Below are 115,343 nucleotides of genomic sequence, written 5' to 3'. Positions count from 1 at the left end.
AGAAAAAAATGAGCTGTCAGAATCATTACCAGAATAATGGTAATAATAATCGGTGCGATTAATTTTGAGTTTTTCATCTTTTCCTCCCTTCTGTTTCATAATAATATTCAGGCAATTGCGAAACTATTTAATTATCAAAATTTCTCTTAAATATTTTCTCATACAAAAGGCCGAAATGCCAGACGCACCAAACATTCCAACGAGCCTCTGAATACAAAGAATCATGTTCAGCAAAGGCTTCCATGTTTCTTTGAGTCTCGTTTCCATGGTGCTGAAATGCATTTCTCACCTTTTGTATGAGAAAATATCTGCACTCAAATTTTTCTAAATTGTACATGAAATTAGTACAATTATTGAGTTTCGCAAACACCTTTCATATAGTATACACTGTTTTTTATCTGGAAGCAATCAGTTTAAAAATGGGATTTCCCATGGCGGAAAAACGTTCTTCATATTCTGTCATGATGTTTCCCTGATTCATGGTTTCATCATGGTGCAGGTCTCTGGTACATCCATCCAGTTTCCAGCCGGCTTCTTTTACTTCCTCCAGAGAGAAATCAAATAAGCCCTGGTTATCTGTTTTGAATTCCACATGGCCATCCGGCTTCAGGATGGAATCATAACGGGCGAAGAACTGGCGGGAGGTCAGCCGGCGTCTGGCATGTCTGTCTTTTGGCCAGGGGTCGGAGAAATTCAGGTAAATCCTTTCTACTTCTCCTTTTTGAAAAATATTGCTTACCGTTTCGGCGTCCATACGGATAAAACGAATATTTTCCAGAGGTGCTTCTTCCATTTTCTGAAGGGCCCGCAGCAGAACACTGGAATATTTCTCAATTCCGATATAATTGTTCCGGGGATTTTCTCTGGCCAGAGCCATAAGGAATCTGCCTTTTCCCATACCGATTTCAACATGAACGGGATGGTCGTTTCCGAAAACCTGGTGCCAGCTTCCCTTAAGCTGTTCTGATTCCTGGATGCACCAGCGGTTTTCCGCAATGGCTTCTCTGGAGCCGGGTATATTTCGCAATCTCATAAATACCTCCGAAAATTGTCATAATGAGTATATCATATCATATTTTTATGAATTTACAACCGCCACTTTTGCATTTCCGGAATTGAACTGTACTTTGCAATATGATATACTATACTGGAATTGTAATAAAATTGTAAAACAAATGAGATATTTTGGAAGATGAAAAGTAACAGTTGCGTGAGCTGAACTGTTACGATGAAAAACGGTACTTAAGGAGAAAGTTTCATGAAAAAGAGAAGAAAATGGGCAGGTCTGGCTCTGGGAATCGTAAGTCTCCTGCAGATAAATCTGTTACCTGTTCAGGCGGAAGAATACTGGCCGGAGGGCCCTCAGATTGCAGGGGAATCGGCCATTGTAATGGAAGCATCCACAGGAACTGTTTTGTATGAAAAAAATTCCCATCAGCAATCCTATCCTGCAAGTATTACAAAGATTATGACTGCCCTTCTGGCAGTGGAGAACAGCAGTCTGGATGAAGAAGTTGTATTTTCCAAAAATGCGGTGTACAAAACAGAAGGCTCCGGGATTGCAAGAGATGTGGATGAAGTGATGAGCATGGAGGAATGTCTGTACGGTCTGATGCTGGAATCGGCCAATGAATGCGGCTATGCCATTGCGGAGCATGTGGGAAAGGATTACGAGGATTTCATCAATATGATGAATACCAGGGCAAAAGAACTGGGGTGCAGTGATACCCATTTCAATAATCCTCACGGACTGCCGGATGAAGAACATGTGACCAGCGCCTGCGACATAGCCATGATATCAAAAGAGGCTTTGAAAAATGATATTTTTCGTATGATTGTCAACACCAAACGGCATACCATTCCTCCCACTAACAAGCATGAGGAAGAAACGTATCTGGTGAACCATCACAAAATGCTTACTAATTATCAGGGGGACAGCAGGTATCTGTATGATTACTGTATCGGCGGAAAAACAGGATATACCAGCGTGGCGGGAAGCACCCTTGCCACTTTTGCGGAAAAAGACGGGATGACGCTGATTTGTGTGGTAACCAGAGAGCAGGCTCCCAATCATTATCTGGATACCAGAACATTGTTTGATTACTGTTTTGAAAATTTCCAGTTATGGAATGTGGCGGAACATGAAAAGAGTTATGACAGTGAAATCAAAGAAAATAAAATATTTGAAAATGAAGAATCCTTTGTGGGATTAAACAAAGAGGGATGTATTGTTCTTCCCAAGGCTGCGGCCTTTACGGATGCGGTGCCTGAGGTGGAGGAAGTAACAGATTCCAAAGAGGTAATCGGCAACATCCGCTACACCTATGCAGGACGCGTGGTAGGCGGCACGGAAATTGAAATCACCGGGGCAAAAGTTTCGGAGTTTACCTTCCACAAACAAAAGGAACCGGAAACAGAAAAAGCCGCAAAAGAAAAAAAGGTACTTAAAATAAATGTAAAATATATAGTGCTGGGCGTTCTGGCAGTGTTGCTTCTTGCAGGAATCGGATTTGGAATTTATCATTTTGTGGATAATTTTTATCTGATTAAATATAAGATGGAATGCAGAAGGCAGCAGAAAATGAGTTTTAAGGAAATAAAATTCCGGAAAAAGAAACATCGGAAGTAAATATTATAAAAAACCTCCAAATTTGCCGAAAAGTGTGCGATAATAAATAAGACACAACCGTAACGTTTCAGGCATCCTGAAAGTCCAGCTAAGAAATGTCAATAGGTAAAGTGAAAAATGTTAAAAAAGTTTTTTTCAAGCAGTTGATGTAAAAAAGGGTAACTTTAATAAGCCCACCCATGTGGAAATCTTTAAAATTCATGATAAACCTGTTAGGCTGCGTTCTGTATCTTGTCGGGATGCGCTGCCAGATACCGCTCACAGTGTTCCTGAGGAGTGATGATCTCAAATGGTTTATTATCCCGGAGCATGGCAAAAATGATATTGCAGATTTTATGCATGACAGCCCCGACAGCCACGTTTTTCTTCTTGCTTTTGCATTTGTCGGTATAATAGCCGTGGATAACTGGATTTACTGGTGTTTTTGTCCCTTTATCCACCTTAAGATTATTGATAGCCACCATATGCAGGATACGCCTGGCAAGGCTAGAACCCCTCTTGGACATGTGGACTTTATCCCCATTGAACTTGCCGGATTGCTTCACGGCAGGATCCAAGCCGAAGTAAGCATAAAGCTTCTTTGGGGAAGAAAACAGGTCAAAGGAGCCCATTTCAGCGATCAGGACGGCTGCACTGAGAAAACCGACACCACGTAGGGACTGGAGAAGGAAGATACGGTCATAAACCGGCGTCCCTTCCAGCTTATCAACAGCCTTATGCAGGTCCTCAAGTATATTGTCCAGATGCTCCTGGTATTCCCGGTAGGTTTTGATATACAGCCGGATCCGGAGTGCACTGCTTTGAAGCGCACGTCCGAAAACAGCGGCGTCCTTTGCGGCAGCACGTATGGCATCATATTTGGAAACGGCATATTTTTCACCGAAACGTGCGGTTTTGCGTATGGTTTCCACAAGTATGTCTTTTGGGGCGGCAAGCATGTCTGCGGCAAAGGGGTAAGCTTCCAGAAGATTTAAGGAAGTTTGGGTAGTGACCGTGCTAAACACCTTCCGGTATGCGGGAAAGGACACTTTCAGTTCCGCCGTGAGCTTCAGGACGACAGCGGACTGCAGGTCTTTGAAGTAATAGTAGTCCCGTACCAGGTTGCGCAGGTCAATGACCTCATCATCTGGTATGATGGAAGTCTTAAGGGAAGCATCCAGGCCGACTTTGGCAGCTTTTTTTGAATCAAATTTATCATTATGCAGTTTCCTTACGTTCATATTTGTGCTATTCTTAGTGATGATAGGATTAATGACTGAGCAGTCAAACCCCTTATCACGAAGGAAGTACAGGAGCGGGATGTGGTAGATCCCGGTGGACTCAAGGAAGCAGCGGCTTTCGAGGGAATACATCTCTTGTGCTTCCTTTATTTTTGCGACAGCAAGCTCACGGGACTGCGGATCAGAATGAATGATCTTAAAAGGTTTCCCGGTGAGAATGCCATTGGGCAGCATGATGGACATCCAGGTGAAGTCTGCGCCGACATCAAGCCCGACTGAGAGATAAGGGATGCTTTCAAGCATCATAAGTACTTTTGGGTATTTCATGGTTTTATCCTTTCTGGCAGGCATCCATTTCCAGAGGGCGGATACACAACCTAGCGGTTTATACAGGTATAGCCTGGGGCTTCCCAACCAGCCAAAACATAAATCACCACCGAATGGACTGACAGACTTTCTAAGAGGTTTCACCAGCCGGAAGGCCGGTTCCCAAGGAGGTGTCGTCAATGATCCTGCCTCCAGTGATTATACCTCTATCTTTTGTCTGGTGCATTAAGGAAACCTCAGACATGGTAAATAATGTTACTTTATAACTTCTGATGGAGGGGGAACTCCTCCTTCCGTTATATCTATATAGATTTATTAGATTGGACTTTGTAACTATTAACCAGTAGTCATTCTTGACTACACCATTATTATACTAGGAGGAAGCACAATGAGAAACAAAAAATTCCGGAAACGTATGACAGCTTTGGTTATGAGCACCGTGTTACTGATTCCGGCGCCTGTGATATCTGCTGAAGAACAGGAACCCATGAGACAGGAAAGTCAGACAAGGGCGGCCGATGTAAATGGATTTGAAATAGAAAACGGGGTATTAAAAAAATACACCGGGAAGGCGGAACATGTAGAGATTCCGGGTACGGTAACTGCTATCGGCGAGCTGGCATTTTCCGAGTGCGATTTTCTGAAAAGCGTGGTAATTCCGGGTACGGTGAAAAGTATCGGAACGTCGGCTTTTTACGGCTGCAACACACTTGGCAGCGTCAGACTGAACACAGGACTGGAAAGTATCGGAGAATTAGCTTTTTATGCTTCCGGGGTCAGCAGCATTTCCATTCCGGGAAGCGTGAAAAAATTAAGTTTCTCTGCGTTTATGGCCTGCAAATCATTGAAACGTGTTACCATTGCAGAAGGAACCACAGAGTTAGGATCAGCCGTATTTAACGGATGCAGCGCACTGGAAGATGTGGAACTTCCGGGTACACTGACAGTGATTGGAAGCAAAGCCTTTGGTTCCTGTACCAGTCTGAAAAGTATTACCATTCCGAAAGGAGTCAAAACCATCGGAAACACTGCATTCCAGATGTGTACGAATCTTACGTCTGTATTTATTCCGGAAACGGTAAAGGAAATGGGAAAGGATGTTTTTAAGAAATGCGGTAAACTGACTATTTACGGAAAGAAAGGTTCCTATATAGAGACCTGGGCGAAAGAAAACAACATTCCCTTTGGAAATGTCAGAAATATTTCTTCCTGTGAAATTACCGTACATCCTGATTCTTATGTCTGGGACGGGAAGGAAAAAACTCCTGAAGTAACTATAAAGGACGGAAGTTATACATTAAAGGAAAAAACAGATTATACGCTGGAATACCGTAATAACATTAATCCCGGAACTGCCACGGTGGTAATTACCGGAACAGGGAAATACACCGGAACAGTGGAGAAAACCTTTACTATTTATGATAAGGAGAAGGAAAGCCAGACGCTGGATTATCGGAAAAGTTACAATAAAATTTACGGAGATAAGTCCTTTAACCTGAATGTCAGAGTGAAAAAGGGAGATGGATTTCTTACTTATGGAAGTTCGGATAAAAAAGTGGCGGCTGTGGATAAGAAAGGAAAAGTCACCATCAAAGGCACCGGTATTGCCACTATTACCGTAAAGGCGGAGGAAACCGATAAGTACAGAGAAAAAACTGTGAAAATCGCAGTTAAAGTGAAACCTGAAAAAGCTGTCATAAAATCTCTGAATACGGTGAAGGGAAAGAAATTAAAAGTCACCTGGAAGAAGGATAAAAGAGCTGCAGGTTATGAAATACAGTACAGCACGGACAGTAAATTTAAAGACAAAAAGGTTACAAAAACCACAATCGTAAAAAATAAAAATACCACTTCCAAAACATTTTCAAAACTGAAAGAGGGCAGGAAATATTACGTAAGGATACGTTCATATAAAAATATTAAAGTAAACGGTAAGAGCCAGAAGCTGTATGGAGCCTGGAGTAATAAGAAGAAAAGCGGCAGTATTCAGAACTAAGGAATATTATAAAAAAGAATCTCTCAGCGGAGATTCTTTTTTATTCATAATTGACAGAGAAACTGGATAAGAATATAATAAAAACATACGTTTATCATCGGATAAGAACAGAAACAGGATGGAAAAAATGGACAAAGGAAGCAGAATTTATCAGGTACCGGAGATGAATCTGGCTGCAGGACGCGGAACGGAAATAATAATACGGAAGATTGGAAGTGCTTTACTCGGAGAGAAATTGCTTCTCAGAAACGACAGTTGTCTGAATGAAGAATGGTATCAGAAAATTCTGGTGAATCATCTGGAATTTTTTTCTCCCGAAGAAGAAGTTGCTGATATTGTGGAAATTCTGGAGAGCCTGTTTACTCCGGAATTTGAAGAAACACGGAAAGAGTCAGAGGAGGGTATATCGGAAACTGAAAGGGAACCGGAAGAACCGGAGGAATATATACCGGAAACTGAAAGGGAACCGGAAGAACCAAAAGAATCAGAGGAAGATGTTTCAGAGATAAAAGAAGAACCGGATGGACTCTGTGTGGTTCTTTGCAGCAGGCGGGAAGAACGATGGGAGGAAGGGGAAAAGAATCCCCGCATACACCTGAAAATTACGGAAAGGCCCTATCATATTCCTTTTGAAATTGAAATTATTCCCTATAAGGGAGAGGTCAGAGAGTTTCAGGAAAAGGTGTTCCGGGGAAGGGAGAGAGAAGAACAGGAAATTACTTATTTTATGCTGACTCCGGAGGAGTATATATCCAGAAGTTTTTATGAAATTATGGACAATCTGGAGTTAATCGGCAATTTATCCTGGTACAGGGAAATTTATGATATCCTTTTAAAAGAAGTTATTATAGGAAAGAAAGTCTCTCAGAGTTTTGGACAGCTTCTCATGGAATGTCCCATACCATTGCTGAAAACCCGTCTGGATATTATCAATGAATATGAAGATTATGGGTATATGAAGAAACGGTGGGAAATCCAGAACAGCCGGGAAGGAATATACGGTCCTTCCTGGAGCCAGGTAATACAGCTTCTGGTGAAATTTTTTACGCCTATTCTGGAAATGGCACTTAGAGATGAGATTTTTATTGGAGACTGGATACCACAGTTTGGCAGATATCTGGATTAAAAGGGAGGATTTATGTCAGTAGAGACAATGTTAAAGACAATTGATGATTTGGTGTGGGGAATTCCTCTGATTGTATTGATTCTGGCAGTGGGAATTTTTCTGACCGTGCGTTTGAGGGGCCTTCAGATTCGCCGCCTGCCTCTGGCAATACGTAACCTGATTTTTAATGAATCGTCGGGGCAGGAAGGAGAAGTGTCCGGATTCGGAGCACTGTGTACAGCTCTGTCAGCCACCATAGGAACGGGAAATATTGTGGGAGTTGCCACAGCGCTGGTAGCAGGCGGACCGGGGGCATTGTTCTGGATGGTGGTGGCGGCTGTTCTGGGCACTGTCACGAAATATGCGGAATGTATGCTGGCCATTAAATACAGGGTAACAGCAGAAGACGGACATGTGGTAGGCGGGCCTTTTTACTATATTGAGCGCGGCATGGGGAAGAACTGGAAATGGCTGGGTAAGTTGTTTGCTTTCTTTGGCGTGGGTGCGGGGCTTCTGGGAATTGGAACTTTTACCCAGATTAATGGGATTACCGGAGCGGTAAACAGCTTTTTTGACCCAAAAAACCAGTGGACGGTGGAACTTTTTGGAAGAGAATATTCCTGGACAGTTGTGATAGCAGGAGTGATTCTGACCGTATGCGTGGCTCTGGTGGTAATCGGAGGGCTGCAGCGGATTTCCGGTGTGGCGCAGGTGCTGGTGCCGCTGATGGCGGCTACCTATATCACAGCGGCTTTGCTGATTCTTATATTCCATGCCAGTGAAATTCCGGCAGCTTTTGTAACAATCGTACAGAGTGCATTTGGAATAAAAGCCGCTGCAGGCGGCGCTCTCGGCGCCATGATGACAGCCATGCAGAAAGGTGTTGCCAGAGGAATCTTTTCCAATGAAGCCGGGCTGGGAAGCGCTCCCATTGCCGCTGCCGCAGTGCAGACAGAAGAGCCGGCGTCTCAGGGCCTTGTTTCCATGCTGGGCACCGTTATTGATACTGTGATTATCTGTACCATGACGGGGCTGATCATTGTGATTACCGATACATGGAATATCGGCCTGGACGGAGTGGACGTAACCACAAAAGCATTTCAGACAGGATTGCCTTTCGCACCGGCGGTTTCCTCTTTTATTCTGATGATCTGCCTGGTATGCTTCGCATTTACCACCATTCTGGGATGGAATTATTACAGCGAAAAATGTCTGGAATACCTGACCGGCGGAAGCCGGCAGGCAGTGAAAACATATCGCTGGGTTTACATACTCTGTGTGTTCATCGGACCGTTTATGACCGTTTCCGCAGTATGGACCATTGCAGATATTTTTAACGGACTGATGGCAATTCCGAATCTGATTGCCATTATTGCTCTGAACGGTGTGGTTGCGGCAGAGACCAGGCAGTATCTGAAAAAAGTGGATAAATTGGGATAATACTTTTATGTTTATACCTGACAGTACCGGATTATCCGTTACATAATCTGTGCCAGAATCACGCTTGCAATGGTGCCCACTAGGGTGGCAAACAATGCTCCTGCCAGTGTATAGCGTGTTTTCTGCACTTTGGCCGTCATAAAATAGACGCTCATGGTATAAAAAATGGTTTCGGTGCAGCTCATCATAATAGATGTTATGGTTCCATAATAAGAATCCGGCCCGTATTCCTTAAAAATGTCAATGACCAGTCCGGTTGCGGCAGAGGAAGAAAACATTTTTACTACGGATACGGGTACCAGGGCGGCAGGAAAATGCAGAGGTTCCGTGAAGATTCCAAGGCCTGTTGACAGCAAATCCAGAAATCCTGACGCCCGCAGGATTCCAACGCCCACCATCAGGCCAATCAGAGTGGGCATAATGCCGATGACTGTCTGGAATCCGTCTTTGGCACCTTTGATAAAGTCGTCATATACATGGTGATGATTTAAAATGCCGTATCCTACAATCAGAAAAATCAGAAGAGGAATCATGGCGTCTGATAAAAAAAGGAGAATTTTCAATGGAAGATTCCTCCTTTTTTCTTTTTGCGGGAAATTTCCTGTTCCCGGTGAGGCAGACTGCCGCCGTATGCGGAAGGCTGTTTTTCCGGCAGCAGATACATGACTTTTGCAAATATAATTCCGGCCAGCGTGGAAAAGCAGGTGGCGATTATGGCGGGCCCCAGGATAGCCGCAGGATTAGTAGAGCCGTACTGGCTGCGGTAGGCAATCATGTTGACCGGAATAAGCTGGAAAGAAGAAACATTCAGAATCAGAAAAGTGCACATGTCTTTGCTGGCAACTTTACTGTGATGATTCAGTTCGCTCATTTCTTCCATGGCTTTCAGTCCGGCGGGAGTGGCAGCCCAGCCCAGGCCGAAGACATTGGCAATTATATTTGTAGATATGTACTCATTTGCTTTATGTCCTTTTGGAATTTTGGGAAACATAAAGCGAAGCAGCGGGTTCAGCATCCGGGTGGCGCCTGAAATAATACTGCAGCTTTCCGCAATTCGCATAAGTCCCACCCACAGGGACATAACACCCAGCATGGTGATACAAAGTGCCACAGCTTCTTTGGAAGAATCCAGCGCAGCGTTGGTGACCTCAGGGAGGTTTCCGGTAAATGCGGCATAGAGAATGCCGATGATAATCATAAAACCCCATAAATAATTCAGCATGGTATCAGTTCTCCAGAAAATACAGTTGTTTATATCTTATGCACAGAGAAGAAAAATGTGCTGGTCCTGGGAAAATATATGAAAAGGCCGGAGTATGCAGGCTATGAGCGGAACTGTTACGATATTGTTCTCAATTATTACAATTCATCTGTTATTATAATTAAAAAATATGGTATAATATGCACTGAGGAGGGACCCATCGAAGATGGGAGGAGACCTGAGTGCGGAAAATATGCACTGAGGAGGGACCCATCGAAGATGGGAGGAGACCTGAGTGCGGAAAATATGAACTGAGGAGGGACCCATCGAAGATGGGAGGAGACCTGAGTGCGGAAAATATGAACTGAGGAGGAACCCGTTTATACGGAATAAATCATTTCAAAGGAGGTATCCTGTGGATAATTATAATACAATCAATGAAGTTCTGGTAAAACTTTTCAATGAAATCATGGATATAGAAGAAAAAGCTATTATCACGGAGGAATACAGGGATATCTCCAACAATGACATGCATGTGATAGAGGCTATTGGAAAAGGTGAGGCAAAAAGTATGTCCACGGTGGCCAAAGCTCTGTCGGTGACAGTGGGCACCCTGACCATTGCCATTAATAATCTGGTAAAAAAAGGTTATGTCAATCGGGTGCGCAGCGAGGAAGACCGCCGGGTTGTTTTAATTTCACTTTCCGGGAAAGGTGAAAAAGCATTTGACCATCATAAAAAATTCCATGAGGAGATGGTACAGGCAACATTGAAAGGGATGGAAAAGGAACAGATAGAAGTTCTGGTGCAGGCGCTGCAGAACCTGAGCGGGTTTTTCCGGGGATATGGGAAGTAGCAGGATAAACTTTTAAAATTACAAAAGTATTACAAACCATCAAAAAAGAATAGGGAAGCCTATTCTTTTTTGATGGTTTGTCTGCTATATTTATTTTAGAATGCTTATATCAGAAAGGAACAAAACAGGTATGGCTAAGAAATCAACCCGTCTGGAGGCGCTACACAGTACTTTTGAAGAAAACGGAGTTTCACCTGATACAATACAGTTGAATGATTCCCTAATACAGAATATCAAAAAATGTGCGGATGCTGTGCCGGATTACAGGCATCCTTCCTATACCAGACATCTTCTGGGCGACATTATCATGATCGTCTTTTTTGCAGTCCTTGGAAATGCGGATGAATGGGGAGAGATAGAAAGCTTCGCAAAAAGGAAAGAGAAATGGCTGCGTAAATATCTGGAACTTCCATTTGGTATTCCAACAGATGATACTTACCGTATCGTGATGGGAAATGTTAATACGGAACACTTTTACCAGACTGCGGTAGAGCTGTTGCTCCATACAATAGAGGGGATTGTGCTACTGTCTGGAAAAAACGACGGTATCCATGAGAAAGCCATCGTATCTGTAGATGGAAAAGAAAGCAGGGGATCTAAAAGGAAGTCCGGGGTGCAGGGGGAAGTAAAGGCATTGCAGACTCTGAATGTGTATTCAAATGACTGTGGAATATGCCTGTCACAGAAATTTATAGAAGAAAAGACAAATGAGATACCGGCGGCGCAGGAGCTGCTGGGACTGATGGACCTGCGGGATACGATCGTAACGGCAGATGCCATGAACTGCCAGAAGGATACCGTTTCTGCGATCGTGTCAGGGAAAGGGGACTATGTGCTGGCGCTGAAGGGAAACCAAGGGCTGTTTTATGAAGAAGTCAGGGATTATTTTGGGAAGGACGTACTGGAAGAATTGAAAGGGAAAGAAGGCTGTTATAAAAAGACAGTGGGGCCGGAACATGGAGGAACCGCGGTCAGGGAATACTATATCACGGAGGATACAGGCTGGTACAGTGAACTGGGAAAGTGGAAAAAGCTCAAGAGTTTCGGAATGGTCCATAAGAGGGTGGAAAAGGCAGCTGGAACGAAGGAAGAAGAATATCGATATTATATATGCAGCATAGGGGAAGATGCAGAAGAATTTGAACGGGCGGCAAGAGGGCACTGGGGAGTGGAGGCAAAGCTTCACTGGCACCTGGATTTTACATTTGGGGACGATAAGAATACAAGCATGGGGAAGACAAGCGCAAAGAACCTGCAGATCATGAAAAAGATAGCGCTGGCGATTTTGGGTCTGGTAAAAGAAAGCTATAAGCTAAGCATGAAGCGGATCCGGTATGAGCTGTCCCTGGATTATGAAAACGAGATAGAAAAGATGCTGTCTATGCTGGATGTGGAGAGCATTAGAGCGGCATTAGAGTCAAAAGGGAAATCTCCCGTGAAATAGATCATCTCTTTATATTTTTTGCAGCATCAGAAATGGTGCTGCGGTGCATAACAGTTTATAAGTTTATCCTGGGGAAGTAGGAATTCCTATTGACGTACGTATAAACGTACGCTATAATAAATATGACTTATAAAATCTCGTCATTACAGATAAAGTATACAATTTATATGATAAAATAAAGACATTACTTATACGAAAATGAACGAGAGATAATCAATATACAAAGGAATTTTATAAATAATCACATTGCAAAAATAAGAAAAGGAGATTTTATAGTGTCAACAATTAATATTACAACAGCAAGAAAGGATCTTTACAATCTGGTAGAGAACGTAAACCTTTACAGCGAACCCGCATTAATTGTTGGAAAAAAAGGAAATGCAGTTCTGTTATCAGAGGACGATTGGAATGCAATACAGGAGACATTGTACCTGAATTCCATAGAAGGCATGGTGGAATCTATTGTGAACGGAGCGAAAACGTCTGTGGAAGATTGCATTTCAGAAGATATGGTAAAATGGTGAATGTATAGAATTGTTTTCGAAAAGCAGGCATTGAAAGATCTCGAAAAATTAAAATTTTCCGGTCTTTCAGAAAGGGCCAGGAAGCTGGTGGATATGATCAGAGAAAATCCATATCAGAAACCACCCCGATACGAAAAGCTGGTTGGAAATCTGAGCGGATTATACTCCAGACGTATTAATATACAACATCGTCTTGTATATCAGGTATATCAGGAGCCAGTCACAGTTAATGATTTACGATATCAGGGAACCGTAAAAATAATACGCATGTGGACACATTATGAAAAGACAGAATAAGGTACAGCTAATAAAATGATGTATATATCATAATTTTCTTTCATATTGATTGTCAGACTGTTAAAATTTTTCGTAGTTTTAATTTTATTAAATCAGAAAATATTTATCAGAAATATAGTAAAAAAGTCTTTATAATTAAAATTGTTTTTTATCTTTGATGGATATCAGATAAGGATAAATTTTTGTTTATCTACTAACTGCCTTAACTTTCCTTAATTTTCAAGGCTTTGCGGTATGCCTGACCTCAAAATATGTATCCTTTTCCCTTGTTTTTGCCCTTATCAGCAAGTTACAAGGGAAAGTTTTTGTTATTCAGTTTTCATTGCTTAACTCATTCCCACAACCTTATCCAATAACTTTGCGGAATCCCGCTTCGCCTCCCTTGTAGCGTGTGCATAGACATTCATTGTAGTGCTTACGTCCGAATGTCCTAAAAGTTCCTGCACGTCTTTTGGCTGCGCCCCGTTTGATAACAGGTTCGTTGTGTAGGTGTGCCGTAATGTGTGGAAATGGAAACCCTCTAACTCCGGTACTTTCCTTGCCGCTGTCCGGCAGGCTGTTTCTACGGTGGCGGGAAGTTCAAGACAGCCATCTTCCCTCAAACATACAAAGGAGATTTCCGTATAATCCTCCGGCACATCTTCCGTCATTGCCAGGTTGTAATACTCATAATGCACCCTGTTTTTCTCTGTAACTTCCCTGTAGAAATTCCTGTGATAGAGTTCGCCATACTGCATACGGTTTTTAAGCTGCTGTTTTCTTGCTTTCTTTAAGATGTCGGCGAGGGCGTTCCCAAAATCAACTATACGCACTTTTTTCCGCTTTGTAGGACCTATCTCATGTTTATGGGTAGCCCCGTTGTAACGGACGCTCCTGCGGACTGTCAGGCATTTTTCCTCAAGGTTGATGTCCTGCCAGGTCAGCCCTGCCACTTCCCCAAGCCTGAGTCCTGTGAAATAGGCTATCTGTACGGGCAGGATTGCGTCCTTGCTCCGCTTTCCAAGCTGTGCAATCAGTTTTTGGTACTGCTCAAATGACAGCGGCTTGACACTGCCAGTATCAGTGTCCGTTTCCTCCGCAAACAAATCCATATCGTCCTTTTTGTGCCTCATTACCACATACTGCATGGGATTGAATGTGATGTACTGCTTCGGGAACACCACAAAACGGAAGGACTGTTGCAATACTGCGGAATAAGACCGTATATAGTCAATAGAATATCCCTTTGAAACAAAGTCCTCAACCGTTCCGCCGAATGAGAGCAAATCCATAAACTGCTGTAAATGCCCCGAAGTGACCGTTTTAAGTTTCCGTCTGCTTACAGGATGCTGTTTCATGCGGTTGATTGCCTGTAAATAAGTACCGACAGTGCCATTGCTCAATGTTCCTGTCTTTAATTCTTCCTCCGCCCATGTGTCAAGCAACTGTCCGAGAGTGATATTGTCCGCCTTTGCAATGAATTTCTTGCTTTCATAGTCCTCCATTGCCTGCCTCAACAGCTTTTCCGTTTCGCTTTTGTTTTCTGTTCCTGCACACTCTTTCTGTACCATGTTACCGCTTGCGTCCTCCACATAGAAGCGGTAGTACCATTTTTTCCCTTTCTTCCGTACTGATCCTTTTGCCATAATCGTTTCTCCTTTCAATGAACGCATTTCTGCGTATGTAATACATTGAACAGATATGGCAGTCGGAACTGATGGAATGCTTTCTGCAAATAAGGATAGCATAAAATCTGCTGTCCTTCCATACCTAATCGGGATCTTCCTCTGATAAAAGACTGGAAAGCCTTGCAGCGGCGGCGTCAGGATTTTTGGAATAGAGCCTCACTATGTCGCCCATATCATTAAGGGCATTTACGGTGTGGGTAATCTCCCTGAGGAACATGATTTCATCATATTCCCTTCCCGATTCAAACCCCATTGTCTTTGCAAGTCTGGCGCTTTCTTCACTTCCTTTAAACTTCCTGCACGCAAGGCGGAAAGAGTCCACAAACAATCCATATTCCCGCAGCATCAGCAACAGCAGGTCTTTTGAAAAGTCTGACTCGGAAGTTTCCATGTCATAAGGCAGCTTTGAAAGAATGGAGGACATGGCATCACGTATTAACATTTCCTTTTTATCCGTAATGTCAGATTCATATTCCTCTGTTTCGCCCTTCAGCCATTCTACGGAAACATGGAGTGCGTCTGCCAGACCGTCAAGGACAAGTTTCTTGGTATTGTCAATCGTTCCCGCCTCATACCTCTGAATGGTGGATGCGGTAACGCCCATTTTTTCAGCAACATAAGGTTGGTTGACGCCTAATTCCAGTCTCCGTTGTTTTGCCCTGCCGCCGATTATCCGGCGCAGCTCTTTGTCTTTCATGCTGGGTTTCCTCCTTTATCGGTATGGTGAAAGTATACCATATCAAAAGCAATATTGCAATGTGCAAGTTAAAAATAATTTTTGAAATCACATAACGCTTGACAAAGAAATATAAATGATGTATAGCAAGCATACTATAAAAATTGCATAATGCAATTTGAGAGGAGGAGAATGAATGACGGAAATGAAGATTGCCCTTTCCATTGAGGAGGCGGCAGACTACACGGGCATCGGTCGGAACACACTGAGAAAGCTGGTGGAATGGGATAAACTCCCTGTACTGAAAGTGGGGAGAAAGGTACTTATCAAAAAGGATATTTTGGAACTGTTTATGACTGTCAATGAGGGGAGGGATTTGAGGGACAGGGGGAATGTCAAAACCGTCACAAGAAAGACGGCGGTATAAGAGTCAGGCGAACAGTTGCGGTGAAGTTAAAAAATACAATCATTTTTGGAAAATGAACTCAAAAAATGCAGTCACTTTTGAAGAATGAACTTAAAAAGTAAGTTCACTGAAAAAGCTATGGGATATGTTCCGCAAAAAAATGAACTTAAAAAGTGCAATCACTTTGAATAAAGTCAGTTGACCGCCGGAAACAGCAGAAATGCAATTCAGCATAACCCGTATATTGGGTACAGATAAGGATAACAGGGACGGGCAGAAATAAAAGGATTGCCAATAAAATAAGCATTGAACAGCCGGAAAACTGTTTCCAATATGGCTGCTGACACTTCATAAATGAAGCGTCAGCTCTCGCGGCAGTCGCCAAATGGATAAGCAAGCTTATCCGCTTGGCTCGTTGCCCGCGGAAATCAGGGAGGAAAACATGGGAGAGATTTCTTTCAGCAACCACATCAGCAACAAGAAAAGCGCAATCAACAGCAAGGCAAAACTTACCGGAGTTGCAAAACACAATCTGAGAAAGTACCATTCGCAGGATTACAGCAGGGATAATATCACACTTCTTTATGGGACAACCAATCTCATGCAGGATGTGAAAAATGTATACCGCAAAGAATTTGATGCTGCACTGCATGAATACAATGCAAAACAGACAAGACCGGAAAGACGGATTGACGATTATTTTGAACATGTATCTGAAACAGAACAGGACATGGCGGTAAAAGTCATCATACAATGCGGGGATAAAAAATTCTGGGAACAGAACAGCGGTGACAAAATATTTATGAAACAGGTCTATAAGCAGCTCCTTTTGAAACTGCAGGAGTATCTGCCGGATTTTAAGATTGCCAATGCGGTAATCCATTTTGATGAGGCAAGCCCGCATATGCACGTTGTAGGAGTTCCGGTAGGGAGAGGGTTTAAGCGTGGCTTGTCAACAAAAGTGTCAAAGCGGTCCGTATTCACGCCCCAAGTCCTGTCGGAAGTCTTGCAGGATAAAATGCGGGCAGACGCCAACCACTACATGAAAGCCATCTTCCGGCAGGAAGTAAAGGAAAAGAAAAAGGGAAAAAACCATGACCTGACGGTTGCGGAATACAAGGTTGCAAAAGAGGAAGAAAAGATTGAAAAACTATCAACGGATAAAATAGGACTGGAGGCTGAGATTGAGGAATTTGCGAACCATGTGGAGCGTGGGGCGGATATCGAAGCAGGAAACAGCTTTCGTGGGCTGTTTACCGCACTTGGGGAGCTGCTCAATTCTTTCAAGGAAATCATCATGGACGGACTGTGCTGGTTTCCCCGCCTTATGCGGTGGCAGACCTCAAAGGGCGAGGTTTCCCCTGTGTTTGAAGATAACAGGAATGAAGGCTATTACTACCGGCTGAAATCCTATATGGATATCCATACAAGGCAGGAATACCCAAAAGAACTGATACAGCCGGAAAACCGTACAGGCACGATAGAGCAGTTGGCGCAGAATGTGGAGGCTGTCGAAAAGCAGATACAGCTTATGGGTGTAAAAATGAACCGGAATCAGATGTATTAGAGGTAGCCAATTATAAATCAGTTGACTTAAAACTAAAAGCTATAAGAGATTCAAAAGGGGCTGTCGCACTAACGATTGAAAAATCATGAAGCGACAACTTCATTTTTGCTGTTTTTATGTATGATTTCAAGAAAAAGCTCCATATAATCTTATTATGGAGCTTATTTATGTTCCCTACCATGGCAAGCAGTGTACTTTCCGCAAGCACATTTGATGTTCCTCTGCTTACATATCTCCGAAACCGCATATCCTGTTTTAAATTTCCGAAAGAGACTTCTGCCTGAATACTCCGGTTTATCCTGAAAAGGATACCTTCATCCAAGAGGATTCGTTCCAAATCTTCCTGTCTGTATTTCAGGAAGGTTTTGGCAACCTGAAGTATCTTTGTTCTTTCTTCTAAAGGTGTCTTACAATGATTCCCTTTGATACTTAGTGCGACAGCCCCAATATTTATATTTTCTTATCTTAATGACATTGGCCGTGCTGCGGGAGATGAAGCTGGTTGGAAGCGTATCCTGCACCCGGAAGGAATTTGAGGAAACAATTGACCTGATTGCGAAAGGGATAATTGACCCTGAAAAGTATGTAACGGATGTCCTGCCGCTGGAAAGCTTCAACACGCTTTTGAACGTTTGACATCTAAGACAGATCCGGTTTTGAAAATTGTAATCAAGCCATGACATGCAGACAGGCGAAGTGTGTGAAAGTGTGCAAGGTGGAATATTGCAGGAAGAGCCATGGAATGATAGATGGACAATAGATATTACTAAGGCGGCGAAGGAGAGACTGCATCAAATGATAAATACGGAAAGCTTTTAACAGCAATAGCCGCTATGGTATTGTTCTCATTGTCCTAAATCATAATATTACTAAGGCTGTTAAATACCGATGTTTTTACTTGCCTTAGTAATAAATGCGAAATATCCATTTTCATTTGCTGAAGATGCCAATAAAATTTTGGCTCTGCCTGTTAAACTTATAGTCCGTGACAGACGATTTAGAATGGATGAAATTACCTCTATGTGTAAATCTGCTTTTATCATACAGGTTTGCTCCGGTTTTGCATAGGTACGCACTAGCTGCCGTTTACGAAATTATGGTGGATTATTTTTTATATTTCTGTTATAATATACAAATCATAATGAAAGGAATGTAAGTTAAAATGAAAATGATATTCAATCGTTCAGTTAGCGTGCTTCTTTCTGCCGTTATGCTGTTTGTAGGTGCCCTTTCCTTGAACGGCTGCAGCGTCAAGGATAATTCGCAGACAATGGAAACGTCTACAACAATTGCAGAAACCACACAAGCGTTCGACGAACCGCAGCAAAAGCGAAAAATCATTATTGATACCGACACTGCAGGCGACGATGCCTCAGCGTTGATTATCGCGGCAAAGGCTAAAAACATTGATATTCTTGGCGTGACGGTTTCCGCAGGAAACGTCAGTCTCGATCAGGCAGTTAAAAATGCGTTGATGACGCTGGAAATGGCGGGCAGCGACACCCCTGTATATGCAGGCGCTTCTACTACATATACCGGCAAGGAACGTGAAACCTTCAGCGTTTACGGCAAGGACGGTATGGGGGATCAAGACTTGATTCATCCCACGCGCAAGGCTGAGGATAAGGACGCTGTTGATTTTATCGTTGAAACGGTAAAGGCGAATCCCGACGAGGTGGAAATTGTCGCTCTTGGTCCCGTCACCAATCTTGCGCTCGCCTTTGACAAAGATCCCGAAACGATGAAGCACGTCAAAAAATACTGGTCGATGGGAACCGCGGGTTTTGGACCTGGCAACGCAACGCCTGTTGCGGAGTTCAATGTTTATCATGACGCCGAGGCGTACAAGGTGCTGGTTGATTCGGGTGTGGAGATTACGGCGATCGGCTTCGATATGCTCCCCGAGGAAACTAACTTTTCCAAGGAAGAGCTTGACGAGCTGGAGAAAAAAGGCGGACTGTCGGAATTCTTCGCCAAAGCCTTCAGCGGACTGATAGAATTTAATACAGAAACAAGAGGCTTACCGATTGCAGACGATGCCGACGGAGTCGCTATGGCTTGTGTACTGTGGGACGGTTATCTTAAAAAGACTCAACCCTGCCACGCAAGCGTTATGACGGACGACAACGAAGCCTATGGACAGGTAATTTTGTACAAGGAAGATTACGGCTACGACTCTCAGGTAACCTTTGATAATTACAACTTCTATGTTGCCACTGAAACAGACAGTAAGATATTTAAAGAAAAGCTTATTGCTCTTTTAGATGAATAATAGTTTATGAAAAGAGGATAATTATGATTCGCTGTTTATTTCTTTTACAGTGCTAATTGTCGGTTATATTGTCTATGGCAAGATAATGTAGAAAATCTTTGCGCATAATACCAACAATCAAAGTTTTTTCAGTTATGGATGCAATTTTTGCGTTCTGTGTGTTACAATTCATTTTAGATACCTCTCTGTTTAATAAGATTTTTACTAACCGCCTAAGTCAGTAATCTTATTTTACTCTGAGGTATTTTTTTCTCAACCTTCTTTCTTGGAATTCCCTATATTTGAATTATACAGAAAGCTCCTTTCATACTGATTTACTTTTAGGCATTTGCGAAACGCCAGAACCCGCATAAATACGGGATTCTTTTTGTCACAAAATAAAACAACTCCTCACTGGTTTGTGGTAAAATTGAGATGCCGAGTAACAATCAACCATATCCACCAGTAAAGGAGTTGTACCTACATGATAACATACAAACAGCTCTCTTTGGCAGATATTTTTACCGATTGCCAAAATAAATTTGATAATGATAAATATCAGTTCCTTGCACTTCTCGAAAATACCATCAACTTAGATGAAATTGTCCCAGTGTCCTTTATTTCTCATTTCCATGCCGCCACTGGCAGGCCCCGTAAGCATCTGCTTTATCCAATGCTCAGGGCTCTGTTATTACAGCTTATCTTCTCAATCCCAACAACATCCCTGCTGATTGTATTCCTGAAATACTCTCAGGAACTGCGGGACTTCTGCGGGTTTGATGTTGTCCCGGATGCCTCTAAATTCACCCGCTTCAAACAGGAGTTTTTATCGGACTTACAATCCATGTTCGACCATCTTGTTGACTTGACCGAACCGATATGCCATTCTATTGATACACAGAAAGCTTCCATGCTTCTCTTTGACACCTCCGGCATTGAGGCATGGGTTACAGAAAACAATCCCAAATATGCCAACCGTATCATCAAACAGCTGAAAGCCTTCAAAAAAGCAAAAGGGATGGACGATTCCTTTGACCCTTATAAAGCCGCCTACGGCTCCATGCCTTCCCATGCTGCCGCCAGTCCAGCCATTCAGCAGATGTACATTAACGGGCATTTCTGTTATGCTTATAAATTCGGTATTATTACCAACGGACTCGGCATTGTCCGGGATATTTCCTTTTATAACAAGGACTTTCTTGCGGCTCATCCTGACATCATTGTTGGAAAAAAATCTGATTCCCCGGATGAAGATAAGAGTCTTGCCGATTCCAGGGCATTGGTTCCCACTTTAAAAGATTTCTTTCGGAAGCATCCGCTTATCAATCCGAAAACTTTTCTGGGAGACGCCGCATTTGATTCCATTGAAATCTACAAATACCTGTTACAGGAAGCCTCCTTTGAGAAAGCTTACATTCCCCTCAACGGCAGAATCTCCCTTCCGGAATCCGACTGCCCGCTGAATAAGGACGGCATCCCCTGCTGCCCCAAAGACCCATCCCTTCCAATGAAACGGGAAGGAAGCAAATCCCATCTCCGCTGCGGACTGCCAACCATGAAGTTTGTATGCCCGAAAATGAAATGGGAATATGATAAATCAACCGGTAAAAGCAAACGCGTCTGCCACTGTGAAAATCCCTGTACGGAATCCCCCTGCGGCAGGATGTTTTATATTTATCCCGAGAAAAACCTGCGCGCCTATCCTGGTACGCTCCGTAGTACGGCCGAATGGGATTCCACCTATAAGATCAGGGTAAATGTTGAGAAATCAATCAACCATTTCAAGGACAGCTTCTGTGTTGCCGGGCGTAAAACGCAGAATGAAAAAACGCTTCATGCTGACCTGCTTCTCGCCGGGATTACCCAGCTTATTACAGTAATGGTGGCTGATAAACTGCACAGGCATGAATATATCCGCAGTTTAAAACCTCTGATTGCATAACCTTACATACCGCATACCATTTCACGGGCAGATAACCTTATCTGCTTTGTTTTCATGTCTTAAAACTCTTGTTATCCACATCCACCTCCTGTAAGTCCGGCTCAACCGGGCCTTTGCCCTATTGGAATCAAGATTTTGAACTTGTTTCGCAATTACCTATAAAGAAAATCAACTAAAATAGTGTGGATTGAAATGACAAAAGATTGATTTAACTGCATAAATCAGTGCATACCCTTATTCATATGTGTATCTGCCAGTAATATTTCTATCAATGTTGACAATATAAACGATTCTGCAAAGATTATCAATATCCGTTGCAGAAAATGGACAATTTGAGCAGAAAACGGACATTAAAACAGCTTTACAACACTTAATTACGTTAATCAGTCCACGACCTTATCCATATGTGTATTTGCCAATAACTTTTGTATCAATGATGACAGTGCCGGAACACTGTCGGATATTATTTTGAGCTGCTGTCCACTGCAATCTGAAAGCTGCGAAACTGCAATAATCCCATATTGTTTAAATAACTGAACAGATTTATATTAGGGTAAAATTTCAAACAGATACTGGTCATTCCAGCCGCAGAGTGTCACTCTATTTTTCCTTAGTGCATAGTATGTTTTCATAGTAAGACAGTAATCCTGTTCGCATATATTATATAAATCATGGGCAGATTTGTTTCGGATATCATCTACACTAAATATGTTGCCTCTAAAGAAAAGCGGGTATATTTTTTTGTGAAATTGAAATTCGCTGAATGCCTCTTTAATGGGGCAAAGGGAACGTATCTGAATCCCATATTTTTCACAAAGGGTATCAATTTCTGACATGGCATATTCACCTACGTTGCGAAACTGTAATATTTCTTCCCTTGGATATGCAGAAAGCTGTGCAAGGTATACGATACCATTTCTTAAAAAAATATTCCGCATTTTTCTTGACATGGGAATGTCATGGATTGATATTGCGTTTTCGGCAGAAGGAAGATAGCCTAAGTCATTCAGTTTCCTTATAATCATCAGCTTATTGTAACCTGTTCGGAGTTTATTCGCTAATGTAACGCAATTATACTCTTTAAGTCCTGAAACATTAGTAATATGTAACTCCTGCAAGGCTTTTTTGAACTGTATGGAATCGTAGTGTTCTTGAATATCGGTTTTCATAAGGATTCCTTTTCATGTATTTAGATTAATAAAATTATAACATTCTTCTTTTTACAAATAAAGAGAGAACTGGTTTATATTTTGACCAGTCCTCCGTACAAAGAAAAATATGTTACCACAATTCTAATGAATCTTCCGCATCTATCCATTTCTGCATACCGCCCTCAAGATACAGTGTTGCGTATTCAAGGGGATTGTCTATTGCCAAAGCATTTAAGGCGCATTCAGAGCATGGTGTTGTTTTTAATCCTTCTTCCGCTTTGCTGCAATATATCCGTAAAATATATCCGTCAAAAGTGGTTACATCAATACTGTTATAGAGCATATTATATGTTGCATGAATAACTCTCATATCTTTTTCGTCCTTTCATTTTGTTTGAGAAATTTGTGAAAGCATTCCAATCAGTTCTTTCTGTCCTGTTCATTTCATGTTATAATTTGTTACAGGTTTTTATTTCCCTTATTTTTGCCCTTATGAGAGTTCGTAACATGAGGGAAAAGGATATAACACAAGGGAAAGTCTAAGGGCAAACTCACTTGCTATAAATTTAGTGTTTTCAAGGGTTTGCGGACTTTTTGAAGATAAGATATAACAGTTAATAAATGCTATAAAAAGTGTCTTATCAGAATTTTTGTTTTGTGAAAAAATGTATCTTGCAATTAACATTTTCATAATGCTGTGATACCATCAGGCAAAGAAGAATCCCCCGATCGTAGTGGCGTACAGTCGGGGAATTCTTTTTAATTTATACGGAAATATGCAGCACAATCGTTGCAATTTTAAAATAAATCAGAATGGAGCAGATATCCACAATGGTGGAAATCAGCGGGGCCGCCATCAGCGCCGGGTCCAGATGGATGTGTTCTGCAATCAGAGGAAGTGAACAGCCAATGAATTTTGACAGAATCACAATGGCAATCAGCGCAAAAGCAATGACGAAGGCCATTTCCAGATCTCCGTACTGGATATAGATGCGCAGTCCGTTTACTACTGCCAGAACAGTGCTTACCAGAAGGGCAATCCGGAATTCTTTAAAAATAACTCTGGCAATGTCTTTGAATTTAATCTCGTCCAGTGCCAGTCCCCGAATCATCAGGGTAGAACTCTGGGAGCCGCAGTTTCCGCCGGTTCCGGTAAGCATGGGAATAAAGGAAACCAGCAGGGGATAGAGTTTGAAGGATTCCTGGTAATGGGTGATAATGGAGCCGCTTACGGTGGCGGACAACATCAGCACCAGCAGCCAGGCAATACGGCTTCTGGCGTGGGAAAAAGCGGAAGTATTGAAATAGCTGTCCTCCGTGGGGGTCATAGCCGCCATTTTCGTAATATCTTCGGTGTTTTCTTCCTGCATAACGTCCATGGCGTCGTCAAAGGTGACGATACCCACCAGACGTTCTTCCCGGTCTACCACAGGGATGGCCAGAAAATCATATTTACTGAAAATCCGGGCTACTTCTTCTTTATCTTCATGGGTGTCCACGGAGATAACATTTGTTTCCATAATATCTTCAATCTGCATGGAATCTTCCGCCATCAGCAAATCCTTCACGGAAACCATGCCGATTAACTTCCGATGTTCTGTCACATAGCAGGTATAAATGGTTTCTTTGTTTACAGCGGTATGGCGAATACGGCTGATGGCCGCTCCCACCGTCATTTCCTTTTTAATATTTACATATTCAATGGTCATCAGGCTTCCGGCGCTGTCTTTGGGATAGTTAAGCACCTGATTAATCATTTTTCGTGTTTCTTCATCGGTGTTCCGCAGGATTCTGGCCACCACGTTTGCCGGCATTTCTTCAATCATATCCACGGTGTCGTCCAGAAAAATATCGTCCATCACTGCCCGCAGTTCCCGGTCTGTCAGGGTATTAATCAGAGTTTTCTGCATTTCCCGGCTCATATAGGAAAAACTGTCTGCAGCTTCCTCCTTGGGGAGCAGGCGGTAGAGCAGGGGAATTTCCTTTTTGTCCATTTCATCGAACAAAAGGGCAATATCGGCAGAATTCAGATTATTCAGCATCTGCCGCAGCAGGGAGTACTTTCGTTCTTCCAGCAGCCGTTCCGCCAGACTGTGGATTTCTTCAATTTCCATTTCCACAAAATCCAGATCTTCCAGGTTGATGTTATCTGTAGTTCCCATAATAATCCCTCCTTTGCTCTGTGTGATTTTCTCTTATCTGCTTCGCTTCCCGCATATTATAACATACTCTTTTCACGATTACCAGGCAGTTATTTGCATAACCTCTGAAACGTTCACATAAGATGAAAAGAATATACCGCAGGAAGTGCGTTTTTCTATGGAAAAAATATTTTTCAGAAAAAAATCTGCTGTTACAAAAGCCGGAAAAAGAATACTTCTGTTTCTGCTGCCCGTCCTGTTTTTATGTCTGCAGACAGGATGTGGGGGAGGGCAGGGAACCAGGGAGGATTTTTCTGCATATCTGGACAGGATGTTCCGCTCGGAAATTACAGCCAGTACCCTGAATATGCATTATAATCTGGCTCATCCGGAAAATTATGGTATTACTGATTATAAAGTTACATATGGCAGTATTTCTGCGGATGCTGACAGGGAAACCGGGGCTGTGCTGGAAAACTGGAAAAAAAATCTTAAGAAATTCCGGAAGAAGGATTTGTCCGTTTCCCAGCAGATGACATATGATATTATGATGGATTATATTGAGGATGAACTTCCGGCAGAAAAATTCAGCCTTTACCGGGAGATTTTAAAACCATCCACCGGCTTCCAGTCTCAGCTTCCGGTATTGCTGGCGGAGTATACTTTTTACGATGAAAAAGATGTGCAGGATTATCTGGAGCTCATGTCCGCCACACCGGATTTATTTCTGCAGATTATGGATGTGGAGCGCAGAAAGGCGGCCCAGGGACTGTTTATGGCGGATTTTGCAGTAGATGACATTGTAAGTCAGTGCAGGAATTTTACCCAGGAGCCGGAACATAATTATCTCCTTTCCACCTTTGACGACCGGGTAGATGAGGCGGAATTTCTCACACCGGAGCAGGCGGAAACATATAAAGTAAAGAATCGTCAGATTGTAACGGGAGAATTAATACCCGCCTATGATAAACTGGCGGAAGATTTGCTGAAATTAAAAGGCTCCGGAAGAAATACCGGAGGTCTGTGCGGACTGGAGGGAGGGAAAGAATTTTATAAATATCTGGTGAAGGACACCACAGGCTCAGACATGTCCGTAGAGGAAATGCAGGCTCAGACAAAAGCGCAGCGGAAACAGGATCTGGAAGCACTGGCACAGATTTCCGTAAAATATCCGGATATCGGACGGAAATGTACCAATTACCAGCTTCCCACAGAAGACCCGGAACAAATCCTGCAGGATTTGCAGAATAAAATGCAGCAGGATTTTCTGGCGCCGCCTCAGGTTTCCTTTACCATAAAGGAAGTACATCCTTCTCTGGAGGAATATACGGCTCCTGCTTTTTATCTGACTCCGCCTATTGATGATATCTCTCAGAACTGTATTTATATTAATAAATCCAAAGGCGATGAGAAAATGCAGCTCTATACCACTCTGGCCCATGAGGGATTTCCAGGGCACCTGTATCAGAATGTCATGGAGAGAAGCTGCGGTCTGGAACCTGCCCGCAGCCTGTTCGGAAGCAGCGGATATGCGGAGGGGTGGGCCACCTACGTGGAAATGCAGTCTTATTATTATGCGGATGTCTCTCCGGAGGTGGCTGCATTTCTCCAGAAGAACCAGTCTGCCCTGCTGAGCCTTTATGCCAGTGCGGATTTGGGCATTCATTACGATGGATGGAGCCTGCGGGATACCATTGATTTTTTTTCCGGGTATCGGATTACGGATAAGAAAGTAATTCAGGAAATCTATAAGCTGATTGTGGAGGAGCCGGCTCATTACCTGAAATATTACATTGGATATCTGGAATTTCTGAATCTGAGAGAGTACGCCATGAACCAGTATGGGGAACAGTACAGTGACTATAAATTTCACAGTGCCCTGATGAAAATGGGAACAGCGCCTTTTGAGATTTTGAAAAAATATCTGAGGGAGTATTGGGATATGTAACATAAATGTAAAGTATGATTTGCGGGATATGCAGATGATGATAAATTTTATCATTGATATATCCTGCAAGAGCCTCTTTCCAATGCTGTCCCATTAATTTTTTAGTCAGTCAGCAATATATGAAGTACTCTATATTGCTGACTGACTTATTTCAATGCCTTCCGTATCAGTTTTGATTTTCAGTTCAAAGGGATATGCTTTCGGTTCCCGGATATACGGTTTTTTCTATTTTAGAAATCACTTCTGCCCGGCAGTCAGCTTTTTCTTTTACCCCTGTGGAATCCGTGCTTTTTTGTACTCTGCCGCTCTGGTTAATTCATCTTTTTAACCTGCTCAGATTTCTTTCTGTTCTTTTCCTTTCCCATCAAAAACAGGAACACAATATATTACTTTATCTTTTGTTATCGGCCCTGATTCAGAAGATTATTTTACCGGATAACCGTTCTGATAAAGTACCTCTGATATAATTTTACAATTAATGAAAAAACCAATATCTTTTATTATAGATTATAGAACAGTTGACTGTATATACAATTAATTTAGATAGAAAGTACATGGATGGTTTAACACTTCAAGATTTTCTCCCTGTCTGGTTTCGTTTATAAAAATAATTAAATAAAACAGGGATGTTGCAAACCGGCCTCTCAGGGGCTGTCTGCAATATCCCACTCTCTTTCCCATTCTGTTACTGAAATTAAGACTCATGTATCTAAATAAAATATAAAATTTATAAAAAAAATATAAACTGTAATAATTATGCTACAAATTTTGGAGTTTGTCAAGTTTTTATTTCTGATTCTTTTTGTTCCAGCAGCATCCCATACACATCCCGTTTGGAAATCCCCCGGTCTTTTGCCACCAGCTTCATGGCTTCTTTTCTGGAAATGCCCTGACGTTCATATTGCTGCATGTGTTCTTCCAGGGGAATGGTTTCCCAGCTCTGCTGCTGTTCTCTGAGTATCTGCTGCTGACTCTTTCCCTGAATAACCAGGACGAATTCTCCCCGCGGTTCCTGTTCTCTGTAATAAGAAATCGCACCGGAAATACTGGTGGAAAAGACGGTTTCATATTTTTTGGTAAGCTCCCGGCAGAGGGTAATGGCGCGGTTTCCCAGTGTCTCATAAAGTTCTTCCAGTGTTTTTACAAGATGATGGGGCGCTTCATAAAGAATGATGGTACGGGTTTCCTGCCGCAGGGAATCCAGTATGGCGGCCCGTTCTTTTTTGTCTCTGGGCAGAAAGGCTTCAAAGGCAAAGCGTCTGGTGGGAAGGCCGGATATAGTCAGGGCTGTAATACAGGCGGCGGGCCCTGGCAGGGAGGTGACGGAAATACCTGATTCCTGGCAGATACGTACGAAATCTTCTCCGGGGTCGGAGATACCGGGGGTTCCGGCGTCGGTAATCAGTGCCACATTCTGTCCCTGCCGCATTTTTTCTACAAGCTGATACGCTTTTTCAATTTTATTGTATTCATGATAGCTGGTCATGGGGGTTTTAATGTTAAAATGGTTCAGAAGCCTGATGGAGTTGCGGGTATCTTCCGCCGCAATCAAATCCACTTCCTGTAAGGTTCTGAGAACCCTTAAGGTAATATCCTCCAGATTCCCAATAGGAGTTGCGCATAGATATAATTTGCCCTGCATGGTGAGCTCCTTTCTAATACCCGTAAATATCATAGATTTCATCGGTATAGACGCCGGGTTCCCGGTAGACGATTAAGGGTTTTTCCACAGTAATCCTGGGTTTTCCGCCCCGAAGCCCTTCCATAAGAACCATATTGGGCTCTTTGTCCACAAAGGGATGAACCATCTGCATTCGTTTCGGTTCCAGTCCGTATCGATGCATCAGCACCATGATTTCCGCCAGCCGGAAAGGGCGGTGCACCATATAGAAACGCCCCTGGGGCTTTAACACTCTGGCGCTTTCCCGAATCACATCCTCCAGAGAGCAGAGGATTTCATGGCGGGCAATGGCTTTTGCCTCGCTGGGATTGGTCAGGCCATGGCGGTCTGTCATATAGGGCGGATTGGTGGTTATCACATGAAAAGAAGATGCTCCAAACAGTTTTGAAGCATCTTTGATATTGCCGGTTTCTATGGTAATTTTATCTTCCAGATGGTTGTACTGTACGCTGCGTCTGGCCATATCAGCGCTTTCCGTCTGGATTTCCAGTCCGGTAAAATGTTCTCCCTGCGTTTTGGCTTCCAGCAGGATGGGTATAATTCCCGTTCCGGTTCCCAAATCCAGCACGGTTTCTCCGGGCCTGATTCTGGCAAAACCGGAAAGAAGCACTGCGTCCATGCCGAAACAGAATTTTTCCGGATTCTGAATGATAAAGTATCCGTTTCGGTGCAGCTCGTCCAGCCGTTCATGTTCCAGTAATGTTACAGACATAATATTCTCCACAGATTAATGAGTATCGTCAATTTTGGATTTTCCCTTGTCTTCCAGTGCGGAAAGTTCTTTTAATTCCTCCGCAGAGAGCTTCAGGTGCTCCTTTCTGCGCTTGGGCTTAAACCGCAACTGTTCCACTTTATATTCCCGGATTTCTTTTTCATCGTCGGTTTCCACAATCACCTTGACGGTCTGGCGCAGCACGCTGACACTCTGCACCTCTCCCTTTAATTTGTCGTCGGTGGTAACGTAATCTCCCACGCTGGGAAGGCGGCTGTTCAGGTATTCATAGGTTTCCTCCTCATTTTTCAGGCAGCACATGAGTCTGCCGCAGACCCCGGATATTTTGGAAGGATTCAGGGAAAGATTCTGTTCCTTGGCCATTTTGATGGACACCGGGGCAAACTCGGAGAGAAAGGTGTTGCAGCAAAGGGGCCTGCCGCAGATACCGATGCCGCCTAAAATTTTGGTTTCATCCCGGACGCCGATCTGGCGCAGCTCAATTCTGGTACGGAATACGGAGGCCAGATCTTTTACCAGTTCCCGGAAATCAATTCTTCCGTCCGCTGTAAAATAAAACAGCAGTTTGTTATTGTCGAAAGTGTACTCTGCGTCCACCAGTTTCATTTCCATTTTGTGCTTCTGTATTTTTTCCAGACAGATTTTAAACGCTTCTTTTTCCTTCTGCCGGTTTTTTGATTCAATTTTTTCATCTTCGGCGGTGGCCACCCGGATTACGGGCTTTAAGGGCTGAACCACCCTGTCCGAATCCACTTCTTTGGGAGGAATCATTACCGTACCGAATTCCACCCCTCTGGCTGTCTCCACAATTACGTGGTCGCCTTCCTCCATTTTATAATTTTTGGGGTCAAAATAATATATTTTTCCGGCGGTGCGGAATCTGACTCCAACTACTTTTATCATATTAATTCTCCTTTATGGTCCATAGCAGAAGTTCCATGACCAGTTCAAAATTCACATTGGCGTTCAGGCGCATTTTGGCCTTATCCAGCGCTTTGATAATGAGTTCAATTCCTTCGTAGGAACTTTTGCCTGTCTGTTTTTTTATGTCGTAAACCTCATCCTTAAAAATCAGATGATTGGCGTCTGAAGTAGCTTTATAGTACAGAACATCCCGGTACCAGATGGTCATGATATCGAAATAATCGTTGATTTCCAGTTTGTAATGATTGATTTGTTTTACCGCTTCCATCATTTCGTATAAATCAATGTCCCGGACACGTTTCAGAAGCTGGATAGCGGAATTTTTTATCTCGTTGAAATCCTCTGACTCCGCAAGCTGAATGGCCTTTCCCACATTTCCCTGGGCAAAAGCTGTGCAGATGTCGGCCTGGTAATCCGGAAGTTCGTATTCTTTCATAAGAAACTCACGAATCTTCTTGTCCGGAACTACTTTCAGGTTCAGGGTAATGCACCGGGACAGAATTGTGGGAAGAAAAGAAGCCGTATTGGTAGTCAGAAGCAGGATAATTCCGTAAGCAGGCGGTTCTTCGATGGTTTTCAGAAGGGCGTTCTGAGCCTGTACGTTCATTTTTTCCGCTTCGTCCACAATGTAAATTTTGTAGGGAGAAGCATAGGGCTTTATGGAAATATCGCTGTTAATCTGTCTGCGGATGTCGTCTACGGAAATGGTGCCAGGCTTTTCATGCTGCAGGTAAATGATATCCGGCTGATTGCCGGATATTGCCTGTTTGCAGGAATGGCATTCCATACATCCTTCCCCGGTATGTTTTTCACATTGCAAAGCCATGGCAAAACTTCTGGCCAGAGCCATTTTCCCGGATTTGTCCGGCCCATGGAAAATCCAGGCATGGGAAACCTTGTCTGTGGTAACTGCCTTCTGCAACTGTTCTTTAATCTGTTTATGTCCGATGATACTTGAAAAGCCTGCCATAAAAATTCCTCATTTCGGTTGATTGTTGATGTATAACAAAAAGGTATAAATTCCGTTCATCTTCCGTATATCTTATCTCAGGTGGAAATGTCCAGAAGCAGACCGCGGATTTCTCCTACTTTGCTTAAAATGGCAAGATGGTCCTTTTCGTCCTTTACCAGCTCGCTGGCAAGATCATCCAGGTTCTTATCCACCAGTTTGACAATTCCGTAAACCCGGTGCCTGCCTCTGCGGTCCAGAAAGTTTTCTCTGGAAAATTTGTGAGAACGGTTTACCACCTCATTCAGAAAATCTTTTACCAGCTCCCGGTATTTTTTCATATCCCGGATATCCATGTGTTCGGACAGCTTTTCTCCCTGCGCGGTAATGTCGTTCATGAGACCGTTGAGCTTTTCCTGCAGTTCCGCTTCTTCTACCTGACTTGCCAGGGTAAACTTAAAGCTGCCATCTCCCTTTTCCACCGGCTGGGAAGGTTCTGCCGGCTGCAGGGCATTTACGGGATCTACTTTGAGTGCCATGGAATCACCTGCCTTTCTGTATGGTATTATAATTATATTATCGGTTTTTTCTCTGTAGTTGTAAAGTGAAAAATATTTCTTTTGGGGCTCAGGATGAAGTAACTTTATCCATATTTGCCTTTATAAAGGAAATGATGTTTTCTGTACAGATTTCCAGATCGTGATTGGAAAAGGAAAGAGTGATTCCGGCTTTCTGCAGATTTTCCTGGGAAAAGTCTTTTTCATCAGCCAGAAACCGGCGGCACAGTTCTGTGTATCCGGGCACTGTCTGGAGACGTTCCCGGTTCAGGGCCCGTTGAAGGCGTTCTCCGTCTTCCAGTTCAATATAAATGGGAACCAGAGTATCCGGGCCGAAATATGACCGGAGTTTTTTAAAAGATTCCAGTGTGCCGATCAGCAGATAGTTATGGCGCTCCAGATGAATCTGGTGGTCGTTTACCGTAAAATATTTCCAGATACCGTGCACGGTTTCATAGGAGCGAAGTTCAATGATTTTTCCCTGGCGTTCCAGCTCCTGCCGCTGTGATTCTGTCCGAAAATAATATTCCACGCCTTCTGTCTCTCCGTCCCGCATGGGCCTTGTGGTGTAAGGCACAAGAGTCTGCAGGGGGAGAGAGGGGTCTGACAGAATACGTTTGTACAAAGTATCTTTCCCGCATGAGCTTTTTCCCATTAAGCAAAATATTTTTCCCATGGCTGTCCTCTGATTTTGATTACTGAGATAAATTTGTGCTGCAGATACAGTATAGTATATTCCGTTGAAAAATGCAAAAGAAATCAGCGCCTGCAGGGGCAGAACAGCAGAATGGCTTCTGCTACAGTTTCACCACCCGTATGTTTTCATTTTTCATATCTGTTGGTCCGGTAATGGAAAGTCCCTGTTTCCGGCACTGGGAAATGGTGGAAAGGAGCTTTCCGGTGAGAATTTCTCCGGGAGCCACCAGAGGGATTCCGGGGGGATACAGATAAATATATTCCTGGCTGGTATGGCCGGTGGAGGCTTTCAGCGGCAGGATATCGCTGTTCTGGTCAATGGCCGCAGAAATGGACATACCAGGTTTTGGAATCTGGTAAATCATTTCCGCAGTCAGAAGCCTGTCTGGCCGGACAGGTTCGGAAGGACGTGTTTTGCGGTCAGTTTCTTCCAGCGCTGAAATCAGGCGCTGGAATCCCTGGGGCCGGTCCATAAGGGAGGTCAGGGCTGTCACATAATGGCCGGAGGACATTTCCATCTGCAGATGATAATTCTGCAGTAGCATATGGTATAACTGTATTCCGGTCAGCCCGGTGTTCCCTGTGGAAATCAGAATTTTGGAAAAATCATGGTCAAAACAGGTTTCATCGGAGCAGGAATCTCTGTGAAAAACCTTAAGGCGGCGGAGATTTTCTGCGTTTTTATAAAACTGATCCAGCAGTTCTGTAAATTGCTCCATCCGTCCGGCCCCCTCTTCCTGCATAAAGCGGGTACACTGTTCCATGGAAGCCATCAGCAGATAGGAGGGGGAACTGGTCTGATAAATATTCAGAAAACGTTTCAGCAGTCCTGTATCCACCCGGCTGGAATTCACATGGAGCAGAGCTGTCTGTGTCAGGCAGGGGAGAGTTTTGTGCAGGCTCTGTATTACGATATCTGCACCGCATTTGAGCGCAGGCCTGGGAAATCTGTCGGAAAAGGTAAAATGAGCCCCATGGGCTTCATCCACAATCAGAGGCAGATTCCGGGCGTGCACAAGGTCTGCAATGGCCTGAATGTCAGATACAATGCCGTCATAAGTGGGGGAGGTAATAAACACACCGTTTATCTGAGGAAAATCATTGAGAGCCTGTTCCACAAAAACCGGGGGAATGGAACCGGAAATACCGAATTTTGCAGCCATCGGCAGCAGGTAAATGGTCTCTAACTCCATCAGATAGGCGGCGTGATAAGCGGATTTATGACTGTTTCGGGACATCAGAAGGGTGCCCTTCCGGGGAAGGGCAGCACTGATGGCGCTTAAAATACCGCTGGTGCTTCCGTTTATCAGATAAAAGGTCTCGTTGGCCCCAAAGGCTTCTGCCGCCCGTGATTGGGCGTCCTGCAGAATACCTTCCGGGTGGTGAAGATTGTCAAATCCTTCAATTTCCGTTATGTCAATGGAATAAGGGTTGGGAAGTTCCAGATTCCCGCGTTTATGGCCCGGCATATGGAAGGGATAACAGTCGCTTTCTGTGTAAGACTGAAGTTTCTGGTCCAGAAAACATGATTTCTGCATGGTGTAAAACAGATCAGGCATGAAGTTCTCCTTTCAAAGGGTTCTGTATATCAGTATACCGGAAAAATCCGGAAATGGCTATAGGGGGAATGGAAAAATGCGGAATTGAAATATGGAAGATAATGTAGTAAAATAGTTAGAAAAATTAAGAACGGAAACAGGAGGAACTAAGGTGAAAGCAAAGAGAAGCATCAGTGGAAAAATTCTGTTTAACACGATTATTATGATGGTTTTCCTGGCGGCAGTATTTATTGTATTGATGACCCGTTCCATGAAGTCTCTGACAGACAGCGTGTTGTCCAATGCGCTTCCCTCTATTGTAAAGACTGCGTCTCAGAGCGTGGAAGGAAGCATGCACATGCTGGCGGACCGAATTTTTATGATTGGAGATAATGAGGTGATGATTTCGCCAGGCAGCACACAGGAACAGAAAATGCAGGTTCTTGATAAGGCACAGTCCGGAATAGAATTTGTATGGCTGGGTCTTTATGACAGGGAAGGAAATCTGTACCTGGGAGAAGAAGCATGTCCGGAATCCATACAGGGGCGGAAGATGTTTGCCCTTATGGAGGAAACTCAGAATCTGGTGGTAGATGATGTTTTTTCAGAGGATGACAGTCTGGAGCTTGCGGTAGGTCTGCCCATTACCGACAGTGAAGGAGAATTCCTGTATTATCTTGTGGGAAGTTACAGTTATGATATTTTAAAGGACGTGCTGAACAGTATCAATATCAGCGCCAACGGAGAGGCCCTGATTGTAAATGCAGAGGGCCTGATTATGGGCCATCGGAATACAGAACTGGTGAAAAGTAAAACAGATATGGAAGCGTATGTGGGCTCCCGTGATATGGAGGAAAAAGCAGTTTCAGGAGAAACAGGTGTTCTTGTACTGGAAGATCCCAGAGATACGAAGCTCATCAGCTATGTTCCCATTAATGGAACCAGCTGGTTTCTCACTATTATTGTTCCAAGAAATGATTTTATGGGGCCTGCCAATGACAGTATTTTCATGGGAATCTGCATTACTCTGGGGCTTCTGGTTCTGGCCGGGATTTTTACGATACGTTTTTCATCTCTTATCCGCAAATCTCTGAAAAGTGTTACAGGCCGGATTGAGCTTCTGGCAAACGGAGATTTGAAAACGCCTGCGGACGTTATTCGGACAAAGGATGAAACTCAGGTGCTTTCTGCATCTTTAAATAATACCATTACCAGTATCAACGGGTATATTTCCGAACTGTCCGAAATTCTTTCCAGTATTTCCGAGGGGAATTTTGACGTGTCGGCGGAAGGTGATTTTAACGGTGATTTTGTGGTTATGAAAGAATCCCTGAACCGGATTATTGTTTCCCTGAATCAGATGCTGACTTCCGTGCAGGATTCCTCCGGAGAGGTTCTGGAGACAGCAGGTATTGTGTCAGAAAGTGCGATTCAGGTACATACGGGTTCCAGTGAACAGTCCAATTCCCTGATGGTGCTTACAGAGGAAACCAGAGCCATTGAAGAAAATATTTATGAGGTGGACAATAATACCAGACGTGCGGGAGAACTGATGGAAAAAGCCATAGCCAGCATGGACGCCGGCGATAAGAATATGAAGAATCTGTTACAGGCCATGGAGGATATTAACGCCAATTCCATTGAAATCACCAAGGTGAACAGAATTCTGGAAAATATAGCTTCTCAGACCAATATGCTGGCGTTGAATGCTTCTGTGGAAGCCAGCCGTGCAGGAGAGGCAGGAAAAGGCTTTGCTGTGGTTGCCCAGGAAGTGCGTATGCTGGCGGCTCAGAGTACGGAATCGGCACAACATGCTTCTGAAATTATCACAGGCTCTCTGGAAGCCATTAAAAATGGTGTCGCTTATGCAAATCAGGCGGCAGAATCTTTTGAGAATATCGGAGATGTGTCCGGTCAGATGTCGGAAATCACCAGACAGCTTGAGAAATCTGTGAAGATTCAGAAAGAATCCCTGGAAAATATGGCAGAGCAGATTGCTCAGATTAATGATGTGGCTCAGAAAAATCTGAATGCAAGTTATGAAAGCACCACTGCCAGCCAGAAACTCCACAAACAGGCAGAGAAACTGCAGTATATTTCCGGACAGTTTCGGTTAAGGAGGGACAGATAACATGAGGAAAAAGAAATTTTATATTGTGATTTGCCTTATTCTGACGCTGGCGTTCTTCTGTTCGGGATGCGGCAGAAAATCGTCTTCCCGGTGGCAGGACGGATATTATACTGCAACTATGGAAGAATATAGTTTCGGATGGAAGGAGTTTGTCACGATCTGCGTGATGAATAACAAAATTGTCAGTGTGGAATATAATGCGAAAAATCCTGCGGGCTTTATCAAATCCTGGGATATTGCTTATATGCGGAATATGAATGCTGATCAGGGTACTTATCCCAATCGGTATACACGAGTTTATGGGGCTCAGCTGCTGGAGAAGCAGAGTGCAGATGAGATTGATACTGTTGCAGGTGCTTCTTCCTCCGGGGGGAATTTCCGGAAGCTGGCTGCAGCAGTGCTGGAACACGCTGAAACAGGGGATACGGAAATTGCGGTAATTCCGGTGGAAAAAGAAGAGGAATGAGGAAACGGGTGAAAGGTTGGCAGCTTTATAAATTCGGGAGAAAAAGAGTTCAGAACAGAACTCTTTTTTTTCTGGCACATTTCACCTGTGGAAAACGTTAATCATTATGAAAGACCAACTATTAAAAGTCAAGTAGATAATTGAAAAAACAAAAGAAATTATCATAGGAAAAAAGAGCACAACAACAAGACCTGCTGTCAGGCAGGCTGGAAAGGGAAAAGGATTTAAGCCTTTGGAACATAAGGCTGATTATTTTTCACCACAGCATAAATAATGTTGCACATTTTTCTTGCCACAGCACCGATGCAGGTTAAATGATGCTTGCCTTCCGCCCTCTTCTTCTGGTAATAGGCACTTAATACGGGGTCCTTAAAAGCGGCGACCAGGGCGGCTTGAAAAATGGCTTTCCGCAAGTATGGTGATCCGCGTTTGCTCATTACATTGTGGGCTGCTTCAAATTCGCCGGACTGCGTAACCGTGGCATCAAGCCCGGCAAAGGCCACCAGTTTTCTGGGACTGTCAAATTTAGAGATGTCACCTATTTCACTGATAATGGCAGCGCCCGTGACATTGCCGATCCCGGTAATGGTTGTAATGGGGGATTCCAGTTTTTCCATGATGCCAGCGATTTCGGTTTCCGTTTCTTTTACCTGTTTTTCAATAAAGGCTATCTGTTCAATCAGCGCTTTGAGCTGAAAGGTAAAGCTGCTTTTGGCGAAAGTAACGCCAAAGGAACAGGACGCGGCAGCCTTTAACTGTGCTGCTTTTGCAGAGCCGACCTGCTTACGGCTGAGTTTTGCCAGCAGTTCTGCAAGGGTCTGCGATGAAACCGACTCAAAATCAATGGGCGAAGAAAACTGGAGAAGGATCTCTTTTGAGGTCTTGCCAAAGATGTCGGAAAAAATGGACTGGTATTCAGGGAAAACCTGATCCAGCACGCAGACAACCTTACGCTTCAGGTCACTGATGGATTCCACCAGATAGGTGCGGAAACGGGTCAGGGTACGCAGGGAGAATAAATCCTCATCTGCAAGCCGGGTTTCCACGAACTGGCCATAACGGATCAGGTCGGCGATCAGGACGGAATCAATGATATCATTTTTGCGCTTGCGGATCTCTGTCCCCCTGCGCCAGCCGTCAGTCTGGATCGGATTGATGACATGGAGAAGGAACTCCTTTTCAAAAAGAAACGAGTAGACAGAGAGCCAGTAGTGCCCGGTAGCTTCCATACCGATTTCAAAGTCGCCGGTGCTGGAAGAATAAGAAGTGAGTTTGGAAAAGAGGGCATGTCCGCCGTCCGAGGTATTGGGAAAGGAAAAAGCCTTAAATACCACCTTTCCAGATTCATCCATCATGGAAGCGACATGGTTATTTTTACCGATATCAATACCAGCAAAAAACATAGAGCCACCTCAGAAGAAAAATTTTAGATTGGGAGACCACTCAGCTAATAAGCGCCACTACCTTGTGCTAAATACGGAGAGAAGCCATAAGGCAACCAACATCCAACTCATACGCGGAAAGCTTATTAGAGAGAGGGATCAGTCTTTCAAGTACGAGCAGAGCCGCTCAAGGAGGGAACGACCATCCTCTCAATCTAATAAAACTATTATCTCCTATCAGACAGGAGATGTAAAGAAGCAGGTCTGAGGGTTTATAGGTATCCCTTGAACAACCTAAATACATTATACAAGGAGGGTTTTCGGTGTCTGTAAATCTCAGTGAACAGTACGATAAAATATACCGTTATTGTTACTTTAAAGTGAAAAATGCCTGTCTGGCAGAAGATCTGACACAGGAAACTTTTCTGCGGTATTTTGCTCAGACTTCTTATGTGCATCGGGGAAAGGAACTGGCTTATCTCTATACCATTGCCCGGAATCTGTGTGCGGATTTCTACCGAAAGCCGCAGAAAGCAGGGGCAGAGGGAGATTTTTTCCGGAACGGACACCGGCAGCTGACGGAAAAATGTTCGGAAAATCCCATGGAGCATGTGGAGACAGCCCTTCATTTGCAGATGGCTGTGGAAAAACTTTCGCCAAAACAGCAGGAAGTGATTCTGCTTCGCTATGTGAACCAGCTTTCTGTAAAAGAAATCTGCAAAATCACAGGTTTATCCAGAAGCAGTGAATATCGGATGGAAAAAGAAGCTCTGGGGCGATTAAAAAAAATGCTGGAGGAGGGATAGCATGTCAAAGTATTCAATGTCTCAGTTAAAGAGAGAGCTGAAAGGGGTATATCCGGCGCCGGCTCCTGAGAAAAAAGAAGAATTTCTGAAAGGATTACCTTTTCCCGGAACCAGTCCTGTGGAAATCCTGGCGGTACAGATTGGCTATATCCGTAAATCAGTCTGGCTCCTGTCACTGCTGCTGGTAATTGCGGCCTCCTGGGCAGGAGAGTATCTTCTGCAGGGGAACAGCCAGGAAAAGCTCTGGTTTCTGTCCGGGGTTATGCCGCTTCTGGCTGTGCTGACGGTGACGGAAACTTTTCGCTCCAGTGCTTATGGGATGGCAGAACTGGAAATGACCACCAGACATAACCTGCCCCGGATACTTCTGATTCGGATGGGAGCTCTGGGGGCAGGAAACCTGCTGATGATAATTTCCGGACTTTTGCCTGTTGTGAGACAGGGAACACTCAGTCTGTTCCGGGGAACTGTGTATCTGACAGCGCCCTGGATTTGTACCTGTGTACTGGCGCTCCAGATTGAGAAATATGTAAAGGGCCGGGAAAGTATCTGGTACTGTTGTGTCTGCGGATGTTTTCTGTGGGGAATTAGCCTGCCGGGAGGGAAACTGCGGGAAATAGTCTACGACGAGGAGAAATTTTATCTCTGGATAACTGTATTATCAGTGTCGGCAGTCTGTCTGGCCGGACAGCTACGGCAGATTCGTCATGAGGAGGAATCCTGGAAACAGAATCTGATCTGACCTGGAAATGGAGGAATGAACATGGAACTTGTATTTGACCGGGTAACGAAACAGTATAAAAATAAAATTGCGGTGGATCGTGTTTCTTTTACCCTGAAAAAAGGCGTGTACGGACTTCTTGGAGCCAACGGTGCGGGAAAAACCACACTGATGCGCATGATGTGCGGGGTTCTGAGGCCGGACAGAGGAGAAATCCTCTACGACGGCAGGAAAGCAGAGGAAGAAGATTACCGGAATGTTCTGGGTTATCTGCCTCAGGAATTCGGATATTATCCGGACTTTTCCGCCATGGATTTTCTGATGTATCTGGCAGCCTTAAAGGGGATTCCCAGAATGCAGGCCAGGGAGAAAGCCATGGAACTTCTGGAGCTGACAGATCTGGCTTCGGCGGCCCGGAAAAAAATCAAAACCTTTTCCGGCGGAATGAAGCAGCGCCTTGGAATTGCCCAGTCCCTCCTGAATGATCCGGAAGTGCTGGTACTGGATGAACCTACCGCCGGGCTGGACCCAAAAGAGCGTGTAAAATTCCGTAATCTGATTTCAGAACTTGGAAATGACAGGATTGTGCTCCTTTCCACCCATATTGTGTCGGATGTAGAACATATTGCAGATATTATTCTGATGATGAAGGATGGGGCAATCATCCACCAGGGAAGTCTGGAGGAAATTATCCGGGTGATTCAGGGCAGGGTATGGGAATGTACGCTGGACAGTCAGGAGGCTCAGAGCCTGATGGAAAACTGTCCTGTTCTGAATATCCGTCAGGAGAAAGAGGGCACTTTTCTGCGCGTGGTGTGCGGGCAGAAGCCTGCGGAATCAGCCTGGCCGGTGGAAGCCGGGCTGGAAGACCTGTATCTTTATTATTTCAGCGAGCATGGGCAGGGAGGAAAATGATGAGAGAAATCATGTATCTGACAGGATATGAATATAAGAAAATTTTTCAGAAACGCTCCACCTGGATTGCACTGGCACTGGTTGCCCTGTGGACGGTGTTCAGCGGAATCAGCGGAATCATCGGGGATTACTATGTGGAAGGAGAGAAGGCAGGCACCCGTTATCAGATGGTCAAAAAGGAACGGGAAGCACTGGAACATCCGGAAATCGGAGAACTGAATGAGGATTTTTTCCGGAGGGAACAGGAAATGTCGGAATTATATGCGCCATATGATAATTATCACGTGCTGTTGAGTATGATAGAGCAACAGGTGGGGAAAATTGACAAAGAAAGTATGACGACGGAAGATTTTTATAAAATGCGTAAGGTAATGCTGGAAAATATCAGCAAAGGCCAGAATCTTTCTGAGGGAGAACGTGCATTTCATATGAAAGAAAATGAACAGATAACAACCCCTTATGCCTACGGGAATATGCTGGGATTTGATTATTATTTCCGTATGCTGCCTCTGAATTTTGTGTTTCTGTCCCTGGCAGCAGCCATCATTCTGGCTCCCATGTTCGCAGGAGAATATACGTCTCATATGGATGGGCTGGTGCTGTCCTCCCGTTTTGGAAAAAATAAACTGATTCAGGCAAAGCTGCTGACGGGAATTTCTTTTGGCTTTCTGGCTTCCATGCTGTTTGGCGGGATACTTTTGCTGGAAATTCAGGCCGTATACGGGCTCAGCGGATGGAATCTGCCCCTTCAGGTAAGCCCCACCGGATGTTATCTGAGCCTTCCTGTGAATCTGCTGGAATTTGCCGGCACAGTCACAGCCTGCTGTGCTATTTCCACCTGTATGACAGCGGTGTTCGTCATGTTCTGTTCCGTAAAAATGAAATCGCCTTTTGGGGTAATTATTGTGAGCTTTTCCTTTATAACTGCGCCGCTGTTTCTGATTTATATGGTGAGAGGACACCGCCTTCTGTTTATGTTAATAAACAGTATGCCTACTTCCATGGTATTTCCGCAAAGTACCGCGGCCCATCAGCTTCTTTCTGTGGGAGGACATTATTTTTATTTTTTCCAGTGGGTTCCGGTGGTGTATCTGTGTCTGATGGCATTGTTGTCCTGGAGGAGCTTCTGTAACTTCCAAAAACATGAGGTTTGTATTTGACATGAGGAGGGGCCCGCGAAGCGAGAAGAGCCCTGATTGGGTAACCATTCAGCCTTTTCTGTCTTTATGATACAGCATTCGATTTTCCGTCTGAATGAAAGATACCGCACCCTGCCGGTCTTCTGCAATTGGAAGTTCTTTCTGTGTTTTTCTTATCAGCGGGAAAAAGGGACGGGCGGGTACGCCGGGTGAACTGTCTGAGGAACTGCCGTCACAGATGCCCCCGTTCCTTTTATTCATGGGCAGTTTTGAGTTTCAGAGGCGTATCCGGGATCATGCGTCTCTGTTCCCGCTGTTAGAAAAACCGGAAGGACTGTCCCGGCAGAAAACCGGCAGGGTGCAGTATTATTCACCAGACCGGAAAATCTCAGACACGGAAGCCGGAAAACCAGATTACATCCGGCTCCCGGAGATAAATGTTCGATAACAATTCTATGGACAGTCCGGATGAGAAACACCGAAAAAGCTGTACGGTAAAGCACGGAAGGCTGAATGGTTACATGTTTGGGAAAGAAGTCTCAGAAAAAATTTGACATTTACCGGATTATGGAATATAATAATACATGTCAGCGCGGGGTGGAGCAGTCTGGAAGCTCGTCGGGCTCATAACCCGAAGGTCGCAGGTTCAAATCCTGCCCCCGCAATTTTGAAAAAGAATGTCTTTGAAGCAGCGGAGAGAACTGTTTCAAAGGCATTTTTCTCTTATAGGAAATACCGTGTCACTGTGAAGTGCTAAAATATATAGATTTCCTATAAGAGAAAAGCCCTCCGGGCGGGATGCGCAGCTCGCGGAGAGGAAATTTATTGCCAGGCAATCCGCTCGCGCGCGGCAAAGCGCCCAGGTCCCTCAAGAATGGGGGATTCAGGGAGTTGAAGCGGACCTGTCCGCTTTTTTATTCTGTTTCATCCAGCAGCCGATTTATCAGGGTTTCCCTGTGATTGATAAACATTTCCATTACCTGATAGCTTTCCGTTTCTTCATAATCACAGTGTTTCAGTTCTTCGTTATCAAAAGAAATAATATCCGCGCCCGGTATGCCGAGGAGAATGGGAGAATGGGAAGCCAGAATAAACTGAGAGCCGGCTTCTGCCATTTTGCTGATTTGAAGAAACAGACTGAGCTGCCGCTGGGGAGACAGTGCTGCTTCCGGTTCATCCATCAGGTACAGTCCGGCTTCGCAAAAAGACTGGAAATATGCCAGAAAGCTCTCTCCATGAGACTGCTCGTGCAGGGATTTTCCGCCATACCGGGCATAAAAAATTTCTTTTGGAGTAAAATCCCTGTAATCTTCCGCCTTGCTTGCCACGTTAAAGAAACTTTCTGCGCGGAAAAAATAATTGGAGGCGGCCCGCCGGAATCCTTTGATGAGATGAATACCCTGATGTAATTCGGAAACATCGTCAAAGGTGCTGAACCGGTAATTTAAAGTTCCGCCTTCCGGGTTGAATCCGTAAGCAGTAGCGATGGCTTCCAGCAAAGTAGATTTGCCCGTTCCGTTTTCTCCGGCAAAGATGGTGATGTTTTTCTGAAATTCCATCGTCTGAATCTGCCGCAGGGCAGGGATGTCCTGCAAATAAGAATCAGAACCGATGTTGCTCCAGTCAATCTGAAGGCTTCGTATAAATTTATCGTTCACGTCTGTTATATCTCCCTTTTGATTTAATCATCGACAGGTAATTGCGAAGCGATTCAATTATTAAAATTTTATGTACAATTACCACAGTTTTCTTAAATATTTTCATCATACAAAAGCCCGAAATGCCAGACGCACCGAACATTTCAGCAAGCCTCTGAATACAGAGAATCATGTTCAGCAGAGGCTCCCATGCTTCTTTGAGTCTTGCTTCCATGATGCTGAAATGCATTTCTTACCTTTTGTATGAGAAAATATTTGCACTCAAACTTTCTAAATTGTACATGAAATTAATACAATTATTGAGTTTCGCAATTACCTGTTAATCATCGGAGTAATATCATAAGTATAAGGAAAATAATATTAAAAATCAACGGAATAACCGGTATTTATCAAATCAATCATTTGTCTGGCTGTAATAATAAATGGTTCTTCGGGGAAATGTTTTAAATTGCCGGTAATCAGATAAGTTGAGAAATGCTGAACTGCTGTTTCATAAAATGGTAAATCTTTTTTGTCAGGAAGAATCATGTTTGTGGGAAAAGGATATGTCAGAATACCATATGTAGAAATGAAAGAAAGAAGATAACCGATATCTCTTTTTGAAAACCTGAATTTTTTTCTGCTGAGAACTTCATTGTATTCTTCCATGATTTTTTTGCTGTAAACAGGAATAATTTTTCCGGTAATCAGACTTTTAAAACCTTAGTGGCAGCAGAATTTTCATTTTCTGTAATCAGGGCAGAAACAAGGATGTTGGTGTCTGTTACAGCATAAGATGTCATATCCTGTCCTCCCCATATCTGGTGCGAAGGATTTCTTTACTGATTTCTTCCGGAGACATGTTCTGAATGCCATTTTCTTTTGTCTGATTTCGCAGGGCAGCTTCTGTCCGAGGCTTAAGAGACGCTCCGCTCATAGCCTGTGTCCTGTGCTCATTCATGCCAGTATGATTCACACAGAAACAGGCTATGGCTGAACTGTTACCAAAGAAAAATATCAAAAATCAACGGAATGGTTGTTGTATTTCCGGAGAATACATATTATAATTTGTAAGATATTTCCGTTGCAGGAATACAGAAAGGATCTGAAATTATGATTTATGAAAATATACTGGAAGCAATGGGCAATACGCCTTTAATCCGTCTGAACCACATGACAGAGCCGGAAAGCGCTCAGGTGCTGGTGAAGTTTGAAGGGCTGAATGTGGGCGGTTCCATCAAGACCAGAACTGCTTACAATATGATAAAAGATGCGGAAGAAAAGGGTCTGATTAAAGAGGATACTATTATTGTGGAGCCCACCAGCGGCAATCAGGGCATTGGCCTGGCGCTGGTAGGAGCAGTGCGGGGATATGAGACGAAAATTATTATGCCGGATTCCGTCAGTGAAGAACGCCGCAAGCTGGTACAACATTACGGTGCGGAGGTAATTCTGATACATGACGCCGGAAATATCGGCGCATGTATCGAAGAATGTCTTCAGACAGCCCTTACCATGGCCAGAGAAAATCCGCGGGTGTTCGTGCCCCAGCAGTTTGAAAATCCGGCCAATCCGGCGGTGCATCGCTCTCAGACCGGAATTGAAATTCTGGAGCAGACCGGCGGCCCCATTCATGGATTCTGTTCCGGTATCGGCACCGGCGGCACCATCACCGGAGTGGGAGAAACCATCAAAGAGAAAAACCCGGATATGGAAATCTGGGCGGTAGAGCCGGAACATGCGGCTATTCTGTCTGGCGGTTCCATCGGTACCCATCTGCAGATGGGAATCGGAGACGGTCTGATTCCGGAGATTCTGAACCAGAAGATTTACGATGAGGTCTGTATTATCACCGATGAAGAAGCCCTTTCTACCTCCAGGCGTCTGGCGGCAGAAGAGGGTATTATGTGCGGAATTTCCAGCGGAACCAATGTGGCGGCTGCTTTAAAGCTGGCCCAAAAACTGGGAAAAGGCAAAACGGTGGTGACTATTCTGCCGGATACGGCAGAGCGGTATTTTTCCACACCCCTGTTTGGGCAGGAACTCTAAAATACGCTTCCCGCAGCAGTCAGGCTGCAGGCCAGATCCTTCCGATAGTTTTCAGCCTGAGGATTCAGGCTGTTGATGACGCAGCCAAAGCTGGCGGGATTTCCGGTGGAATGGATGTAGGTTTCGTTTCCAAGATAAAGGGCCACATGACCGGGAAAATAGAGAAGGTCCCCAGGCTGTATCCGGGAAACAGGTATTTCATGGACGGGATAACTTTCCACAATGGCGGCGTCCCGGTAAATCAGAATGCCGCACATATAATAGCTCATAAAGGTAAGGCCGGAGCAGTCAATGCCTGCATGGGTTTTTCCGCCCCAGCGGTACTGGGTGCCCAGGTATGCACAGGCATAATGGACAATGGATGTGCGAAGCTGCTGCTGTTCGGAAGGAGAAAGGCAGCAGACAGGGCCTGGAGCAGGAAAAGGCCCCAGGGAGCGGGAGGGAATATATCCGCAGATTCCTCCGGCTGTTTTCACATGCTGCCAGCCTTCTTCCGGGGAGCTCAGAGGCAGCAGGGCGCTGCCCGTAAACAGGGTGGACAGGACAGGGGCCTGTACCTTTGGTTCTTCCAGAATATCTGTAATCCCCCGGCAGAGAAGGCAGGGCCTGCAGCCATTCCTGTTATGTATGTCCCAGGCAGAAGATTCTGCCGGCGAGATACTCCGGACAGTCCGGCAGTCCAGCCATCCGGCGTATCCGTACTGTGTGATAACGTTCAGAAAATCTCCCTGCTGCTTCTGTACAGTTACCAGCCACCCGGACAAAAGTTCATCGGTGACACTTCTGTCATTGGGATGGCTGAAAAGAAAAGCAGATGGAGCGGTGACAATGGCTGTGTACATAAAACCCTCCTGTGTCTGAAAATCAGTAACAGTTCAGCCCGCGCCTCTGAAACAGGCTATGGCGGAACTGTTGCAAAAATTATAACACTTCTTTATAAAAGGCCAGTACATTCTGATAAAATATTTTGTCAATCTCACTTTCATGGAATCCGGATTTTTTCAGTTCCTGTTCCAGCAGTCCCAGGTAACTGCAGTTTTTCATCTCCAGATTATTGTCAATTCCGTCAAAATCAGAACCAAGCCCCATACAGTCTATGCCGCCCACATTTGTAATATGTCGGATATGTGAAACAATATCGCTGACATAACCGTAATAGCATCCCAGAACATTGGGCGTATTGGAAAGGAAGGGCCCGTAGTAGTTGGCGCCGATTACGCCGCCTTTTTCTGCGATGGCCCGGATAAATTCGTCCGGCAGGTTCCGGCCCCGTTTGCAGAGAGCGCGGGCGTTGGAATGGCTGGCACAGAAGGGTTTTCTGGCATGACAACATACGTCCCGGATTCCGGCGTCTGATAAATGGGACACATCGGGAATTATGCCAAGACGTTCCATTTCTTCCAGAAATTCCATACCCAGGGGCGTCAGGCCCTGGGACTGGGACAGGTGGCTGGCAGCGGGTTCGCCGGGAAACCCCAGACTGTTGGGATAATTCCAGGTAAAGGTCATCATACGAACGCCCAGCCCATGGAATTCCTGCAGTTTTGCGAGACTTCCCTCGCAGGCTTCTCCCTCCTCCAGTGTCATCAGGGCCGACATTCTGCCCTGTTTTTGATTTTCAGTGATTCCGTCATAATCCGTGACCAGTCCGATGATATCCTGATTTTTCTCCATTTCTTCCAGAAACAGCCGGATTTGTTCCCTGCATTCCTGATAAGGCACGGAGGTCTGTCCGATGTCCAAAAACATGGCAAAATTCTGAAGCAGATACCCGGACTCCTTCATTTTTTCCAAATCTATCTGAAAAGAATTGCTGCGCAGAGCCGGACGTTTTCCCTGTCTGCGTTCCTGATATATGCGGGAAATAGTATCACAGTGCATATCTGTTATTTTCATGGGCAATCGTCTCCTTTAATAAATAGTCATCCGATAATTGTGAAACTTTTACAGATATTATACTACATTAATGGAAAAATTTTGAAGAAATTCCTTGAAATATTTCGTTAGTTATTTATTTACAGAGAATATCAGATGATATCCCCTTTGTCCGCAATCGTAAGGTAAAAGTAAGAAAACCTTAAGTTTCATTTCAGTAATATAGTATAAAATGGTATAAAACAGGCGTGCAGCAGTTTTCTGTATGAAAAAGAAAGGGGAGGAAACAGGTTGGAAAATTTAATTAAGGTTCAGGACATGTGCAAAGTGTACAATCCCGGTGAAAATGAAGTCCGTGCCCTGGATCATGTGAATCTGGAAATCAACAAAGGCGAATTTATTGCCATTATCGGCCATTCCGGTTCCGGAAAGTCCACGCTGATGAATATGCTGGGATGTCTGGATGTGCCCACCTCCGGCTCTTATTATCTGAACGGACGGGATGTATCCGCCATGAAAGATAATCAGTTGTCGGAAATCCGCAATCAGGAAATCGGGTTTATTTTTCAGGGATTTAACCTGATAGCAAATCTGAATGCGCTGGAAAATGTGGAACTTCCGCTGATTTACCGGGGAATCGGGAAAAGCGAACGCCATCGGCTGGCCAGGGAGGCCCTGGTAAAAGTAGGGCTGGAAAAACGAATGGACCACAGGCCTTCGGAAATGTCGGGCGGACAGCAGCAGAGGGTGGCCATTGCAAGGGCCATTGCAGCAGAACCTCCGGTGATACTGGCCGATGAGCCCACCGGAAACCTGGATTCTGCTTCCACACAGGAGATTATGGAAATTTTAAAAGGGCTTCATGGGGCGGGAAGAAGTGTAATCCTGATTACCCATGACAATGAAATCGCGGAACAGGCAAAACGGGTGGTACGGATTCTGGATGGCAGAATCGTGGAAGATTATTGGAATGAAGACCGGACAGGAGGAGCTTATGAAAAAGAAACTGATAAAAAATAAAAAAGTATGGAAAATTGTAATTCCGGTGGTGATTGTGGTGGTACTTTTCGGTGCCATGGCAGTCAGCAATACCAGCCGTGCAAAAGAGGCCATGACGGAAGCCATGAAGGTGGAATCCATAACCGTGGAGCGGGGAAATGTGTCAGAAACCGTGGAAACCAGCGGGACAGTAGCCAGCGGCCAGCAGAAAACCATTTTTTCTCCGGTGAATGCTCAGGTGGAAGCAGCAGATTTCCAGACAGGAGATCTGGTAAAAGAAGGGCAGAAGCTGGTGACTTTTGATGTGAAAGATTTAGAGGAGCAGAATCAGAAGGCGGAACTTACCGTCCGGGCAAATCAGCTTGGATACCAGGATTCCGTCAACAAGTCCAACGAAGCGGCGGTAAAACAGGCGCAGGCCCGGTCCCAGGCCGATTCCCTGCAGGCACAGGTAAACGCCAAAAAGCAGGAGATTGAGAATCTGAAAGCCGAAATTTCCGGAGAAGCCCAGTCTCAGGCAAAAGCCCGGAAACAGGAGCAGGAAGAACTTGGAAATCAGTTGAAAGCATTGCAGAAAGAGCTGAAAAATGCACAGAAAAAGCTGGAAAAATCCAAAACAGAGTATGAAAAAGCCCAGGTGGAGCAGCAGACCGCACAGGTGAATTTTGAAGCGGCAGCCGCAGGAGGAAACCCCCAGGAGCTGGAACAGGCACGGGAAGTTCTGAATGCAGCCAATGAAAAACTGGCTCAGACAAAAGGCGCTTATGAGGCAAATCAGGAGGCAGTCAGCAGTCTGAATAATCAGATAGAAGCACTTCAGTCTTCCCTTGCCGGTTCCGATGCAGAAATTCCTGCAGCCGGAGAACTTCAGCAGAAACTGGAAGCAGCTCAGGCAGAGCTGGCCGGGCTGGAAACAAGCCTGGAAAGCCAGAAATCCATGGCGGAAATGGATACGGGCACCTTAAGCGGAGAAGCAAGAGCCCAGATGCAGGCTAATAACAATCTTGCGGAGCTGGAGAGCAAATCTCTGGAAGAACTGATTCTGGCCGGCCAGCAGGGAATTTCCGCAGAATTTAACGGGGTAATTTCCGGTAAGCAGGTGGTGGAAGGGGCCACGGTTTCCCAGGGTATGGAATTGTTTACCCTGCAGAGTATTGATGACGTAAACGTGGAAGTAACATTGTCCAAAAATGTATATGATAAAGTAAAAGAAGGTCAGAAGGCGGAAGTTACCCTGGCAGGGCGGACGTATCAGGGAACGGTCAGCCGTATCAGCCGGATTGCCACAGACGGAGCGGCCGGCACCAATCAGGCGGCTGTGGCCGCAGCCGGAATTCAGGCTTCCATACATCTGGATAACCCGGATGAAAATATATTTCTGGGTGTGGACGCCAAAGTAAAAATCCTGGCGGCAGAAGCAAAAGACGTGGTTATCCTTCCCACGGAAGCTGTGAATATCGGAAAAGACGGAACCTTCTGCTGGGTGTGTGAAGATGGTATTCTGACCAGGCGCAGCATTACCACAGGCGTAACTTCCGGCGAATGTGCGGAAATTACGGAAGGACTGGAAGAAGGGGAACAGGTAATTACGGACCCAGGCAGCCATGAGGAAGGCGATAGCATTCTTCTGAAAGAAAGAGAAGACGGGGGTGTTTCGGAAGAACAGGCAGCTCCCGCAGGAGAATAATGGAAAGTCTTGAGGTATTATAATGGGAAATATGACGGAATATATAAAAATGGCATTTAAGAATATTACTGCCAACAAAGGACGTTCCTTTCTGACCATGCTGGGTATTATTATCGGAATTGCCTCGGTCATTATGGTAATGGCTGTGGGAGACGGAACTGCCAATGCCATGAATTCCGAGGTGGCTGACCTTGGCGCCGGCCAGATTAGCGTGTACTGCAGTGAGGACGCTGCGGAGGCAGAAGAATGGATTACTCCGGAGGATTTGAAGGCCCTGGAGGAGCAGGTGGAGGGAGTGGACGGTGTAACCCCCAATGACAGCGCTTCAGGTACCACTGCTACCGGAAAAGGGGAATTTACCGTACAGTTAAGCGGCGGAACCGAGGCCATGCAGAAAGCCGTGAATTACAATATGAAGCGAGGCGCCTATTTCACAGAGGCAGATGTGGAGGAGGGCAGCATGGTCTGCGCCATTACGGATAAAGATGCAAAACGTCTTTTTGGCTCCGATGATGTGGTGGGCATGGACATTGATCTGACCATCAATGGCATGACAGGCAGTTACCGCATTGCAGGCGTTATGCAGCAGAAGGAAAACAGCGGATTTGTCAGCTATACCTATGAGGGAATGCCGGTGTCCCTGGATGTGCCCTATACATCATTTGAAAATTTTGGCTGGGAAAGCGATTCCTTTTATTCCGCCACCGTGTTTGCGGGGGAATCGGCCAGCGGAGAACAGGTGGCAAAAGATATTATACATCTGCTGGAAACAAGACATCAGTGCGCCGGAGAGGAATATTACCAGATTCAGAGCTTTCAGGATATGATAGCGGAATTAAACGGGGTGCTGGGGATTGTCACCACATTTATTTCCTGTGTGGCGGCCATATCCCTGATTGTAGGAGGAATCGGCGTTATGAACATTATGCTGGTTTCTGTGACGGAGCGTACCAGAGAAATCGGAATCCGCAAATCTCTGGGGGCCAAAACATCTTCTATCTTAATGCAGTTCCTTGCGGAAGCGGCAATCCTTACGATTGTGGGCGGAATTATCGGGATTCTGCTGGGAATGCTGGGGGCTGTGGGTGCCTGTGCCCTGATGAGTGCTTCCATGGGAAGTACCATACACCCCGGCCTGAAAGCCACCACTGTTCTGGGAGCAACACTGTTTTCCTGCGGAATCGGTGTGTTTTTCGGTATATATCCTGCCAGAAAGGCGGCGAAGCTGAGTCCCATTGAGGCCCTGCGGAGAAACTGACAGTGGAAAAGAGCTGCCGGAAACAGAATGGTTCAGATGTCTGTTTCCGGCGGTTTTGAAATTAATGACAGTTGTAAGAAGATGTGATACAATAAATACATTATACATAAGGATTAGAAAAGTACGGAAGAGGAGAAAATGGATATTGCTGATAAAAGCAGGGGATGATAATTCCGGAAGAACCTATTCAACAATTTAGATAATAAAAAGGGAGGATTCAGCATGGGAAATCAGAACAGAGAAGAAAAAACAGCAAAATTTCTGGACATGGTAAAACAGTCGGACAACATTGTATTTTTCGGCGGCGCAGGCGTTTCCACAGAAAGCGGAATTCCGGATTTCCGCAGTGTGGACGGACTGTACAACCAGCAGTACGACTATCCGCCGGAAACCATATTAAGCCATACCTTTTACCGGAAGAACCCGGAAGAATTCTATCGGTTTTACCGGAATAAAATGCTGTGCCTGGATGCAGAGCCCAATATGGCCCATAAGAAGCTGGCGGAGCTGGAAGCCGCCGGAAAGGTAAAAGCCGTGATTACTCAGAATATTGACGGTCTTCATCAGCTTGCGGGGAGTAAGAAAGTGCTGGAACTTCACGGAAGCGTTCACCGGAATTACTGTGAATCCTGCCGCCATCTCTATGATGCTTCTTACATGCTGAACAGTGAAGGCGTGCCCCATTGTGAGGAGTGCGGCGGAGAAATCAAACCGGATGTGGTACTGTATGAGGAAGGGCTGGACAATCAGATCATACAGGAGGCGGTATACTATATCAGCCAGGCAGATATGCTGATTATCGGCGGAACTTCTCTGGCCGTATATCCGGCGGCAGGGCTGGTGGATTATTATCGGGGAAACAAACTGGTGCTGGTCAACAAAACCTCCACACCCAGGGACAGTATGGCAGATCTTGTTCTGCAGGAGAGCATCGGAGAACTGTTCGGGAAAATTACAGTCTGAGAATCAGGAGGAACGTATATGCCGATACCATTTGAAGTGGGCGATATTGTCCGTCTGAAAAAGCAGCATCCCTGCGGCAGCCAGGAATGGGAAGTGCTGCGGACAGGAGCGGATTTCCGCCTGAAATGCCTGGGATGCGGCCATCAGGTGATGATGGCCAGAAAACTGGTGGAGAAAAATACCAGAGGAATCCGGAAGCAGGCAGAAGAATAGAAACAGGTATTTTTTTCCGGATGTAAATTACGGTTATATGCTGTATAATAGTTTAAAAGGGCTGTTTTGTGACAGCTTCTTTCATAGTATATGATAACAGGTGATTGCGAAACTATCTGATTATCAAAGTTTCATGTACAACTGCAACAGTTTCTCTTAAATATTTTCCTCATACAAAAGGCCGAAATGCCGGACGCACCGGACATTCCGGTAAGCCTCCGACTGCAGATAACCATGTTCAGCAAAGGCCTCCATGGTTATCTGAGTCTTACCTCCATGGTGCTGAAATGCATTTCTCACCTTTCGCATGAAAAAATATTTATATTCAAATCTTCTGAATTGTACATGAAATCAGTACAATTATTGAGTTTCGCAATTGCCTGTATATGGTAAAGGGAATATGGCATTACTTAATCTTAAGAACGCAGTCGGGAACAAAAGAGAATGAAAAAATTTATGAAAGAGAAGAAAAACAGGAAAAAAGCTGCCAGGGCAGCAGGACTTACCCTGCCCCTGCTGCTGTTCCTTTATATCCTTCTGGTCAATGTTCTGGTAAGCGCCGCGCTGGTACCCTCCTTTATGGAAAAGCTGGAAGCATTTGAGCGGATTACGGAAGAAAGCTATGCGGCTCAGGTACAGACTTCAGATATTCAGGGAAACAGGCAGAAAGCGCTGGAGGAGACCAGGACATGGCTTGAAACGGCAAAACACAGGAAACTTTCTGTGGAAACGGAGGATGGATACAGGTTGATTGCAGAAGAATTTCCGGCAGGAGAAAGCAATGACAGAGAAAGTCATAAATGGGTACTGCTCCTTCATGGATACACTGGCTGGAAAGAAGAAATGTATCCCTTTGCGTACTGGTATCACCAGCAGGGCTATCATGTGGTAGTGCCGGATTTGCGGTGTCAGGGAGAGAGCGAAGGGGATTTTATCGGTATGGGATGGACGGATGCTTCTGACTGTATGCTCTGGCTGGATGAGATTCTGGCTCAGAACAACCAGGCTCAGATTGTACTTCACGGCCAGTCCATGGGAGCGGCCGCAGCCCTGATGATGGCGGGGAAAAAAGATTTGCCGGAACAGGTTCGTGCTGTGATTTCCGATTCTTCCTATACGGATGCTTACAGCATGTTTGGGGAGAAAATCAGAGAATGGTTCAATCTGCCGGCATTTCCGCTGGTGGATTCGGCCTGCCTGGCTCTCCGGCTGCGGGGCGGCTACAACCTGAAAGACGCTTCCGCCCTTAAAGCAGTCCGAAAAAGCAGGATTCCCATTTTGTTTATTCATGGAAGTTCTGACGCCATGATTTCCGTTCAGATGGCGAAGGATTTATACGAGGAAGCAGAATGTCCGAAAGAACTGCTGATTGTGGAGGACGCCGGGCACGGACAGACGCAGGATAAGGAGCCCGATACATATTATGGGACAATCGAAAGATTTTTAGACAAAGTCCTTGAAAATCAACATTGATTGTGTTATGATATTAATTCGTGATATAACAGTTTATCCTTGCTCTCAGCGCAGACTGAGGGCCGGAGACCAGAAGGAGGTACGATGAGCATGAACAAATATGAATTAGCGCTTGTTGTTAATGCAAAAATCGAAGATGAAGAAAGAGCCGCAGTGGTAGAGAAAGCAAAAGAATACATTACCAGATTCGGCGGTACGATAACCAACGTGGATGAATGGGGTAAGAAAAGACTGGCTTACGAGATTCAGAAAATGAGAGAAGGTTTCTACTACTTTATTCAGTTCGATGCAAACGCAGATTGTCCGGCAGAAATCGAAAAACGTGTGCGTATTCTGGACAATGTACTGCGTTTCTTATGCGTTAGACAGGATGAAGCGTAATACAAAGAGGAGATCAGATGAATAAAGTAATACTGATGGGCAGACTGACCAGAGATCCGGAAGTCCGTTACTCACAGGGTGAGCAGGCAACGGCAGTTGCAAGATATACACTGGCTGTAGACAGAAGATTTAAGCGTGACAGTGACCAGCAGACCGCAGATTTTATCAATTGTGTTGCCTTTGGCAGAAGCGGTGAATTTGCAGAAAAATATTTCCATAAGGGAACCAAGATTGCCATAACCGGAAGGATTCAGACCGGAAGCTACACCAATCAGGACGGACAGAGAGTGTATACCACGGATGTTGTGGTGGAGGAGCAGGAATTTGCAGAGAGCAAGGCTGCAAGTGAAGGACAGGCAGGCGGATACCAGCCGGTCGGAAGACCCGCCCCCAGCGCGGCAGTCGGAGATGGTTTTATGAATATTCCCGACGGGATAGACGAAGAGCTGCCATTTAATTAGAACAGGAGGTAATGAAAATGGCTTATAATAAAACAGACAGAGGCGATGCTCCCATGAAGCGGAGAGGCGGAATGCGCAGAAGAAAGAAGGTTTGCGTATTTTGCGGAAAAGACAACGTGATTGATTATAAAGATACCAACAAGTTAAAGAGATATATTTCTGAAAGAGGAAAGATTCTTCCCAGAAGAATCACCGGCAACTGTGCAAAGCACCAGAGAGCTCTTACCGTTGCCATCAAGAGAGCAAGACATATCTCCTTAATGCCTTATGTTACAGATTAAGTTCTGAAAACAGATTTTGTCTGACAGGAATTGCGGAAATGACCAGCCATCTTCGGATGGCTGGTTTTTTTGTCTTATGGGAAATACCGTGTTACTGCGATGTGTTAAGGTGTATGAATTTCCTATAAGATAGGAACAATTATGCGCAGCTCGCGGAGATGAAGTTTATTGCCAGGCAATCCGCTCGCGCGCGGAGAATGCGCTATACGCATTCTTTTTTACAAAACCTGGAAAATGTCTGACGAATATCGTAAAAATGGGAAAGATTTGAGTTATATTGGGATTGAAAAAAATAATATAGGTGATATAATATATGCATAATTAATGTACCCTGGGGGTACATGGCAGCAGGCAGAACTACGAGTATGGGCAGGTAGAATCGGATGAAATACCATCGTTTAAAGTATCGTTTATGTATGCAGCACAGTTTTGACGGGAAGATAGAGCACAAGCACCAGCATCTGATTGAGATTGAAATTGTGGCAAGGCAGATGGAAGAAGATTTTCTGGAATTTGCCAGCATGAATTCCATTCTGGAAGAGGTTTTTGGGCCTTATCAGTATAAATATTTAAACGAGTTTCCGGAATTTGAAGGGGATACCAGCATTGAGCATTTGGGCGAGGTGTTTTATGTAAAAGTAAAGCACGCATTGGAAGAGCAGCATTGGAAATTTGCCCGTTTTGAAATCAGCGAAACGCCTCTGCGCATTTATGCGATAGTCGAAGAAACATTTTAACACTGAGTCAATGGAACAATTGCAAGGGAGGATTTTTATGAAAGCCAGAAAGATTTTCAGAGGTACTGTGGCAGGCCTGATGTCTTTATCGCTTCTGTTATCGGGGATGCCTGTTTCGGCAGCGGAAGTCAGCGGTACGGCATCTCAGCAGACAGAAGGACAGACAGGCGGTACCGGAACGGACGGCAAAGCCGGGACAGAGAATAATAATCCCGGAACAGACAGCACAGGCTCCGGTACGGAGAATACAGGAACCGGAACAGAGAATGGTGATACCGGGGCAGCAGACAGCAAGGTAAACGAACAGACTCCTCCGGCAGATAATACGGATTCCGGCGGAACCACAGGGGACCAGGGAACGGAACAGACCCCTCCGGCAGATAATACGGATTCTGGCGGAATCACAGGGAACCAGGGAACAGAACAGACCCCTCCGGCAGATAATACGAATTCCACAGGAACAGAAAATACCGCACCGGAAGGCGGCGCATCCGGTCAGAATCCGGATGCAGGCCAGACCGGAGAAGGAGAAGATCAGACCGGGGAAAGCCAGGATAAGAATCAGAGCGAGGATGTAAAAGATAAGGATGATAAAACAGTGCTTCCGGAGGAAAATAACGAAGCACAGGAAGATCTGGAAGCAGTTGCGGCACAGAGCCTGACCACCGTAGGCGGCAGGATTGATATTGACGGAGAACTGTCCGACTGGGCAGGGGTGACGTCACGTTCCTCCGGCGCTTCCAATGTGGATTCCTGGAAAGTTGCATATTCTCCTGATGGAAACACAATGTATTTCAGTTATACCGGAACTGCTTCAACGGAATGGGATTATGGATTTGCCAGCAGCGGCAATGCTTTCCGGTTTGAGTATCCGGACGGTTCCGCAGGTGCAAACAGCGCTCTTTCTGTAAATGCAGGGAAGGACGGAGCTACGGTAAAGAATGCAAACTGGGGCGATGTGGCAGCAGATGTTGCGGTAAAAAACAGTGCCCATGGAAATAATCCCGGACCTTACGTGGTGGAATTTGCAGTGCCTCTCAGCTATTTTCAGAGTCCGGAATTTACCCTTACTTTTGGCGGAACTTCCGTAGCTTCCGGTGATATTGAACAGGTGGACGGAGAATCCGTGGTTGTGGATGTTCCGGCTGTTTATGCGGGGATTACCATTGACGGTGATTATTCCGACTGGGCAGCAGTGGCTAAAACAGAGGCTTCCTGCCCCAATGACGCTCATAAAGAATGTCTGTCTCAGGTTGCAGCAGTTTATGACGGAGACTGGTTCTATATTTACATCAAAGACGGAAAGAGCAGCAATGCTTCCGGCGCAGGTACCCATTCCAATGGTAAATTTGCCATTACCTCAGATTTGGGTTATGAGACGGATATTCAGCTTACTACCGCACCGGCAGTGAACGGTGTGAATGGCGCTCAGGTATCTTATGTAGGAGATGAATGGGAACTGGCTATTCCGAAAGACCAGCTTCCGAAATATGAAGAAAGCCTTTCCTTTGGCCTGTATCTGGGCGAACCGTTTATAAGCGGAATTATGAATTTGCAGGAAGACAGCGGAAATAACCTGGAGAATCTTTTTAACGGAATCAATTATGACGGTAACTATGAGGACTGGGAAGATTACGGACACAGTACCATTGAGTATGCTACTGCAGGATCTCAGGAAGATCAGATTGATGCGAAAGGCGCCCTGTATTCAAGTGATGGTAAATTATACGGCCATGTGGTGACAACCATGCCTCAGCATCTGGACGAAGCCGGCGGAGAGTTTACAGCGGCTGTCACCATAGCTTTTAACCAGAACCGCAGTGATTTGCAGAATGGAACCTATGACCAGAATATGGCATTTTATCCCATGTGTGTGGCGGTAGACGGAGCCGGAAATATCAACTGGAATCCTCAGTTACTGGGACTTCCGGAAGGTACATATGAATTCCATATTGCTTCCAGAGATGCATGGCATACTTCAACGAATATCAGCAACCTGAACGATATGGATTTGATGTATGGCAAAATGATTATGACAGTGGGAAAAGACGGAAAGGATGAAATGGAGTTTTATCTGGATTTACCCATGGTTGCCAAAAAGCTGGGTGTGGATGAGACAGATTTAAAGGAGATTTCAGCACAGTTTGGAAGAATCGGACAGCAGTGGATTTTTACGGCAGGTACTTCTACCGGGCCGATTGCAGGTGTAATCCTCTGTATCTCTACGGTGGGAATCGTACTCTGGTATAAAAAGAGAAAAAAAAATGAATTGCAGCCGATAGCTGCATAAATATAGGAGGAATGGGCATTGAAAGACAGTAAAAAGTCATATTATCTGATTTTATTGATGCCCATTCTTTATGCATTACTGGCATATGGAATGGCAAATATTGTACAGAACAGCGGTATCTGTCCCAGCGGGATGGATACCCTTAGCCATCTTTATAAGGGAGATGTGTTATATCATGCCATCCGTGAAGGAAATTTCTGGCCCCTGTCTGACCCTTTCTGGTATAACGGTGTGGAATTTATGCGCTATCTTGCGCCTGTACCGGTATATCTTCTGGCGGCCTGTGAATTTTTTGGCGGCGGCAGCCCCATAGGGGGATATCTTATTTTTGTCATGTTCATCTGTTTTCTCGGAGCAGTTTCGTGGCTTTATGTGGGATTTAAGGTGAAACGACCTTATTTCGGAGCATTTTTGGGAGCCCTGTGGCTTTTTATGCCCAACAATCTGATTGGATTATTTTATGAGGGCAATCTGCCCCATTCTGTCTGTATCGCAGTTCTGCCCCTTTTACTGTATTGGGTTTATGATTATCTTCAGTGGAGGCATTGGTATACCCTGCCGAAGCTGTCACTGATGTTTGCTTTTATTTCTCTGTGTCATGTACAGTATGGAGGAATCCTCCTGGTATCATTTCTGATTTATTTTGTGATTGACGGGGTGATTCGTCATGACTGGCACAGAGGTGTTGAAATATTTGTTTCATTTGTACTGGGAGTTCTGCTTACCGGTGCATGGCTGATTCCTTCCCGAACAGGAAGCGCGGTTTCGGAGAGCAGCCTGGAAATTATGGAAGACTTTTTTCAGAGCATGTTCCTGTCCATTAATCCTGCGGCACGTTTTCAGAGAGGATGCGTGGACGCCTATTTCGGACTGGCAGTGTTGCTGCTGGCGGTGTTTGGAGGGTTTTTAAGCAAGAAGAAATCCATGCCCGGTTTCTGGACGGGTATTATTATATTAATCTGTACTTCTGAGACGCTTTATCTGCTTTTTGTAAGGGTTCCGGGCGGACAGGTTCTGCTGATGCTGCGGCTGGTGTCCATGGCATTGTGTATGGTTCTTTTCAGTTTTCTGATATGGGATACCCTGAAAAAAGGCTGGATTGTGCTTTTTGCCGGTCTGCTGATTCTGGATGCACTGCCTTCTCTGTCTCTGATTCTGGGCAGTCAGAACGGATTGCTTCCGGAAATAATTCTGTCTAATCAGTCGGATATGACACTGGTGGGAGAAGCAAAGGAAATGACAGAACAGCGTCTGGCTCTGGTGGATGAAAGCAGTCTGGGAGCCATGAGCGCTTATCTGGTGACGGGATATGGGGAGCCGGTGGCAGGTATGTACGGAGCAGCGGAAGAATCTGCGGCTACCCTTACCAATATAAAACAGATTGACCGTTCTCTGGAGGAAGGAAATTATCTCTATCTCTTTGACCGCTGCCTGGAAATGGGCAATGACACGGTAATTATTCAGCTTGATATTATTGGAGATACTTCAAAAGCCCCTCTGCAGAAAATGGACCGTGCGGCAGAACGGGTGGGCTATCGGATGGTGGCTCACAATGACAGCTACCGTCTGTATAAGCTGAATGCGGAAGGAAACTGGGGAACCGTCACAAAATACAGAGCGATTGGTATCGGCAGTGCGGCGCCTTCCATTGTCAGGCAGTTTCCGGTGATGGAAGAGTCGGAGCGGATAAACCTGAATGAATTTACTTTTGAGGAATTGAAGAATTATGAACTGATTTATCTGGCAGGTTTTACTTATAACGATAAGGCTTCCGCGGAAAAACTGATTACGGATTTGAGTGAAGCGGGTGTGCATATTGTCATTGCGGCAGACGGAATTCCCGATGACAGGGGCAGCCAGAATCAGAGCTTCCTGGGAGTTATCTGTAACGGCGTTTCCTTTTCCCAGGGATATCCGGATCTGGATACCATAGACGGTGTACTGGAGACAGATTTGTTTCCCAACGGTTACCGGGAGTGGAGTACCGTGTATCTGGACGGTCTGACAGACGTATGGGGAACGGTAAAGGATGCGGAATGGGAGCTTCCCTTTTACGGAACAGCAAAAAATGATAATATTGTAATGATTGGTCTGAACCTGACATATTATTATGGGCTCACGGAAGATGAAAGTGTTGGGAAACTGTTAAGCCGCGCCATGGATTTAAGTTCGGATGAGCTGCCGGAGCGGGAAATTGTACCTTATACCATTCAATATGAATCTGACCGTATGACGATAGTTTCGGACAGGGACGATGTGAACACCGGACTGGCGTACCATGACAGTTTTACAGCAAGCCAGGATATTTATTCGGAAAATCATCTGACGTATGTGAAATCAGGAACTACGGTGATTTCACTGGAATACCCGTATCTGAACCAGGGGATTGCTGTTACCATCCTGGCAGCCCTCTTTCTTCTGGTTTATACGGTACATAAATGCCGGCTGCAGACGGGCAGTCCGGAGAAGGAAGTGGAGTAAATGATAAAATACATTGTGGGTCTGATCGGCCTGGTTATCTGGCTGTTCATTTTACACATATTGAAGAAAAGCAAACTGAATTTCTGGCATTTTCTTTTTGGAAGCGCAGGGGCATTTATTCTGATGCTGGTATTTTTACAGCCGGTGCTGACCCAGCCTCTGGCCCGGATTGTGGCGTTGCTGGCCAGTCTTCCGGGTAAGATTGCAGGAATTTACAGTGCCCATTATAAATACGGTGTTATTTTCGTGGAATCTTCCGTGGGAGCCATTTCACTGAAAATAGATTTCGAGTGCTCCGGAATTATCGAGATTATCGCATACCTGTCCCTGCTGATGTTCTATCAGGTCTACACAGTCTATGAACGTGTTTATGTGGGAGTGCTGGGCGTAATTGCGATGGTACTGGCAAATGCGCTGCGTATCACCGTCATCTGTCTGATTATTTATTTCGGCGGAATTGACATGTACTATATTGCCCATACCTTTGTGGGCCGGTTTGTATTTTATGGATTGTCCGTTATGCTGTATTTTTACGTGTTTACCAAACCGCAGATTATCAAGCAGAAGGTGGGAAGTTTCAGTTATGACAGTGATAAATAATTTTTTAAATTCAATTTTATTCTGGGCGGCATGGATTATCATTCCGCTGGTGATGGAAATTATTCCCTCGCTGGGCAGCTTTCTGATTCTGATTAAGAAAACGCTGTTTCCCAAAAGCTATGAGGACCCGGTAATCTGGCCGGAAATCACGCTGATTATTCCGGTATATAATTCTCAGGATTCGCTGGAAGAGTGTATCAGCTCTATCAGCAACAGTGACTATCCCAATGACAAAATGCGGATTTTTCTGGTCAATAATCAGGGAAAAGACAATTCTTTTCAGGTATATACCAAATGTCAGGAGCTGTATCCGGATTTGCTGATGCAGTGGCTGAACGCCAGACAGGGGAAATCCCGTGCGCTGAATCTGGCCCTGTTTAATGCTGACGGGAAATACATTATTCATGTGGACAGCGACGGGCAGTTTGAACCCCATGCCATCAGCAACATGGTGCGCAAGTTCGAGTCCAGTCCGGATGTGGACTGTATGACCGGAGCCATTCTCACCATGCCGGAAATGATTGAGGAATATAAAGGGATTTTTTCCCGTCTGCTGCGGAAAATGGAATTTATGGAATATGCCCAGGCATTTCTGGCAGGCCGGAATTATGCTTCTGAGACAAATTCCATTTATACCCTGTCCGGCGCTTTTTCCGCATTCCGGAAATCAGCGGTGCTGAAATCTCAGCTTTACAATACGGATACTATCTGTGAGGATACCAATATTACTTTCCAGATGCGGTATCTGCAGCATATTAAGGTACATATCTGTGAAAATGCCATATTCTGTGTGGACCCCATTGAAGGGGTAAATAAGCTGTACACTCAGCGGCAGCGGTGGCAGAGAGGAAGTCTGGAGGTGTCCCATCAGTTTCTGGAGAAAGATTTGCGGGTACACAAGATGTTTACCAATGTAATGGTCCGTACGCTGATGTATGACCATACGTTTGCATTTCCGAGGCTGATCTGGTATCTGGCGCTGATTTGCCTGATGTGTATGAATTATTCGCCAAAAGTAATTCTGATTTCCACAGGGATTATTTTTCTGCTGTATATCATCAGCGGATATTTATATTATTTTTCCACGGTGGGATTTCTGAAAGAATTTGATGATTTGAAGAAATATTACCGAAAGCACTGGTATGTGGTGCCCCTGCTGCCCTTTTTCAATTTTATTGTCTTTTTCATCCGGTTTGCAGGGGTTATCAACAGTATCAATACGGACAGTGCCTGGAAGACGCGGACTCTGACGGACGAACGGAAAGATTTTGAGGAAGAATTAAAGTCGGAGGCGCAGCGGCCCATGAATTTATTACAGAAAATGCGAAAAGCGGTAAATTATGAGTAGGTGAGCGGGGCTTATGAAACATAAATTCAATTTTTTTATCCTGACGGTGATTGTGGTGTTTTTTGCCATGGCAGCGGATGGATTCATCATTTATCAGCTGAATAATTATGAGACCAGATTTCTGGACATTTACGGTGCGGAGCAGGATGGATATGTGAAAATTATTCTGGAGCAGATCAATCGTCTGGATGACGAGGGGACAGAGACAGATATTACAAACATTATCAGTTCTCTGGATTCTACAGCCAGCAGATACTGGACATTAAGCAGGGGAGATTCCATTCTGTTTGTAAAGAGCGTTACGGAGACGAACCGTTACAGAGGATTTAACGACGGTACTTATTATGCCACGGAGACTGCTTCTGAATTTATGAACAGTCTGGGGGTCAATCAGGTGGGACACCGGATTATCTATCTGGACAATGACCGTTTTATTGCGTCAGGCATGATTTTTGACTGGCAGGGAGAGCAGTACCGTATTTGCCTGCTGACCTATGACCGGGTGATTCTGGAGGATAATGTTCTGCTGGAATGCAGGAATGCTATTATCATTATTCTGTCCATTGTACTGGCCCTTCTGATTATACTGAGTATGATTATGTCGAAGAGAATTACCAGACAGAGTCTGTACATTGACCGGCAGGAAGAACGGGTGGTCTGGCAGAATCAGCAGATTGAACTGCTGGATGAACAGCTTAAACGGGAATATGCCTTCAGCGCCAGCAAACATGTGTTTAGAAACAGCGTGCTGGATGAATTTCTGGAAACTCTGGACAAAAAGGGCGTTTATCCACTGCATTTTGCAGTGTTTGAAACGGAGTCTGAGGAAGCCAGAGATGAATTTTTTGAGCATATGCAGATTGTGCTGGACAATAATGTGCTGCGCTTTTCCATGGGTGAGAATCAGGTGCTTTTGATTTTTGTCCGGTATGAAAAGAGCGTCAGCGACAGAATCATAGAGTCTCTGGAGAACTGGGATGTCCATGGTGTGGCAGAGCAGTACTGCGAAGATAATATGAACAGTTATAAATCACAGTTTGACACGTTCTGGAAGGCGGTGACTGGTGCATGAGGAAAGAAAGGTTATACCGGGAATATCGTTTAAAGTCATATCTGAATATGAATCATTATATTATCATCAATGGAAAACAGGGGCAGACTCATCCTCATACCTGGGAATTTGTGATTACCATTGTGGTGGCCGGTGATGAATTTGTGGAGTTCCGTACCTTTGAAAATCTCATTGAACAGTATCTGGAAAAATATCAGAATCAGATTCTGAATACTATTGAGCCTTTTGATATTATTGTACCCACCATTGAAAATGTAACAGATCATTTTAACGATGATCTTCAGGCTCTGCTGCGGGAGCATGGGGGCGAACTGGTTTCCCTGGAAGGCAGCGAAGCCCCTACCCGGAGTTATATTGTCAGCCATCGAAATGAGCCGGAGTTTATCGACCAGGTTGGAAAAATGCAGAACCAGCAGATTTCCGGCGTGGTGGAATATGTGGTAGACCGGATTATCGGTGAAAATGGAAAGAAATGGTAGAATATGCATAAGGGAAAGGACAGAAAGTAAAATGAACAGAGTCAGAATGTGGGGCGCCATACTGCTGAGTATCGTTATAATGACAGGTCTGTGCGCCGGATGTGCTTCCGGTAAATCAGAGGAACCTGCAGAATCGGAAACCATGCAGGAAGAAACTCAGAATACGAAACCTGAAGAAGAAAAACCGGAGATTCCGGCACTGCCTGTATACACGGAAGACGGTATCAGTTATCTGTTTCAGACAAGCGGCAAAAAGTTCCGGATTTACAGAGCGGACGGAAACTGGCAGGATATTTTTCTGACAGGCGTGAATGTGGGCGCCGGCAAGCCAGGAGCATTTCCGGGGGAATTTGCCATTACGAAGGATGATTATAAGAGATGGTTCCGGCAAATCAGTGAAATGCACGCAGACACCATTCGCGTGTATACCATACTTATGCCGGAATTTTATGAGGCGCTGGCGGAATATAATGCTGAAGCAGAGGAACCGTTGTATTTTATGCAGGGTGTGTATAACAATGAGGAAGACATCAGTAATATCTGCGACGCATACGGAGAAAATGAGAAGATTGCGCAGGACTGGATAGAAATGTGCGCAACCATTGTGGACGTGGTGCATGGAAATGCAGTGATTGACCCGGTACCGGGAAATGCCAGCGGTACTTATACGGCAGATGTGTCTCAGTATTTATGCGGATGGATTCTGGGGATTGAGTGGCAGCCGGATTTTGTTATTAACACAAATGAAAGTCATCCGGATAAAAATGTATTTGACGGGAAGTACCTCTATACAGAAGAAGCTACGCCTTTTGAAGTATTTCTGGCTTCCGGAATGGACGCCTGTATTGCTTATGAAACAGAAAATTATCACATGCAGCATCCCACAGCTTTTGCAAACTGGGTAACTACGGACCCCCTTTCCCATCCGGGTGAGCCAAATCCGGAGATGGAGGATGCGGTGCCGGTGGATGCAGAGCATATCAAGGCAAAACCGGAATTTAAAGCGGGACTGTTTACCTCTTACCATGTATATCCCTATTATCCGGAAATGATGCGGTATGCGCCGGAGCTTCTGACGGATGAGCCTCAGAATCCTTACAGGCATTATCTGAATGATTTGAATACATATCATACCATGCCGGTGATAATTTCCGAGTTTGGCGTGCCGGCTTCCCGCGGAATCACCCATCTGGCCCGTGAGGCAGGGTTTAATCAGGGAGGCCTGACGGAAGAGGAACAGGGCAATGCCATTGTGTCCATGCTGCGTGATATAACAGATACGGGATGCGCCGGCGCCTGTGTGTTTATCTGGCAGGACGAATGGTTTAAGAGAACCTGGAATACCATGGACTACACGGACGCGGAAGCAAGACCTTACTGGTGTGATATGCAGACCAGCGAACAGTTTTTCGGCCTTCTGTCCTTTGAACCAGGAGAGGTTCCTGTCTGCACCGTAGACGGAGAGGACGAGGAGTGGAGCGATGAGCAGCCTCTTTTGAAAAGCGGCGATACGGAGTTGTTTGTAAGAAGCGACGAGGCATACGTTTATCTGATGATTCGAGGCAACAACGATAATATCCGTATTACCATGGATACCATTGAGAATCAGGGAAATGGGGAATATGACGGAGCGGATTTTGCCCTTGATATCAAAGGGGAGGAAGAAAGCCGCCTTCAGGTGGACCCTTATTATGATGTGAATTACTGGCTGTATACTACCGGTTTATATGCCGCCAGCGAAGTGCTGGAAGTGCAGGAAGGATATGCGGCGCCGGATACCAACAGTTTCGTCCCCATAAATCTTATGCTGAACCGGCCGGTTCTCTTAAGCGACGGAACCCTGGTGGGCACCGAGCAGACAGAGACCGGGAAGCTGCGCCATGGAAATGGGGACCCGGAATCCCCGGATTATAATTCCCGTACAGATTTCTGTATCAAAGGGAACGTGACGGAAGTGCGGATTCCCTGGCTTTTGCTGAATATTTCAAAACCAAACAGTAAAATGCGCATAGCGAATCTTTATGCAAATGATGAAATTACCTATGAACATATTTCAGATATTAAATTTGCCATTGACGGGGTGAAGGAGTCTTATTCCTGGGAGGAATGGGTAATGCCCGCATATCGGGAAAGACTGAAACAGTCTTATTACATCCTGCAGGATTATCTGGCAAATCGGTAAAAGTGTATTTGAAAGGAGCTGTTGCAAAAGGCAGCCTGTATATATAATATGGATGAGAACTGTGTGATCTGAGTGCCATATTATATACAACGGCTATTTTGCGACAGCCCTTTTTATTATTATCAAAAATATTTAAGAACGAAAAAACTCTTTAATTGTTGAATAATGTAGTATATAATATTACGAAAAGCAAAAAGGGAGTTATTATGAAACTGTTAAAAACAAGTGATGAATTAATAGAACATATGAAAATGAAGGGGATTAAGTTTGAAATTATGAGTGAAGAGGAGGCCAAAGAGTTTCTTCAGAACAATAATTATTATATGAAGTTAGCTTCTTACAGGGAAAATTACGATAAAAGCATATCCGGTGAGAGAGTCGGTAAATACATAAATTTAGATTTTGCTTATTTACGGGAATTGTCTACTATAGATATGCATCTTCGATATTTAATCTTGCAGATGTGTTTGGATATTGAGCACGCAATGAAAACTGCAATGTTAAAAGATATTGAGAATAATGTACAGGAAGATGGTTATGATATTATAAGACGTTTTGTAACGAAATATGAAAGATGTTGCCAGAATATTCAAAAACATAAATCCAGCGAATATTGCAGAAATTTAATTGAAAAATATTATCCGTATTTTCCGGCATGGGTATTTGTGGAACTTATATCATTTGGAGATATGGTTAAATTATATGAATATTATAATGACAGATATCCAAAACGTTTACGGGATGGAGAATTGTTATATTCAGTTCGTGATTTAAGAAATGCGGCAGCTCATAGTAATTGTCTTATAAACAGATTACAGAAGGGAAATATCAAACCGTCAGTGAAAGTTATAAAATTCGTATCGCAGATTGATGGTATTGGTACTTCAATGAGAAAGACAAAACTAAGTAATAAATTTTTATGTGATTTTGTTACATTGCTCTATATTTATAAAGAATTTATTACTTCAGATGATGTAAAGCGTAACAGATTTACTGAAATAAAGGAATTTATTGATGGACGGGTAATCAGAAACAGGCAGTATTTTGAAAAGAATGAATGCATTAAGTCCGCTTATATATTTGTAAAAAAAATTGTTGACTATTTTATTGATTAGTGTTATCATAACTTTACGATTAAAAAATAAAATTTTTGCAGGGAATGGGTGATGAATCACTCGTTCCCGATTTTTTTTATCCTGCAGAAAATACTGTGTCACGTTAATACATGAAAGTATTTCCTGTAAGATAAAATAATTATGCGCGGAGTCTTCTGATTCCAGATTCTTTACCAAAAATGAAAAGTGTTGTAACAGCTCCTGCAAATGTGATATAATACGCCTTAAGGAGAAATTCCATTTTAAATCATAAAGGCAGGAAATCAGATGAAGAAAAAAAATCACCCCGGAGGCCAGTTAAATTACATGTACTGGCCGCTGGTATTAACCATATTAATTGTATTAATGAACATACCGCTGTATTTTATTGACGGAAAAGCAGGATTCTGCGTATCCGTATTTGCAGTACTCTATTTTCTGGTTGTGCTGGGCATATACATGGTGAACAAGTCCATGATACGCAACGAGGTTATCAGTTTTGCCACCCAGTACGGAACGGTACAGAAAAAACTGCTGGATGAATTCGAGATTCCCTATGCGCTTCTGGATTATAACAGTAAAATTCTGTGGATGAATGAGACCTTTTCCCGGATTACCGAAAAGGACAAGAATTACCACAAATCCATAACCACCATTTTCCCGTCCATAACCAGAGAACTGCTGGACCGGGAAGAACATAACGACAGTATACAGGTAAAGTGGAAAGAGCGGATTTACCGGGTGAGCGTGGGGAAAATGTTCTTCGATGCTCCGGAAGACGGGAATAATCTGATTGAGATGGAGGAAACCAGCCAGTTTTTAATCCCTCTCTATCTCTTTGATGAGACGGAGCTCCATCAGCATATTCAGGAAAACCGGGAACAGCAGTTAGTATCCGCATTGGTTTATATTGATAATTATGAAGAAGCCCTGGAGAGTATTGAGGAAGTCAAGCGTTCCCTTCTGGTGGCTCTGGTAGACCGCAAAGTCAGCAAATATTTCTCCGAGCGGGACAGCATTATCAAGAAATTTGAAAAAGACAAATATTTCGTGGCATTCAAACAGAAATATCTGGAAGAACTTACCGAGGATAAATTCAGCATTCTGGAAGATGTGAAAACCATTAAAGTGGGAAATGAAATGGCGGTGACTCTGAGCGTCGGCGTGGGCGTCAGCGGCAACAGCTACAATCAGAAGTATGAATATTCCCGCATGGCCATAGATTTGGCCCTGGGCCGGGGCGGCGACCAGGTAGTGGTAAAAGAGGGAGAAAAGATTTCCTATTTTGGCGGTAAATCCAGACAGGTGGAGAAAATGACCCGCGTAAAAGCCAGAGTGAAAGCCCATGCTCTGCGTGAGATTTTTGAGAGCAGAGAAGAGGTCTTTATTATGGGGCACAGTATCAGCGATATGGACGCTTTTGGCGCAGCTATCGGTATTTACTGCGCGGCGCAGGTTCTGGGGAAAAAGGCTCATATTGTGCTGGATGACGTGACCTCATCCCTGCGGCCCATGAAGGAGTGTTTCGGGGAGGACAGGGGGTATCCCGCCGATATGTTTGTGCGAAGCGAACGGGCGCTGGAACTGGTAAATTACCGGAGCGTGGTGGTTGTCGTGGATACGAACCGCCCCAATTACACCGAATGTCCGGAACTTCTGACACGGACCAAAACAATTGTAGTGTTCGACCACCACAGGCAGAGCCGGGAAGTAATTGACAATGCGGTGCTCTCCTATATTGAGACCTATGCATCATCCACCTGTGAAATGGTGGCGGAAGTACTGCAGTATTTCAACGAAAATATTCATCTGAAGCCTAACGAGGCAGACAGCATATATGCAGGTATTCTGATAGATACCAATAATTTCATGACCAAAACAGGGGTACGGACTTTTGAAGCGGCAGCTTATCTGCGCCGGTGCGGTGCGGAGGTAACCAGAGTCCGCAAACTGCTGCGGGATGATATGGCGGCTTATAAAGCCAGAGCGGAAACGGTCCGTCATGCGGAGGTATACCGGAAGGCATTTGCCATTTCCATCTGTCCGGCCAACCCTGATGTGGAAAGCCCCACCATTGCAGGAGCCCAGGCGGCCAACGAACTGCTGAATATTGTGGGAATCAAAGCGTCTTTTGTACTGACGGACTATAATGGGAAAATTTATATCAGTTCCCGCTCCATTGACGAAATCAACGTACAGCTGATTATGGAACGACTGGGCGGCGGCGGCCACCTGAACGTGGCGGGAGCTCAGATGACGGACTGCACAGTGGCGGAAGCCAAACGGAGAATACAGGAAACACTGGATAAAATGCTGGAAGAAGGAGACATAGAAGTATGAAAATAATATTACTGGAAGATGTAAAATCACTGGGTAAAAAGGGTGATATCGTCAATGTCAGCGACGGTTATGCCAGAAACATGATTCTTCCCAAAAAACTGGGCGTAGAAGCCACCGGGAAAAATCTGAACGATTTGAAGCTGAAGAATCAACATGCGGAAAAAGTGGCGCAGGAAAATCTGGAGGCAGCAAAAGAGCTGGCAGCGGCAATTTCCGATAAAGAAGTGACAGTAAGCCTCAAAACAGGAGAGGGCGGTAAGACCTTCGGTTCTGTTTCCACCAAAGAAATTGCGGCAGCGGCAAAAGAACAGCTTCAGATGGAACTGGATAAGAAGAAAATGCAGCTTCCGGAAGGGGGCCTGAAATCTCTGGGCGTCCATGAAGTGACCATCAAATTTCACCCGAAGGTAACGGGAACCCTGAAAGTAAAAGTAACGGAAGAGTAAGTTCCGTACCGAAATAATCTCCCGGATTTGCGGGATATGGAACAGAAACAGGAGGCTTTATGGAAGAAGCGCTTATCAGGCGGATTATGCCCAACAACCTGGAAGCGGAGCAGTCGGTAATTGGTTCCATGATTATGGACCGGGACGCTATTGTTATGGCTTCCGAACTGCTGATACGGGAAGATTTTTATCATCAGCAGTATGGAGTTCTGTTTGAATCCATGGTTGAGCTCTACAATGAGGAACAGCCCGTAGATGTAATTACCCTGCAGAACCGCCTCCGGGAAAAGGACGTGCCTGCGGAGCTGAGCAGTCTGGAGTTTGTGGGAGAACTGGTAACCTCTGTTCCCACCTCCGCCAATATAAAATATTATGCCGGTATTGTAAAAGAAAAATCCATGCTGCGCGGGCTGATTAAAGTAAATGAGGAAATTGCCAGCCAGTGTTATCTGGGCAGAGAAAGCCTGGAAAACATTATGGCCGATACGGAGAAAAAGATATTTGATTTACTCCAGAACAAAAGCGGAAGTGATTATGTTCCTATCAAACAGGTGGTCATTAATGCACTGGAAAAAATCGAACAGGCTTCCCGGACCAAGGGGAATGTAACGGGAATTGCCACAGGATTTGTGGATCTGGATTACCGCATGTCGGGGCTGCAGCCTTCGGATTTGGTGCTGATTGCGGCAAGGCCTTCCATGGGGAAAACAGCTTTTGTGCTGAATATTGCCCAGTATGTGGCTTTTCACAGCAATCTGTGCACAGCCATATTCAGTCTGGAAATGTCAAAAGAGCAGCTGGTAAACCGGCTTTTTTCCCTGGAGTCCCGTGTGGACGCCCAGCTTCTCCGCTCCGGAAATCTGGCGGACGCCGACTGGGAAAAACTAATCGAAGGAGCCGGAGTAATCGGGCGTTCTCAGCTTATTATCGACGATACCCCCGGTATTTCCATTTCAGAACTTCGCTCCAAATGCAGGAAATATAAACTGGAACATGATTTAAAACTGATTATCATTGATTATCTTCAGCTTATGTCGGGTTCCGGCAGAACCGATTCCCGGCAGCAGGAAATTTCTGATATTTCCCGTGCACTGAAGGGGCTGGCCCGTGAACTGAACGTTCCGGTAATTGCATTGTCCCAGTTGAGCCGCCAGGTGGAACAGCGGCCGGACCACAGGCCCATGCTTTCCGATTTGAGAGAATCCGGAGCCATTGAGCAGGATGCGGATGTGGTTATGTTTATTTACCGTGACGATTACTATAATAAGGACACGCCTGATAAAAATATTGCGGAAATTATCATTGCAAAACAGAGGAACGGCCCTATTGGGACTGTGAACCTGGTGTGGCTGCCTCAGTATACAAAATTTGTAAATATGGAAAAAAGATAATAACTGAAACTGTCATATTTTGCAGTCATAAGCAGATATTTTTCTGAAAAGAAGGATATCTGTTTTTTACTGCCGTTATTTCACGATGAAAAAAGATTGTAACAGAAGAAAAAAATCGGTAAAATAGAATCAGGAAAAAGGGACAGGCTGGCAGTTTCAGACGCCCCAGGCACCTGAAAAACAGTGTATCCCCAAAAAGGAGGTTAAAATGTGGAAAACGTACGCTATATGATTTCAGACGCGGCAAACATTGTAAATGTTGAGTCTCATGTACTGCGTTACTGGGAAGAAGAACTGGAGCTTCAGATTCCCCGTAATGAAATGGGACACCGCTATTACACAGAAGAAAATATAGCGCAGTTCCAAAAGATAAAGGAATGGAAAGAACAGGGATACCAGTTGAAAGCCATTCGCATGATGATACATAGCGGCAATCCGGAGCAGGACGGGGAAACTTATGCAGGAACTTCTCTCAGACCAGGTCCGGAACATTACAGTGAGAACCTTTCCGGTCAGAGACCGGAAAATTACGGTGCGAATAACGTCATCCGGATGAACCGGGAATACATGGAAGCACCGCCCGGAACCGTGATGGACAGGCATGAAAATCCTGTCTCCAACACGGTGAAATTGGAACAGTTCCAGTCCATGATGCTTACCATTGTGAAACAGGCAGTGGAGGAGAATAATCAGGCTCTGGGCAAGGAAGTGGGCGTGCAGGTAGGCGACCGTGTACTGAAGGAAATGAATTATCTGATGCGGGAGCAGGACGAGGCCGAGGAAGAACGGTTCCGCAAGCTGGATGCAGCCATCCGCACTCACCAGAAGGGCAGAAGATTCCACCGGGAGAAAAAGGAAAAAAAGGAGAAGGAGACAGCTTCCCGGAAATTACTGGAGAAAGACAAAAGTCTGAATCCCAATCCGACGGTATAGCGGTGAGAAAATAATTATGCGCAGCTCGCGGAAATGAAGTTTATTGCTGCGCAATCCGCTCGCGCGCGGAGAATGCGCTGTGCACATTCTTTTTTATCTTATAGGAAAGACCTTGTCACGCTAAAGTGTGAAAGTATCTTTCCTATAAGACAAAAACAAAGATGCACACGCAAATACAAAGGAAATATGTCGCCAGGGCGACGCATTTGCGGCGCAGAATTTCATAAAACGAAATTCTTTTTTTAAATGGATTTCTTTGTCTGCATGATGAAAAGGGATAAAAACAGAGAACAGTTTAAGGAGGACAAATGGAGATAAAGCAGATAACTGATAATCCGGAAAAACAAAATATAACCCGGTATGTGCTGGAAAATCTTCCGGAGTGGTTTGGTATTCCGGAATCAGTGGAAGAATACGTCAGAGACAGTGCGGGAAAAAATTTTTTCTGCGCGTATGAAGAAAACGAACCGGCCGGATTTTTATATTTAAAAGAAACCGGTAAAGACACCGTTGAACTTGCGGTAATGGGAATATTAAAGAAATATCACAGAAATGGAATTGGCAGAGAATTGTTTTATTCTGCTAAGAAATTTGCATCTGAAAAAGGATATTCGTTTATTCAGGTGAAAACGGTACAAATGGGAAAATACAGAGAGTATGATAAAACGAATATGTTTTATATTGCTCTTGGTTTCAGAGAATTTGAACTTTTTCCAACCCTGTGGGATGAGCAAAATCCCTGTCAGATATATGTCATGGCATTAACGTGACAATGTGTTTCATAATGGGTCTGCGCATACCATTTTTTATTCTACAGGAAAGATACTTTCACACTTTAGCGTGACAAGGTCTTTCCCGTAGAATAAAAAATACTCAGGTCTCTCCGCCGGAGAGCTCCTGAGTATTTTAAGTTTATCTTATAGAAAATACCGTGTTACTGTGAAATGTTAAAGTATATGGATTTCCTATAAGACAAAATAATTATGCGCAACTCGCGGAGATGAGGTTTATTGCCAGGTAATCCGCTCGCGCGCGGAGAATGCGCTGTGCGCATTCTTTTTTATGCAGTTCCTATGTAGAAATCAGCCCTGCTCAATAGCGCCTGTGGGGCAGCAGCCTGCGCATGTTCCGCAATCAATACAGGTATCTGCATCAATTTCATATTTTCCATCGCCAGCGGAGATAGCGCCAACCGGACATTCACCTTCACATGTTCCACAGCTTACACAAGAATCTGTAATTACGTATGCCATAATAATTTTCCTCCTTATAAATGAATATTCATCTCAGCTCCCATAGCGGTAGCTTTGAACTATATTTTAATACAAAAGCCCGCTGATTACAAGTGAAAATTGCTAAAGTTTCATTGTTTTCTAACCGAAATACTTAATATCATAAGTCAGAAGATTAAAATAATGAGGCGTGAACATGAATATAAACGTAGAAAACAGCAATCTTCCGGAAATTGCCAGACCAGGCAGCAGGCCGGAAATGAAGGGGAGTGCAGCAGTTTCCATCCAGGAAACCGCCGGACAGCGGGCGGTGGATGAGGCGGGCAGAATTACGTCCGTTCAGCAGACTGCGAAGGTGACTTATCATCCGGGAGAATCTCAGACGGAGAAGATACAGCAGGATGCACAGCAGCTCATGGAGGAAGAAATTTTCCGGAAACAAATGGATATCATATCCGGTACCATGTCCGGAAAAGACTGCGAAGAGCTGGAAAAAGACGGGTTTTCCGTGAATGGTACCGAAGTGGAGACCATTGTAACGGAAATTGACAAGATTAAAATGGAGCTGGCAAAAGCCGGCGTTGATATTACCACATTCGGAGACGGACTGAGCGGAGAACAGTTAGAGAAACTGGCGGGAAATCCGGAGCTGGCAGGCCAGCTGGAAGCTGTGCTGAAACAGGCGGACCTTCCGGTGACACAGGAAACGGTTTCCGGCTGTAAGGAAGCTATAGAACAGGCTTCCGGGCTGACAGGCTGCAGTGATGAAGTGGTGAAATATATGCTGGAGCATGAACTGGAGCCTACGGTGGATAATTTATACAGGGCCCAGCACAGCACCGCAGCCGCAGGCAGGAATCCTGCGCCCATAGCTCTGGACGACCATCTGCGGGCACAGGTGGAAGGAATCATTACACAGGCAGGGCTGCCTGTCAATGAAGAGACGCTGGCCCGCAGCCAGTGGATGCTGGAGAATCAGCTTCCCCTGACAGGCGAAAATCTCAGATATGCCATGGATTTAAACCATATGGAGTTTCCGCCGGATATGGAACAGCTTGCGGGAGCCATGGCAGAGGCTGTCGCAGAGGGAAACCGTCCCGTGGATGCGGTGATTCTGGCAGGATACAGTAACAGAGACCGGGCGGAACAGGCAGTACAGACGGTGAACCAGGCCACAGATGCGGAAATCTGGAACGTGGTGGACAAAGGGCTGCCTCTTACGATAGAAAACCTGCAGGCAGAGCAGAATGGAGCGCAGCAGGAAAATTCCCATTCTGGTCAGAATACAGCCCGGCAGAACCTTCCGGATTATGCACAGGAAGAACTCAGTTTTCTGACAGCAAAACGCCAGCTGGAAGAAACCAGACTGATGATGACAGCCCAGGCAAATTATGCATTGCTGAAACAGGGAATTTCCATAGAAACTCAGCCGCTGGAAGAACTGGTGGCTCACCTGAAGTCACTGGAGGATGAATATTACAGAAATCTGCTGGCCCAGAACGGAATTTCGGCCACAGAAGAAAATACAGCAGTTTTTGCAGAAACCATAACAAAAAGTCAGGAGCTGGCAGGTACGCCTGCTTACATACTGGGTACCATACGGACAGGGGAAGATACCGTAACCACCATGCACCAGGCAGGAACTGCAAGACAGGCAGAACTGGAGCGGGCAGGAGAGGCGTATGAAACCCTTCGGACAGCTCCCAGAGCAGATATGGGGGATTCCATCCGGAAGGCATTCCGGAATGTGGATGATATTTTACAGGATCTTGATCTGGAAACCACAGAACAGAACCGGAGGGCAGTGCGTATTCTGGCCTATAACCAGATGGAAATCAATGAGGAATCCATTGCCGGCATTAAGGCGGCGGATCAGAAAGTCCAGAATCTGTTTCAGAACCTTTCTCCGTCGGTAGTTATGGAAATGATCCGTGAAGGGGTAAATCCTCTGGAAATGAACGTGGAACAGTTAAACAGCAAGGCTCAGGAAATCAAAAACCGGATGGAAGATGCCGGAGAAGAAAAATTCAGCAAATATCTCTGGAAATTAGAACAGCGGCAGGAAATCAGTCCCCAGGAACGGGACAGCTACATCGGTATTTACCGGCTGCTGAATCAGATTGATAAAACAGACGGAGCAGTCATCGGCGCACTGGTTCACCAGGGAGCAGAACTTAGTATAAAAAATCTGCTGTCGGCTGTGCGTACACACCGGAATTCCGGTATCAATGTATCCGTGGATGACAGTTTCGGAGAGGCAGATGTGGCTGAGAGCCAGGAATTAAGCATTTCTCAGCAGATTGAGGCTGCTTATCAGACCGATTGTGCCAGGGAGGCTTTTGGAAAGATAACCCCGGAAGGCATGCAGCAGGCCATGGCAGACGGATCCATGGAGCAGATGACTCCGGAAGAACTGTTATGGCAGCTTAGAGAAGCCCCTGTGGATCAGGAGGCGGAAGAAGCCTGGTATCAGGAACAGATGCGGGAATTTTCCAGTGCCAGACAGGCAGAAGACCAGGTATTACAGCTGCTGAAAGGCCATGATATGCCCATGACAGCCTATAATATCATGGCGGCCGGCCAGATGATACACAATCGAAACGGAATATTCAAAACCCTTTTCGATTATAAAAATCTGGATAAAGAAGTGGATTTTGAGGAAATAAAAGAAGGAATTCTGGAAGACTTTGCCGAGGCGGTGAAAACGCCGGAAGAGATGGCAAAAGCGCAGGAGAAACTGGCGGATCTGGCAGAAAATGTGATGAAAACCATGATAGAGTCAGAGCCCGTGGGCAGTATGGATATCCGGGATATGAAGATTCTGCGGCAGCAGATTGAACTGGGTACCAGAATGTCCAAAGAGGAAAATTATGCAATTCCGGTGCTGGTGGCAGACGAACTCACCAATGTACAGCTTAAGATTGTCCGGGGCAAAGAAGAGCGAGGCATGGTGGATATTATGTTTGAATCCCCCACACTGGGAAATGTGGCTGCAAAATTTAAGGTGCAGCAGGATTCCGTCAAAGGATATGTGGTGTCAGATTCCCCCCGGACCATAGAGGAACTGAAGAACCGGCAGGCAGAACTGAGGGAGCAGATAAATCCCGGCGGAGAAGCCGCATGGAATCTGGATCTGATATACAGCGAACAGGTAGAACTTTCCCGTTTTTCCACGGAGGAACAGGGAGTGACAAAGGCAGAACAGTCAGAAGAAGCATGGCAGGTACAGACAGGGACGTTATACGGCATTGCAAAGACTTTTCTGGAAGAAGTAAAACAAATGGGACAGAAAATGTAAACAGGAGAGGTGTGTAAAATGAAAATCAACCATAACATGTCAGCAACCATTGCCAACAAAAGATTATTAGCGTCCGACAGGAGCCTGTCAGCTTCCGTGGAGCGGCTGTCCACGGGACTTAAGATTAACCGTGCTTCCGATGATGCGGCGGGAATGGCGATTTCCAGTAAGATGAAAACACAGATCAGAGGCCTGAACCAGGCGTCTCAGAATGCTTCTGACGGAATATCCGTACTGGATACGGCAGACGGCGCCCTGACAGAAGTACATTCCATGCTTCAGAGAATGCGGGAACTGTCGGTGCAGGCGGCAAATAATGCAACTTATACGCCGGAAGACCTGGAAGCGATTCAGGCGGAAATTTCTTCTCTGCGGGATGAAATTGACCGTATTTCCAAAGATACGGAATTTAACAAGAAAAAGCTGCTGGACGGTTCCCTGGATCAGAGAATCTATCCTGATAACCGGGGAATTACACGAATGGATATTTCCGATGCGGTCAGCCCCAACAATTACGTGATTGATATCGGGGCGGACGCCACCCATGCTCAGGTGGCGGGAACCAGGAGAATCCCGGCAGGCGCTGTGATTACTGCAGCAGAAGAGGGAACCGTAACCATCAACGGAGTGGACGTGAAGGTTACCGAAGGTCAGACCTTTGATGAAGTATATGAGAAAATGCGGGAAGCTGCGGAGCTGGGAGAGGTGAACCTGCTGGTTGTAGGCAATATGGCAGACCAGACCGGAACGCCGGAAAATGAAGGATATGTACCCACGCCGGTAGCCGGCGGCGGTAATCTGGTATTTCTGTCCGATGAATACGGAAGCTCCACAGAGATGAAGATTACTTGTGATAATGCGGATCTGGCAGCATTTCTTGGAATCGCCGCCGGCGATAACATGTCTGTGGGAACAGATGTGGAGGTTACGATTCCCGATGATACGGCAACTTTTTCCAGTGGATTTGACAGCCAGCGGACCATACTCACCGACGGAAATTATGTGACCATTACCAGCAGAAACGGATTTGAAATGAAATTTGAGGTGACACCCGACACGAATGGAAGGGTAAATCTGGAAGTTACCGATATCGGAACCATGACGCTTCAGATCGGCGCAAATGAGAACCAGACCGTGGATGTGCGTATTCCGGAAGTATCTGCCAGAACCCTTTACATTGATAAAGTGAACGTATGTACCGTTACGGGAGCCGGACGGGCAATTACCAGCTTTGACGGCGCCATTGCCAAAGTAAGTGAGGTTCGTTCCAGTATCGGAGCTTATCAGAACCGTATGGATTATGCGGTCAGCAGTCTGGACGGAACAGAGCTCAATATGACCCAGGCTTTGTCCCGTATTGAAGATCTGGATATGGCGGAAGAAATGACAGAATACACCAAATATAATGTGCTGACCCAGGCGGCCACTTCCGTACTGGCACAGGCCAACGACCTTCCTCAGCAGGTACTACAGCTTATGCAATAGGGGGACTGACGGATGACGCAGGAAAAAAAGCAGGAATTTACCCGCCGGTTAAGCTGCTGTAACCGGGGGGAAATGATTGTGATTATATATGACATACTTTTTTCCCATCTGGAGGATGCCCTGGCAGCACAGGAAAAAGGAGCGTACGAGGAATTCCGGGAAGCGGCGGGAAAAGCCGGACAGGTGGTAAGAAGGCTGATGGATGATCTGGACTTTACCTATCCCATATCCGGAGAACTGTATCCTCTCTATCAGTTTGTCAGCAGGCAGCTTGCCCTGGCAGTATGTAAAAATACATCTCAGCATATTCAGGATGCGCAGAAGATTCTGAAGAATCTCTACGAGAGCTTCGTGGAGGCGGCAAAGCAGGATTCTTCAGAACCTCTGATGCAGCATACCCAGCAGGTTGTGGCAGGTATGACATATCAAAAAGGCAGTCTGACAGAGACCGTTCAGGGCTCTGAAAGTTCAAGAGGATTCTTCGCGTAGGAATCCTCATTGAACTGCTTGGCTTTTGTCAGCAGGAATTTATAACGCATCTGCATGGCGTTTACCTGATAAATGCAACAGTCAATCAAGTCCGGGTCCATGGCATTTTCAAAATTATTGTAGGCAAGGTCCAGATCGTATCTGGCCTGCTCCAGGTCATCTAAAAGTAAAGAGTAAGCAGTTGTATGCGCAATTCGCTTTTTTGAAATCTGAAACATATGCATCCCTTTCCTTTTCTGTAACGATTCTCCGGACACCCGGAGGGTACCGTTCTCTTACTTAAAGTATAAGCAAAAAGTTCCGGCACTATACAAAAAAGTCATAAATTTTTCCAGAAAGTATATAAATAATATCAGGAGAACTCTGATTCGGAGAAAGGGACAGCTATGGAGAATTATTATGGAATTGCAGCAATCGGACTGATTTGCCTGGTAGTGCTGCTGATGGGAAATATGAAGCAGAAAACGGGAATGATTTCCACCTTTGTGCTCCGTGCATTTGCCGGGGCTCTGGGCATTTGCGTGGTCAATGAGATTTTAAAAAGCCAGGGGATTGCAGTGGCGCCGGGCGTCAATCCGGCTACTGTTTTGACAGTCGGAACCCTTGGTATCAGCGGGTTTGCGCTGATTTACGGACTTTTCTTCTACCGTTTATTGTAACATTCTGACAAAAATAAAAAAGTTTCTCCAATCTACTTTACAGGAACAGTAAGCTGGTTTATAATCCTAAGAAATCGTTCCCCTTACAGGGAGAACAGAGTCAGGAGAGAGGTGGTAGATTGGAGGAATCAGAATTGTCCTGAGCCTGTTGCTGATAACTGCGGCGGCGGTGGCGGACATACGAACAGGCAGAATCAGTAACCGGCTGATTGTAAGCGGCCTGACAGCAGGACTGTTCTTTCGGATTGCGGAATCCGGCTGGACGGGGTGTATCGTTTTTCTTTTAAACGTTTCTGTACCGGTTATCTTATGTTATCTTTTATTTCTTATACATGCCCTTGGGGCAGGTGACATCAAACTGTTTTCCGTAATAGGTGGAATCTGGAATTTAAAAATTCTTACTGTAACCATGACATTGTCTTTTCTGGTTGCCGCAGGAATGTCTCTTTGCAGGCTTCTGTATTATCATGAACTGGTTCACGGACTTTGCAGGTTCGGCACATATGTGCGCCAGTGCCTTGCAACAGGGAAACTGGCAGAGTATCCTCCGGAATATCGGGAAAAGCAGCATATCATTCATTTTTCAGTTGGGATATGGATTGGATTTATCATTGCATTGGAGGTGGCTTATTGAGAAAAATTTCGGTTGCTGTCTGTGACAGGGACAGAGCATATGGAAGCAGGCTGGGGGAATGGATTTCCCTGGAAAAGGGGGACAGGCTTCTGGGATGCAGCTTTTCCACACCGGAAGGATTTCTGGAATTCCGGAAAGGGCAGCGGACAGAGGTTGTGCTTCTGGGATGCGGATTCCAGGAGGATATACGGATTCTGGAGCAGATAGAAGAAAGCAGGACGGACGGGAGGGAGGAAGTAAATTCCCGGACGGATACGGTATGGATGTATCTCCATGATCCGGAGCAGGAGGCAGAGGTGCCGGAGGCTGTGCGGAAGCTGCCTGTCATAGAGAAATATCAGGCAGCCTCGGAAATTGTAAGGGATATTTTCCTGTATTACCAGAAATATGGAGGGGAAACGCAGGAAAGCCGGGCCATTGAGAAGGAGGTACTGGGCGTATATTCTCCCGGACACAGTATTCTGCAGACGCCCTTTGCTCTGACTCTGGCGCAGGCTTTCACCGGAAAGGGGAAGGTGCTTTATGTGAACTTGAAGGAATGCGCCGGTTTTTCCAGGTGGCTTCAGGAAAAGTATCAGAGAGATTTGCTGGACGCCATGTATCTCTGCCTGAACGGGGAGCGGAATATCGCGGACTGTATCAGAAGCGTTGTCTGTTCACTGGAAGGTTTTGACTATATCCCTCCGGCAGAGGACGGAATCTGTCTGGGAGAGACAGACCGAAAGGATTATGGGCAGTTTATCACATTGCTGGCGGAAAAAAGCGGGTATGATGTGGTGATTCTGGATTTTGGCATGATGATTCCCGGATTTTTCGATATTCTGGAGAAGTGCAGCCATGTGTATATTCCGTCGGAACCGGGAGAGCTGCAGGAAGAAGCGGTTTACCAGTTCAGACAGATGATGTCCAGACAGAACCGCCCTCTGCTGGAAGAACATGTTACCTGTCTCAGGCTGCCTCCGGTGGAAACAGGAAGATATCAGGGAGTACAGAGGTTACAGCAGTGGGTTTGGGGAGAACTGGGCGACTGTGCCAGAGAGCTGGCGGGGGGATAATGTGGAACAGATAAGAAAACGCGTACTGGAACAGCTTGACATGACCAGAGACCATGAGGAGGAAGAAGTGCTGGCAGTGATTGACGAGGAAATCTGCCGGGCGGCCAGAGAACGGGTGATACCGCTGAACTGGCGCAAAGAACTGCGGATGCAGGTATTTCACTCTCTCAGGAAACTGGATGTACTGCAGGAGCTGTTGAATGAAGACGATATTACGGAAATTATGGTAAACGGTGCAGACCATATTTTCTATGAAAAAAAGGGAGAGATACTGGCGTGGGATAAATGCTTTTCTTCCAGAGAGAAGCTGGAAGACATTATACAGCAGATGGTGGGCAGCCACAATCGGATGGTGAATGAGGCGGAACCCATAGCAGATACCAGGCTGGCAGACGGTTCCAGAGTAAATGTGGTTCTGCCGCCGGTAGCGCTGGAAGGCCCGGTGGTATCCATACGTAAATTTCCGAAATCCCCCATTCTGATGGAGCAGATGACAGAAAACGGTTCCATCAGCGGGGAATGTGCCGAATTTCTGCAAAAACTGGTGGAAGCCGGTTACAATATTTTCATTTCCGGGGGAACCGGGTCTGGGAAAACAACATTTCTGAATGCCCTTTCTGAATTTATTCCAAAATCAGAGCGTGTGATTACAATTGAAGATTCCGCAGAACTGCAGATTCAGGGAATTGCCAATCTGGTACGTCTGGAGACCAGAACGGCCGGGGCGGATGGAACCCTTGCCATTACCATACGGGATTTAATTCGGACTGCTTTGCGTATGCGGCCGGACCGGATTATCGTGGGGGAAATCCGGGGCGGGGAATGTCTGGACATGCTTCAGGCCATGAATACGGGCCATGACGGTTCTTTAAGTACGGGTCATGCAAACAGTTGTCAGGATATGATCAGCCGCATGGAAACCATGGTACTGATGGGAATGGATTTGCCTCTGACAGCCATCCGTGCCCAGATTGCCGCCGGGGTGGACATACTGGTACATCTGGGCCGGTTAAGAGACAGAACCAGACGTGTCCTGTCTGTGATGGAGGTAGCCGGCGTGGAACAGGGAAATATCATACTGAATCCCCTGTATGAATTTGCGGAAATGGGAGAGCGGAATGGAAAAATAGCCGGAAGCTGGCAGAAAAAAGGGGAGCTGATTCATCAGGGCAAGCTCTACCGTGCGGGAATGGAGGGAACAGGTGCAGGATTATAGATATTATATGCTGAACGGGAAAGAAAGGCTGCTTTGCATGGGAATTACCCTTGGGATGGCAGGAACCGTAGCATGGCTGTTTTATCGGAATATTTATGTAATGGCAGGAGCGGTGCTTTTGTATCGTCCGGTCAGAAATAATGTTCGGAACCGCCGGATGGAAAAGCGAAAAGGGGACATGCTGTTCCAGTTTAAGGAAATACTCCAGATGATTTCAGCCGCATTGAAAGCAGGAGCGTCCATAGAGCATGGGTTTGCCCATGCAGAGGAAGAATTTGTCAAACTGTATGGGACGCAGGCTGTAATGGCACAGGAACTGATCTGGCTCAATCATCAGGTTAAACTGAACGTGCCGCTGGAAGAACTGGTGGAAGATCTGGCAGAGAGAAGCGGTATAGAGGAAATCAGCAGTTTTTCTCAGGTGTTCGTATTTGCCCGGCGAAGCGGCGGAGATTTTATGAGAATCTTCCGGAATACAGCAGATAAAATACGGGAAAAGGCAGAGGTAAAGCGGGAAATTGAAACGGTAATGGCTGCAAAGCGGCTGGAAATGAACATTATGAACCTGGTACCCTTTGGGATTCTTCTGTATGTGGGCATTACCTCACCGGAATTTCTGGAACCCCTTTACGGAAATCCGGTGGGAGCGGGGATTATGACCTTTGCCCTTGGAGTTTATGGATGCACCTGTAAAATTGCAGAAAAAATAGCAGATATTCAGGTATAGGAGAAAGGGCCATGTATGGATATGTGACGGGTGCGGCCTGCTGCTGCGGGGCTGCCTGGTATATAAAAACGAAATTACAGAACAGGAAATGGTATGAAGCCGCGCTGATTCTGGCGGCAGGATTTTTTCTGGCAGCAGTGTTCTGGAAAATAGATGAAAATACCGGGAATCAGAAGAAAATAGCAAGGAATCTGCCGGGACAGGGGATGGAAGAACGGGAATATCTGGTGGATGTGGAAGGTGTACTGGAAAAATATCCTCTGCATGTACAGGCAGAGGAAAAGAAACTGACCGGAAAACAGAAACAGGAATATCTGGAACAGGCAAAACAGGAGCTGGAACAGGTGCTTCCGGGAGAAAACCCCTCTGTGAACCATGTGAGTAAATCCCTGTATCTTCCGGCAACTCTGCAGAATGGAGCTGTGGAAGCAGACTATACGCTTTCTGATTATGAAGTATTTGATCCGGAGGGAAATCTGACAGGTCAGTTAAAAGTTCCGGTTCTGGTGGAAGTTACTGCGGAACTGACCTGTCAGGGAGAAACATGCCTGTATCAGCTTTTTGTACAGGCAGAGCCGCCGAAACAGTCTGCGGGAGAACAATTTGCGGAACATCTGGAAGAAGCACTGGCTTTGGAAAATCAGAAGACAGATACGAAATATCTGGAGCTTCCGGGAGAACTGGAAGGAAAAAAGATTGTCTGGAAACAACAGACAGAAAACAGAAGTATCGGCGCCCTGTTTCTGGGGATGGCCGGAGCGGCGGGAGTTATCCTGGCCGAAAAGGAGAAACAGAAACGGAAGGAGCTGGCACGTCAGCAGCAAATGCTTCAGGACTACCCGGAAATTGTCAGCAAGCTGTCCTTATTATCCGGTGCAGGTATGAATATGCTGTCGGCCTGGGAGCGGATTGCCCTCAGTTATCAGGCCGGTAAGCAGAAGAAAGTACAGGGTGAGCGGGAGGCATATGAAGAAATGCTGACGGTGCTCCATGAAATACAGGGCGGCGTGGGAGAACTGCAGGCCTTTGAAAATTTCGGAGAGCGGTGCGGGCTCAGTGTTTACCGGAAACTATCTTCCCTGATTGTCCAAAATATCCGAAAAGGTGCGAAAGGTATGCAGCGCCTGCTGGAAGAGGAAGAAGGGGAAGCCTTTGAACAGAGAAAGGCCAGAGCCAGAAAAGCGGGAGAGGAAGCGGGCACCAGACTGCTTCTGCCCATGGGAATCATGCTGATGCTTGTACTGGTGATTCTGGTGGTTCCGGCAGGCCTGACCCTTCAAATCTGACAGAAAGACAAGTATAAAAATAAATTATACAAAATGAATGAGAAAGATGAAACATCAAAACAGCAAAACAGAAAAGGAGATAGCGTATGAAAGAATTTACAGCAAAATTTGCAGCAGGTTTCAAAAAGGAATGGAAAAGATTTTTGCAGGAGGAAGACGGAATGGGCGTAGTAGAAGTAATCCTGATTGTGGTGGTACTCATCAGTCTGGTTGCCTTATTTAAAACGCAGATTCAGAAACTGGTGTCGGATATTCTGAAAAAGGTGACGGAGAATGCAAAGAAAATATGAGAGAGAAAGAAAATATGAGAGAGAGAAAAACATGTCAGGGAAGTATCACATTATTTCTGGCTCTGATTCTGACTCTGATTTTTTCTCTGCTCTTTTCTCTGCTGGAAGCTGCCAGAGTGCAGAGCCTTCAAATCATTGCAGGGAGGAACATGCAGCTTCGCCTGGAATCACTGTTTGCCGGTTATAATCTGCCCATGTGGCAGAATTATCATATGCTGTTTCTGGAAGGAAGCTCCCGGAAGGGTGCGCTGGAGCTGTCAGGAACGGAAGGAACTGTGATGAAAGAGGCAGTTCTGGAGCAGGCGGGCGTCGGTTTTTATCAGATGGACTTAATGGATTTTCAGATTAGCGGTTACGCACTGGCCACAGATTATCAGGGGGCATACTTCAGAGAACAGGCGTCCAGGGCTGTCAGAGACAGGGCTGCAGCAGAAATTGGCGAGGCATGGAAGAAAAAACTGGAAGCAGGAGGTGAACTGACGGACAGACGAAAAGAACTGGAGAATACATGGGAGGCAGCCCAGGCGGCAGAGGAGGAAGCCAGGGAAATTCAGGAAGGAAGTACGGAAGAAGGAGAGAAATCCCCGGAAACCACGGAAAATTCTTCTTCAGAGGAACAGCCGCTGCCGGAAAATCCCATGGAACTGGTAAAACTGTGGAAAAATTCTCCCATGCTGGGCCTTGTGGTGGAAAATCCCTCTGCATTATCGGCCAGAGGAGTTTTGCTGGAAGATTGTCTGCAAAACAGGAAAAAAGAACAGGGGAATCTGGAATATCCGGGAACAGAGAAACTGGATAAATTGTGGCTGATACGGTATCTGGATGGTTATTTTTCCTGTCAGAACGGGCCTGGAGAGAAGGGCGCCGCTACTCATGCACTGGAGTATGAACTGGAATACTGTATCGGCGGAAAAGAAAGTGACCGGGAAAATCTGGAGCAGGTGGTAAAGGAACTGCTGTTGCTGCGGGAAGCAGGAAATTTTGCAACTATTCTGAAGGACAGCGGCAAACAGACACTGGCTCTGGAGATAGCGACAGCGGCAGTGGGATTTACCGGCCTTCCGCCTCTGATACAGGCGGTACAGACAGGGATTCTCCTGGCCTGGAGCTATGTGGAAAGTGTGCTGGATGTGCGGTGTCTGCTGGCAGGGGGAAAAGTTCCCCTGATAAAAGAGGTATCGGAATGGAAAAGCGATGTGTCAGCAGGCCAGAAGGTACTGGAAAATCAGGCGTCTTCAGAATCAGAAGAACGGGGGCTGACCTATCGGGAGTATCTGCAGATACTGATGGTTTCGGTCAGAGAATCTCTGCTGACCAGCCGTGCCATGGATATTATGGAATTCAATATCAGGCTTTTGCCGGGATATGAACAGTTTCGTATGGACCATCTGCTGCAGGAGGTAACAGCAGATGGAATCTACAGGGCGCATCCGCTCTTTCCTGGATTTATAACCGGTGCAAAAAAAGAGGATGGGGTCTACCATTTTGAGGCCAGCCGCAGATGTTCCTACTGACAGTCAGGCCTGTCCGGGAAGGAGGGATGAAAAAGTGCCCTGGATAACAGGAAAGGAAAATGAAAAACACTCTCTCAGGCAGCAGAATAAAAAAGAAAATTGTTATGGAATATCTCACGAAGCGTATCCGGAATGTCATTCCCGCTTCCGGCCAGGGGCACTTTTTCATTCCTCTGTTCCGGGCAGCCTGACGGTAGAGGCGGCGCTGGTGCTTCCTGTTTTTCTCTTTGCAATGGTTATGATACTGTTTCTCTTTCGAATCATGCAGATTCAGTATATTGTGGAAAATTCGCTGGACAAAGCGGTGGCAGAGGTGTCTCTTATGGATGAGATTTCAGAAAAAGCAGCGGAGAATATGACAAAGGCTGTATTTTATAAGGAACTGGCAGTACAGAATTGCCCTATTTCTCATATTCAACTGGGAATCGCCGGATTCTCCTGGAAGCAGACCCGCGTGGATAAGAGAGTGATTGATGCTCAGATCAGGTATTCCGTGCCTTTCCCTCTGAGATTTTTCGGAAAAAAAAGTATAGAGTTGCGGGACAGTTGCAGAATGGTCAGGTGGATTGGGAACCAGGAGAGTAATTCCGGGAATCAGGAACAGGAATGGGTGTATGTGACGCCCAGGGAACAGGTATTTCATACCAGCCGGACCTGTACCCATCTGAAGCTGTCCGTGATGGCAGTGTCCTCTGACAGGCTGAACACGGACTGGAACACCTGCAGTGCCTGCGGGCACTGTGCCAGAGGAAAAAAACCGGGAGCTGTGGTTTATGTTACCCGTGAAGGGGAGAGTTATCATCTGAAAGTAAACTGCAGCGGATTAAAGAGAACGGTGTATATGATACCAAAAGAACAGACAGGGGGAAAAAGGCCCTGTACAAGATGTGGAGGAAAATGACATGCAGAAATATGTATTGCTGGGGCTGTTAAGTTTATGTACCTGGGAGGATATCAGACAGAAGAAAGTAACATTGATTTATATTCTGATGTTTGGCGTTATCGGTGTCTGGCTGCACCTGTTTGCTCCGGGATGTTCTGCCGCCAGTATGCTGTGGGGAATGGTTCCGGGTGCGGTGATGATAGCCGCAAGCTGGCTCAGCCATGGCAGTATTGGCATGGGAGATGGCGTTTTGCTGGCAGTAACCGGTATTTATCTGGGTGGCCTGAATAATCTGGAATTGTTTTTTACAGGGCTTTTGCTGGCTGCCTGCTGGTCGCTGGTTCTTCTGGTGACCGGAAAAAAGAAAGGAAAAGAAGAGATTGCTTTTGTTCCGTTTCTGCTGGTTTCCTATGTGGTTATGATAATCAGGTGGCGGTTATGAAAGTCAGAGGCAGCCTGACGGTGGAAGCCACGTTGATTCTTCCGGTTATTCTGTTTTGTATTCTGCTGGTGCTGAATCAGGGACTGGAACTGTACAGCGCAGTAATTGCAACTGCCGGAAAACAGGAGATGTGGGAAGAATCTGACCCGGCGGAACGGTTTCGTATATTAAAATTATCGGAGGAAATGACAGGATGACAAAAGAGAGTCTGGAAGGAAGCATGAGAGCAGACAGGAATGAGATCAGAGAAGGAAAGAAACAAAAGATGGGGGAAGCAGGTCTGGATGTAACTTACAGGAGAAATCTCCACAGAAGCCATATGTGTATCAGGGCACAGGGAACAGCCGGAACATGTGAGCTGAAAATGATGGAGGGAAAACAGATACCTTGTTTGCTGAAGCTGGAAATCACTGTTATGGAAGGCGAAACGTATTATCTGTATGATATCAGCGGAAAACAGCAGATAGACGACTATCTGTCGGGCAAAAAAATGGGGTATGAAATTCTCTGGCGGCTTCTGTTTTCCATAAAAGAACTCTGCAGAGTGCTGCCGGACTATCTGCTGCGGGAAGCCGGAGTCTGTCTGAAAGGAGAATATATTTATGTGAATCTGGAGGATGGCAGCCTGTATTTTACCTATCTTCCTTTCTGGCAGGAAAGCCTCCCGGAAGCATTTGAACGCTATATGGAGGGGATACTCAGAAAAACAGATCATCAGGATCAGGCGGCCACGGAGCTGGTGTATCAGGTGTATCAGAATTGTCTGGCAGAAAATGCCAGTGTACATAAAATACTGGAGACTGCAATGGCGGAACAGAAAAAACAAGAACCCGGTGAGGAGAAAAAGGAAAAATTTCCGGAAGAATATTTTTCAGCGGAAATTCCGGAAGAAACTGCGGCGGAGAAGAAAAAACTGTGGGAGAAGGCAGCGGACAGAATCAAAATCCGTTCGGGCAACTATACATGGTTCTGCCAGTTTTCAGAACAGTTGGAGAAATTGCTGGAAAAAGAAATGTTCAGTCTGAAAAAGAAAAATTTCGGACAGGAGAAAAAGACAGAAAATAAGAAACCATTCCGGAATAAAAGTTCCGGGAGAAAACTGTTTCAGAAGGCGGAATTTCGGAAAAAGAAGGAGGAAAAAGCGGATTTATTTCTCAGTAAAGCGCCTGCGGAAGCAAAACCGGAAGAATGCGTACAGCTTCATCCTACGGAAATTCTGGCAGTCCGCGGACAGGACCCCATGGGAAAGCTGATATATCAGGGCATACATGGGTGCGGGGATATTCTGATTACAGGAGATGAATTTCTGATTGGGAAAAACAGGCAGCAGGCTCAGGGAATTATTGAAGCAGAAGGAATCAGCCGGCTCCATGCCAGAATCAGCCGTCAGGAAATGGAATATTATCTTGAAGATCTGAATTCTACCAATGGGACATACCTGAATGAAATCCCCCTGGAATATCATCAGAAGAAAGCAATGTGCAGAAATGACCGCGTCCGTTTTGGCGTGGAGGAGTACCTGTTTGTCTGAATGAAAGAGGTGCGGCCAAGGCTGTAGTTGACTTTGCCTCCAAAAATTTATATACTAAGGATATTGAAAAATTTGGAGGCTCTGGTATGAAAGTAAATATTTATTATGGCGGACGGGGATTACTGGATGATCCCACCTTATATGTAATTAATAAAATGCAGGAAGTTCTGGTTGAACTCCGGGTGACAGTAGAGCGTTACAATATATATGAACATAAAAACAGTATTTCCACTCTGCCCCAGACCATTAAGGACGCAGATGGAATCGTTCTGGCCACAACGGTGGAATGGCTGGGAATCGGCGGTTATATGCAGCAGTTCCTGGACGCCTGCTGGCTCTATGGAGATAAGGAGAAATTTGCCACTACCTACATGCAGCCCATCGTAATGTCCACCACATATGGAGAACGGGAAGGTGAGATTGCTCTGGCAAGTGCCTGGGAAATTCTGGGCGGCCTGCCCTGCAGCGGCCTGTGCGGCTATGTGGAAGATCTGATTTCCTTTGAAATGAACCGGGATTATACGGTGCTGATTGAGAAAAAAGCAGAAAATCTGTACCGTACCATTTCTCAGAAATTAAAAAGTCTGCCGAACAGCAATCAGGCGGTAAAACAGTCTGTTCTGCGGCCTCAGCAGCTGGAACTGACGCCTCAGGAAAGTGAGCAGCTCTCAAAATTTGTATCTGACGATGTTTATGTGAAGAAACAGAAAGAAGATATTGAAGAACTGAGCAGTATGTTCCGGGATTTGCTGGGACAGAGTGAGGAAAATGCAGAAATGGCATATATTACGGAGCTGGAGTCTCACTTTGTTCCACAGGATGATTTTTCCGCCACCTATCTTTTTATGATTGACGGGAAGAAAAAGCCCCTGACCGTGGAAGTCCATAATGAAGAACTGCGGGTACATTACGGACAGGGAGAAAAAGTAGATGTTTATACCAAGCTGACGCCTGCCGTGATGGATAATATTATTCAGGGCAGGATGAGTTTTCAGAGAGCTTTTATGACAGGGGAAATGACCGCAAAAGGAAACTTTAAAACATTAAAAATGCTGGATCAGATATTTAATTTCAGTTAGACAGGAGGTTAAGAATGAAAGAAGACTGTATTTTCTGTAAAATCGCTGCCGGGGAGATTCCCTCGAAAACCATATATGAGGATTCCGAATTCCGGGTAATTCTGGATATCAGTCCGGCGGTAAAAGGACATGCACTGATTATTCCGAAGGAGCATTATGGCAATCTTTTTGAACTGCCGGAGGAACTGGCAGTAAAAGTTATGATTCTTGCAAAAAAACTGGCTGCTCATATGACAGAAGTGCTGGAATGCGACGGATTCAACCTTGTGCAGAACAATGGAGAGGCAGCGGGCCAGACCGTATTTCATTTCCACATGCATCTGATTCCCAGATACGAGAATGACGGGAACCAGGACAGGCTGTGCTGGAATCATCAGGAAGTATCGCCGGAAGAAATGGAAGAAATCTGCCGGAAACTTCAGCAGCCGGCAGAATAAATAAGAACAAAGTGTACACCCTGATTTTTATTCTGCCGAAAAATACTTTCACGCATTAGCGTAACAAGTTCTTTTCGGTAGAATAAAAGGGTGTTCTGTTCCCCTGTCTGAGTTCAGGGACGCAGTTCTCCGGTTGCCTGTCTGCGGAAACTGTTTTGCTGTCCGGTATCCTGGTTTGGATACCGTCATGTTATCCGGCAGCCTGCTCTAAAAGCTGCACCACAGTTTCCACAGAATTGAGCTGTTCGCTTCCGGCCATGGCTTCTGCATACTGGCTGCGGTTTTTAAACAGATTCCGGATGGCTTCCAGCAGAACTTCCTGGCTGAGCTGTTCTTCTTCAATTACTACGCTGAAGCCCTGACGTTCAAAAGAACGGGCGTTCAAAATCTGATCTCCCCGGCTGGCGCTGGCAGAGAGAGGAATTAAAATATTGGGTTTCCGCAGAGCCAGCAGTTCGCAGATGGCGTTGGCGCCGGCTCTGGAGACTACGATGTCTGCCAGTGCAAACATATCGCTCAATTCTTTATTTGCATATTCAAACTGCACATACCCTTCCGTATTGTCAAGTGTCTCGTCCAGATTTCCTTTTCCGCATAAATGCAGTACCTGGTAATCTTTCAGCAGTTCCGGAAGGAGGCCCCGGATGGTTTCGTTGATTAACTGAGAACCGCTGCTTCCGCCGATAATCATAATTACCGGTTTTCCTGCTTTAAAATGGCAGTATGTAAGACCGTTTAAAGGATTGCCGGACAGCAGTTCCTGGCGTATGGGGGAGCCTGTCAGAACAGCTTTGTCCGGGGGAAGATATTTTAAGGTTTCCGGAAAATTGCAGCAGACTTTTGTAGCGTTTGGAATGGCCAGTTTATTGGCCAGACCGGGGGTAATGTCTGATTCGTGTATGACAGCCGGGATTCTGCGGTGTTTTGCGGCCATAATTACAGGAACAGAGACGAACCCTCCTTTGGAAAACACCACATCCGGCTTCAGTTTTTTAAGCAGGGAACGGGCCTGTCCGTAGCCTTTGATGACCCTGAAAGGGTCGGAAAAATTCTTCCAGTCGAAATACCTGCGCAGTTTGCCGGAAGAAATACCATAGTAAGGGATATCATACTGCTCTATCAGTTTCTTTTCAATTCCGTCACGGGAGCCAATGTAACGGATATCGTAACCAAGTTCTTTTAATCTGGGAAGCAGGGCGATATTGGGCGTTACATGCCCGGCGGTGCCTCCGCCTGTCAAAACAATTCTTTTCATAGTAACCTCCTGACCGTTTTCTGATTTGCCTCACTCTTATCTTATACTGTTCTGGCGAAAAGTCAAGAGAAGCAAATTGTCGGAAATGGTTGAAACATGCGGCGAAAAAAGCCTTTTGAATACTTCACAGACCGGGCAGGAATATTTATAATAAGATGTGAAAAGGAGGGACATGCTTATGGAAGAACTGATGAATTTCTGGCAGAATTATAATGGAATTCTGAAACAGGCGGCAATTATCTTTGCAGGGGTACTGCTTTTACTGCTTCTTGCAGGGATTTTACGACAGATAAAAAAGCTGAATAAAAGCCTTGGAAATATTACGGAAAAGATAAAGGCTTATTTTGATGTGATACTGAGAGAAGAAGAGGAATACGAGGAAGATGTGAAACCTGAGGCAGAACCGGTACAGGTACATACCGGAGAGCAGGAGAAGCTGAAAATGTCTGCAGAGCAGGAGAAGAAGAGACTGGAGGATGAGAAACTATTTAATGCGGTGCTGCAGGAATACTTTTCCTGAAAGGGCTTTTCTGTTTGACGAAGCAGAGCATATTTGTTACAATACAATGGTAGATGTTGGCAGATATTATGGCCTTCGGGCAGTATAAAATGGCAACACGACGAATGGATTCTTTTCGAAATGGGTGAAAAACAAAGGAGTGGAAATCATGGAAAAAGTATCATTTGATTATGGGAAAGCTGCAGGATTTATCAGTCAGGAAGAAGTCAGTTATATGACAAAACTGGTAGAAGATGCCAGAGAACTTCTGGTTTCCAAAAACGGAGCAGGAAATGATTTTCTGGGATGGCTGGATTTGCCGGTAGAATATGACAGGGAAGAATATGACAGGATTAAAAAAGCGGCTGCAAGAATTCAGAGTGATTCAGAGGTGCTTGTTGTGATTGGAATCGGCGGTTCCTATCTGGGCGCGAGAGCTGCCATTGAATTCCTGAGGCACGGATTCTATAATAATGTCTCAAAGGAAATCCGTAAAACACCGGAAATCTATTATGCAGGAAACAGTATCAGCAGCACATATCTTGCCGGACTGATTGAAGTAATCGGTGACCGTGATTTCTCAGTTAATATTATTTCAAAGTCAGGAACCACCACAGAGCCGGCCATCGCGTTCCGGGTATTTAAGGAAATGCTGGAAAAGAAATATGGCAAAGAGGGAGCGGCAAAACGTATCTATGCGACCACAGATAAAGCAAGAGGAGCATTAAAGGGTCTTGCAACGGAAGAAGGATATGAGAGTTTTGTGGTACCGGATGATGTAGGCGGACGTTTTTCCGTACTGACCGCAGTAGGTCTTCTTCCCATTGCAGTCAGCGGCGCTGATATAGATAAACTGATGGAAGGCGCGGCAAAAGGACGCGAGATGGCTTTAAATCAGCCCTTTGCGGAAAATGACGCCATGCAGTATGCAGCAGTGCGCAATATCCTGCTGAGAAAAGGCAAGGCAGTAGAAGTACTTGCCAATTATGAACCGGCCCTTCACTATGTTTCAGAATGGTGGAAACAGCTTTACGGCGAAAGTGAAGGAAAAGATCAGAAAGGTATTTTCCCCGCTTCCGTGGATCTGACCACAGACCTCCATTCTATGGGACAGTTTATTCAGGACGGTGCCAGAATTATGTTTGAAACTGTAATGAATGTGGAAAAGGCGCGCAGTACGGTGAAAATCAATGAGGAACCGGTGGATTTGGATGGTTTGAACTATCTTGCAGGCAAGGATATGGATTTTGTCAACAAGAGTGCCATGAACGGAACTATTCTGGCGCATACGGATGGAAACGTGCCTAATCTGGTTATCAATATTCCGGAGCAGAACGAGTTTTATCTGGGCGAACTGTTTTATTTCTATGAGTTTGCCTGTGGTCTGAGCGGATATCTGCTGGGAGTGAATCCTTTCAATCAGCCTGGCGTGGAAAGCTATAAACGCAATATGTTTGCGTTACTGGGCAAGCCGGGATATGAGGCAGAACGGGAAGAATTATTGAAGAGACTGTAAAAAGCACAGGAAGAATATACACTGGCACATGACAGGAAATCCGATTCGGATGATTGTGTCCGGTGTGTTGAGAGGCTGTTGCAAAATAGCTGCTATATACAGGGTATGGTATTCGGCCCACATGGGTTACATCCATATATCGTATATAAGCTGTATTTTGCAACAGCCTTTTTTCTCTTAACAGGAAAGACCTTGTCATGCTAAAGCGAGAAAGTGTCTTCCTATAAGAGAAAACCATTATGCGCGCTCGTGTAAATGGAAGATGTCACTACATGACCGTCCTGAGGTATCTCCCAGGCAAGTCTGGTACCCCTTAGGACAAATCCGCACTCGGCGCAGCAAACCGTCCAGGTCTTTTCTTTCAGGCTGAGGGGGAGGACGATATGTTCAGCATACTGTGTATGCTCTGACATACCGTAAATGAAGCAGACCTGTCCGCTTTGTTTTCTTATAGGAAATACCGTGTTACAGTTAAGTGTTAAAGAGTATAGATTTCCTATAAGATGAAGCCCTCCGGGCGGGATGCGCAGCTCGCGGAGATGAAATTTATTGCCAGGCAATCCGCTCGCGCGCGAAGAATGCGTAAGAGAATTCTTTTTTATCTTACAGGAACGGCTTATCTGTTCTGTTCCAGATGAAAAGTATCTACATTCGTTTCCAGAGAAGAAGCAATCTCCTGCAGAGAGGAAGCATATCTGGAAATTTCCTGCATAACATTTGCAACTTCCAGAACTGCTGCTGAAGTTTCCTGCGTATTTGCGGCGTTTTGTTCCGCAATTGAGGTCAGATTCTGCACCACATCTACAATATTTACACGGGCAGAATTTAACTGAGCGGTTCGGTTGGCAATAGTATCGACATTTGCCGTCGAAGAAGCGATACCGCTCTGAACCTGCGTAAAGGCGGAACCGGTCTGGGATACATTTTCATTTTGTTTTATCATGATTTCTCTGACAGATTCCATAGTTTCCACAGCCTTTTGAGAATCTTCCAGCAGGTCATGTATAATGGCGTCAATCTGGCTGGCAGATTCATTGGACTGTTCGGCAAGTTTCTGAATCTGAGAGGCAACCACAGCAAATCCCCGTCCTGCTTCTCCGGCTCTGGCAGCTTCAATGGAAGCGTTCAGAGACAGCAGGCTGGTTTCGTCAGCAATAGCGGATATCATGCTGGCAGCTTCCTTAATTTTAAGAGCAGATTCGTTGGTGGTGTGAGTCTGTTCATATATAATATTGATAGAATTAATAGCCCGCCGATTCACAGAATCCAGTTCATGGAGAGTGGCGTCTGCCATATCACTGGAAACCCGGATGGACTGGGCGATACTGCGCAGAGAGGAAACCTCTGAGGAAGTATTTTGCACCATATTACCGATAATCAGAATATCATCAGAGGCTTTCTGAGTTTCTTCAGCCTGGCTGGCTGCACCCACAGCAATTTCCGAAACAGCCCGTCCCACATTCCGGACAGTTCCTGCAGTTTCCGAAGCGCTGCTGTTTAAAGATTCCGAGGTACGGTACAGCAGGGCGCTCTGGTCTTTGATATCAGAAATTACGTCTGTCAGGGCGGAACGGAGAGACAGCAAAGCAGTTCCCATGGCTCCTGTTTCATCTTTGCGTCTGCAAATCTGTTCCAGCCGCTTATCTTCCGTTAAATCCATATCGGCAAATTTTTTAATAATATCAGAGATAATCACAATGGGCCTGGTCATTCTGGCAATTGCAAAATAGCCGGAAATACTCAGCAAAATGGCAAGGATACCGCTGTAAACCAGAGCACGTCTGCTCACATCCGTGACAGGCTTCAGAACATCATCTTCATTTGCTGTAAGGAGCAGAATGGCCTTTCCTTTGTTTACTGTATAATAGGAAGCATACGTTCCTTCTCCATTGTAAGTATAGTGGAGAATATCGGGCTCCGGAAAGGTGCCTTCTGCAACCTGTTCCAGCAGGCCGGAGATTACCGGGATATCGGCAGGCTGGCCGGCGCTGTCCTGATTCGGATGAAAAAGAATGTTTCCTTCCGGGCCCAGTACATAAAAATAACTGGATTCCACGTTCTGTAATCCTACATTATCCAGCAGGGCTTCCAGGCGGTCTGCGTGCAGATACATAATGGAAATATTGGTATTCTGGTCCAGAACCCGTCCATAGGAAGCGGTAAGGTCCAGCATATAGCTTTGTGTGGTGGATGTAATATTTCTCTTAACATTTGGAATAATAATCCAGGTACTGAGGAGCACCGTTGCAATAAGCGAGAACAGAAGAACGCTGACAACCCTTGTTTTAATGGAGGAAAGTCTGATGGTATTGGATGATGCAGTTCTTTTCTCCTTCACTGGAACATTTTTTTCTTTCACCGAAATATCCTCCTTTTTGTAAAGATGACACAATTATAGCAGTATGCATGAAACATTGCAATAAAAACAGCGGTTCGTGGTAAAAGTGCACAAAATTATACAAAATATCCATAAAATATTACAAAAATAAAGGGGAAAAATCTGTGATTCGGGGAACTGTAAGAAATTGACAGCTTGACAATTTACAACTTCTTTGCTATAGTGTAACAAGTTCGTAACATTTGTAACAAAATTGAATAAAATAACATACATTTTTTTAAAATTTTTCAATGTTATTTTAGCAGAAATTCAGGAGGTCAACTATGAAATTCAAGAGGGTTATGGAAAGCGGAATCGTTACAGCTTTTGCACTGGTGATGACAGTTTCTTCCGTGTATGGCACAAACGTAACAGTTCAGGCACCAGACAGCCAGGAAGTAGAATTATCAGCAGAACCGGCAGGAGTAGGCAATGGGTCAGAGAAAGCCACCAGAGAAAAAGTGGTAAAACAGGTGGTAGCAGCAGCCATGGCAGAAAATGAGCCTGAACAGACAGCAGAAAATACAGAGGAAATTTCCAGTCAGGAGAAAGCAGCCGGCCCGGAAGAAACCGCAGAAGAACCGGAACAGGCAGCAGCTCCTGCAGAAACCGCAGAGGAGCCGGAACAGGCAGCAGCTCCTGCGGAAGTTAATACAGAAGAAACTGCCACACCGGAAGAAACTGAGGAAGCGAAAGGGGCAGAAGAGACACAGGAATCTGTGGAAGAGCCGCAGGAATCCCCGGAAGAGCCGCAGGAATCCCCGGAAGAGACACAGGAATCTGTGGAAGAAACACAAAAGCTGCAGGAATCTGCAGAGGAAACAGAAGCCCCTGTTGTAGACAGTCTGGTGGCAATGGGAAGCGAGGAGGTTTCCCCCTGGGCTTCTAAATTATTACCGAATGTAGAAGATTATCTGAATATTCGTACGGAGCCTTCCGACGAAGCGGAACTTGCAGGAAAACTGCACAAAGGGGCGTCCGCAGACATTCTCGAAAAAGGAGATGAATGGACGAAAATCAGTTCCGGAAGCGTGGAAGGATATGTGAAAAATGAATTCTGCGTGGTGGGGCTGGAAGCAGAGCGCCTTGCAAATGAAGTGGGAACCGTATATGCTACCGCCACTACCGGAGGCGTAAGAGTCAGAGAAGAAGCCTCTGCTTCCGAAGAAACAGAAATTCTGGACGTACTGGAAGAAGGCGGCAAAGTTAAAGTAGATACTGACATGGAAGCCGCTGAAGGCTGGGTGGCAGTAAAAATGGAAGAAGGCACCGGATATATCAGTGCAGAATACGTAGATGTTGAGTTAAAACTTGGAAAAGCAATTTCCATTGAAGAAGAACGCGCAGCCATTGCGGCAGCAGAAGCGGAAAAAGCCAGAAAGGCAGCACAGCAGGCCGGCGGCAGTGTTTCGCAGCGGGGAGCGGTATCAGCTTCTTATGATGATGTTACATTGCTGGGAGCACTGATTCAGTGTGAGGCAGGCAGCGAACCTTACGAAGGCAAACTTGCGGTAGGCGCAGTTGTTATGAACCGTCTCCGGGCAGGCTATGCAGGAAGTATTTCCGGCGTTATTTACCAGAGCGGACAGTTTACTCCGGCTTCCAGCGGAAGTCTGGCCAGCGTACTGGCCAGCGGCGTGTCCGGAAGCTGCCTGCAGGCGGCACAGGAAGCCATCGGCGGGGCAAGCAATGTAGGCGGAGCCACCAGTTTCCGAAGCGTATCTTCCGGAATGTCAGGAATTGTAATTGGAAATCATGTATTTTTCTAAATTTCATATGCGAGCTTTATAATCATACAGGACGGTGCAGGATATGTTGTTCCATAGAGGACGAAATATCCTGCACTGTTTGTTCTCCTAGCAGGAAAGACCTTGTCACGCTAAAGCGTAAAAGTGTCTTCCTGTAAGAAAAAACAATTATGCGCACTCGCACAAGAGGAAATATGTCGCTAAAGCGACTGTGCTCGGCGCAGCAAAGCAGCCAGGTCTTTTCTTTCAGGCTGAGAGGGGAGGACGATATGTTCAGCATACTGTGTATGCTCTGACATACCGTAAATGAAGCGGACCTGTCCGCTTTGTTCTGTTACCAAAGAATCGCCAAAACAGGGATTAAATGTTGTATTATGCGTAAAAATATAGTAAGATAGCTAACAGGAGCCATACCCCTGAAAGGAGGGAATTTATGGAAGGTATTTTCTGGTTAATTGTAGTGGTAGTCATGGCTGTCATTGAGATTATCACCCTGGGCCTGACCACCATCTGGTTTGCAGGCGGGGCGCTGGTGGCATTTCTGGCCAGTCTGCTGGGAGCCGGATTACTGGTGCAGACCATATTGTTTATTGTGGTATCGGTGGTGCTGCTGGCGGTCACAAGACCTCTGGCCGTAGAATTTTTTAATAAGGGCCGCATTAAGACTAATGCGGAAAGCCTGATTGGGGAGACAGCCGTGGTGCAGCAGGAAATTGACAACCTGAGGGCAAAGGGCATGGTCAGCGTCAACGGACAGGAATGGTCTGCAAGGTCAGTGGATGATGAAATTATTCCCGATGAAACTCTGGTGGAAATCATGGAAATCAGCGGTGTGAAACTGCTGGTCAGGAAAAAGGAAAATGAAGAATAAAAAATGAACGGAGGATTTCTATATGGCAGGATATATTGTTTTGGTATTGTTTATAATTCTGGCTCTGATTCTGGTGGTATCATGTATTAAAATTGTACCCCAGGCACACGCTCTTGTCATTGAGCGTCTGGGCGGATATCAGGGAACCTGGGGCGTGGGCCTGCATTTTAAAGTGCCCTTTATCGACCGTGTGGCGAAACGGGTACTGTTGAAAGAACAGGTGGTGGATTTTGCACCCCAGCCGGTAATCACCAAGGATAACGTAACCATGCGGATTGATACGGTGGTATATTTCCAGATTACAGACCCCAAGCTGTTTGCCTATGGGGTGGAGAATCCCATTATGGCCATTGAAAATCTGACGGCCACTACGCTTCGTAATATTATCGGAGATCTGGAGCTGGACGAAACACTGACTTCCAGAGAACTGATTAATACGAAAATGAGGGCTTCCCTTGACGTGGCCACAGACCCCTGGGGAATTAAGGTGAACCGTGTAGAGCTTAAGAATATTATTCCGCCCCAGCAGATTCAGGACGCCATGGAGAAGCAGGCCAAGGCAGAGCGTGAACGCCGGGCGGCCGTTACGCAGGCGGAAGGTGAGAAAACAGCAACCGTGCTGGTAGCGGAAGGTAAGAAGGAATCCGCAATTCTGGATGCGGAAGCAGAAAAACAGGCGGCAATTCTCCGGGCAGAAGCCAAGAAAGAAGCTACCATGCGGGAAGCAGAAGGTCAGGCGGAAGCAATCCTGAGAATTCAGAAGGCCAATGCAGACGGACTTCGTTTCCTGAAAGAAGCGGCTCCGGACAGTTCCGTGCTTCAGTTAAAGAGCCTGGAAGCATTTGCAAAAGCAGCGGACGGAAAAGCTACGAAAATTATTATTCCTTCCGAGATTCAGGGGCTGGCAGGTCTGGCCAAATCAGTGGTGGAAATCGGAAAAGAAAATTAAATATAATAATTGGAGCATGTTTGAAAATACCTGACCCGGAGTCCTGAGGGCGAAGGGAACTTATGTATTTTCCACATGCTCCAGATTGATATAAGGAGTGGAAACATGGATTTAAAAGGAAGAAATTTTTTAAAGTTAAAAGATTTTACCCCGGAGGAAATTACATATCTCATTGATTTGGCGGGAACGTTAAAGGAGAAGAAAAAGCAGGGTGTCGCCCATGATGAATTAAAGGGAAAAAACATTGCTCTGATATTTGAAAAGACAAGCACCAGGACACGCTGTTCCTTTGAGGTGGCAGCCCATGACCTGGGTATGCGTGTGACGTATCTGGATCCTTCAGGTTCCCAGATTGGTAAAAAAGAAAGCATTAAAGACACCGCCAGGGTACTGGGCAGGATGTACGACGGAATAGAATACCGCGGTTTCGGACAGGAAATTGTGGAAGAACTGGCCAGATACGCAGGAGTTCCGGTATGGAACGGACTGACCAATGAATTTCATCCCACACAGATGATAGCGGACATGCTTACAGTGCAGGAAAAATTCGGGCGGCTGAAAGGAATCAGATTTGTATATATGGGAGACGCCCGCTACAATATGGGCAATTCCCTGATGGTAACCTGTGCAAAGCTGGGTATGGATTTTGTGGCATGTACCAGCAGGAATTATTTTCCGGAGCAGGAGCTGGTGGACTATTGCCGGGAAACCGCAGCGGCCACAGGGGGTTCTGTGACTCTGACAGAGGATGTCATGGAAGGGACAAAAGATGCGGACGTGATTTACACCGATGTGTGGGTGTCCATGGGAGAACCGGAAGAAGTATGGGAAAACAGGATTAAAGAGCTGCTGCCTTATCAGGTGAATCAGAAAGTTATGGAAAATGCCGGAAAGAACGCTGTGTTCATGCATTGTCTGCCAGCCTTCCACGATCTGGAAACTGCCATTGGAAAACAGATTCATGAGAAATTCGGGCTGACTGAAATGGAAGTGACAGACCAGGTATTTGAGGGAGAGCAGTCGGTGGTCTTTGACGAGGCGGAAAACCGAATGCACAGTATTAAGGCCATTATGTATGCAACTCTGAAATGAGGCATGTATGAGAACGAAGATTTTACAGATGCTGCGCCAGGCAGACGCCGGCCAGTTTATTTCCGGCCAGGAACTGTGCGAAACATTCGGAGTGTCCAGAACGGCGGTCTGGAAAGTAATCAAACAACTGGAAGAAGCCGGATATGAAATTGAAGCGGTTCGTAACCGGGGATATCGGCTGGTATCTGCGCCCGATATTTTATCGAAAAATGAACTGGAAAGCCGGCTGCAGACCAGGTGGCTGGGACGTCCCATCCGGTATTTTGAACAACTGGATTCCACCAATACGGAAGCAAAGCGGATAGCGGAAAATATGAAAGGCCGGGAAGGCCACGGTACGGTAGTGGTGACTGATATGCAGACCTCCGGCCGGGGAAGGCGGGGAAGAAACTGGAATTCTCCTCATGGCCAGGGGATTTTTTTTACCGTACTGTTGAAGCCGGAAATTGAACCGGCCAATGCCCCCATGCTGACTCTCGTTATGGCCCTTGCCGCAGTGAAAGGAATCAATGAAGTAACAGGACTGGCAGCAGGGATTAAATGGCCCAATGACATTGTGCTGAACGGGAAAAAGATTGTGGGTATTCTGACGGAAATGAGCGCTCAGGTAGATTATGTGAATCATATTGTGGTGGGCACAGGTATCAATGTCCATCAGAGCGAATTTCCGGAAGAAATTGCAGAGACGGCCACGTCCCTGGATCTGGAGCTGAAACGGGAAGGAAGGATGCTGGAAATTTCCAGAGCATGTTTGCTGGGGAAGGTGCTGAGCCAGTTTGAGCGTTATTATGAAATTTATCTTAAGACCCAGGATTTGTCCGCACTGGTGGAAGAATATAATTCCCTGCTGGTGAACAGCGGGCGCCAGGTACGGGTTCTGGACCCGCTGGGAGAATTTGAAGGAAAGGCCCTGGGCATTGACGCCGGCGGCCGGCTTATGGTAGAGCGGGAACAGGAGCTGGTAAAAATTTCTTCGGGAGAAGTGTCTGTCCGGGGTATTTACGGTTATGTATGAGAGTTTTGCCTGAAAATCAGAAATCCCCGGCAGTCGGAGGGATGATGGGAGGTTATGATGAGACGACGTGCAGACAGATTGGGAGAAATCATACTCTGCGGTTCCAGCGCTTATACGAAGAAATACTATCTGAATCCGGATTTTGAGGATTTACCGGAGAGCATTAAAGATGATTTGAAAATCATGTGCGTACTGTATACGGAAGATATCGGAGGAGTGCTGACCCTGCTGTTTGATTCGGAAGGGAGACTGCAGTTTCAGACAGGAGCTGACGAGGGGGATTTACTTTATGATGATATTGGAAGCGTGCTGAAAGTAAAGCAGTTTCAGCGGACCAGACAGGAGCTGCTGGAATCTCTGGAGCTGTATTATAAAGTTTTTTTCCTGGGAGAGGAGATTTCCCCGGAAGATGTGGAGGAATAGAAATGTTATTAGTTGTGGATGTGGGGAATACCAATATTACCTTCGGAATTTTTAACGGGGAACAACTGGAGGCCACGTTCCGAATGACCACCAAGCTCCAGCGGACCTCTGATGAATACGGAATCTGCGTGCGGGATCTGGTGGCCCACAACCGGATTCAGCCGGAGGAAATCAAAGACGTGATTATTGCGTCCGTCGTGCCCAACGTTATGCATTCCCTGTTAAGTTCTTTTATCAAATATTTTGATATTCATCCGGTGATTGTGGAACCAGGGATTAAAACAGGAATTCGCATTGCCACGGAGAATCCCAGACAGATTGGAGCGGACCGGATTGTGGACGCGGCAGCCGCCTATGAGTTGTATGGCGGCCCGGTATTTGTCATTGATTTCGGAACAGGAACCACCTATGACCTGGTGGACGGGACAGGAGCCTTTGTGTCCGGAGTTACCGCACCGGGAATCCGTACCTCTGCCAAGGCGCTGTGGGAGGAAGCGGCGAAGCTGCCGGAAATCGAAATCCGCAAGCCCCCCAGTATTCTGGCCCGCGAGACCATCAGCAGTATGCAGGCAGGACTGATTTACGGGCAGATTGGACAGACGGAATATATCATAAAACAGACAAAAAAAGAGACGGGATATCACGATTTAAAGGTAGTAGCCACCGGAGGCCTTGGGAAAATCATAGCAAAAGAAACGGACGCCATTGATATTTATGACCCGAACCTGACATTGCAGGGGCTGCGCCTGATTTACAATAAGCAGAATCGCGGAAAATAAAGCAGATGGAAAAACTGAAAATAGGAAATGTAGAACTGGAAAATAATCTGATTCTGGCACCGATGGCAGGAGTATGCGACCTGCCATTTCGCCTGCTGTGCAAAGAACAGGGGGCGGGGCTTCTCTGTATGGAGATGGTCAGTGCCAAAGGAATTTATTACAATAATAAAAACACGGAGCTTCTGCTGGCCACAGAGGAACAGGAGCGTCCCGTATCTCTGCAGCTATTCGGTGCAGACGCCGGAATTATGAGCGAGATGGCCAGAAAGATTGAGGAGAGGCCCTTTGATATTCTGGATATTAACATGGGCTGTCCGGTACCGAAGGTTGTCAATAACGGGGAAGGCTCCGCGCTGATGAAACAGCCCGGACTGGTATTTGAAATTGTTTCAAAAGTTGTGAAGGCCATTCAAAAGCCTGTAACGGTGAAAATCCGCAAAGGATTTGACGAGGAGCATGTGAATGCGGTGGAAATAGCCAGAATTGCCCAGGAGGCGGGAGCCGCCGCTGTGGCTGTCCACGGAAGAACCAGAGAGCAGTATTATTCCGGTCAGGCAGACTGGGATATTATCCGTCAGGTAAAAGAAGCTGTTTCCATTCCGGTTATTGGAAACGGAGATTTGCTTACCGGCCGGGATGTGCTGCAGATGAAAGAGCAGACCGGCTGCGACGGGTTTATGATAGGCCGGGGCGCCCAGGGAAATCCCTGGATTTTCCGGCAGATACTGCATTTTATGGAAACAGGAGAGGAACTGCAGCGGCCTGATGTGACAGAGGCAGCCAGGATGATTCTGCGCCATGCCAGAAGCCAGATTGAACTGAAAGGTGAGGTAATGGGAATCCGGGAAATGCGCAAACATGCCGCCTGGTATACGGGAGGCTATCGGAATTCGGCAAAACTTCGCGGAAAAATCAACGAAGTGGAGACGTATGAGCAGCTGGAAGAACTGTTTCAGGCATATATTTTTTCTGACAGGGAAGAGCAGGAAAAGGAATCCTGAGCAATTAAAATCATTTCAGGTATATGCGGGACCGGACAGTCATATATTAAAGAAACTGTAAGAGATTCCGGGAGGGACAGCCATAAAAAAAGACATACGGGAAAGGAAATCTCTGAGAAGCCGAATCAGGGATTTCTTTGGGAAATGCATAAGAAATCAGAAGGAAGAAACAGAGCCGGAGGAATTACTGCCGGAAGGAAATCCTTTTCTGCCGGGACTGCGTATGATTCTGGAACAGGTGCTGGAAATGTATGGTCTGGATTACCGGATATTTTCTCCGCTGCTTCTGGATACGGACACGCCTCCGGAGTCCATGCTGGATGAGGATGATGTGGAACAGGTGCTGGAACAGATTTCCCAGGGACTGAATTTTCTGAAAATTGCCACGGACCGGCCTGCATATTTTCAGGCATATATTGAAAGAATGTATGAGGATACGGGACTGGTGGTTCAGCTTGAGGACAGGCAGGAAATTTCCATGACAGGGGTAAATGTGATTCTGGATATGGAGAAAAAAGGTTGCTGCCATCATCGCTATATGCAGGAAAATATCCTTTATATTCCCGTGTATAAAAGGCCCTGGAGCAGGGTCAAAATCATGGAGAATCTTGACATTTCCATACCTGTCGGGTATAATACGGTAATTGTTAAAGATAAGTATTCCGGCAGACAGTACAGATAAGAGGACAGAAAAATCAGAAACATGTTTGTATGAAGATAAATAAACTTTAGGAAGGTGTTGTGTTATGGAAAAGAAAAATTTACTGACTTACGAAGGGCTGCAGAAGCTGGAAACAGAGCTGCACGAACTGAAAGTGGTAAAACGAAAGGAAGTTGCCCAGAAAATCAAAGAGGCAAGAGAGCAGGGAGATCTTTCTGAAAATGCGGAATATGACGCTGCAAAGGATGAACAGCGCGATATAGAGGCCAGAATCGAGGAAATCGAAAAGATTTTAAAGAACGCGGAAGTCGTGGTTGAAGATGAAGTGGATCTGGACAAGATTAATGTGGGCTGCTGCGTGAAGATTTTCGACTGTGAATATGAGGAAGAACTGGAATATAAAATCGTAGGCTCCACGGAAGCCAACAGCCTGCAGGGCAAGATTTCCAATGAATCTCCGGTAGGTAAAGCCTTAATCGGGGCTAAGGTGGGCGATACGGTCAGCATAGAAACCCAGGCAGGCGTCCTGGAGTATAAGGTACTGGAAATCCAGCGCTCCAATTAGAAGCAAAGTACCGGAATGGAGGAAGAGAAAATGGCGCAGCACAATCAGCCGGCGGAACAGGATTTGAATCAGCTGTTAAAGGTCCGCCACGATAAATTAAAGGATTTGCAGGATAATGGAAAAGATCCCTTTCAGATAACAAAATATGACGTTACCAGCCACAGCATGGAAATCAAAGATAATTTTGATTCCATGGAAGGGCAGACCGTAAGCGTAGCGGGCAGAATGATGTTCAAACGTGTTATGGGAAAGGCTTCTTTCTGCAATGTGCAGGATTTGCAGGGAAATATTCAGGCCTATGTTGCCAGAGACAGCATCGGTGAGGACAGCTATAAAGATTTCAAAAAATATGACGTGGGGGATATTCTGGGCATTAAGGGCGAGGTGTTTAAAACCAAAACCGGAGAAATTTCTGTTCATGCCCAGGAAGTGACCCTTCTTTCCAAAAGCCTTCAGATTCTGCCGGAGAAATTCCACGGCCTGACTGATACGGATATTCGCTACCGTCAGCGGTATGTGGATTTGATTATGAACAGTGAGGTAAAGGATACCTTTGTAAAACGTTCCAAAGTCCTGAGCAGTATCCGGAAATACCTGGACAGCCAGGGCTTTATGGAGGTGGAGACCCCCATGCTGGTAAGCAATGCGGGCGGCGCTGCCGCAAGGCCTTTCGAGACTCACTTTAATGCTTTAAACGAGGATTTGAAGCTGCGCATTTCTCTGGAACTTTATTTGAAGAGGCTGATTGTAGGCGGTATGGAGCGCGTATATGAGATTGGACGTGTGTTCCGCAACGAAGGTCTGGATACCCGCCATAACCCGGAATTTACCTTAATGGAGCTGTATCAGGCATACACCGACTATCATGGCATGATGGATTTAACAGAAAACCTTTACCGCTATGTGGCAAAAGAGGTGACAGGCTCAGAAATTCTCACATACGGTGAACATGAGATGGATTTGTCAAAGCCTTTTGAGCGTATTACCATGGTGGATGCGGTGAAGAAATATGCCAATGTGGATTTTAATGAAATTCATACCACAGAAGAAGCCAGAAAGCTGGCAGATGAACATCACGTTGAATATGAGGACAGACATAAAAAGGGCGATATTCTGAATCTGTTTTTCGAGGAATACGCGGAGCCTCATCTGATTCAGCCCACTTTTGTGATGGATCATCCCATTGAGATTTCTCCGCTGACCAAGAAGAAACCGGAGAATCCGGAGTATGTGGAGCGCTTCGAGTTCTACATGAACGGATGGGAAATGGCCAATGCCTATTCCGAGCTGAACGACCCCGTTGACCAGCAGGAGCGTTTTGAAGCCCAGGAGGCTTTGCTGGCTGCCGGAGACGCGGAAGCCAACCATACCGATGAGGATTTCCTGAATGCGCTGAATATCGGAATGCCGCCTACAGGCGGAATTGGTTTCGGGATTGACCGGATGGTGATGATGATGACCAATTCGCCGGCGATTCGGGATGTGCTGCTGTTCCCCACAATGAAAACGCTTGGCGGAAAAGACCAGTAAAATCAAGGGTTTGCGGTACTTGGACTTGTAAACTACAACAAATTTACAACAATTTTACAACGCATAATGAAGAATAATAAGCGTTAATGAATAGTTGTACTCATAAATCCAATTCAATATTTTGTACGATAAGGACATTTTTCTAAAAGAAAATTTTAGGGAAGTGTCCTTTTGTTATGGTCAAAAAACAAAATAGGAAATGGAGGAAATGAACATGAGTAGTACAGCGTTAGGAGCAGAGAAAGCGATTATTTTTATCAGCGATGCACATGAAAAATTCTACTACGAAAAATTGAAAGAGGTCAGGTATCAGGACGTATACCACAAAGCGCTTGTATATTGTCTTGGTATCAGTGATGACACAAGAAGGAACATTTACAGTATCTATGATTTTAAGACAGGCTGTGTAAAAACGGAGTGCCTGCATGAAGGCTGGCAGACCAGCGGGAGCGTGAAAGTAGTCAGGATGGCGTATAACCTTTACTGCAACGGTACGCCGAGTGTCCTTGATTATGATGATGCGGAGGAACAGGTGGACGAGTGCAGACGGTACACAGTGGAAGAACTGTTCTGCTGTGCCTATGCGCCCTATTTTTGGCAGGCGATACAGATACGCTATCCGGAATACGCAACGTATAACCATGATCTGTACGCCATGTTCGGAGGACGGGATTGATGTTAAAAGTCAGGCTTATGGGAACGAAGAACGATATTAAGTGGTTCGGGAAGATTTTACAGAGGAACCCGAAAATCGAAGTGACGGAGTTTTCCGATATGTTCCCAAACAAAGGGACAAAGAAATATTACAGGACTTATGTGGAAGTCAGGAAAAGCAACGTAAAAGAAAACCAGTAGAAAGCAAAGGAGAATTATCATGTGTAAAATAATCGCAATCGCAAACCAGAAAGGCGGAGTCGGCAAGACCACCACCACAAGCAACTTAGGCATCGGGCTGGCAAAACAGGGTAAGAAGGTGCTTCTGATTGATGCGGACGCACAGGGCAGTCTGACCGCAAGTTTAGGCTTTACAGAGCCGGACAGTCTGGAAGTCACGCTTGCAACCATTATGGGGAACTTAATCAATGACGAGGAAGTAGAGCCGGGAGAAGGCATTCTCCACCATGAGGAAGGGATAGACTTAATGCCGGGGAACATCGAGCTTTCCGGTCTGGAAGTTTCCCTTGTGAATGTGATGAGCCGGGAAACAGTACTCCGGTCATACATAGAGATTGTGAAGGAGAGCTACGATTATATCTTGATTGACTGTATGCCTTCCCTCGGCATGATTACCATAAATGCCTTTGCCAGCGCCGACAGCATCTTGATACCCGTACAGGCGGCATATCTGCCCGTCAAAGGCTTGCAGCAGCTTATTAAGACGGTCGGTAAGGTAAAGCGGCAGATTAACCCGAAACTGGAGATTGAGGGGATTCTGCTTACAATGGTGGACAGCCGGACGAATTACGCAAAGGACATCAGCTCCATGCTGAAGGAAGCCTATGGAAGCCGGGTGAGGATATTTGCCAATGTTATTCCCATTTCTGTCCGGGCGGCGGAAATTTCAGCGGAGGGCATCAGCATTTATAAGCATGATCCAAAGGGAAAAGTGGCGTCAGCCTATGATTCTCTGACAAAGGAGGTGCTTGCGGATGGGCAGTAACGCAAAATCGGGGAGCGCAGCAAAGATTACGCTGGAAAAATTTGATGATTTATTCGGCGGGAGTGCCGCACAGGGAAACGGGGCGGAGCAGATTGTCAATGCGCCGCTGGCAGAACTTTATACATTCAAAGACCACCCGTTCCGGGTGGAAGATGATGAGAAGATGGAGGAAACAACCGAGAGTATCCGACAGTACGGGGTGCTTGTGCCGGGGATTGCAAGACCGAGGGCGGGCGGCGGCTATGAAATCATAGCCGGACACCGCCGCAAACGTGGCTCGGAACTTGCCGGAAAGACGGAAATGCCTGTGATTGTCCGCAATTACACCGATGATGAAGCTACAATTATCATGGTGGATTCCAATATCCAGCGGGAGGACATCTTGCCAAGCGAAAAGGCGAGAGCCTATAAGATGAAATATGAAGCCATGAAGCATCAGGGGAAGAAGTCAGGGAAGAACACCCTTGATGAAGTGGGGGAAGCCGCCGGGGAGAACGCAAAAAAGGTTCAGCGGTATATCTGGCTCTCCCGCCTGTCTGATGAACTCCTTGTCATGGTAGATAATAAAAAGCTCGGATTCTCACAGGGCGTGGATATTTCCTTTCTGGTGGAGGAAGCGCAGCAGTGGGTACAGGAGGTTATAGAGGAAAAAGGCTGTAACGTCAGCATGGTGCAGTCGGCAAAAATCAAGGAATACGGCAAGACAGGGGAACTTACCCTTGCAATGGTGCGCCTGATACTGACGGAGGAAAAGCCGAAGGAACGGAAAGTGACACTGAAAGCGGATAAAATCAGCGAATATTTTGCGGAGGACTGCAGCAGTGAGGAAATAGAGGGCATCATCATTCAGCTATTGGATGAATGGAAGAAAAGACAATAGGAAGGAGGTCGGGCAGAATGGATAGCGGTTTGAAATTCGATTACTATTACGGTGCGGAAGCGGAACAGTTTTCCTTTTACAGAGTGCCGAGGCTGCTGATAAAAGACAGGCGTTTCAAAGGCTTATCCAGTGATGCGAAACTCCTTTACGGTCTGATGCTTGACAGGATGGCATTATCCATGAAAAACGGCTGGTTTGATGATGAGAACAGGGCGTATATCCATTATACGGTTGAGAACATCATGGAAGATTTGGGGTGCGCCAGAGCCACCTGTGCAAAGGTGCTTGCGGAGCTTGACAGCAAAAAAGGGATTGGTCTGATTGAGAAGAAAAGGCAGGGATTGGGAAAGCCGGACATCATATATGTCAAGAACTTCGTCCTTTCAGAGCCGCCCGCAGGTGGGGAAGGCACAGCGGCAGAACCCGCAGGCACTGATGTTTCCACAGAAGTTCAAAAACTGAACTTCAAGAAGTACAAGAATCAGGATTCCAGAAGTTCAGAAATTGAACTTCTGGAAGTTCAAAAAACAGACTTCAAGAGTTTCAAAAAGCAGACTTCTGGAAGTTCAGAAAACGAACCTCTGGAAGTTCAAAAATCGAACCCTAATTATAACAATACTAATTATACTGATCTGAGTTATACCAATCCTATCAATCAATCGGATAGGGAAACAGAAAAACAGGAACCGGGCAAGCCGGATAATGGTATGATTGATGTGATGGATAATGCCACTGCCTACATGGAAATTATTCGTGACAATATTGAATACGAGCATCACATGAAATATGGGGACTGGCAGGATAAGGGGCTGTATGAGGAACTGTATGAGGTTATCTGCGAGATTGTGTGCGTGAAGCGTAAGACGGTAAAGGTCAACGGGGAAGATTACCCTTATGAGCTTGTAAAATCAAAGTTCCTGAAGCTGAACAGCTCCCATTTGGAGTATGTTATCGGGTGCATGAGGGAAACCACAACCAAGATAGCCAACATCAGGGCGTACATGGTGACTGCCCTCTACAATGCGCCTAACACCATGAACCACTATTACCAGCAGTTGGTGCAGCATGATATGTATGGCGGCGGTTGGGAAGAAAAAGGGATGTTCCAGCCCAAAGTGGAAGGAGATGGATAAATGGAATCCATGAGGGATATTGACCGGGTAATGGAACGGGAGATTGCAAAGGGGAGCTGCCCGTTAAGGTTTGTGAGGATAGAATTTGGCAGTTCCCCTTATCAGGAGATTGCGTCAAGGGAAAAGCTGCTGGAGGTGCTGTCCTATCTGCTGCGGATTGGCGATTATGGCAGGTTTGCCGGGAAAGGGACAGGGAATAATGTTTACATGGACTTAAAAGGCAGGAAACCAGCTTTTAAGCGTACCCGATCCTTTATTGACCGGAATACCCTCTTTTCCACAATCCGCAGGTACGGAAAGAAAATAAAGCCGGATTTTGATGGGCATACTTATCTGGAAACAGTGCAGTGCTTCTTTGGACTGCCGGAAGGGGAACAGGATAAATACAGGGTAACATATGACGGGCAGGAAACATTTGCTTTCCCTATGTCGGATAAATATATACTCGGACTTTACACGCACTGTATCTCCGCAAGGCGGGCGGCATCGGCGGATGTGGGTATTCCCGGCACAGGCTTTTCAGAAAAAGAACAGGGGATTGCAAGCCTTGAGGGTGTGCGTGACGTGCTGTTCCAGTGCCTTTTGTTTGACACGATAAAATGCGGGGAGGGCGTATTATATGCTGACCTCTGCACGATTTACTGTTTAAAAGAGAATAAATAACTTTTGGACTTTTTGTCCAGAAGTGGATCAGGAGGATGCGCTATGGCAGAAATATATATTACGGAAGAACAGCGGGCAAAATGCCGGAAAGTGGCGGATGCGTTTGCGGAACTGTATGAGCTGACCGATGTGATGGTGGCGGATGCCGGGAGATTTGGCTTTGTCCGTCTGCAATGGTTCAGTGAGGGCGAGGGCTTTGATTCGGCAATGGCATTTTCGGATTGTCTGGAGCTGTTTGAGGAACTCTGGCGGATATGGTATGAACATGAAGTCTTAACGCCTGTTCTGGGTACGCCGCTTGCGGAGCTTGACTATGACGAGATATTCCAGACGCTTTCCAAAGACAGACAGGAGGAAATATTGGAGAAAAAGAGATATTTCATTGCATTATGCGACATTTAGGAGTGGAAAGCAGATGCTTTTTGTGATTTTAGAGAGAACTCTCTTTTTTCACGAATTATTCTTATCTGACAGGTCTTATGAAAGTATATTCCATTTATCGAGTTGATACTGTATAATAAAGCCAGTATATATAGTTGAAGTTAATTTAGAGGACTTTACAGTTATTATATGTAGGACAAATGGGAAATGAATAGATTATTGTCAGGAGGAACTTATGAAGTGGATGATTAACATGAAAGTGAAGGATTATGTTCGTAATTGGAGCGATCAAGAAATACAAACAGAATACAAAGGAATTAGTGCAAATATAAAAATAAAAAATACTGATTGTGTATTATTTCTTGAAGGCGATGAGAATGTCAAAGAGGTATTTCGACTTATTTGGGAATTACTATTTCTTTATGATGGATATTTTTATGAGCCAGTATTATACGAAATTGATGGACAGAAAAAAGATTGTAAAGAGCTTATTATGTTACCGTTCTATAAGACAGATAAAAAGTGGTATGATTCAGAACTGCTAGGAAGATCACAAAGGGATTTATCATCAGAAGTATTAAAGAAATATGATAAATTTCGAAATGCTGGTATTTCGGACAAAAAAATGACTAAATCCGTCGTGAATGCATTCTATTATTTAAGTTCAGAAAATTATGGCAAAATAAACTCAAATCATAGGTTATCTCTATTATTAAATATTGCAGATGGTTTTATAATAAACACATTTAAAGAAACAAATAATGTAAAAAGTAGTTATGATAGACTTTTTAAGAAAACTGTAGATAATCAAAAATTACAGGAAGGAATATCTTTGCTTGGGTTAGACGGAGAAAAATACAAAGTGTTATTAGCTGAAGAAAGGCACGCTTTTGACCATTATAAGTATTTAGAAAATAGTTTAGCTTCCTTGATTTATAACTCGGAAGAAGATATTGCAAATTATATAACATGGTATTTTATTTATGTCCTTGAACTTGTAATTAGAATAAACTTTTTAAAAGAGTCTGGAGTTATATTGAGTCAGGAGGCTGTGGATTATGCATTAGAGTCAATAAATGATTGGATTATATTTGAGAACGATTTAACCGTAGATTGTACAACATATTATTATCGGGAAAAACAGATACTGAAACGAATGGGAATTACTATGAGATAAATATTTTGGTTATAGATACTAGCTATTTTGAAAATTAAAATGAATATTGTACACAGCGTGAGGGCAGTTATAGACCGTAAACAGCGGTTTATAGCTGCCCTTTTTGTGTTTAAATAACTTTTGGACTTTTTGTCCAGAAGCAGAATGGAGGATGCAATGAAAAAAAGAGAGTTCCAGAAAAAAGCAACAGCGGAGCTATTGAAAAGGCTGGCGGCGGTCTGTGCGGCGTTGGGGGAGAATCCCAACATTACAGTATCGTCAAAGTTCCACAGCTCCTATTTTAAGCTGCGGAATGACTATAATCTGATGCAGATTTCTGTTAAGCAGACAGGGGAGCTTAGTTACCAGCTTACGGATATGCTTGGCAGCACTGGCGGGAAGCGGATTTACTATGAATATCGTGAGAATGATGATTTTACACACATCATAGAAAAGTTTTGCGGCGATTTCGCAAGGTTTTATAAGGATTTCCTGTTATCTGGCACACTGCATGACTTCTGTGACATAAAGCTGTCATACGGGGAGGACGCAGGCGCAGGACTGGAAGAATACGAATCCTGTATCCGTTCCGGGTGCTTATAGGATAAATACAGCTTTTGGACTTTTTGTCCAGAAGTGGGAAGGAGAGCTTATGAAATATTTAATCCACAGGCTGTACGTCCCACCCTGACGGGCGTACAGCAATAAAAAAAGAAGGAGGAAAACCATGCAGGAGGAAGTGACACAGAAAACCATTGCCCTTGTGTTCAAATCTTCCCGGCTGACTGCCGACGTGCTGAAAAAGGCTATGAAGATGTATCTGGAACACCGGAAACAGGGAAAGCAGATGCCGCATGGGAAAATATCAGTGAAAGAGCTGGTCGGTCAGGGTATGGGCGCTTCGAGCATTGAGGTGACGGATAATAACATCAAGTCCTTTGAGAGAGTGGCAAAGAAGTACAACGTGCAGTTTGCTGTGAAGAAGGATAAGACGGAAAAGCCGCCGAAGCACATCGTATTATTCAAGGGCAAGGATGCTGACGTGATAACGCAGGCATTTAAGGAGTTTGTAAAAGTTAATGAGAAAAAGCATAACCGCATCTCCGTAAAGGAGAAACTGGCAAAGTTCCGGGAGCAGTCAGGCAAGGACAAGAACCGGGAGAGGGCAAGGGAACACCAGAAGGACAGGGGGCAGTCATTATGAGTAAAATCGTAGAGGGCATCGCCAAAGACCTAAAGTCAGTCCCTGAAAAGCTGAAGGCAAAGACGGGGAATATTGACAAAAAGAAACTTCTCCTTATGAACCTTCCCTATGCGTTTGCCGGGTATTTCTGCGACAAAATTGCATGGCTGTGGCGGGTATCGCCGGGGCAGGACGCTTCCGCAAAGGCGATGGCGGTCATGGCGGGGATGGAGGACTTATTTTCCAACCCGTTACCAAGTTTCCACCCAAAGGATTTGCTGATAGGGATAGGGTGCGGCATTGCGCTCCGTCTTGTGGTGTATTTCAAAGCCAAGAACGCCAAGAAATTCCGGCATGGCATGGAGTACGGCTCTGCGAGGTGGGGAACAGCGAAAGATATTGAGCCTTATGTCGATCCGGTGTTTGAGAACAATGTATTACTCACAGAAACGGAAAGGCTGATGATGTCAGGCAGACCGAAACAGCCGAAGTATGCGAGGAATAAAAATATCCTTGTCATCGGCGGCTCCGGTTCGGGCAAGACGAGGTTTTTCGTAAAACCAAACCTTATGCAGATGCACAGTTCCTACGTTGTCACTGATCCGAAGGGGACAGTGTTAGTAGAGTGCGGAAAAATGCTCTTAAAGAATCATTACCGGGTAAAGGTGCTGAATACCATTAACTTCAAAAAATCCATGCACTACAACCGTGCGACTTGTTCGTCGCTGAAAAGGCGGCGCACAGCGCTGTTTTTAATCAGTTCTGTGAACTGATAATTCGAGAGGTGGAATGATAGGGTAACGCCTTGAAACGCCTCCCCTGATACTCCGGCATGCGTCATCACTCTGTGATGAGGTGTGAAGCCCGGTAAAGTCGGCAGAAAGGTGCCGTAACAGATAACGCTGACGAAACCTGTCCAGAGGTGGACAGCGCACCCCATATGCCGGGGGTCTATAAAATACCTAAGGTGAGAATGGCAGCAATGCCTGACGAAACTCCCGAATGTAAAGGTCTAAAAGTGCCACATACAGAAATGTATGTGTGGGTTCATGCCCAGACAGTGCGGTCTAGTAGGAATGGTTGTTACGAACCACCGTGATGTGTTACAGGCACATGCAAGCTGTCAGGCTTAGAGGGAACACCTAAGGGTATATATGCACAGATAGAATTATCGGAACAAGGAAAGGCAGAGAGTCCTATGGATAATCCGGCGAAGAACAATAAGCGGATGAATCTCTGCTGAAAGGTCGTGGTCGAACTGTCGATGTTGCCTGCGAAAAAGAGGGCGACGGAGGAATGGCCACAAGTCAGGCAGAAAATCAGCAGTACACACTCTCTAATCATGCAGTCGAGTAAGAATAAGAAATTGTCACTCGAATCAATGAAATGGGGTGATGTACATGACACAAAAAGCTAAAAAAAGAAGCAAACTGCGCCATGCGGAATACTACGACATGCAGAACATCTTTGATGAACTGTATGCAAAAAGCAAAGATGGAGAAATATTCAATAATCTCGTGGAAATCATTGCGGCGCCAAATAACATCATGCTTGCTTTCAGAAATATTAAAAGCAATGATGGGAGCCATACCGCAGGCACAGATGGGAGAACGATAGAATCCCTGGCAGATATGTCAGAAGAAGATTTCGTCT

112 protein-coding genes, 1 tRNA gene and 3 pseudogenes (2 of these 116 only partly in view) are annotated in these 115,343 nt (G+C 45.4%); 87 read left to right on the top strand and 29 right to left on the bottom strand.

Annotated elements, in window-relative coordinates; translation table 11 throughout:
• Together VSQ32_16765 and trmB are read right to left on the bottom strand one after the other, a co-directional pair.
• Positions 1-77, bottom strand: partial view of a hypothetical protein gene (locus VSQ32_16765; GenBank protein MEH2944461.1) — the start only. The gene continues 145 nt to the left of window position 1, outside the view; only the first 77 of its 222 coding nucleotides appear in the window; the start codon lies at positions 75-77; its stop codon lies off the left edge, out of view.
• Between the two features lie 317 nt (positions 78-394).
• Positions 395-1,033: a tRNA (guanosine(46)-N7)-methyltransferase TrmB gene (trmB, locus tag VSQ32_16760; GenBank protein MEH2944460.1), complete on the bottom strand. Its 639-nt coding sequence runs from the start codon at positions 1,031-1,033 to the stop codon at positions 395-397.
• Positions 1,034-1,258: 225 nt separating this feature from the next.
• Here trmB and VSQ32_16755 point away from each other — a divergent pair, with 225 nt between their 5' ends.
• The gene (locus tag VSQ32_16755; protein MEH2944459.1) at positions 1,259-2,629 is read left to right on the top strand and encodes a D-alanyl-D-alanine carboxypeptidase family protein; all 1,371 of its coding nucleotides are present in this window, start codon (positions 1,259-1,261) and stop codon (positions 2,627-2,629) included.
• A 212-nt stretch (positions 2,630-2,841) separates the two neighbouring features.
• On the opposite strand, the gene VSQ32_16750 is transcribed toward VSQ32_16755, so the two are convergent.
• Positions 2,842-4,176, bottom strand: a complete 1,335-nt coding sequence (locus VSQ32_16750; protein ID MEH2944458.1) for an IS110 family transposase — start codon at positions 4,174-4,176, stop codon at positions 2,842-2,844.
• A 388-nt stretch (positions 4,177-4,564) separates the two neighbouring features.
• Here VSQ32_16750 and VSQ32_16745 point away from each other — a divergent pair, with 388 nt between their 5' ends.
• The 3 genes from VSQ32_16745 to VSQ32_16735 all read left to right on the top strand — a co-directional run bounded on the left by VSQ32_16745 (position 4,565) and on the right by VSQ32_16735 (position 8,717).
• Positions 4,565-6,172, top strand: a complete 1,608-nt coding sequence (locus VSQ32_16745; protein MEH2944457.1) for a leucine-rich repeat protein — start codon at positions 4,565-4,567, stop codon at positions 6,170-6,172.
• A gap of 127 nt (positions 6,173-6,299) precedes the next feature.
• Positions 6,300-7,298: a hypothetical protein gene (locus VSQ32_16740; GenBank protein ID MEH2944456.1), complete on the top strand. Its 999-nt coding sequence runs from the start codon at positions 6,300-6,302 to the stop codon at positions 7,296-7,298.
• A gap of 27 nt (positions 7,299-7,325) precedes the next feature.
• Entirely contained in the window at positions 7,326-8,717 is a 1,392-nt protein-coding gene (locus VSQ32_16735) for an alanine/glycine:cation symporter family protein (GenBank protein ID MEH2944455.1), read from the top strand.
• A gap of 38 nt (positions 8,718-8,755) precedes the next feature.
• Here the strand turns inward: VSQ32_16735 and VSQ32_16730 are convergent, their stop codons facing one another.
• Entirely contained in the window at positions 8,756-9,280 is a 525-nt protein-coding gene (locus tag VSQ32_16730) for a nucleoside recognition domain-containing protein (protein ID MEH2944454.1), read from the bottom strand.
• Positions 9,277-9,939 carry a nucleoside recognition protein gene (locus VSQ32_16725; GenBank protein MEH2944453.1) on the bottom strand — a complete coding sequence of 221 codons (663 nt, stop codon included), beginning with the start codon at positions 9,937-9,939 and terminating at the stop codon, positions 9,277-9,279. Before VSQ32_16725 ends, VSQ32_16730 begins: the two co-directional genes overlap by 4 nt.
• A gap of 57 nt (positions 9,940-9,996) precedes the next feature.
• Between VSQ32_16725 and VSQ32_16720 the strand changes: the two genes are divergently transcribed.
• The 5 genes from VSQ32_16720 (at position 9,997) to VSQ32_16700 (ending at position 13,039) form a co-directional block, all read left to right on the top strand.
• A complete protein-coding gene (locus VSQ32_16720; protein MEH2944452.1) occupies positions 9,997-10,233 on the top strand; it encodes a hypothetical protein in 237 nt (78 codons plus the stop codon).
• A gap of 100 nt (positions 10,234-10,333) precedes the next feature.
• Positions 10,334-10,774: a MarR family transcriptional regulator gene (locus tag VSQ32_16715; GenBank protein MEH2944451.1), complete on the top strand. Its 441-nt coding sequence runs from the start codon at positions 10,334-10,336 to the stop codon at positions 10,772-10,774.
• A 130-nt stretch (positions 10,775-10,904) separates the two neighbouring features.
• Complete coding sequence (locus tag VSQ32_16710) at positions 10,905-12,218, top strand: ISAs1 family transposase (protein MEH2944450.1); 1,314 nt, start codon at positions 10,905-10,907, stop codon at positions 12,216-12,218.
• Between the two features lie 275 nt (positions 12,219-12,493).
• Entirely contained in the window at positions 12,494-12,742 is a 249-nt protein-coding gene (locus VSQ32_16705; GenBank protein MEH2944449.1) for a type II toxin-antitoxin system Phd/YefM family antitoxin, read from the top strand.
• Positions 12,743-13,039: a Txe/YoeB family addiction module toxin gene (locus VSQ32_16700; protein MEH2944448.1), complete on the top strand. Its 297-nt coding sequence runs from the start codon at positions 12,743-12,745 to the stop codon at positions 13,037-13,039. It abuts the gene before it with no gap.
• Positions 13,040-13,365: 326 nt separating this feature from the next.
• Here the strand turns inward: VSQ32_16700 and VSQ32_16695 are convergent, their stop codons facing one another.
• The gene (locus VSQ32_16695; protein MEH2944447.1) at positions 13,366-14,664 is read right to left on the bottom strand and encodes a tyrosine-type recombinase/integrase; all 1,299 of its coding nucleotides are present in this window, start codon (positions 14,662-14,664) and stop codon (positions 13,366-13,368) included.
• Between the two features lie 124 nt (positions 14,665-14,788).
• A complete protein-coding gene (locus tag VSQ32_16690) occupies positions 14,789-15,403 on the bottom strand; it encodes a helix-turn-helix transcriptional regulator (GenBank protein ID MEH2944446.1) in 615 nt (204 codons plus the stop codon).
• 175 nt (positions 15,404-15,578) lie between these two features.
• On the opposite strand from VSQ32_16690, the gene VSQ32_16685 reads away from it, so the two are divergent.
• Positions 15,579-15,809 carry a helix-turn-helix domain-containing protein gene (locus tag VSQ32_16685; GenBank protein MEH2944445.1) on the top strand — a complete coding sequence of 77 codons (231 nt, stop codon included), beginning with the start codon at positions 15,579-15,581 and terminating at the stop codon, positions 15,807-15,809.
• Between the two features lie 421 nt (positions 15,810-16,230).
• Positions 16,231-17,355: a plasmid recombination protein gene (locus VSQ32_16680; protein ID MEH2944444.1), complete on the top strand. Its 1,125-nt coding sequence runs from the start codon at positions 16,231-16,233 to the stop codon at positions 17,353-17,355.
• Positions 17,356-17,500: 145 nt separating this feature from the next.
• Here VSQ32_16680 and VSQ32_16675 read toward each other — a convergent pair.
• Together VSQ32_16675 and VSQ32_16670 are read right to left on the bottom strand one after the other, a co-directional pair.
• Positions 17,501-17,782: pseudogene (locus VSQ32_16675) on the bottom strand (transposase).
• 451 nt (positions 17,783-18,233) lie between these two features.
• Positions 18,234-18,398, bottom strand: a complete 165-nt coding sequence (locus tag VSQ32_16670) for a hypothetical protein (protein ID MEH2944443.1) — start codon at positions 18,396-18,398, stop codon at positions 18,234-18,236.
• Positions 18,399-18,517: 119 nt separating this feature from the next.
• Between VSQ32_16670 and VSQ32_16665 the strand changes: the two genes are divergently transcribed.
• Positions 18,518-19,627: a nucleoside hydrolase gene (locus VSQ32_16665; GenBank protein MEH2944442.1), complete on the top strand. Its 1,110-nt coding sequence runs from the start codon at positions 18,518-18,520 to the stop codon at positions 19,625-19,627.
• 463 nt (positions 19,628-20,090) lie between these two features.
• A pseudogene (locus tag VSQ32_16660) lies at positions 20,091-21,486 on the top strand (transposase).
• Between the two features lie 610 nt (positions 21,487-22,096).
• Here VSQ32_16660 and VSQ32_16655 read toward each other — a convergent pair.
• From VSQ32_16655 to mgtE, 3 genes are all read right to left on the bottom strand, one after another.
• Positions 22,097-22,717 (bottom strand): DNA-directed RNA polymerase subunit alpha C-terminal domain-containing protein, encoded by a 621-nt coding sequence (locus VSQ32_16655; protein ID MEH2944441.1) that lies wholly within the window; start codon positions 22,715-22,717, stop codon positions 22,097-22,099.
• 112 nt (positions 22,718-22,829) lie between these two features.
• Positions 22,830-23,069 (bottom strand): DUF6061 family protein, encoded by a 240-nt coding sequence (locus tag VSQ32_16650; GenBank protein MEH2944440.1) that lies wholly within the window; start codon positions 23,067-23,069, stop codon positions 22,830-22,832.
• Between the two features lie 394 nt (positions 23,070-23,463).
• Positions 23,464-24,861 (bottom strand): magnesium transporter, encoded by a 1,398-nt coding sequence (mgtE, locus tag VSQ32_16645; GenBank protein MEH2944439.1) that lies wholly within the window; start codon positions 24,859-24,861, stop codon positions 23,464-23,466.
• A gap of 157 nt (positions 24,862-25,018) precedes the next feature.
• On the opposite strand from mgtE, the gene VSQ32_16640 reads away from it, so the two are divergent.
• Complete coding sequence (locus VSQ32_16640) at positions 25,019-26,788, top strand: DUF885 domain-containing protein (protein MEH2944438.1); 1,770 nt, start codon at positions 25,019-25,021, stop codon at positions 26,786-26,788.
• A gap of 778 nt (positions 26,789-27,566) precedes the next feature.
• Here the strand turns inward: VSQ32_16640 and rsmI are convergent.
• The 7 genes from rsmI to VSQ32_16605 form a co-directional block, all read right to left on the bottom strand.
• Entirely contained in the window at positions 27,567-28,430 is an 864-nt protein-coding gene (gene rsmI, locus VSQ32_16635; GenBank protein MEH2944437.1) for a 16S rRNA (cytidine(1402)-2'-O)-methyltransferase, read from the bottom strand.
• 13 nt (positions 28,431-28,443) lie between these two features.
• Positions 28,444-29,181, bottom strand: a complete 738-nt coding sequence (locus VSQ32_16630; protein ID MEH2944436.1) for a tRNA1(Val) (adenine(37)-N6)-methyltransferase — start codon at positions 29,179-29,181, stop codon at positions 28,444-28,446.
• A 15-nt stretch (positions 29,182-29,196) separates the two neighbouring features.
• Positions 29,197-30,105 (bottom strand): stage 0 sporulation family protein, encoded by a 909-nt coding sequence (locus VSQ32_16625; protein ID MEH2944435.1) that lies wholly within the window; start codon positions 30,103-30,105, stop codon positions 29,197-29,199.
• 1 nt (position 30,106) lies between these two features.
• Complete coding sequence (locus VSQ32_16620; protein ID MEH2944434.1) at positions 30,107-31,096, bottom strand: DNA polymerase III subunit; 990 nt, start codon at positions 31,094-31,096, stop codon at positions 30,107-30,109.
• A gap of 77 nt (positions 31,097-31,173) precedes the next feature.
• Positions 31,174-31,614 carry a YaaR family protein gene (locus tag VSQ32_16615; GenBank protein MEH2944433.1) on the bottom strand — a complete coding sequence of 147 codons (441 nt, stop codon included), beginning with the start codon at positions 31,612-31,614 and terminating at the stop codon, positions 31,174-31,176.
• Between the two features lie 88 nt (positions 31,615-31,702).
• Positions 31,703-32,308, bottom strand: coding sequence for a guanylate kinase (locus tag VSQ32_16610; GenBank protein ID MEH2944432.1), 606 nt, complete (start codon positions 32,306-32,308; stop codon positions 31,703-31,705).
• Positions 32,309-32,429: 121 nt separating this feature from the next.
• The gene (locus VSQ32_16605; GenBank protein ID MEH2944431.1) at positions 32,430-33,887 is read right to left on the bottom strand and encodes an aminotransferase class I/II-fold pyridoxal phosphate-dependent enzyme; all 1,458 of its coding nucleotides are present in this window, start codon (positions 33,885-33,887) and stop codon (positions 32,430-32,432) included.
• Positions 33,888-34,038: 151 nt separating this feature from the next.
• On the opposite strand from VSQ32_16605, the gene VSQ32_16600 reads away from it, so the two are divergent.
• Positions 34,039-35,997: a methyl-accepting chemotaxis protein gene (locus VSQ32_16600; GenBank protein MEH2944430.1), complete on the top strand. Its 1,959-nt coding sequence runs from the start codon at positions 34,039-34,041 to the stop codon at positions 35,995-35,997.
• A 1-nt stretch (position 35,998) separates the two neighbouring features.
• On the top strand, positions 35,999-36,463 hold the full coding sequence (locus VSQ32_16595) for an FMN-binding protein (protein ID MEH2944429.1): 465 nt from the start codon (positions 35,999-36,001) through the stop codon (positions 36,461-36,463).
• 224 nt (positions 36,464-36,687) lie between these two features.
• On the opposite strand, the gene VSQ32_16590 is transcribed toward VSQ32_16595, so the two are convergent.
• Complete coding sequence (locus VSQ32_16590; protein MEH2944428.1) at positions 36,688-37,866, bottom strand: IS110 family transposase; 1,179 nt, start codon at positions 37,864-37,866, stop codon at positions 36,688-36,690.
• Between the two features lie 302 nt (positions 37,867-38,168).
• On the opposite strand from VSQ32_16590, the gene VSQ32_16585 reads away from it, so the two are divergent.
• From VSQ32_16585 to VSQ32_16565, 5 genes are all read left to right on the top strand, one after another.
• Positions 38,169-38,651, top strand: coding sequence for an RNA polymerase sigma factor (locus VSQ32_16585; protein MEH2944427.1), 483 nt, complete (start codon positions 38,169-38,171; stop codon positions 38,649-38,651).
• Position 38,652: 1 nt separating this feature from the next.
• A complete protein-coding gene (locus VSQ32_16580) occupies positions 38,653-39,393 on the top strand; it encodes a hypothetical protein (protein ID MEH2944426.1) in 741 nt (246 codons plus the stop codon).
• A gap of 21 nt (positions 39,394-39,414) precedes the next feature.
• Positions 39,415-40,287: an ABC transporter ATP-binding protein gene (locus VSQ32_16575; GenBank protein MEH2944425.1), complete on the top strand. Its 873-nt coding sequence runs from the start codon at positions 39,415-39,417 to the stop codon at positions 40,285-40,287.
• Positions 40,287-41,447, top strand: a complete 1,161-nt coding sequence (locus VSQ32_16570; GenBank protein MEH2944424.1) for a hypothetical protein — start codon at positions 40,287-40,289, stop codon at positions 41,445-41,447. The genes VSQ32_16575 and VSQ32_16570 overlap by 1 nt, the downstream gene beginning before the upstream one ends.
• A 570-nt stretch (positions 41,448-42,017) precedes the next feature.
• Positions 42,018-42,091: transfer RNA gene (locus tag VSQ32_16565), tRNA-Met, on the top strand.
• A 249-nt stretch (positions 42,092-42,340) separates the two neighbouring features.
• On the opposite strand, the gene VSQ32_16560 is transcribed toward VSQ32_16565, so the two are convergent.
• The 3 genes from VSQ32_16560 to VSQ32_16550 all read right to left on the bottom strand — a co-directional run bounded on the left by VSQ32_16560 (position 42,341) and on the right by VSQ32_16550 (position 44,000).
• A complete protein-coding gene (locus VSQ32_16560; protein MEH2944423.1) occupies positions 42,341-43,084 on the bottom strand; it encodes an AAA family ATPase in 744 nt (247 codons plus the stop codon).
• Between the two features lie 360 nt (positions 43,085-43,444).
• On the bottom strand, positions 43,445-43,732 hold the full coding sequence (locus VSQ32_16555; protein MEH2944422.1) for a PIN domain-containing protein: 288 nt from the start codon (positions 43,730-43,732) through the stop codon (positions 43,445-43,447).
• Between the two features lie 130 nt (positions 43,733-43,862).
• Positions 43,863-44,000, bottom strand: coding sequence for a hypothetical protein (locus VSQ32_16550; GenBank protein MEH2944421.1), 138 nt, complete (start codon positions 43,998-44,000; stop codon positions 43,863-43,865).
• A 176-nt stretch (positions 44,001-44,176) separates the two neighbouring features.
• On the opposite strand from VSQ32_16550, the gene cysK reads away from it, so the two are divergent.
• Positions 44,177-45,112, top strand: coding sequence for a cysteine synthase A (cysK, locus tag VSQ32_16545; protein ID MEH2944420.1), 936 nt, complete (start codon positions 44,177-44,179; stop codon positions 45,110-45,112).
• On the opposite strand, the gene VSQ32_16540 is transcribed toward cysK, so the two are convergent.
• Together VSQ32_16540 and VSQ32_16535 are read right to left on the bottom strand one after the other, a co-directional pair.
• A complete protein-coding gene (locus tag VSQ32_16540) occupies positions 45,109-45,954 on the bottom strand; it encodes an SH3 domain-containing C40 family peptidase (GenBank protein MEH2944419.1) in 846 nt (281 codons plus the stop codon). The two genes, cysK and VSQ32_16540, sit on opposite strands and share 4 nt — an antisense overlap.
• Before the next feature lie 79 nt (positions 45,955-46,033).
• On the bottom strand, positions 46,034-47,008 hold the full coding sequence (locus VSQ32_16535; protein ID MEH2944418.1) for a dipeptidase: 975 nt from the start codon (positions 47,006-47,008) through the stop codon (positions 46,034-46,036).
• Between the two features lie 270 nt (positions 47,009-47,278).
• On the opposite strand from VSQ32_16535, the gene VSQ32_16530 reads away from it, so the two are divergent.
• The 23 genes from VSQ32_16530 (at position 47,279) to VSQ32_16420 (ending at position 72,866) form a co-directional block, all read left to right on the top strand.
• Entirely contained in the window at positions 47,279-48,007 is a 729-nt protein-coding gene (locus tag VSQ32_16530) for an ABC transporter ATP-binding protein (protein ID MEH2944417.1), read from the top strand.
• Positions 47,982-49,673, top strand: coding sequence for an efflux RND transporter periplasmic adaptor subunit (locus VSQ32_16525; GenBank protein MEH2944416.1), 1,692 nt, complete (start codon positions 47,982-47,984; stop codon positions 49,671-49,673). Before VSQ32_16530 ends, VSQ32_16525 begins: the two co-directional genes overlap by 26 nt.
• A gap of 22 nt (positions 49,674-49,695) precedes the next feature.
• Complete coding sequence (locus tag VSQ32_16520) at positions 49,696-50,931, top strand: ABC transporter permease (protein ID MEH2944415.1); 1,236 nt, start codon at positions 49,696-49,698, stop codon at positions 50,929-50,931.
• A 222-nt stretch (positions 50,932-51,153) separates the two neighbouring features.
• Positions 51,154-51,894, top strand: a complete 741-nt coding sequence (locus VSQ32_16515) for an NAD-dependent protein deacylase (GenBank protein ID MEH2944414.1) — start codon at positions 51,154-51,156, stop codon at positions 51,892-51,894.
• An 18-nt stretch (positions 51,895-51,912) separates the two neighbouring features.
• Positions 51,913-52,107, top strand: coding sequence for a DUF951 domain-containing protein (locus tag VSQ32_16510; protein ID MEH2944413.1), 195 nt, complete (start codon positions 51,913-51,915; stop codon positions 52,105-52,107).
• A gap of 444 nt (positions 52,108-52,551) precedes the next feature.
• Positions 52,552-53,580 carry an alpha/beta hydrolase gene (locus VSQ32_16505; GenBank protein MEH2944412.1) on the top strand — a complete coding sequence of 343 codons (1,029 nt, stop codon included), beginning with the start codon at positions 52,552-52,554 and terminating at the stop codon, positions 53,578-53,580.
• A gap of 90 nt (positions 53,581-53,670) precedes the next feature.
• Positions 53,671-53,961: a 30S ribosomal protein S6 gene (gene rpsF, locus VSQ32_16500; GenBank protein MEH2944411.1), complete on the top strand. Its 291-nt coding sequence runs from the start codon at positions 53,671-53,673 to the stop codon at positions 53,959-53,961.
• 17 nt (positions 53,962-53,978) lie between these two features.
• Entirely contained in the window at positions 53,979-54,422 is a 444-nt protein-coding gene (ssb, locus tag VSQ32_16495; GenBank protein ID MEH2944410.1) for a single-stranded DNA-binding protein, read from the top strand.
• A 17-nt stretch (positions 54,423-54,439) separates the two neighbouring features.
• Entirely contained in the window at positions 54,440-54,703 is a 264-nt protein-coding gene (gene rpsR, locus VSQ32_16490; protein ID MEH2944409.1) for a 30S ribosomal protein S18, read from the top strand.
• A 383-nt stretch (positions 54,704-55,086) separates the two neighbouring features.
• Positions 55,087-55,440, top strand: a complete 354-nt coding sequence (locus tag VSQ32_16485) for a 6-carboxytetrahydropterin synthase (protein MEH2944408.1) — start codon at positions 55,087-55,089, stop codon at positions 55,438-55,440.
• A gap of 37 nt (positions 55,441-55,477) precedes the next feature.
• Positions 55,478-57,730 carry a Firmicu-CTERM sorting domain-containing protein gene (locus VSQ32_16480; GenBank protein ID MEH2944407.1) on the top strand — a complete coding sequence of 751 codons (2,253 nt, stop codon included), beginning with the start codon at positions 55,478-55,480 and terminating at the stop codon, positions 57,728-57,730.
• A gap of 18 nt (positions 57,731-57,748) precedes the next feature.
• Positions 57,749-60,211 (top strand): 6-pyruvoyl-tetrahydropterin synthase-related protein, encoded by a 2,463-nt coding sequence (locus VSQ32_16475; GenBank protein MEH2944406.1) that lies wholly within the window; start codon positions 57,749-57,751, stop codon positions 60,209-60,211.
• On the top strand, positions 60,212-60,811 hold the full coding sequence (xrtG, locus tag VSQ32_16470) for an exosortase family protein XrtG (protein MEH2944405.1): 600 nt from the start codon (positions 60,212-60,214) through the stop codon (positions 60,809-60,811). It abuts the gene before it with no gap.
• A complete protein-coding gene (locus VSQ32_16465) occupies positions 60,795-62,159 on the top strand; it encodes a TIGR03111 family XrtG-associated glycosyltransferase (GenBank protein MEH2944404.1) in 1,365 nt (454 codons plus the stop codon). The genes xrtG and VSQ32_16465 overlap by 17 nt, the downstream gene beginning before the upstream one ends.
• 13 nt (positions 62,160-62,172) lie before the next feature.
• Positions 62,173-63,231, top strand: coding sequence for a hypothetical protein (locus VSQ32_16460; GenBank protein MEH2944403.1), 1,059 nt, complete (start codon positions 62,173-62,175; stop codon positions 63,229-63,231).
• Positions 63,228-63,710: a 6-carboxytetrahydropterin synthase gene (locus VSQ32_16455; GenBank protein ID MEH2944402.1), complete on the top strand. Its 483-nt coding sequence runs from the start codon at positions 63,228-63,230 to the stop codon at positions 63,708-63,710. Before VSQ32_16460 ends, VSQ32_16455 begins: the two co-directional genes overlap by 4 nt.
• A gap of 31 nt (positions 63,711-63,741) precedes the next feature.
• Positions 63,742-65,892, top strand: coding sequence for a family 2 glycosyl transferase (locus VSQ32_16450; GenBank protein ID MEH2944401.1), 2,151 nt, complete (start codon positions 63,742-63,744; stop codon positions 65,890-65,892).
• Positions 65,893-66,098: 206 nt separating this feature from the next.
• On the top strand, positions 66,099-67,007 hold the full coding sequence (locus VSQ32_16445; protein MEH2944400.1) for an Abi family protein: 909 nt from the start codon (positions 66,099-66,101) through the stop codon (positions 67,005-67,007).
• 267 nt (positions 67,008-67,274) lie between these two features.
• On the top strand, positions 67,275-69,326 hold the full coding sequence (locus VSQ32_16440) for a DHH family phosphoesterase (protein ID MEH2944399.1): 2,052 nt from the start codon (positions 67,275-67,277) through the stop codon (positions 69,324-69,326).
• Positions 69,323-69,772, top strand: coding sequence for a 50S ribosomal protein L9 (rplI, locus tag VSQ32_16435; GenBank protein MEH2944398.1), 450 nt, complete (start codon positions 69,323-69,325; stop codon positions 69,770-69,772). Before VSQ32_16440 ends, rplI begins: the two co-directional genes overlap by 4 nt.
• Before the next feature lie 59 nt (positions 69,773-69,831).
• Complete coding sequence (gene dnaB, locus VSQ32_16430) at positions 69,832-71,163, top strand: replicative DNA helicase (GenBank protein ID MEH2944397.1); 1,332 nt, start codon at positions 69,832-69,834, stop codon at positions 71,161-71,163.
• A gap of 210 nt (positions 71,164-71,373) precedes the next feature.
• The gene (locus VSQ32_16425; protein ID MEH2944396.1) at positions 71,374-72,096 is read left to right on the top strand and encodes a MerR family transcriptional regulator; all 723 of its coding nucleotides are present in this window, start codon (positions 71,374-71,376) and stop codon (positions 72,094-72,096) included.
• A 308-nt stretch (positions 72,097-72,404) separates the two neighbouring features.
• The gene (locus VSQ32_16420) at positions 72,405-72,866 is read left to right on the top strand and encodes a GNAT family N-acetyltransferase (protein ID MEH2944395.1); all 462 of its coding nucleotides are present in this window, start codon (positions 72,405-72,407) and stop codon (positions 72,864-72,866) included.
• A 312-nt stretch (positions 72,867-73,178) separates the two neighbouring features.
• Here the strand turns inward: VSQ32_16420 and VSQ32_16415 are convergent, their stop codons facing one another.
• Positions 73,179-73,349 (bottom strand): 4Fe-4S binding protein, encoded by a 171-nt coding sequence (locus tag VSQ32_16415; GenBank protein MEH2944394.1) that lies wholly within the window; start codon positions 73,347-73,349, stop codon positions 73,179-73,181.
• Positions 73,350-73,524: 175 nt separating this feature from the next.
• Between VSQ32_16415 and VSQ32_16410 the strand changes: the two genes are divergently transcribed.
• The 3 genes from VSQ32_16410 to VSQ32_16400 are packed head-to-tail and all read left to right on the top strand — an operon-like array spanning position 73,525 to position 78,600.
• Positions 73,525-76,626, top strand: coding sequence for a DUF6240 domain-containing protein (locus tag VSQ32_16410; GenBank protein MEH2944393.1), 3,102 nt, complete (start codon positions 73,525-73,527; stop codon positions 76,624-76,626).
• Between the two features lie 18 nt (positions 76,627-76,644).
• Positions 76,645-78,111 (top strand): flagellin, encoded by a 1,467-nt coding sequence (locus VSQ32_16405; protein MEH2944392.1) that lies wholly within the window; start codon positions 76,645-76,647, stop codon positions 78,109-78,111.
• A 12-nt stretch (positions 78,112-78,123) separates the two neighbouring features.
• Entirely contained in the window at positions 78,124-78,600 is a 477-nt protein-coding gene (locus VSQ32_16400; protein MEH2944391.1) for a flagellar protein FliS, read from the top strand.
• Here the strand turns inward: VSQ32_16400 and VSQ32_16395 are convergent.
• Positions 78,564-78,818, bottom strand: a complete 255-nt coding sequence (locus VSQ32_16395; GenBank protein MEH2944390.1) for a YaaL family protein — start codon at positions 78,816-78,818, stop codon at positions 78,564-78,566. The genes VSQ32_16400 and VSQ32_16395 overlap by 37 nt on opposite strands.
• Positions 78,819-78,986: 168 nt before the next feature.
• On the opposite strand from VSQ32_16395, the gene VSQ32_16390 reads away from it, so the two are divergent.
• The 14 genes from VSQ32_16390 to VSQ32_16325 all read left to right on the top strand — a co-directional run bounded on the left by VSQ32_16390 (position 78,987) and on the right by VSQ32_16325 (position 90,353).
• Complete coding sequence (locus VSQ32_16390; protein ID MEH2944389.1) at positions 78,987-79,259, top strand: pro-sigmaK processing inhibitor BofA family protein; 273 nt, start codon at positions 78,987-78,989, stop codon at positions 79,257-79,259.
• Between the two features lie 148 nt (positions 79,260-79,407).
• Positions 79,408-79,893: an A24 family peptidase gene (locus tag VSQ32_16385; GenBank protein ID MEH2944388.1), complete on the top strand. Its 486-nt coding sequence runs from the start codon at positions 79,408-79,410 to the stop codon at positions 79,891-79,893.
• Positions 79,890-80,948, top strand: coding sequence for a hypothetical protein (locus VSQ32_16380; protein MEH2944387.1), 1,059 nt, complete (start codon positions 79,890-79,892; stop codon positions 80,946-80,948). Before VSQ32_16385 ends, VSQ32_16380 begins: the two co-directional genes overlap by 4 nt.
• Positions 80,949-80,988: 40 nt before the next feature.
• Entirely contained in the window at positions 80,989-82,164 is a 1,176-nt protein-coding gene (locus VSQ32_16375; protein MEH2944386.1) for a CpaF family protein, read from the top strand.
• Complete coding sequence (locus tag VSQ32_16370) at positions 82,151-82,891, top strand: type II secretion system F family protein (protein ID MEH2944385.1); 741 nt, start codon at positions 82,151-82,153, stop codon at positions 82,889-82,891. The genes VSQ32_16375 and VSQ32_16370 overlap by 14 nt, the downstream gene beginning before the upstream one ends.
• 11 nt (positions 82,892-82,902) lie before the next feature.
• Positions 82,903-84,177, top strand: a complete 1,275-nt coding sequence (locus VSQ32_16365; protein MEH2944384.1) for a type II secretion system F family protein — start codon at positions 82,903-82,905, stop codon at positions 84,175-84,177.
• A gap of 86 nt (positions 84,178-84,263) precedes the next feature.
• Complete coding sequence (locus VSQ32_16360; protein ID MEH2944383.1) at positions 84,264-84,467, top strand: Flp1 family type IVb pilin; 204 nt, start codon at positions 84,264-84,266, stop codon at positions 84,465-84,467.
• Complete coding sequence (locus VSQ32_16355) at positions 84,464-85,981, top strand: DUF5702 domain-containing protein (GenBank protein MEH2944382.1); 1,518 nt, start codon at positions 84,464-84,466, stop codon at positions 85,979-85,981. Before VSQ32_16360 ends, VSQ32_16355 begins: the two co-directional genes overlap by 4 nt.
• Positions 85,982-86,015: 34 nt before the next feature.
• Positions 86,016-86,882 carry a TadE family protein gene (locus tag VSQ32_16350; GenBank protein ID MEH2944381.1) on the top strand — a complete coding sequence of 289 codons (867 nt, stop codon included), beginning with the start codon at positions 86,016-86,018 and terminating at the stop codon, positions 86,880-86,882.
• 1 nt (position 86,883) lies between these two features.
• Complete coding sequence (locus tag VSQ32_16345; protein ID MEH2944380.1) at positions 86,884-87,306, top strand: hypothetical protein; 423 nt, start codon at positions 86,884-86,886, stop codon at positions 87,304-87,306.
• The gene (locus tag VSQ32_16340; GenBank protein MEH2944379.1) at positions 87,303-87,503 is read left to right on the top strand and encodes a hypothetical protein; all 201 of its coding nucleotides are present in this window, start codon (positions 87,303-87,305) and stop codon (positions 87,501-87,503) included. Before VSQ32_16345 ends, VSQ32_16340 begins: the two co-directional genes overlap by 4 nt.
• Positions 87,500-88,837: a DUF6382 domain-containing protein gene (locus VSQ32_16335; protein MEH2944378.1), complete on the top strand. Its 1,338-nt coding sequence runs from the start codon at positions 87,500-87,502 to the stop codon at positions 88,835-88,837. Before VSQ32_16340 ends, VSQ32_16335 begins: the two co-directional genes overlap by 4 nt.
• An 86-nt stretch (positions 88,838-88,923) precedes the next feature.
• Complete coding sequence (locus tag VSQ32_16330) at positions 88,924-89,916, top strand: SCP2 sterol-binding domain-containing protein (protein ID MEH2944377.1); 993 nt, start codon at positions 88,924-88,926, stop codon at positions 89,914-89,916.
• Positions 89,917-89,930: 14 nt separating this feature from the next.
• Complete coding sequence (locus tag VSQ32_16325; protein MEH2944376.1) at positions 89,931-90,353, top strand: HIT family protein; 423 nt, start codon at positions 89,931-89,933, stop codon at positions 90,351-90,353.
• A 190-nt stretch (positions 90,354-90,543) separates the two neighbouring features.
• Here VSQ32_16325 and VSQ32_16320 read toward each other — a convergent pair whose 3' ends face one another.
• Positions 90,544-91,608, bottom strand: a complete 1,065-nt coding sequence (locus tag VSQ32_16320) for an undecaprenyldiphospho-muramoylpentapeptide beta-N-acetylglucosaminyltransferase (protein MEH2944375.1) — start codon at positions 91,606-91,608, stop codon at positions 90,544-90,546.
• Positions 91,609-91,786: 178 nt separating this feature from the next.
• Between VSQ32_16320 and VSQ32_16315 the strand changes: the two genes are divergently transcribed.
• Entirely contained in the window at positions 91,787-92,128 is a 342-nt protein-coding gene (locus tag VSQ32_16315; protein MEH2944374.1) for a hypothetical protein, read from the top strand.
• A gap of 145 nt (positions 92,129-92,273) precedes the next feature.
• Positions 92,274-93,623, top strand: a complete 1,350-nt coding sequence (locus VSQ32_16310) for a glucose-6-phosphate isomerase (GenBank protein ID MEH2944373.1) — start codon at positions 92,274-92,276, stop codon at positions 93,621-93,623.
• Positions 93,624-94,239: 616 nt separating this feature from the next.
• Here the strand turns inward: VSQ32_16310 and VSQ32_16305 are convergent.
• Positions 94,240-95,982 (bottom strand): methyl-accepting chemotaxis protein, encoded by a 1,743-nt coding sequence (locus VSQ32_16305; protein MEH2944372.1) that lies wholly within the window; start codon positions 95,980-95,982, stop codon positions 94,240-94,242.
• Positions 95,983-96,284: 302 nt separating this feature from the next.
• On the opposite strand from VSQ32_16305, the gene VSQ32_16300 reads away from it, so the two are divergent.
• The 23 genes and pseudogenes from VSQ32_16300 to ltrA form a co-directional block, all read left to right on the top strand.
• A complete protein-coding gene (locus VSQ32_16300; GenBank protein MEH2944371.1) occupies positions 96,285-97,769 on the top strand; it encodes a cell wall hydrolase in 1,485 nt (494 codons plus the stop codon).
• Positions 97,770-98,181: 412 nt separating this feature from the next.
• Entirely contained in the window at positions 98,182-98,619 is a 438-nt protein-coding gene (locus VSQ32_16295; protein ID MEH2944370.1) for an NfeD family protein, read from the top strand.
• Positions 98,620-98,641: 22 nt separating this feature from the next.
• Positions 98,642-99,568 (top strand): SPFH domain-containing protein, encoded by a 927-nt coding sequence (locus VSQ32_16290; protein ID MEH2944369.1) that lies wholly within the window; start codon positions 98,642-98,644, stop codon positions 99,566-99,568.
• A gap of 105 nt (positions 99,569-99,673) precedes the next feature.
• Positions 99,674-100,660, top strand: coding sequence for an ornithine carbamoyltransferase (argF, locus tag VSQ32_16285; protein MEH2944368.1), 987 nt, complete (start codon positions 99,674-99,676; stop codon positions 100,658-100,660).
• A 7-nt stretch (positions 100,661-100,667) separates the two neighbouring features.
• On the top strand, positions 100,668-101,675 hold the full coding sequence (locus VSQ32_16280; protein ID MEH2944367.1) for a biotin--[acetyl-CoA-carboxylase] ligase: 1,008 nt from the start codon (positions 100,668-100,670) through the stop codon (positions 101,673-101,675).
• Between the two features lie 57 nt (positions 101,676-101,732).
• On the top strand, positions 101,733-102,098 hold the full coding sequence (locus tag VSQ32_16275; protein MEH2944366.1) for a DUF6145 family protein: 366 nt from the start codon (positions 101,733-101,735) through the stop codon (positions 102,096-102,098).
• Positions 102,099-102,100: 2 nt separating this feature from the next.
• Positions 102,101-102,877: a type III pantothenate kinase gene (locus VSQ32_16270; protein MEH2944365.1), complete on the top strand. Its 777-nt coding sequence runs from the start codon at positions 102,101-102,103 to the stop codon at positions 102,875-102,877.
• Positions 102,878-102,882: 5 nt separating this feature from the next.
• Positions 102,883-103,878, top strand: a complete 996-nt coding sequence (gene dusB / locus VSQ32_16265) for a tRNA dihydrouridine synthase DusB (protein ID MEH2944364.1) — start codon at positions 102,883-102,885, stop codon at positions 103,876-103,878.
• Positions 103,879-104,101: 223 nt separating this feature from the next.
• Entirely contained in the window at positions 104,102-104,560 is a 459-nt protein-coding gene (locus VSQ32_16260; GenBank protein MEH2944363.1) for a hypothetical protein, read from the top strand.
• A gap of 64 nt (positions 104,561-104,624) precedes the next feature.
• Complete coding sequence (greA, locus tag VSQ32_16255) at positions 104,625-105,104, top strand: transcription elongation factor GreA (GenBank protein MEH2944362.1); 480 nt, start codon at positions 104,625-104,627, stop codon at positions 105,102-105,104.
• Between the two features lie 30 nt (positions 105,105-105,134).
• A complete protein-coding gene (lysS, locus tag VSQ32_16250) occupies positions 105,135-106,634 on the top strand; it encodes a lysine--tRNA ligase (GenBank protein MEH2944361.1) in 1,500 nt (499 codons plus the stop codon).
• A 214-nt stretch (positions 106,635-106,848) separates the two neighbouring features.
• On the top strand, positions 106,849-107,310 hold the full coding sequence (locus VSQ32_16245) for a DUF6075 family protein (protein ID MEH2944360.1): 462 nt from the start codon (positions 106,849-106,851) through the stop codon (positions 107,308-107,310).
• On the top strand, positions 107,310-107,489 hold the full coding sequence (locus tag VSQ32_16240) for a hypothetical protein (GenBank protein ID MEH2944359.1): 180 nt from the start codon (positions 107,310-107,312) through the stop codon (positions 107,487-107,489). Before VSQ32_16245 ends, VSQ32_16240 begins: the two co-directional genes overlap by 1 nt.
• A gap of 19 nt (positions 107,490-107,508) precedes the next feature.
• Positions 107,509-108,294: an AAA family ATPase gene (locus VSQ32_16235; GenBank protein ID MEH2944358.1), complete on the top strand. Its 786-nt coding sequence runs from the start codon at positions 107,509-107,511 to the stop codon at positions 108,292-108,294.
• The gene (locus tag VSQ32_16230) at positions 108,284-109,174 is read left to right on the top strand and encodes a ParB/RepB/Spo0J family partition protein (protein ID MEH2944357.1); all 891 of its coding nucleotides are present in this window, start codon (positions 108,284-108,286) and stop codon (positions 109,172-109,174) included. Before VSQ32_16235 ends, VSQ32_16230 begins: the two co-directional genes overlap by 11 nt.
• Positions 109,175-109,191: 17 nt before the next feature.
• Positions 109,192-110,307, top strand: a complete 1,116-nt coding sequence (locus VSQ32_16225) for a DUF6017 domain-containing protein (protein MEH2944356.1) — start codon at positions 109,192-109,194, stop codon at positions 110,305-110,307.
• Positions 110,308-110,970 carry a hypothetical protein gene (locus VSQ32_16220; GenBank protein MEH2944355.1) on the top strand — a complete coding sequence of 221 codons (663 nt, stop codon included), beginning with the start codon at positions 110,308-110,310 and terminating at the stop codon, positions 110,968-110,970. It abuts the gene before it with no gap.
• 42 nt (positions 110,971-111,012) lie between these two features.
• The gene (locus tag VSQ32_16215) at positions 111,013-111,372 is read left to right on the top strand and encodes a hypothetical protein (protein ID MEH2944354.1); all 360 of its coding nucleotides are present in this window, start codon (positions 111,013-111,015) and stop codon (positions 111,370-111,372) included.
• A gap of 214 nt (positions 111,373-111,586) precedes the next feature.
• Positions 111,587-112,528, top strand: coding sequence for a hypothetical protein (locus VSQ32_16210; protein ID MEH2944353.1), 942 nt, complete (start codon positions 111,587-111,589; stop codon positions 112,526-112,528).
• A 156-nt stretch (positions 112,529-112,684) separates the two neighbouring features.
• Positions 112,685-113,110, top strand: coding sequence for a hypothetical protein (locus tag VSQ32_16205; protein ID MEH2944352.1), 426 nt, complete (start codon positions 112,685-112,687; stop codon positions 113,108-113,110).
• A 124-nt stretch (positions 113,111-113,234) separates the two neighbouring features.
• Positions 113,235-113,711, top strand: a complete 477-nt coding sequence (locus tag VSQ32_16200; protein MEH2944351.1) for a PcfB family protein — start codon at positions 113,235-113,237, stop codon at positions 113,709-113,711.
• Positions 113,708-114,457, top strand: a pseudogene (locus tag VSQ32_16195) (type IV secretory system conjugative DNA transfer family protein). The gene VSQ32_16200 and the pseudogene VSQ32_16195 overlap by 4 nt, the downstream one beginning before the upstream one ends.
• Before the next feature lie 633 nt (positions 114,458-115,090).
• Positions 115,091-115,343, top strand: the 5' portion of a protein-coding gene (gene ltrA, locus VSQ32_16190) for a group II intron reverse transcriptase/maturase (protein ID MEH2944350.1). 1,616 nt of this gene lie beyond the right edge of the window; the window shows 253 of its 1,869 coding nt (coding positions 1-253); its start codon is at positions 115,091-115,093; the stop codon falls past the right edge of the window.

The sequence above is a fragment of the Lachnospiraceae bacterium JLR.KK002 genome, from assembly GCA_036941025.1.
Taxonomy (GTDB): domain Bacteria; phylum Bacillota; class Clostridia; order Lachnospirales; family Lachnospiraceae; genus Petralouisia.
This window is presented reverse-complemented; position numbering and strand designations above follow the sequence as displayed.

Bases quoted from the DNA above. Each gene is read 5' to 3' on its own strand.
- VSQ32_16270 (MEH2944365.1), top strand. From the start codon at position 102,101: ATGTTATTAGTTGTGGATGTGGGGAATACCAATATTACCTTCGGAATT.
- VSQ32_16325 (MEH2944376.1), top strand. From the start codon at position 89,931: ATGAAAGAAGACTGTATTTTCTGTAAAATCGCTGCCGGGGAGATTCCC.
- VSQ32_16440 (MEH2944399.1), top strand. From the start codon at position 67,275: ATGAAGAAAAAAAATCACCCCGGAGGCCAGTTAAATTACATGTACTGG.
- trmB (MEH2944460.1), bottom strand. From the start codon at position 1,033: ATGAGATTGCGAAATATACCCGGCTCCAGAGAAGCCATTGCGGAAAAC.
- VSQ32_16750 (MEH2944458.1), bottom strand. From the start codon at position 4,176: ATGAAATACCCAAAAGTACTTATGATGCTTGAAAGCATCCCTTATCTC.
- VSQ32_16395 (MEH2944390.1), bottom strand. From the start codon at position 78,818: ATGTTTCAGATTTCAAAAAAGCGAATTGCGCATACAACTGCTTACTCT.
- VSQ32_16280 (MEH2944367.1), top strand. From the start codon at position 100,668: ATGAGAACGAAGATTTTACAGATGCTGCGCCAGGCAGACGCCGGCCAG.
- VSQ32_16235 (MEH2944358.1), top strand. From the start codon at position 107,509: ATGTGTAAAATAATCGCAATCGCAAACCAGAAAGGCGGAGTCGGCAAG.
- greA (MEH2944362.1), top strand. From the start codon at position 104,625: ATGGAAAAGAAAAATTTACTGACTTACGAAGGGCTGCAGAAGCTGGAA.
- VSQ32_16240 (MEH2944359.1), top strand. From the start codon at position 107,310: ATGTTAAAAGTCAGGCTTATGGGAACGAAGAACGATATTAAGTGGTTC.
- VSQ32_16590 (MEH2944428.1), bottom strand. From the start codon at position 37,866: ATGTTTTTTGCTGGTATTGATATCGGTAAAAATAACCATGTCGCTTCC.
- VSQ32_16580 (MEH2944426.1), top strand. From the start codon at position 38,653: ATGTCAAAGTATTCAATGTCTCAGTTAAAGAGAGAGCTGAAAGGGGTA.
- VSQ32_16555 (MEH2944422.1), bottom strand. From the start codon at position 43,732: ATGGAAGAATACAATGAAGTTCTCAGCAGAAAAAAATTCAGGTTTTCA.
- VSQ32_16375 (MEH2944386.1), top strand. From the start codon at position 80,989: ATGACCAGAGACCATGAGGAGGAAGAAGTGCTGGCAGTGATTGACGAG.
- VSQ32_16360 (MEH2944383.1), top strand. From the start codon at position 84,264: ATGAAAGAATTTACAGCAAAATTTGCAGCAGGTTTCAAAAAGGAATGG.
- VSQ32_16665 (MEH2944442.1), top strand. From the start codon at position 18,518: ATGAAAATGATATTCAATCGTTCAGTTAGCGTGCTTCTTTCTGCCGTT.
- VSQ32_16230 (MEH2944357.1), top strand. From the start codon at position 108,284: ATGGGCAGTAACGCAAAATCGGGGAGCGCAGCAAAGATTACGCTGGAA.
- VSQ32_16695 (MEH2944447.1), bottom strand. From the start codon at position 14,664: ATGGCAAAAGGATCAGTACGGAAGAAAGGGAAAAAATGGTACTACCGC.
- VSQ32_16630 (MEH2944436.1), bottom strand. From the start codon at position 29,181: ATGTCTGTAACATTACTGGAACATGAACGGCTGGACGAGCTGCACCGA.
- VSQ32_16525 (MEH2944416.1), top strand. From the start codon at position 47,982: ATGAAAAAGAAACTGATAAAAAATAAAAAAGTATGGAAAATTGTAATT.
- VSQ32_16300 (MEH2944371.1), top strand. From the start codon at position 96,285: ATGAAATTCAAGAGGGTTATGGAAAGCGGAATCGTTACAGCTTTTGCA.
- VSQ32_16685 (MEH2944445.1), top strand. From the start codon at position 15,579: ATGACGGAAATGAAGATTGCCCTTTCCATTGAGGAGGCGGCAGACTAC.
- lysS (MEH2944361.1), top strand. From the start codon at position 105,135: ATGGCGCAGCACAATCAGCCGGCGGAACAGGATTTGAATCAGCTGTTA.
- VSQ32_16535 (MEH2944418.1), bottom strand. From the start codon at position 47,008: ATGAAAATAACAGATATGCACTGTGATACTATTTCCCGCATATATCAG.
- VSQ32_16680 (MEH2944444.1), top strand. From the start codon at position 16,231: ATGGGAGAGATTTCTTTCAGCAACCACATCAGCAACAAGAAAAGCGCA.
- VSQ32_16550 (MEH2944421.1), bottom strand. From the start codon at position 44,000: ATGAGCGGAGCGTCTCTTAAGCCTCGGACAGAAGCTGCCCTGCGAAAT.
- VSQ32_16575 (MEH2944425.1), top strand. From the start codon at position 39,415: ATGGAACTTGTATTTGACCGGGTAACGAAACAGTATAAAAATAAAATT.
- VSQ32_16335 (MEH2944378.1), top strand. From the start codon at position 87,500: ATGACAAAAGAGAGTCTGGAAGGAAGCATGAGAGCAGACAGGAATGAG.
- VSQ32_16315 (MEH2944374.1), top strand. From the start codon at position 91,787: ATGGAAGAACTGATGAATTTCTGGCAGAATTATAATGGAATTCTGAAA.
- dnaB (MEH2944397.1), top strand. From the start codon at position 69,832: ATGGAAGAAGCGCTTATCAGGCGGATTATGCCCAACAACCTGGAAGCG.
- VSQ32_16615 (MEH2944433.1), bottom strand. From the start codon at position 31,614: ATGGCACTCAAAGTAGATCCCGTAAATGCCCTGCAGCCGGCAGAACCT.
- VSQ32_16605 (MEH2944431.1), bottom strand. From the start codon at position 33,887: ATGCCTGATCTGTTTTACACCATGCAGAAATCATGTTTTCTGGACCAG.
- VSQ32_16220 (MEH2944355.1), top strand. From the start codon at position 110,308: ATGGAATCCATGAGGGATATTGACCGGGTAATGGAACGGGAGATTGCA.
- VSQ32_16410 (MEH2944393.1), top strand. From the start codon at position 73,525: ATGAATATAAACGTAGAAAACAGCAATCTTCCGGAAATTGCCAGACCA.
- VSQ32_16725 (MEH2944453.1), bottom strand. From the start codon at position 9,939: ATGCTGAATTATTTATGGGGTTTTATGATTATCATCGGCATTCTCTAT.
- xrtG (MEH2944405.1), top strand. From the start codon at position 60,212: ATGATAAAATACATTGTGGGTCTGATCGGCCTGGTTATCTGGCTGTTC.
- VSQ32_16455 (MEH2944402.1), top strand. From the start codon at position 63,228: ATGAGGAAAGAAAGGTTATACCGGGAATATCGTTTAAAGTCATATCTG.
- VSQ32_16480 (MEH2944407.1), top strand. From the start codon at position 55,478: ATGAAAGCCAGAAAGATTTTCAGAGGTACTGTGGCAGGCCTGATGTCT.
- VSQ32_16340 (MEH2944379.1), top strand. From the start codon at position 87,303: ATGAAAGTCAGAGGCAGCCTGACGGTGGAAGCCACGTTGATTCTTCCG.
- VSQ32_16735 (MEH2944455.1), top strand. From the start codon at position 7,326: ATGTTAAAGACAATTGATGATTTGGTGTGGGGAATTCCTCTGATTGTA.
- mgtE (MEH2944439.1), bottom strand. From the start codon at position 24,861: ATGGGAACTACAGATAACATCAACCTGGAAGATCTGGATTTTGTGGAA.
- VSQ32_16260 (MEH2944363.1), top strand. From the start codon at position 104,102: ATGATTCTGGAACAGGTGCTGGAAATGTATGGTCTGGATTACCGGATA.
- VSQ32_16520 (MEH2944415.1), top strand. From the start codon at position 49,696: ATGGGAAATATGACGGAATATATAAAAATGGCATTTAAGAATATTACT.
- VSQ32_16355 (MEH2944382.1), top strand. From the start codon at position 84,464: ATGAGAGAGAAAGAAAATATGAGAGAGAGAAAAACATGTCAGGGAAGT.
- VSQ32_16290 (MEH2944369.1), top strand. From the start codon at position 98,642: ATGGCAGGATATATTGTTTTGGTATTGTTTATAATTCTGGCTCTGATT.
- VSQ32_16540 (MEH2944419.1), bottom strand. From the start codon at position 45,954: ATGTACACAGCCATTGTCACCGCTCCATCTGCTTTTCTTTTCAGCCAT.
- VSQ32_16330 (MEH2944377.1), top strand. From the start codon at position 88,924: ATGAAAGTAAATATTTATTATGGCGGACGGGGATTACTGGATGATCCC.
- VSQ32_16570 (MEH2944424.1), top strand. From the start codon at position 40,287: ATGAGAGAAATCATGTATCTGACAGGATATGAATATAAGAAAATTTTT.
- VSQ32_16710 (MEH2944450.1), top strand. From the start codon at position 10,905: ATGGCTAAGAAATCAACCCGTCTGGAGGCGCTACACAGTACTTTTGAA.
- VSQ32_16320 (MEH2944375.1), bottom strand. From the start codon at position 91,608: ATGAAAAGAATTGTTTTGACAGGCGGAGGCACCGCCGGGCATGTAACG.
- VSQ32_16690 (MEH2944446.1), bottom strand. From the start codon at position 15,403: ATGAAAGACAAAGAGCTGCGCCGGATAATCGGCGGCAGGGCAAAACAA.
- rpsR (MEH2944409.1), top strand. From the start codon at position 54,440: ATGGCTTATAATAAAACAGACAGAGGCGATGCTCCCATGAAGCGGAGA.
- VSQ32_16210 (MEH2944353.1), top strand. From the start codon at position 111,587: ATGAAGTGGATGATTAACATGAAAGTGAAGGATTATGTTCGTAATTGG.
- VSQ32_16295 (MEH2944370.1), top strand. From the start codon at position 98,182: ATGGAAGGTATTTTCTGGTTAATTGTAGTGGTAGTCATGGCTGTCATT.
- VSQ32_16450 (MEH2944401.1), top strand. From the start codon at position 63,742: ATGAACAGAGTCAGAATGTGGGGCGCCATACTGCTGAGTATCGTTATA.
- VSQ32_16515 (MEH2944414.1), top strand. From the start codon at position 51,154: ATGGGAAATCAGAACAGAGAAGAAAAAACAGCAAAATTTCTGGACATG.
- VSQ32_16740 (MEH2944456.1), top strand. From the start codon at position 6,300: ATGGACAAAGGAAGCAGAATTTATCAGGTACCGGAGATGAATCTGGCT.
- VSQ32_16650 (MEH2944440.1), bottom strand. From the start codon at position 23,069: ATGAGAGTTATTCATGCAACATATAATATGCTCTATAACAGTATTGAT.
- VSQ32_16610 (MEH2944432.1), bottom strand. From the start codon at position 32,308: ATGGGAAAAATATTTTGCTTAATGGGAAAAAGCTCATGCGGGAAAGAT.
- VSQ32_16595 (MEH2944429.1), top strand. From the start codon at position 35,999: ATGAGGAAAAAGAAATTTTATATTGTGATTTGCCTTATTCTGACGCTG.
- VSQ32_16465 (MEH2944404.1), top strand. From the start codon at position 60,795: ATGACAGTGATAAATAATTTTTTAAATTCAATTTTATTCTGGGCGGCA.
- VSQ32_16485 (MEH2944408.1), top strand. From the start codon at position 55,087: ATGAAATACCATCGTTTAAAGTATCGTTTATGTATGCAGCACAGTTTT.
- VSQ32_16460 (MEH2944403.1), top strand. From the start codon at position 62,173: ATGAAACATAAATTCAATTTTTTTATCCTGACGGTGATTGTGGTGTTT.
- VSQ32_16200 (MEH2944351.1), top strand. From the start codon at position 113,235: ATGCAGGAGGAAGTGACACAGAAAACCATTGCCCTTGTGTTCAAATCT.
- VSQ32_16510 (MEH2944413.1), top strand. From the start codon at position 51,913: ATGCCGATACCATTTGAAGTGGGCGATATTGTCCGTCTGAAAAAGCAG.
- VSQ32_16625 (MEH2944435.1), bottom strand. From the start codon at position 30,105: ATGATAAAAGTAGTTGGAGTCAGATTCCGCACCGCCGGAAAAATATAT.
- VSQ32_16445 (MEH2944400.1), top strand. From the start codon at position 66,099: ATGAAACTGTTAAAAACAAGTGATGAATTAATAGAACATATGAAAATG.
- VSQ32_16415 (MEH2944394.1), bottom strand. From the start codon at position 73,349: ATGGCATACGTAATTACAGATTCTTGTGTAAGCTGTGGAACATGTGAA.
- VSQ32_16670 (MEH2944443.1), bottom strand. From the start codon at position 18,398: ATGATAAAAGCAGATTTACACATAGAGGTAATTTCATCCATTCTAAAT.
- VSQ32_16275 (MEH2944366.1), top strand. From the start codon at position 101,733: ATGAGACGACGTGCAGACAGATTGGGAGAAATCATACTCTGCGGTTCC.
- argF (MEH2944368.1), top strand. From the start codon at position 99,674: ATGGATTTAAAAGGAAGAAATTTTTTAAAGTTAAAAGATTTTACCCCG.
- VSQ32_16365 (MEH2944384.1), top strand. From the start codon at position 82,903: ATGTATGGATATGTGACGGGTGCGGCCTGCTGCTGCGGGGCTGCCTGG.
- VSQ32_16390 (MEH2944389.1), top strand. From the start codon at position 78,987: ATGGAGAATTATTATGGAATTGCAGCAATCGGACTGATTTGCCTGGTA.
- rsmI (MEH2944437.1), bottom strand. From the start codon at position 28,430: ATGCAGGGCAAATTATATCTATGCGCAACTCCTATTGGGAATCTGGAG.
- VSQ32_16420 (MEH2944395.1), top strand. From the start codon at position 72,405: ATGGAGATAAAGCAGATAACTGATAATCCGGAAAAACAAAATATAACC.
- VSQ32_16620 (MEH2944434.1), bottom strand. From the start codon at position 31,096: ATGGCAGGCTTTTCAAGTATCATCGGACATAAACAGATTAAAGAACAG.
- VSQ32_16205 (MEH2944352.1), top strand. From the start codon at position 112,685: ATGAAAAAAAGAGAGTTCCAGAAAAAAGCAACAGCGGAGCTATTGAAA.
- rpsF (MEH2944411.1), top strand. From the start codon at position 53,671: ATGAACAAATATGAATTAGCGCTTGTTGTTAATGCAAAAATCGAAGAT.
- VSQ32_16225 (MEH2944356.1), top strand. From the start codon at position 109,192: ATGGATAGCGGTTTGAAATTCGATTACTATTACGGTGCGGAAGCGGAA.
- rplI (MEH2944398.1), top strand. From the start codon at position 69,323: ATGAAAATAATATTACTGGAAGATGTAAAATCACTGGGTAAAAAGGGT.
- VSQ32_16345 (MEH2944380.1), top strand. From the start codon at position 86,884: ATGCAGAAATATGTATTGCTGGGGCTGTTAAGTTTATGTACCTGGGAG.
- VSQ32_16405 (MEH2944392.1), top strand. From the start codon at position 76,645: ATGAAAATCAACCATAACATGTCAGCAACCATTGCCAACAAAAGATTA.
- VSQ32_16215 (MEH2944354.1), top strand. From the start codon at position 111,013: ATGGCAGAAATATATATTACGGAAGAACAGCGGGCAAAATGCCGGAAA.
- ssb (MEH2944410.1), top strand. From the start codon at position 53,979: ATGAATAAAGTAATACTGATGGGCAGACTGACCAGAGATCCGGAAGTC.
- VSQ32_16745 (MEH2944457.1), top strand. From the start codon at position 4,565: ATGAGAAACAAAAAATTCCGGAAACGTATGACAGCTTTGGTTATGAGC.
- VSQ32_16755 (MEH2944459.1), top strand. From the start codon at position 1,259: ATGAAAAAGAGAAGAAAATGGGCAGGTCTGGCTCTGGGAATCGTAAGT.
- VSQ32_16245 (MEH2944360.1), top strand. From the start codon at position 106,849: ATGAGTAGTACAGCGTTAGGAGCAGAGAAAGCGATTATTTTTATCAGC.
- dusB (MEH2944364.1), top strand. From the start codon at position 102,883: ATGGAAAAACTGAAAATAGGAAATGTAGAACTGGAAAATAATCTGATT.
- VSQ32_16505 (MEH2944412.1), top strand. From the start codon at position 52,552: ATGAAAAAATTTATGAAAGAGAAGAAAAACAGGAAAAAAGCTGCCAGG.
- VSQ32_16640 (MEH2944438.1), top strand. From the start codon at position 25,019: ATGGAAAAAATATTTTTCAGAAAAAAATCTGCTGTTACAAAAGCCGGA.
- VSQ32_16655 (MEH2944441.1), bottom strand. From the start codon at position 22,717: ATGAAAACCGATATTCAAGAACACTACGATTCCATACAGTTCAAAAAA.
- VSQ32_16400 (MEH2944391.1), top strand. From the start codon at position 78,124: ATGACGCAGGAAAAAAAGCAGGAATTTACCCGCCGGTTAAGCTGCTGT.
- VSQ32_16700 (MEH2944448.1), top strand. From the start codon at position 12,743: ATGTATAGAATTGTTTTCGAAAAGCAGGCATTGAAAGATCTCGAAAAA.
- cysK (MEH2944420.1), top strand. From the start codon at position 44,177: ATGATTTATGAAAATATACTGGAAGCAATGGGCAATACGCCTTTAATC.